This is a genomic window from Sporichthya polymorpha DSM 43042, assembly GCF_000384115.1.
Classification (GTDB): domain Bacteria; phylum Actinomycetota; class Actinomycetes; order Sporichthyales; family Sporichthyaceae; genus Sporichthya; species Sporichthya polymorpha.
In genome coordinates this window covers 5,408,244-5,500,153 of sequence record NZ_KB913029.1, presented here as the reverse complement: position 1 = coordinate 5,500,153, position 91,910 = coordinate 5,408,244, and the positions used below count along the sequence as shown (strand labels likewise).

Annotated in this window: 83 protein-coding genes and 1 other RNA gene (1 of these 84 only partly in view); 50 read left to right on the top strand and 34 right to left on the bottom strand. The window is 72.8% G+C overall.

Annotation, left to right across the window (positions count from 1 at the left end; genetic code table 11):
- Positions 1-94 precede the first annotated feature (94 nt).
- The 4 genes from SPOPO_RS31840 to cofD all read right to left on the bottom strand — a co-directional run bounded on the left by SPOPO_RS31840 (position 95) and on the right by cofD (position 3,531).
- Complete coding sequence (locus tag SPOPO_RS31840; RefSeq protein WP_019878266.1) at positions 95-511, bottom strand: endonuclease domain-containing protein; 417 nt, start codon at positions 509-511, stop codon at positions 95-97.
- Positions 475-1,125, bottom strand: coding sequence for a type IV toxin-antitoxin system AbiEi family antitoxin domain-containing protein (locus tag SPOPO_RS0126510; RefSeq protein ID WP_156870283.1), 651 nt, complete (start codon positions 1,123-1,125; stop codon positions 475-477). The genes SPOPO_RS31840 and SPOPO_RS0126510 overlap by 37 nt, the downstream gene beginning before the upstream one ends.
- Positions 1,126-1,276: 151 nt before the next feature.
- Positions 1,277-2,575, bottom strand: coding sequence for a coenzyme F420-0:L-glutamate ligase (locus SPOPO_RS0126505; protein WP_019878264.1), 1,299 nt, complete (start codon positions 2,573-2,575; stop codon positions 1,277-1,279).
- Positions 2,572-3,531 carry a 2-phospho-L-lactate transferase gene (gene cofD, locus SPOPO_RS0126500; protein WP_019878263.1) on the bottom strand — a complete coding sequence of 320 codons (960 nt, stop codon included), beginning with the start codon at positions 3,529-3,531 and terminating at the stop codon, positions 2,572-2,574. Before cofD ends, SPOPO_RS0126505 begins: the two co-directional genes overlap by 4 nt.
- A gap of 215 nt (positions 3,532-3,746) precedes the next feature.
- Between cofD and SPOPO_RS0126495 the strand changes: the two genes are divergently transcribed.
- From SPOPO_RS0126495 to SPOPO_RS0126485, 3 genes are all read left to right on the top strand, one after another.
- Positions 3,747-4,007, top strand: a complete 261-nt coding sequence (locus tag SPOPO_RS0126495) for a WhiB family transcriptional regulator (RefSeq protein ID WP_019878262.1) — start codon at positions 3,747-3,749, stop codon at positions 4,005-4,007.
- Positions 4,008-4,119: 112 nt separating this feature from the next.
- Positions 4,120-7,296, top strand: a complete 3,177-nt coding sequence (locus SPOPO_RS31835) for a glycosyltransferase family 2 protein (RefSeq protein WP_019878261.1) — start codon at positions 4,120-4,122, stop codon at positions 7,294-7,296.
- Positions 7,293-8,816 (top strand): DUF5719 family protein, encoded by a 1,524-nt coding sequence (locus SPOPO_RS0126485; protein WP_019878260.1) that lies wholly within the window; start codon positions 7,293-7,295, stop codon positions 8,814-8,816. The genes SPOPO_RS31835 and SPOPO_RS0126485 overlap by 4 nt, the downstream gene beginning before the upstream one ends.
- A 69-nt stretch (positions 8,817-8,885) precedes the next feature.
- On the opposite strand, the gene SPOPO_RS0126480 is transcribed toward SPOPO_RS0126485, so the two are convergent.
- Positions 8,886-9,392, bottom strand: a complete 507-nt coding sequence (locus SPOPO_RS0126480) for a metallopeptidase family protein (RefSeq protein WP_019878259.1) — start codon at positions 9,390-9,392, stop codon at positions 8,886-8,888.
- An 87-nt stretch (positions 9,393-9,479) separates the two neighbouring features.
- On the opposite strand from SPOPO_RS0126480, the gene SPOPO_RS0126475 reads away from it, so the two are divergent.
- The 9 genes from SPOPO_RS0126475 (at position 9,480) to SPOPO_RS0126435 (ending at position 18,950) form a co-directional block, all read left to right on the top strand.
- Positions 9,480-9,827, top strand: a complete 348-nt coding sequence (locus SPOPO_RS0126475; protein ID WP_028985145.1) for a DUF3499 domain-containing protein — start codon at positions 9,480-9,482, stop codon at positions 9,825-9,827.
- Positions 9,828-9,868: 41 nt separating this feature from the next.
- Positions 9,869-11,257: a phosphomannomutase/phosphoglucomutase gene (locus SPOPO_RS0126470; protein ID WP_019878256.1), complete on the top strand. Its 1,389-nt coding sequence runs from the start codon at positions 9,869-9,871 to the stop codon at positions 11,255-11,257.
- Positions 11,254-11,442, top strand: a complete 189-nt coding sequence (locus SPOPO_RS0126465) for a Trm112 family protein (protein ID WP_019878255.1) — start codon at positions 11,254-11,256, stop codon at positions 11,440-11,442. The genes SPOPO_RS0126470 and SPOPO_RS0126465 overlap by 4 nt, the downstream gene beginning before the upstream one ends.
- A 1-nt stretch (position 11,443) precedes the next feature.
- Positions 11,444-12,541, top strand: a complete 1,098-nt coding sequence (locus SPOPO_RS0126460; protein ID WP_019878254.1) for an SIS domain-containing protein — start codon at positions 11,444-11,446, stop codon at positions 12,539-12,541.
- A gap of 245 nt (positions 12,542-12,786) precedes the next feature.
- Complete coding sequence (locus tag SPOPO_RS0126455) at positions 12,787-14,229, top strand: ABC transporter substrate-binding protein (RefSeq protein ID WP_019878253.1); 1,443 nt, start codon at positions 12,787-12,789, stop codon at positions 14,227-14,229.
- Between the two features lie 497 nt (positions 14,230-14,726).
- Positions 14,727-15,077: a MerR family transcriptional regulator gene (locus SPOPO_RS0126450; protein ID WP_019878252.1), complete on the top strand. Its 351-nt coding sequence runs from the start codon at positions 14,727-14,729 to the stop codon at positions 15,075-15,077.
- On the top strand, positions 15,074-16,540 hold the full coding sequence (gene ahcY / locus SPOPO_RS0126445) for an adenosylhomocysteinase (protein WP_019878251.1): 1,467 nt from the start codon (positions 15,074-15,076) through the stop codon (positions 16,538-16,540). Before SPOPO_RS0126450 ends, ahcY begins: the two co-directional genes overlap by 4 nt.
- A gap of 34 nt (positions 16,541-16,574) precedes the next feature.
- Positions 16,575-17,837 (top strand): adenosylhomocysteinase, encoded by a 1,263-nt coding sequence (locus SPOPO_RS0126440; protein ID WP_019878250.1) that lies wholly within the window; start codon positions 16,575-16,577, stop codon positions 17,835-17,837.
- 69 nt (positions 17,838-17,906) lie between these two features.
- Complete coding sequence (locus tag SPOPO_RS0126435; protein ID WP_019878249.1) at positions 17,907-18,950, top strand: hypothetical protein; 1,044 nt, start codon at positions 17,907-17,909, stop codon at positions 18,948-18,950.
- Positions 18,951-19,087: 137 nt separating this feature from the next.
- On the opposite strand, the gene SPOPO_RS0126430 is transcribed toward SPOPO_RS0126435, so the two are convergent.
- Positions 19,088-19,369, bottom strand: a complete 282-nt coding sequence (locus SPOPO_RS0126430) for a hypothetical protein (RefSeq protein WP_019878248.1) — start codon at positions 19,367-19,369, stop codon at positions 19,088-19,090.
- A 218-nt stretch (positions 19,370-19,587) separates the two neighbouring features.
- Entirely contained in the window at positions 19,588-20,673 is a 1,086-nt protein-coding gene (locus tag SPOPO_RS31830) for an RDD family protein (protein WP_019878247.1), read from the bottom strand.
- Positions 20,674-20,691: 18 nt separating this feature from the next.
- On the opposite strand from SPOPO_RS31830, the gene SPOPO_RS0126420 reads away from it, so the two are divergent.
- Entirely contained in the window at positions 20,692-21,696 is a 1,005-nt protein-coding gene (locus SPOPO_RS0126420; RefSeq protein ID WP_019878246.1) for a stage II sporulation protein M, read from the top strand.
- A 91-nt stretch (positions 21,697-21,787) separates the two neighbouring features.
- Here SPOPO_RS0126420 and SPOPO_RS0126415 read toward each other — a convergent pair whose 3' ends face one another.
- The 3 genes from SPOPO_RS0126415 to SPOPO_RS35400 form a co-directional block, all read right to left on the bottom strand.
- The gene (locus tag SPOPO_RS0126415) at positions 21,788-22,441 is read right to left on the bottom strand and encodes a hypothetical protein (RefSeq protein WP_019878245.1); all 654 of its coding nucleotides are present in this window, start codon (positions 22,439-22,441) and stop codon (positions 21,788-21,790) included.
- A 3-nt stretch (positions 22,442-22,444) separates the two neighbouring features.
- On the bottom strand, positions 22,445-22,909 hold the full coding sequence (locus tag SPOPO_RS0126410; RefSeq protein ID WP_169577240.1) for a hypothetical protein: 465 nt from the start codon (positions 22,907-22,909) through the stop codon (positions 22,445-22,447).
- 95 nt (positions 22,910-23,004) lie between these two features.
- Positions 23,005-23,511 carry a hypothetical protein gene (locus SPOPO_RS35400; RefSeq protein ID WP_019878243.1) on the bottom strand — a complete coding sequence of 169 codons (507 nt, stop codon included), beginning with the start codon at positions 23,509-23,511 and terminating at the stop codon, positions 23,005-23,007.
- 114 nt (positions 23,512-23,625) lie between these two features.
- Here SPOPO_RS35400 and proS point away from each other — a divergent pair, with 114 nt between their 5' ends.
- A complete protein-coding gene (gene proS, locus SPOPO_RS0126400) occupies positions 23,626-25,083 on the top strand; it encodes a proline--tRNA ligase (protein ID WP_019878241.1) in 1,458 nt (485 codons plus the stop codon).
- 75 nt (positions 25,084-25,158) lie between these two features.
- Here proS and SPOPO_RS31820 read toward each other — a convergent pair whose 3' ends face one another.
- The 7 genes from SPOPO_RS31820 to SPOPO_RS31810 all read right to left on the bottom strand — a co-directional run bounded on the left by SPOPO_RS31820 (position 25,159) and on the right by SPOPO_RS31810 (position 31,391).
- Positions 25,159-25,605, bottom strand: a complete 447-nt coding sequence (locus SPOPO_RS31820; RefSeq protein ID WP_019878239.1) for a cupredoxin domain-containing protein — start codon at positions 25,603-25,605, stop codon at positions 25,159-25,161.
- A 78-nt stretch (positions 25,606-25,683) separates the two neighbouring features.
- A complete protein-coding gene (locus tag SPOPO_RS0126390; RefSeq protein ID WP_156870279.1) occupies positions 25,684-26,049 on the bottom strand; it encodes a hypothetical protein in 366 nt (121 codons plus the stop codon).
- Positions 26,050-26,080: 31 nt separating this feature from the next.
- Complete coding sequence (locus SPOPO_RS0126385; RefSeq protein WP_019878237.1) at positions 26,081-27,373, bottom strand: DUF58 domain-containing protein; 1,293 nt, start codon at positions 27,371-27,373, stop codon at positions 26,081-26,083.
- A 19-nt stretch (positions 27,374-27,392) separates the two neighbouring features.
- Positions 27,393-28,391, bottom strand: a complete 999-nt coding sequence (locus SPOPO_RS0126380; RefSeq protein ID WP_019878235.1) for an AAA family ATPase — start codon at positions 28,389-28,391, stop codon at positions 27,393-27,395.
- Positions 28,388-29,632 carry a DUF4350 domain-containing protein gene (locus tag SPOPO_RS0126375; RefSeq protein ID WP_019878234.1) on the bottom strand — a complete coding sequence of 415 codons (1,245 nt, stop codon included), beginning with the start codon at positions 29,630-29,632 and terminating at the stop codon, positions 28,388-28,390. Before SPOPO_RS0126375 ends, SPOPO_RS0126380 begins: the two co-directional genes overlap by 4 nt.
- Entirely contained in the window at positions 29,629-30,294 is a 666-nt protein-coding gene (locus tag SPOPO_RS31815; RefSeq protein ID WP_051098464.1) for a DUF4129 domain-containing protein, read from the bottom strand. The genes SPOPO_RS0126375 and SPOPO_RS31815 overlap by 4 nt, the downstream gene beginning before the upstream one ends.
- A gap of 14 nt (positions 30,295-30,308) precedes the next feature.
- Positions 30,309-31,391, bottom strand: coding sequence for a DUF7847 domain-containing protein (locus tag SPOPO_RS31810; protein WP_019878232.1), 1,083 nt, complete (start codon positions 31,389-31,391; stop codon positions 30,309-30,311).
- A 57-nt stretch (positions 31,392-31,448) separates the two neighbouring features.
- Between SPOPO_RS31810 and mtnA the strand changes: the two genes are divergently transcribed.
- From mtnA to SPOPO_RS0126325, 7 genes are all read left to right on the top strand, one after another.
- A complete protein-coding gene (mtnA, locus tag SPOPO_RS0126360) occupies positions 31,449-32,456 on the top strand; it encodes an S-methyl-5-thioribose-1-phosphate isomerase (protein ID WP_019878231.1) in 1,008 nt (335 codons plus the stop codon).
- A 59-nt stretch (positions 32,457-32,515) separates the two neighbouring features.
- Positions 32,516-33,193: an MtrAB system response regulator MtrA gene (gene mtrA / locus SPOPO_RS0126355; RefSeq protein ID WP_019878230.1), complete on the top strand. Its 678-nt coding sequence runs from the start codon at positions 32,516-32,518 to the stop codon at positions 33,191-33,193.
- Positions 33,194-33,197: 4 nt separating this feature from the next.
- Positions 33,198-34,919: an MtrAB system histidine kinase MtrB gene (mtrB, locus tag SPOPO_RS35395; protein ID WP_019878229.1), complete on the top strand. Its 1,722-nt coding sequence runs from the start codon at positions 33,198-33,200 to the stop codon at positions 34,917-34,919.
- On the top strand, positions 34,912-36,630 hold the full coding sequence (locus SPOPO_RS0126345) for an LpqB family beta-propeller domain-containing protein (RefSeq protein WP_019878228.1): 1,719 nt from the start codon (positions 34,912-34,914) through the stop codon (positions 36,628-36,630). The genes mtrB and SPOPO_RS0126345 overlap by 8 nt, the downstream gene beginning before the upstream one ends.
- 302 nt (positions 36,631-36,932) lie before the next feature.
- On the top strand, positions 36,933-37,484 hold the full coding sequence (locus tag SPOPO_RS35805; RefSeq protein WP_019878227.1) for a ComF family protein: 552 nt from the start codon (positions 36,933-36,935) through the stop codon (positions 37,482-37,484).
- A 443-nt stretch (positions 37,485-37,927) separates the two neighbouring features.
- Positions 37,928-38,563, top strand: a complete 636-nt coding sequence (hpf, locus tag SPOPO_RS31805) for a ribosome hibernation-promoting factor, HPF/YfiA family (protein WP_051098462.1) — start codon at positions 37,928-37,930, stop codon at positions 38,561-38,563.
- A 162-nt stretch (positions 38,564-38,725) separates the two neighbouring features.
- Positions 38,726-39,430 carry a response regulator gene (locus tag SPOPO_RS0126325; protein ID WP_051098725.1) on the top strand — a complete coding sequence of 235 codons (705 nt, stop codon included), beginning with the start codon at positions 38,726-38,728 and terminating at the stop codon, positions 39,428-39,430.
- A 22-nt stretch (positions 39,431-39,452) separates the two neighbouring features.
- Here the strand turns inward: SPOPO_RS0126325 and SPOPO_RS33365 are convergent, their stop codons facing one another.
- The 5 genes from SPOPO_RS33365 to SPOPO_RS31790 form a co-directional block, all read right to left on the bottom strand.
- A complete protein-coding gene (locus SPOPO_RS33365; protein WP_019878222.1) occupies positions 39,453-39,941 on the bottom strand; it encodes a DUF2505 domain-containing protein in 489 nt (162 codons plus the stop codon).
- A 47-nt stretch (positions 39,942-39,988) separates the two neighbouring features.
- Positions 39,989-40,489, bottom strand: a complete 501-nt coding sequence (locus SPOPO_RS0126315; RefSeq protein ID WP_019878221.1) for a pyridoxamine 5'-phosphate oxidase family protein — start codon at positions 40,487-40,489, stop codon at positions 39,989-39,991.
- A 34-nt stretch (positions 40,490-40,523) separates the two neighbouring features.
- Positions 40,524-41,675 carry a winged helix-turn-helix domain-containing protein gene (locus tag SPOPO_RS0126310; protein ID WP_019878220.1) on the bottom strand — a complete coding sequence of 384 codons (1,152 nt, stop codon included), beginning with the start codon at positions 41,673-41,675 and terminating at the stop codon, positions 40,524-40,526.
- 50 nt (positions 41,676-41,725) lie between these two features.
- Positions 41,726-41,926 carry an HGxxPAAW family protein gene (locus SPOPO_RS31795; protein WP_019878219.1) on the bottom strand — a complete coding sequence of 67 codons (201 nt, stop codon included), beginning with the start codon at positions 41,924-41,926 and terminating at the stop codon, positions 41,726-41,728.
- A gap of 68 nt (positions 41,927-41,994) precedes the next feature.
- On the bottom strand, positions 41,995-42,600 hold the full coding sequence (locus SPOPO_RS31790) for a GNAT family N-acetyltransferase (protein WP_019878218.1): 606 nt from the start codon (positions 42,598-42,600) through the stop codon (positions 41,995-41,997).
- A 237-nt stretch (positions 42,601-42,837) separates the two neighbouring features.
- Here SPOPO_RS31790 and secA point away from each other — a divergent pair, with 237 nt between their 5' ends.
- On the top strand, positions 42,838-45,591 hold the full coding sequence (secA, locus tag SPOPO_RS0126295; protein WP_342672924.1) for a preprotein translocase subunit SecA: 2,754 nt from the start codon (positions 42,838-42,840) through the stop codon (positions 45,589-45,591).
- A gap of 50 nt (positions 45,592-45,641) precedes the next feature.
- Here the strand turns inward: secA and SPOPO_RS33360 are convergent, their stop codons facing one another.
- From SPOPO_RS33360 to SPOPO_RS0126280, 3 genes are all read right to left on the bottom strand, one after another.
- Positions 45,642-47,297: an HNH endonuclease signature motif containing protein gene (locus tag SPOPO_RS33360; protein ID WP_084671854.1), complete on the bottom strand. Its 1,656-nt coding sequence runs from the start codon at positions 47,295-47,297 to the stop codon at positions 45,642-45,644.
- A 312-nt stretch (positions 47,298-47,609) separates the two neighbouring features.
- Positions 47,610-48,284, bottom strand: coding sequence for an HAD family hydrolase (locus SPOPO_RS0126285; protein WP_019878215.1), 675 nt, complete (start codon positions 48,282-48,284; stop codon positions 47,610-47,612).
- A 58-nt stretch (positions 48,285-48,342) separates the two neighbouring features.
- Positions 48,343-48,876 (bottom strand): Rv3235 family protein, encoded by a 534-nt coding sequence (locus SPOPO_RS0126280; protein WP_019878214.1) that lies wholly within the window; start codon positions 48,874-48,876, stop codon positions 48,343-48,345.
- Positions 48,877-49,043: 167 nt separating this feature from the next.
- On the opposite strand from SPOPO_RS0126280, the gene SPOPO_RS0126275 reads away from it, so the two are divergent.
- Positions 49,044-49,544 (top strand): DUF6912 family protein, encoded by a 501-nt coding sequence (locus SPOPO_RS0126275; protein ID WP_019878212.1) that lies wholly within the window; start codon positions 49,044-49,046, stop codon positions 49,542-49,544.
- Positions 49,545-49,754: 210 nt separating this feature from the next.
- Positions 49,755-50,216: a hypothetical protein gene (locus SPOPO_RS0126270; protein ID WP_019878211.1), complete on the top strand. Its 462-nt coding sequence runs from the start codon at positions 49,755-49,757 to the stop codon at positions 50,214-50,216.
- Positions 50,217-50,234: 18 nt separating this feature from the next.
- On the opposite strand, the gene SPOPO_RS0126265 is transcribed toward SPOPO_RS0126270, so the two are convergent.
- On the bottom strand, positions 50,235-51,605 hold the full coding sequence (locus SPOPO_RS0126265; RefSeq protein WP_169577239.1) for an LCP family protein: 1,371 nt from the start codon (positions 51,603-51,605) through the stop codon (positions 50,235-50,237).
- Between the two features lie 177 nt (positions 51,606-51,782).
- Here SPOPO_RS0126265 and pruA point away from each other — a divergent pair, with 177 nt between their 5' ends.
- A complete protein-coding gene (pruA, locus tag SPOPO_RS0126260; RefSeq protein WP_019878208.1) occupies positions 51,783-53,408 on the top strand; it encodes an L-glutamate gamma-semialdehyde dehydrogenase in 1,626 nt (541 codons plus the stop codon).
- A gap of 86 nt (positions 53,409-53,494) precedes the next feature.
- Here the strand turns inward: pruA and SPOPO_RS0126255 are convergent, their stop codons facing one another.
- From SPOPO_RS0126255 to SPOPO_RS0126240, 4 genes are all read right to left on the bottom strand, one after another.
- The gene (locus SPOPO_RS0126255; RefSeq protein WP_019878207.1) at positions 53,495-54,676 is read right to left on the bottom strand and encodes an RtcB family protein; all 1,182 of its coding nucleotides are present in this window, start codon (positions 54,674-54,676) and stop codon (positions 53,495-53,497) included.
- 115 nt (positions 54,677-54,791) lie between these two features.
- Positions 54,792-55,259: an SRPBCC family protein gene (locus SPOPO_RS0126250; protein ID WP_019878206.1), complete on the bottom strand. Its 468-nt coding sequence runs from the start codon at positions 55,257-55,259 to the stop codon at positions 54,792-54,794.
- Positions 55,260-55,327: 68 nt separating this feature from the next.
- A complete protein-coding gene (locus SPOPO_RS0126245; protein WP_019878205.1) occupies positions 55,328-60,199 on the bottom strand; it encodes an NAD-glutamate dehydrogenase in 4,872 nt (1,623 codons plus the stop codon).
- Positions 60,196-61,017, bottom strand: a complete 822-nt coding sequence (locus SPOPO_RS0126240; protein ID WP_019878204.1) for a tryptophan 2,3-dioxygenase — start codon at positions 61,015-61,017, stop codon at positions 60,196-60,198. Before SPOPO_RS0126240 ends, SPOPO_RS0126245 begins: the two co-directional genes overlap by 4 nt.
- 155 nt (positions 61,018-61,172) lie before the next feature.
- Here SPOPO_RS0126240 and SPOPO_RS33355 point away from each other — a divergent pair, with 155 nt between their 5' ends.
- The 9 genes from SPOPO_RS33355 to ssrA all read left to right on the top strand — a co-directional run bounded on the left by SPOPO_RS33355 (position 61,173) and on the right by ssrA (position 69,819).
- Positions 61,173-62,174 carry a calcium-binding protein gene (locus tag SPOPO_RS33355; RefSeq protein ID WP_019878203.1) on the top strand — a complete coding sequence of 334 codons (1,002 nt, stop codon included), beginning with the start codon at positions 61,173-61,175 and terminating at the stop codon, positions 62,172-62,174.
- Positions 62,175-62,273: 99 nt separating this feature from the next.
- On the top strand, positions 62,274-63,230 hold the full coding sequence (locus tag SPOPO_RS33350) for a calcium-binding protein (RefSeq protein WP_019878202.1): 957 nt from the start codon (positions 62,274-62,276) through the stop codon (positions 63,228-63,230).
- Between the two features lie 219 nt (positions 63,231-63,449).
- Complete coding sequence (locus SPOPO_RS35800; protein ID WP_156870275.1) at positions 63,450-64,682, top strand: hypothetical protein; 1,233 nt, start codon at positions 63,450-63,452, stop codon at positions 64,680-64,682.
- Between the two features lie 47 nt (positions 64,683-64,729).
- Positions 64,730-65,839 carry a peptide chain release factor 2 gene (gene prfB / locus SPOPO_RS0126220; RefSeq protein WP_019878199.1) on the top strand — a complete coding sequence of 370 codons (1,110 nt, stop codon included), beginning with the start codon at positions 64,730-64,732 and terminating at the stop codon, positions 65,837-65,839.
- Positions 65,840-65,881: 42 nt separating this feature from the next.
- A complete protein-coding gene (gene ftsE / locus SPOPO_RS0126215; RefSeq protein ID WP_028985134.1) occupies positions 65,882-66,571 on the top strand; it encodes a cell division ATP-binding protein FtsE in 690 nt (229 codons plus the stop codon).
- Positions 66,572-66,581: 10 nt separating this feature from the next.
- Positions 66,582-67,493, top strand: coding sequence for a permease-like cell division protein FtsX (gene ftsX / locus SPOPO_RS0126210; protein ID WP_019878196.1), 912 nt, complete (start codon positions 66,582-66,584; stop codon positions 67,491-67,493).
- A 92-nt stretch (positions 67,494-67,585) separates the two neighbouring features.
- Entirely contained in the window at positions 67,586-68,839 is a 1,254-nt protein-coding gene (locus SPOPO_RS0126205) for a M23 family metallopeptidase (protein WP_019878195.1), read from the top strand.
- A 31-nt stretch (positions 68,840-68,870) separates the two neighbouring features.
- Entirely contained in the window at positions 68,871-69,347 is a 477-nt protein-coding gene (gene smpB, locus SPOPO_RS0126200; protein WP_019878193.1) for an SsrA-binding protein SmpB, read from the top strand.
- Positions 69,348-69,436: 89 nt separating this feature from the next.
- Positions 69,437-69,819: a transfer-messenger RNA gene (gene ssrA, locus SPOPO_RS34035) on the top strand.
- Between the two features lie 141 nt (positions 69,820-69,960).
- Here the strand turns inward: ssrA and SPOPO_RS31765 are convergent.
- Positions 69,961-70,818 carry a coiled-coil domain-containing protein gene (locus SPOPO_RS31765; RefSeq protein WP_169577235.1) on the bottom strand — a complete coding sequence of 286 codons (858 nt, stop codon included), beginning with the start codon at positions 70,816-70,818 and terminating at the stop codon, positions 69,961-69,963.
- 416 nt (positions 70,819-71,234) lie between these two features.
- Between SPOPO_RS31765 and SPOPO_RS0126190 the strand changes: the two genes are divergently transcribed.
- From SPOPO_RS0126190 to SPOPO_RS31760, 11 genes are all read left to right on the top strand, one after another.
- Positions 71,235-71,876: an alpha/beta hydrolase gene (locus SPOPO_RS0126190; RefSeq protein ID WP_019878191.1), complete on the top strand. Its 642-nt coding sequence runs from the start codon at positions 71,235-71,237 to the stop codon at positions 71,874-71,876.
- A 27-nt stretch (positions 71,877-71,903) separates the two neighbouring features.
- Positions 71,904-73,196, top strand: coding sequence for an NAD(P)/FAD-dependent oxidoreductase (locus SPOPO_RS0126185; protein ID WP_019878190.1), 1,293 nt, complete (start codon positions 71,904-71,906; stop codon positions 73,194-73,196).
- The gene (locus SPOPO_RS0126180; protein WP_019878189.1) at positions 73,175-73,918 is read left to right on the top strand and encodes a DUF1365 family protein; all 744 of its coding nucleotides are present in this window, start codon (positions 73,175-73,177) and stop codon (positions 73,916-73,918) included. Before SPOPO_RS0126185 ends, SPOPO_RS0126180 begins: the two co-directional genes overlap by 22 nt.
- The gene (locus SPOPO_RS0126175; protein ID WP_019878188.1) at positions 73,919-75,205 is read left to right on the top strand and encodes an SAM-dependent methyltransferase; all 1,287 of its coding nucleotides are present in this window, start codon (positions 73,919-73,921) and stop codon (positions 75,203-75,205) included. It abuts the gene before it with no gap.
- 2 nt (positions 75,206-75,207) lie between these two features.
- Positions 75,208-76,515, top strand: coding sequence for an SAM-dependent methyltransferase (locus tag SPOPO_RS0126170; protein ID WP_033385203.1), 1,308 nt, complete (start codon positions 75,208-75,210; stop codon positions 76,513-76,515).
- Positions 76,512-77,294, top strand: coding sequence for a DUF1295 domain-containing protein (locus SPOPO_RS0126165; protein WP_019878185.1), 783 nt, complete (start codon positions 76,512-76,514; stop codon positions 77,292-77,294). Before SPOPO_RS0126170 ends, SPOPO_RS0126165 begins: the two co-directional genes overlap by 4 nt.
- A 35-nt stretch (positions 77,295-77,329) precedes the next feature.
- Positions 77,330-78,445: an NAD(P)H-dependent flavin oxidoreductase gene (locus tag SPOPO_RS0126160; protein WP_019878184.1), complete on the top strand. Its 1,116-nt coding sequence runs from the start codon at positions 77,330-77,332 to the stop codon at positions 78,443-78,445.
- Complete coding sequence (locus SPOPO_RS0126155) at positions 78,442-79,341, top strand: SCO6745 family protein (protein ID WP_019878183.1); 900 nt, start codon at positions 78,442-78,444, stop codon at positions 79,339-79,341. Before SPOPO_RS0126160 ends, SPOPO_RS0126155 begins: the two co-directional genes overlap by 4 nt.
- The gene (locus SPOPO_RS0126150; RefSeq protein WP_019878181.1) at positions 79,325-80,341 is read left to right on the top strand and encodes an endonuclease/exonuclease/phosphatase family protein; all 1,017 of its coding nucleotides are present in this window, start codon (positions 79,325-79,327) and stop codon (positions 80,339-80,341) included. The genes SPOPO_RS0126155 and SPOPO_RS0126150 overlap by 17 nt, the downstream gene beginning before the upstream one ends.
- A gap of 24 nt (positions 80,342-80,365) precedes the next feature.
- A complete protein-coding gene (locus SPOPO_RS0126145) occupies positions 80,366-80,953 on the top strand; it encodes an adenylate kinase (protein ID WP_019878180.1) in 588 nt (195 codons plus the stop codon).
- Positions 80,954-81,107: 154 nt separating this feature from the next.
- Positions 81,108-81,986, top strand: coding sequence for a GGDEF domain-containing protein (locus tag SPOPO_RS31760; protein WP_019878179.1), 879 nt, complete (start codon positions 81,108-81,110; stop codon positions 81,984-81,986).
- A gap of 10 nt (positions 81,987-81,996) precedes the next feature.
- On the opposite strand, the gene SPOPO_RS0126135 is transcribed toward SPOPO_RS31760, so the two are convergent.
- Positions 81,997-83,112: a PQQ-dependent sugar dehydrogenase gene (locus tag SPOPO_RS0126135; RefSeq protein WP_019878178.1), complete on the bottom strand. Its 1,116-nt coding sequence runs from the start codon at positions 83,110-83,112 to the stop codon at positions 81,997-81,999.
- 112 nt (positions 83,113-83,224) lie between these two features.
- Here SPOPO_RS0126135 and SPOPO_RS0126130 point away from each other — a divergent pair, with 112 nt between their 5' ends.
- The 4 genes from SPOPO_RS0126130 to SPOPO_RS0126115 all read left to right on the top strand — a co-directional run bounded on the left by SPOPO_RS0126130 (position 83,225) and on the right by SPOPO_RS0126115 (position 88,008).
- The gene (locus SPOPO_RS0126130; protein WP_019878177.1) at positions 83,225-83,797 is read left to right on the top strand and encodes a YqgE/AlgH family protein; all 573 of its coding nucleotides are present in this window, start codon (positions 83,225-83,227) and stop codon (positions 83,795-83,797) included.
- 75 nt (positions 83,798-83,872) lie between these two features.
- Positions 83,873-84,151, top strand: a complete 279-nt coding sequence (locus SPOPO_RS0126125; protein WP_019878176.1) for a DUF3039 domain-containing protein — start codon at positions 83,873-83,875, stop codon at positions 84,149-84,151.
- 33 nt (positions 84,152-84,184) lie between these two features.
- The gene (locus SPOPO_RS0126120; RefSeq protein WP_425424165.1) at positions 84,185-86,236 is read left to right on the top strand and encodes a molybdopterin cofactor-binding domain-containing protein; all 2,052 of its coding nucleotides are present in this window, start codon (positions 84,185-84,187) and stop codon (positions 86,234-86,236) included.
- Positions 86,233-88,008 carry a DEAD/DEAH box helicase gene (locus SPOPO_RS0126115; RefSeq protein ID WP_019878173.1) on the top strand — a complete coding sequence of 592 codons (1,776 nt, stop codon included), beginning with the start codon at positions 86,233-86,235 and terminating at the stop codon, positions 88,006-88,008. The genes SPOPO_RS0126120 and SPOPO_RS0126115 overlap by 4 nt, the downstream gene beginning before the upstream one ends.
- A gap of 3 nt (positions 88,009-88,011) precedes the next feature.
- Here the strand turns inward: SPOPO_RS0126115 and SPOPO_RS0126110 are convergent, their stop codons facing one another.
- Positions 88,012-88,497, bottom strand: a complete 486-nt coding sequence (locus SPOPO_RS0126110; RefSeq protein WP_019878172.1) for an Lrp/AsnC family transcriptional regulator — start codon at positions 88,495-88,497, stop codon at positions 88,012-88,014.
- 135 nt (positions 88,498-88,632) lie between these two features.
- Here SPOPO_RS0126110 and hppD point away from each other — a divergent pair, with 135 nt between their 5' ends.
- Entirely contained in the window at positions 88,633-89,784 is a 1,152-nt protein-coding gene (gene hppD / locus SPOPO_RS0126105; RefSeq protein WP_051098723.1) for a 4-hydroxyphenylpyruvate dioxygenase, read from the top strand.
- 79 nt (positions 89,785-89,863) lie between these two features.
- On the opposite strand, the gene SPOPO_RS0126100 is transcribed toward hppD, so the two are convergent.
- On the bottom strand, positions 89,864-91,910 hold the 3' portion of the coding sequence (locus SPOPO_RS0126100) for an AAA family ATPase (RefSeq protein ID WP_019878170.1). The gene runs 914 nt beyond the window's last position; 2,047 of the gene's 2,961 nt are visible here — the last part of the coding sequence; its start codon lies off the right edge, out of view; its stop codon occupies positions 89,864-89,866.

Sequence of the window (91,910 nt, the reverse complement as noted above, 5' to 3'; positions counted from 1 at the left end):
CCCCCCCCCGCACTGGAGATGACATCTCTTGTGCACGCAGTGGAGATGACTTCTCTTGTGCACCGACTCCCCGCGCGGCGGGAGGGTCGCCCGGTCAGGCCGACTGTGCCCCACGCGCCATGGCGGCACGGAGGCGAGCGAGGAACCCCTCGGGGTCGGTCGTGAGCTCGTGCCACGTCGTGCGGATCACGATGTAACCCGCTTCCCGCAGACGCCGCTCGCGCGCCTTTTGCGCCTTCATCGCCTGCTCCGCGTCGCCGCACCAGGCATCGAGGTACTTGACGAGGCCGTCCACCTCGATGACGACCCGAAACGCGCGGAGCAGCAGATCGACCCGGCCGATGAGACCGTGGGCGTCGTACAGATCGACCTGCGGCTCCGGGTGAATCCCCCCGTCCGCGCACACCACACGGGCGAGTGACTCCGCCGGGGACTCGGCGCGGCCGTCGGCGAAGCTGATCGCGAGTGCGGCGGTCAGCGAGCTCGGCCACTGATGGCAGGAGTCCAGCACCGCTTGAAGTTCTTCGCGCGCCGCACCCTGACGAAGCGCCGCGTCGGCCACGGCGACCGCCTCGGGGCGAGTCTGTCGCGCATCAGGTCCACCGCAGTGCGCGCCAGGTTGCACACCGGGATCACGCCCTGCACGCCCATGTGCTCCGTCGGCAGGGCGGCCGGGCGAATCTCGACGCCGGCGCGAAACGTCCGCCGGTCCCGGTTCGCGCTGACGAGATGCACGTGGTGCGGGCGTCGGTCCCAGGGCTGCAGTTCCTCGGCCTCGGCGAAGACGCGATTGTCGGTCCGGGGATTGCTCGGCAGCGGCAACTGGTGGAGGAAACCCGCGCTGACGCCGCCCGCCGCCAGCGTCACCGAGGTGTCCCCGGGATGCCAACGCCGCGCCACAAGCGCACCGGCGATCTCGATGCGATGCCGCTCCCGTTCGTCGACCTGTGCCCAGTACGAGCCGGGCGTGTAGACCCCGCGGCGCAGTTGGTGCAGCACTCCCGCGAGGACCGCCTGTCGGCGGGTCTCGCGGGTCATCCCGGCTTCGGAGCACTGCTCCGCGGTGATGACGCCACCCTGCGCGAGTGCGATCGGCGCGAGGCAGGACGGGAGGTCGAGATTCATGCCGCGCATCATGGCCTGATTCGTCGACGTCGCCCTGGAGTTATCCACAGGTAGGCCGGGAGGGCCACCACCCCGCGCCGATGTGCACAAGAGATGTCATCTCCAGTGCACGTGCACAAGAGATGTCATCTCCAGTGCAGGGGGGTGGGGGTCAGAGGTCGCGGAGGAACTGGGCCCGGGCAGCGGGGGAGAGGTCGGGGCGGGGGGTCGGGGGAGCGGCGGGGACGCCGACGGCGACGGCGCCGAGGGGGTCCCAGTCGGCGGGGAGGTCGAGGGCGGTGCGGGTGACGTCCGGGCAGAACAGGGTGGACGAGACCCAGCACGAGCCGAGGCCCTCGGCGGCGAGGGCGATCAGCAGGCTCTGGACCGCCGCGCCGCCGGCGACGGTGAACATGTCCCGCTCGGCGGCGGACCGGGCGGCGTCGGGGTAGGAGTGCGCGCCGTCGCGGACGACGCAGGGGACGACGATCAGCGGCGCGCGCCGGAGGACCTCGCCCCGCCGCGTTCGGACCTCGATCTGATGCTCCGTCATGCCGTCGGCGCGCAGGTCCGCGACCCAGGCCTCGTGCATCGCGTCGAGCAGGCGGGTTCGGGACTCCGCCGAGTTCAGCCGCACGAACCGGAACGGGGTCGTGTGGTGCGGGGCGGGGGCCGTGAGGGCGGCGGCGAGGGCACGGTCCACCGCTCCCGGATCCACGGGCTCGTCGGTGAAGTGACGCACCGTTCGCCGGTTGGTGACCGCCGTCCGGCGGGCCTCCGCGGTGCCGAGGGAGAACATGTCGTCCTCGGCCGGGCGGATCAGCGCGCGGGCGCCGGGACCGTCCTCACGCGTCGTCAGGTGCGCGAGGCCCCGGACGACCGCCATCGGGATTCCGCCCAGCTTCGTCTTGACGAGCTCGGCCGCGGCGGCGACCTCGTCGGCGGTCGCGACCACCGTCACCTCGAGGAGGTTGCCGTAGCTGTCCTTGTCGCCACGGAGGTCCTCGGCCGGGGCGAGGCCGGCGACCCCGATCGCGACGTCGACGACGCCCTGCCGCCACGGGCGACCGAGCGAGTCGGTGACCACGACCGCGACGTGGACCCCGCGCTCCCGCAGCCCGGCGCGCAGGGCGCGGGCGGAGGCGTCGGGGTCCTCGGGCAGCAGCAGCACCGTGCCGGGTTCGGTGTTCGAGGCGTCGACCCCGGCCGCGGCGAGCACCAGGCCGTGCCGGGTCTGCACGATGCGCGTCCCGCGCCGGTGGGCGACGACCCGCAGGGCCTCGGCGTCGATGGCCGCCTCGCGGTCGGGCGCATGCCGGATCCGGCCCTCGGCCTTGCTCACGACCTTGCTGGAGACGACGAGGACGTCGCCGTCCTGCAGGTCGGCGTGCGCGGCGGCGAGTGCGGCCAGGTCGTCGCCCGGCCGGACCTCGCCGATCCCGGGGACCGGGAGGATCTGCAGCTGCGTCACTGCACGAGCTCGAGCGCGGCCGCGGCCATGGCGGCGGTGGCGTCGACGTCGGTCATCCTCAGGGGGACGGCGCGGGACCGGATGCCGGCGGCCGTGACGGTCTCGACCGCCGCGGAGTCGGAGGTGTCGACCAGCCACCCGTCGAGCAGATCCGGCCCGTAGTGGAGGGCGACCGCGGCCGCGGACGTCTCGACCCCGATCGCCGCGAGGACCTTGTCGGCCATGCCGCGCACCGGGGCGCCGCCGATGATCGGGGAGACCCCGACGACGGGGGCGTTCGCCGCCGCCACCGCCGACCGGATGCCGGGCACCGCGAGGATCGCCCCGACGCTGACCACCGGGTTCGACGGCGGGAACACGATCACGTCGGCCTCCGCGATCGCGGTCAGGACACCGGGCGCGGGACGCGACTCCTCGGCCCCCTCGAACCGGATCTTCAGCGCGGCCGGCTCGGCGTGGAGCCGGACCCAGTACTCCTGGAAGTGGACGGTGCGCAATGCTCCGTCCGGGTCCTCGATGTCCACTCGCGTCGTGACGGGGTCGTCGGTCATCGGCAGCAGCGTCACGCCGGGCTGCCACCGGGCGCACAGGGCCGCCGTCGCCGCGGACAGCGTCGCGCCCTCGCGGAGCATCCGGGTGCGGACCAGGTGGGTCGCGATGTCCTTGTCGCCGAGCGCGAACCAGTCCGGCGGTTCGCCGTAGGCGCCGAGCTCGTCCTGGACGGCCCGGGTCTCGTCCGCGCGGCCCCAGCCCTGGTCAGGGTGGATGCCGCCGCCGAGCGTGTACATCACGGTGTCGAGGTCGGGGCTGACGTGGAGCCCGAACAGCGTGATGTCGTCCCCGGTGTTGCCGATGACCGTGACCTCGGCGCCGGGCACGGCCGCCTGCAGGTGGGAGAGCAGTCCGCGAAGGAAGCGGGCGGCCCCGATTCCGCCGGCCAGGACGGTGATGCGCATGGGCGCCATCGTCCCAATGGCCACACCCGGATCACCCACCGGGTGAGACATCCCCCACCGAACGGGTCAATATCACCGTCCGGGTTGACGGGAGTGGATTTTCAGGCGTGTAATTTCACTCGTGTCGTTCACCGCGGATAACGGCGGGATCAGCGGGTACGCCAAGCGGAGAACGACCACACACGGGTGGAATTTCCAGGGTCGAGGAGGCAGCGATGGGTGAGGTTTTCCTCCCCTTGCTCGGGGGCGTCGAGCGTGAGATGACATGGCAGGAGCAGGCTCTCTGCGCCCAGACGGATCCGGAGGCCTTCTTTCCGGAGAAGGGCGGATCGACGCGGGAGGCGAAGAAGGTCTGCTTGTCCTGCACGGTCCGCAACGACTGCCTCGAGTACGCCCTGGGGCACGACGAGCGGTTCGGGATCTGGGGCGGCATGTCCGAGCGTGAGCGCCGTCGGCTGAAGAAGCGCGCGGTCTGACGCAACCGGTCTGACGCAACCGGTGTGACGCAACCGGTCTGAGGCAAAAGCGGCGGAACGGGTGAGCGGGCCCGACTTCGGGTCCGCGCTCCCCTAAGGTGGCGGTTCCGCCATGATCAACCCGCCACCGCCGGCCGACGCCCGGCACGACGTGACCGTCGTCCTGGTGACCCACGACGGCGAACGTTGGCTGCCACAGGTCCTGCCGGCACTGCGAAACCAGACCCGGCCCGGCGACCGCCTGATCGTCGCCGACACCGGGAGCACGGACTCGACGTCCGAGCTGCTGGCGCAGCACGTCCCGGCCTCCGCGGTGATCTCCCTGCCGCGGGACACCGGCTACGGCGCCGCGGTGAAGGCGGCGCTGGCTGCCGCCGACTCCCAGGCGGCGGCGGACGGAGCGCCGGACGCCGAGGTCCGGCGCTGGATCTGGCTCCTGCACGACGACTCGGAGCCCGAGCCCGACGCGCTCGAGCACCTGCTCGCGGCCGTCGACGCCGACCCCGGTCTCGGGGTGGCGGGGACGAAGGTCCGTGGCTGGTACCGGCGTCGGATGCTCCTCGAGGTCGGCGTCACGATCGACGGCGGCGGCCGGCGCGAGGAGCACCTCGAGCGCGGCGAGCAGGACCAGGGCCAGCACGACAACCGGCGCGAGACGCTCGCCGTCTCCAGCGCGGGCATGCTCGTCCGCCGGGACGTCTGGGACGACCTCGGCGGCTTCGACGAACACCTGCCGCTGATGCGCGACGACGTCGACTTCTGCTGGCGGACCTGGCTCGCCGGGTACCGGGTGGCGGTCGTCCCCGAGGCGGTCGTCTACCACGCGGAGGCGTCCGCGAAGGCCCGGCGGGAGGTCGACATCGGCTCCGGCCGGGTGCACCTGCTCGACCGCGCCGGCGCGATGCGCGTCCTGCTCGCGAACCTCCCGACGCGGCGGTTCCTGCTCGCGATCCCCCGACTGTTCCTCGGCGGTCTGCTGCGCGCGATCGGGTACCTGGTCGCGAAGATCCCGCAGCAGGCGGCCGACGAGGTGCTCGCGATCGGCAGCGTGCTGCTGCAGCCCCGCGCGATCCTCGAGATGCGCCGCGAGCGCCGGGCCGACCACCGCGTCGCCCCGTCCTCGCTGCGGCGCCTCTTCCCCCGCTTCGGGCATCAGTTCGCGCTCGCCCGGGACGCGCTCACCAGCTTCATCGGGGGCCGCCGCACCGAGGGCGTCGCGATCGGCCGGCACCGGGTCGTCGAGTCCGGCCCGGGTGCCGACGACATGGAGAACCTCGACCTCGGCGCCGGCGGCGTCCTGCTCCGGCGGGTGCTGCGCAGCCCGGGCTGGCTGCTCGTCCTCGGCCTGCTCGCGCTCACCCTGCTCGCCGGGCGCGAGCTCCTCGCCGGCGGCCGGATCTTCGGCGGTGCCCTGCTCCCCGCGCCCGGCGGGGCGTCCGACCTGTGGTCGGCCTACACCGGGTCGTGGCACCCGGACTCGGTCGGCAGCTCCGAGGCGTCCCCGCCGTACCTGGCGGCCGTCGCGTTCGTCGCGACGCTGCTCGGCGGGCACGCCGACCTCGCGGTGACGGTCCTGCTGGTCGGGAGCGTGCCGATGGCCGGCGCCGTCGCCTACCTGACCGCGGGCGCGCTGCCCACCTCCCGCGCCCTGCGGGTGTGGGGCGCGGCCGCCTACGCGACCCTTCCCGTCCTGTCCGGCGCGATCGCGACCGGCCGTCTCGGCACCGCCGTCGCGGTGGTGCTGCTGCCCGCGTTCGCCCTCGCGTTCGTGCGCGCGATCGGGACCCCGGGACGCGCCGGCACCGTCCGGGCGACGTGGGTCGCGGCCCTGACGTTGACGGTGATGACGGCGTTCGTCCCGCTCGCCTGGGTGCTCGCCCTGCTTGCCGCCGGTGCCGTCGCCGGCGCCGCCCGCGGGCTCGCCGCCGACTGGGACCGCGCCCTGCTCACCCGCCTCGCGATCGTGGTCGCGCTCCCGCCGGTCGCGTTGCTGCCCTGGTCGGCTCAGCTGCTGCGTCATCCGTCCCGGTTCCTCGGCGAGCCGGGCGCACCCGGCCCGGACCTCGCCGGCGAGGTCCAGGACACCTGGCGCCTCCTGCTCCTCGACGCCGGCGGTCCCAACCCGCTGCCGGGCTGGGTGGGTCTCGGCGTCCTCGTCGCCGGGCTCGTCGGGCTCGCGGTCTCGACCCGCCGGATCGTCGCGACGGCCGGCGTCGCCGCCGCGTGCCTGGGCTACCTGGTCGCGCTCGTCGTCTCCCGCTTCGAGGTGCGCTCGCCCGCCGGCGGGACGGAGATCTCGGCCTGGCCGGGCCTCGCGCTCGCGCTGGCGGCGCTCGGTCTGCTGATCACCGCCATCGTCGGTGCGCACGGGCTCGCCGAGCGCCTCGCGGCGCGCGAGTTCGGGCTGGCGCAGCCGCTCGCCGGGTTCGTCGCGCTGATCGCCGTCGGCGCCCCGGCGATCGGCGGGCTGGTCTGGATCGCCCGCGGGGCGGACGGTCCGATCGACCGCGGCTCCCCGGTGCTCGTCCCCGCGTTCGTCGCCGCCGAGGCCGAGACCAGCGACCGTCCCCGCACCCTCGCGCTGCGCGTGCACCGCGCGGAGGGCTCCCTCTCCTACGCGATCGTCCGCGACTCCGGCCCGCGCCTCGGCGCCGCCGACGTCTCGCCGCCGTCCGCGGCCGAGCGCCGCGTCGCCCAGCTCGTCGGCGACCTCGTCTCCGGCCGCGGCGACGAGGTCGTCAGCCGGCTCGGGAGCTTCGCGATCCGCTACGTGCTCGTGAAGGCCCCGGTGCCCGCCGACCTCGCGCGCCGGCTCGACGCGATCCCCGGCCTTGAGCAGGTCAGCACCCAGGGCGGCGACGGGCTCTGGCGCGTCCAGGTGCCGGTCGCGCGGCTGATGTTCTACCCGGCCGATGGCGGCGCGGCGGTGCCCGTGCCCTCCACCCGCGTCGGGGCCGACGCCGAGCTGCCGCCGGGCGGCGGCGTGCTCGCGCTCGCCGAGCCCGCGAGCTCGCACTGGAAGGCGAGCGTCGACGGCAGGTCGTTGGAGTCCCAGACCTCGGGCGGGTGGGCCCAGGCCTTCACGGTCCCGGCCGAGGGTGGCCGACTCGTCGTGGAGTGGAACTCGCCGCTGCGCGGGATCTGGCTGTTCTCCCAGGCGACGCTGTTCCTCGTGATGGTCGTCCTCGCGCTCCCGGGCGGCGGCCGCGTGCGGGAGGACGAGGAGGACGTCCCCGTCCCGACCGCCCGCCGCCACGCCGCGGCCGAACGCGTGGGGGATGCGTCGTGAGCGAGACCCGGCGCCGGGCGTCCGCCCGCATCCGTCCCGTCGGCCCGCGCGCACCCCTCGCGGTGGCCGGCGGTCTCGCCGTGCTCGCGCTGGTGGTGCAGGTCGTCGGCGGCAGCGGTGCCGGCTCGATCGCGCCGATCGTCGACGAGGTTCGCAGCGCCGAACTGGCCTGCCCCGCGCCGGTCGTGACCGGGTCCTCGGCCCGCAGCGCGGTGACGCTCTACGCCCCGGAGTCCGCCGCGGACATCGCGGCCGCGCAGGCGGCCGACGCCGCCTCCCCGTCCCCGGCGCCCCGGTCCGGGGCCGCGACGCTCTCCGACCTGGGCCGCACCGGCTCCCCGCGGGCGCGGATCTCCTCGCCCGGCCGCACCTCGGTGGACGTCAGCAAACTGAGCACCCCGCTGCTCGCCCGGGGCACCGGCGTGCTCGCCCCCGGCCTGGCCGCCGAGCTCGTCACGACCGGCCGCTCCGGCGCCGCCCGGGGGCTCGAGGCCGTCGCGTGCACCACGGCGCAGCCGACGTCGTGGTTCGTCGGCGCCGCCACCGCCGCCGGCCGGCGCGACCGGCTCGTCCTGACCAATCCCGAGGCCGTGCCGGCCGTCGTCGACCTCCGGTTCTGGAACGAGGGCGGCCCGGTCGAGGCGCCGCCGAACTCGACGGGCATCGACGTCCCGGCCCTCGGCGCCGTCTCGATCCCGCTCGAGGGCATGACCGCCGGCCACGCCCGGCTCGGCATCGAGGTGCGCGCGAGCAGCGGCCGGATCTCCGCCGTCGTCCACGACTCCGACGAGCGCGGCGTGCAGCCGCGGGGCGTCGACTGGATCGCGCCCGCGCCGAGCCCGTCCCGCAGCGTCGTCATCCCGGGCCTGCCCGACGGCAAGCTCGGCCGCAGCCTGCACCTGCTCGTGCCGGGGGAGAACGACGCGATCGTCACCGTGCGCGCGCTGACCCCGGACAACTCCTTCGTCCCCGCCGGGCTCGACAACGTCGAGGTCAAGGCCGGCCGGGTGGCCGAGTTCAACCTCGCGCAGGTCGGCGAGACCGCCGCGTCGGCGCTGGTCGTCACCTCCGACCGCCCGGTGGTCGCCGTGGTCCGGCAGACCCGGTCGGCCAAGGGCGGCGCCGCCGACATCGCATTCGGCACCGCCGCGCCCGCGCTGACCTCACCGGCCGCCGTCCCGGCCGGGTCCGGTCCGTCCGGGACGAGCACGCGCCTGATCCTGGCCGCCCCCCGCGGGGACGCCGAGGTGGTCCTGACCGTCCGGCCCGCGAGCGGCGACGCGACGACCAGGACGATCCGCATCCCCGCCGGGCGCACCGTGCTCGTCGACCCGACGCCCAAGGGCAAGGCCGGTGGCTACTCGATCCTGCTCGCCCCCGCCGCGGGCTCGGGCCCGGTCCACGCGGCCCGCGTCCTGCGCGGCAGCGGCGCCGACGTCACCGTCACCGCCGTCCACCCGGGCCGGTACACCGTCTCGATCCCGGGCATCGAGCCCGACCTGACGGCCCTCCTGCCGTGAAAAAAGGGTGACACCCCTTACTCCGCAGTAAGGGGTGTCACCCTTTTTTGACGAGACGGACGGACGGGGTCAGTCGAGGCCGTAGTCCGGGTCGACCTGCTCCGGGGTGAGGCCGAGGAGGTCGGCGACCTGCTCGGTGACGAGGTCCTGGACGAGGATCGCGAGGTCGGCGCGGCCCTTGGCGCGGGCCTCGATCGGCCGCCGGTAGAGGACGATGTGGGGGCGGCGGCCCGCGCCCCCGGGGTAGAGCCGGGAGAGCGGGACGCCGCCGGGGGAGACCCCGACGCCGCTGATCGCCTCCGGCCCCGGGACCGGGGCGACGGCGAAGTCGACGCCCGCGAGTTCCTTGCGCCACCGAACCTCGAGGCGGTCGACGGCGTCCTCGACCAGGATGTTGAACGCCTCCGCCCGCGTGATCGACAACGGGCTGTCCGGCGGGGCGAGCGGTCCGCGCAGGCCGCGGCCGCGCCGGTCCCGGCGGGTGCGGCGGACGGGGGGCGCCGCGCCGGCGTCCGGCCCGGGAGAGTCGGCGGCCGGGCGGGACTCGCCCGAGCGGCGGAGCAGGCGCTTGCGCATGCTCGAAGCGTAGGCCGGGAGAGCGACACAAGGGTGCGTGACGGGGCAATGCCGGGCGCGTGGAACCGCGCGCGCTACCGTCGCCTCGTGAAAGGTCGTCGCTGCTCCCGCAACGCGTGCACCCGGCCTGCGACGGCGACGCTGACCTACGTGTACGCCGACTCGACGGCGGTCCTCGGCCCGTTGGCCACGTACGCCGAACCCCACTGCTACGACCTGTGCGCCGAGCACGCGGAACGCCTCACCGCGCCGCGCGGCTGGGAGGTCGTCCGGCTCGCTCCGGACCAGGTCGACACCGGTCCCAGCTCGGACGACCTCGAGGCGCTCGCGAACCTGGTCCGTGAGGCCGGCCGCCCCACCCCGGCCGCCGAGGACTCGATGATCGAGGTCAACCGCCGCGGCCACCTGCGCGTGCTGCGCTCGGTCGAGGACTGAGCCGCCGCAACTCCGCCCCGGGACGTCGGTAAGGTCGGCCCGTGCCGGTCCGCGATCTCTCCGCCATCGTCAAGGCTTACGACATCCGGGGCCTGGTCCCGGAACAGTGGGACGCGGACGTCGCGACCGCCCTCGGGGCCGCGTTCGCCGAGGTCACCGCCGCCGACGGGGGGCCGATCGTCGTCGGGCGGGACATGCGCGAGACCTCGCCGGAGCTGTCCGCCGCGTTCGCCGCCGGGGTCGCCTCCCGCGGCCGGGACGTGATCGACATCGGGCTCGCGTGCACCGACGCCGTCTACTACGCCAGCGGCCGCTTCTCCTGCCCGGGCGCGATGTTCACCGCCTCGCACAACCCGGTCGGGTACAACGGCATCAAGCTCTGCCGCAGCGGGGCGCGGCCGGTCGGCCGGGACACCGGCCTCGCCGACGTCCGCCGCTTCGCCGAGGAGGGCCTGCCCGCCGCGACCGTCGCGCCGGGCACGGTCGAGAGCCGGGACGTGCTGCCGGACTACGCCGCGCACCTGCGGACCCTCGTCGACCTCTCCGGCGCCCGGCCCCTGCGCGTCGTCGTCGACGCCGGCAACGGGATGGCCGGGCACGTCGTGCCGACGGTCTTCGCGGGGCTGCCGATCGCGATCGTCCCGCTGTACTTCGAGCTCGACGGGACGTTCCCCAACCACGAGCCGAACCCGATCGAGCCGGCGAACCTGCGCGACCTGTCCGCGGCCGTCGTCTCGCACGGCGCCGACCTCGGGCTCGCCTTCGACGGCGACGCCGACCGCTGCTTCCTGGTCGACGAGCGCGGCGAGCCGGTCTCGCCGTCGACGATCTGCGCGCTGATCGCCGACCGCGAGCTCTCCCGCGAGCCGGGCGCGACGATCGTGCACAACCTGATCACCTCGAAGGCGCTGCCCGAGCTCGTCGCCGAGCGGGGCGGGACGACGGTCCGCACCCAGGTCGGGCACTCGTTCATCAAGGCGGTGATGGCCTCCCGCGGCGCGATCTTCGGCGGGGAGCACTCGGGGCACTACTACTTCCGCGAGTTCTGGTTCGCCGACTCGGGGATGCTCGCCGCCCTGCACGTCCTCGCCGCGCTGGCCGCGGCCCCGGCCGGCACGACGCTGTCGACGCTGGTCGAGTCGTACGCGCGGTACGCCGCCTCGGGCGAGCTGAACACCCGGGTCACCGACACGGCGCACGCCCTCGCGACGATCCGCAAGGAGTGGGCGGACCGGGACGGCGTCACGCTCGACGAACTCGACGGCCTGACCGTCGACCTCGGTGACGGCGCGTGGTTCAACGTGCGCCCGTCGAACACCGAGCCGCTGCTGCGTCTGAACGTCGAGGCCGCCGATCCCGCCCGGATGGCCCGGGTCCGGGACGAGGTTCTGGCCGTGATCGCGCCCTCGCGCGCGGAGGAGACCCCATGACGAACACCCTGGACCCGGCCCTGCTCGAGCTGCTGGCCTGCCCGGCGAGCCGGCACCCGCTGCGCCTCGACGAGGCCGCGGCCGAGCTCGTCTGCACCGACCCGGGCTGCGGGCTCGCGTACCCGGTCCGGGACGGCATCCCCGTGCTGCTCGTCGACGAGGCGCGCCGCCCCGGTAAGTCCTGACGTGGCCTCAGATTCGTCGTCGGCGCTGACGCCGGACCCCGCTCTCCTCGACGACGTCGCCCGGCTGCGGGCCGGCGACCCGGCGGACATGCTCGGCGCCGTCGCCTCGGCGGGCGCCCAGATTCGCGACGGCCTCGCCATGGTCGGAAACCTCGACCTCGGCCCCCGCCCGCGCGCGCTCGTGGTCGCCGGCATGGGCGGCTCCGCGGCCTCCGGTGACGTGCTCGTCGCGGTCGCCGGTCCGGCGTGCCCGATCCCGCTCGTCGTGCACCGCGGCCCCGGCCTGCCGGCCTGGGTCGGGCCGGAGGACCTCGTCGTCGGGCTGTCGTGCTCGGGCCGTACCGAGGAGACGCTCGCCGCCGTCGCCGCGGCTGTCGAGCGCAAGACGCGGCTGGTGACGATCGGCGCGCCCGGGTCGCCCCTGGAGACCGCGGGCGCCGGCGCCCCGCACCTCGCCGTGGACGCCGGTGGCCGCCAGCCGCGGGCCTCGCTGTGGTCGCTCGCGACTCCGCTGCTGCTCGTCGGCGAGGCGGTCGGCGTCACCCCCGACGCCCGGAGCCGGCTCACCGCCGCCGCGACCGTCCTCGACGCCGTCGCCGCCGTCAGCGGCCCGGGGGTCGAGACCAGCTCCAACCGGGCCAAGGAGCTCGCCCTGCACCTTGCGGGCGGGCTGCCGGTCCTGTGGGGACCGCCCGGCGTCGGCGCCACGGTGGCGAACCGGTTCGCCTGTCAGATCGCCGAGAACGCGAAGCAGCCCTCGATGCCGGGCGTGCTCTCCGAGGCCCACCACAACCAGATCGTGTCGTTCGACGGTCCGACCGCCGGCGCCGACGGTCTGCGCCTGGTCGTGCTCGCCGACGACGAGGAGCCGCCGGCGTCGGCGGCGCGCGTCGAGCAGTCCCAGATCGCGGCCGGCGAGGCGGGGGTCCCCGCGGTCCTGCTCCGCGGCAGCGGCCCGGACCTGGTGTCGCGGCTGGCCGGGCTGATCGCGCTGGTGGACTTCGCGTCGGTGTACCTGGCGCTGCTGGGTGGCGTCGACCCGACGCCGGTCGCCGCGATCGAGTCGTTGAAGGCCCGGCTGGCGCAGACGGATTCGTGAGTGCGGGCGGCGGCACCACGTCGCCCGCGCGATCGATTCGGCCGAACGGCGGATCCGGACGGCGGAGCCCCATGGCCCGGTGATCCCCGCGAACCGGGCATTTACTCCGCGTTCCGCCCCGGGCGGTGCATCACGGACTGGTCGCAGTCGCCGCGTTCACTCGGCGACGGAGGCCGAAGGGGATCACAATGAGGTCCGAGTCGCGACTGTCCGCGCTCGCCGACTTGCGCTGGGGGAGCTCCACCATGACCGTCCGTCCCGCCACCCGCCGTGCCACTGCGGCGCTGTTCACGGCGGCCGCCGTGCTGGCGACCGCCGCCTGCGGCGGTTCCGACGACGACTCCGCGAGCCCGGGGCCGACCGCCGCGCCGACGGTGACGGCCGTCCCGGTCTCCACCGAGGGCCTGCCGCCGGTCGAGCGGGGTGCCTTCCCGGTCCGGATCAAGCACACCTGGAACCAGGCCGGCACGGTCATCGAGACCGAGCCGAAGCGCGTCGTCGTCCTCGGCATGCGCGAGCAGGACTCGATGATCAGCCTCGGCCTCAAGCCGCTGACGCTGCGGAACTACTTCGGTGCCGCGCACCCGTGGCTGAACTTCCCGTGGGTGCCCGAGAGCGCCAAGCAGGGCGACTACACCGTGCTGTACCCGCCGACCCGGGACTCCAAGACCGGCAAGCTCTCCACGGTCGACGACGGGCCGGTGCTCGCCAACGGCTTCGCGCAGGCGTCGAACACCCCGGTGCGCAAGGAGGTCTTCGACTACGAGCGCATCAAGTCGATGAACCCCGACCTGATCGTCGCGATGTTCGCCGGCATCGTCCTCGAGGACTACCGCGCGCTGTCGGAGATCGCCCCGACGATCACGATGGTCTCCTCGGACAGCAAGGACTACTTCTCCTCGTGGCAGGAGGAGGTCCTCGTGCTCGGCAAGATCGTCGGTCGGCCGACCTACGCCCAGCAGCAGGTGGCCACGATGCGCCAGTTGTTCGTCGACACCGAGACCAAGCACCCCGAGCTGCGGAACGCGAGCGTCGCCGTCGCCGCTCCCGGCCCGGACGGGCAGATCCGGATCATGAACCCGTACGCGCCGATGTCGCGGTTCTTCACCTCGCTCGGCATGGAGTTCCCGGGCCGCATCGAGGCCGCGACCCGCTACACCGGCGTCTCGCGGAAGATGTACGGCATCGAGAGCACCGTCGGGAACCTGTCGTTCCTCGACAACGTGGACGTGCTCGTCTGGATCGTCGGCCACGACGGCGGCGAGGCCATGGACAAGATCAAGCGGACCTCGGCGTACCAGAACATGAAGGTCGTCCGGAACAAGAAGGTGCTCGAGCTCGGGCCGGACGAGGCCGAGGCGCTGTACTACAGCAGCCTGACCTCGCTGCCGTGGGCGATCGACCGGCTCGTGCCCCGCATCGTCGGCATCCTCGGGGACAAGGCCGCCCGCGACCGGGTCGCCGAGGAGCAGGCCGAGCGCGCCGCCGACGCCGCGGGCGACCTGAACATCAACTACGACCCGACCGCGAGCCCGACCTCGAACCCGTACCAGGACATGCTCAACGGGACCGACGCCACACCCGGCGCCGACCCGGGGGCGGACCCGGGCACGGAGGGCACCGAGGGCACGGAAGGGCCCGACGGGACCGAGGAGCAGCCCGAGACCCTGGAGACGCCGGCGCCGTAGTCGGCAGAACCGCAGGTCAGCGGCCTGCGGAGCGACTTCGTCCCAGCCGCCAAAAAAGAGGCGGCCCGGGACTTGCGGAGCGAACTTAGGTTAGGCTAACCTCGTTCTTGCAAGGCCGCCCCGGTGTCCGCAGCCACCGAGGCGCTTGCGCCAGAACCCCTCGGGGGGACGGCAGTCCGCCAGGCCGACGGTCGCGGCGGTGAGGGAATTGGACCTGTGACGATGCCGGGTCCTCGGGCGGCCCTCACCTCCTGACCGGCACGGCGGAACGTTGCAGGGCGGTTCGTTCGACACGGTGATCCCACGGGGGCATCGACGAGCGAACCGCCCTGCGCCATTCCGGACCTTGGCACAGGGCGGCATCGACGAAGGGGTGACACCCCTTGTGCAACGGGTGGGATGTAACCGGACACGGCTGTGTGAGATTAGCGGCGCGAAGCGCCCGGTCGGGTGATTGGGCGCGCGGAACCTGACACGATCCTGCTAGTCTCGCGGCGATGGACGGGCTGCCGATCGCGGAGGCTGCGAAGACCACGGGGTGGTCGGCGCGGATGCTGCGGTACGTCGAACAGCTGGGCCTGGTCGAGCCCGACCGGAGCCCGGGTGGACACCGGGTCTACGGTCCCGAGCAGCTGCAACGGCTGCGGACCCTGCGGCAGCTCCTCGCCGAGCACGACCTGGACCTGGGGGACGTGGGGCTCGCGCTGCGGCTGCGGCGCGAACCCGAGGTTCGGGCCGCGGTCGAGGGCTGGCTGGAGGAGGTCCCCACCCGTCCCGAGCACGTGCCGGCGCCGGACTGGTTGCGCTGGGAGCAGGAGAAACACCAATCCCTGATGGAGAGCAGATGAGCACCCGACCCGTCCTGAGCGCCGACGACTACAAGGTCGCGGACCTGGGCCTGGCCGAATTCGGCCGCAAGGAGATCCGCCTCGCCGAGCACGAGATGCCCGGCCTGATGGCGGTCCGCAAGGAGTTCGCCGCGGCGCAGCCGCTGGCGGGTGCCCGCATCATGGGCTCGCTGCACATGACGATCCAGACCGCGGTCCTCATCGAGACCCTGGTCGCGCTCGGCGCCGACGTGCGCTGGGTGTCCTGCAACATCTTCTCCACGCAGGACCACGCGGCCGCGGCCGTCGTCGTCGGCCCCGACGGCACGGTCGACGAGCCCCGGGGCGTCCCGGTGTTCGCCTGGAAGGGCGAGACGCTGGAGGAGTACTGGTGGTGCACCGAGACCGCGCTGCGCTGGCCGGCCGCCTCCGGCTTCGCCGGGCCGAACATGATCCTCGACGACGGTGGCGACGCCACGATGCTCGTCCACAAGGGCACCGAGTACGAGAAGACCGGCGCCGTGCCGTCGGTCGACTCGACCGACAACGAGGAGCTGAAGGTCGTCCTCGCGCTGCTGCAGCGCTCGCTGCAGGAGGACGCCACTCGCTGGACGAACATCGGCAGCGAGATCAAGGGCGTCACCGAGGAGACCACGACCGGCGTCCACCGCCTGTACGAGATGTTCCGGAACGGCTCGCTGCTGTTCCCGGCGATCAACGTCAACGACTCGGTCACCAAGAGCAAGTTCGACAACAAGTACGGCTGCCGCCACTCGGTCATCGACGGTCTGAACCGCGCGACCGACGTCCTGATCGGCGGCAAGGTCGCGGTGGTCTGCGGCTACGGCGACGTCGGCAAGGGCTGCGCGGACGCGCTGCGTGGCCAGGGGGCCCGCGTCATCGTCACCGAGATCGACCCGATCTGCGCGCTGCAGGCGGCGATGGACGGCTTCCAGGTCGCCACGCTCGAGGACGTCGTCGGCATCGCCGACATCTTCGTCACGACCACCGGCAACTTCATGATCATCACCGCCGAGCACATGGCGGCCATGAAGCACCAGGCGATCGTGTCCAACATCGGCCACTTCGACAACGAGATCGACATGGCCGGGCTGCAGCGGACTCCGGGCATTCAGCGGATCAACATCAAGCCGCAGGTCGACGAGTGGGTCTTCCCTGACGGGCACTCGATCATCGTGCTCGCCGAGGGTCGCCTGATGAACCTCGGCTGCGCCACCGGCCACCCGAGCTTCGTCATGTCGAACTCGTTCACCAACCAGGTGATCGCCCAGATCGAGCTGTTCACCAAGACCGCGGAGTACCCGCTGGGCGTCTACACCCTGCCGAAGCACCTCGACGAGAAGGTCGCCCGGCTCCACCTCGACGCCCTCGGCGTCAAGCTCACCAAGCTCACCAAGGAGCAGGCGGAGTACATCGGCGTCGACGTCGAGGGCCCGTACAAGTCGGACCACTACCGCTACTGATTCACCGTCAGTTTTGCGGTCGGTTCTGCATCAGATGTACGACGTTGCGGACCCCGAGCTCGCGGGCTCGGGGTCCGAACGCATCGACTGGGCGGCGCGGGCGATGTCCGTGCTCGCCCAGGTCGGGGAGCGGTTCGCGGCGACGCGGCCGCTGGACGGACTCGCGGTCGCGGCGTGCATGCACGTGACGGCCGAGACGGCGAACCTGGTGCGGGTGCTGTGCGCCGGGGGAGCGTCGGTCTCGCTCGCGGCGTCGAACCCGCTCTCGACGCAGGACGACACCGCGGCGGCGCTCGTCGCCGAGGGGGTCGCGGTCTTCGCGCGTCGCGGCGTCGACCGTGACGGCTACTACGCACACATCGCGGCGGCGCTCGACGCGGGCTCGGCCGCGGGCGGCCCGCACCTCGTCCTCGACGACGGCTGCGACCTCGTGACGACGCTGCACACCGCCCGCACCGACCTGATCCCCGCCGTCCGCGGCGGGACCGAGGGGACGACGACCGGCGTCATCCGGCTGCGGCAGATGGCCCGCGACAGCCGGTTGCGCGTGCCGATGGTGGCCGTCAACGACACCGGCACCCGGCGGATGTTCGACAACCGGTACGGCACCGGGCAGTCGACGCTCGACGCGATCATGCGCGTCACCAATCTGCTGCTCGCCGGCCGGACGCTCGTCGTCGCCGGGTTCGGGCCGTGTGGGCAGGGTGTCGCCGAGCGGGCGCGGGGGATGGGCGCGCACGTGCTGGTCACCGAGATCGACGCGAACGCCGCTCTGCAGGCGACGATGGAGGGCTTCACCGTCGTCCCCATGGCCGAGGCTGCGGCCCGGGGCGACGTCTTCGTCACCGCGACCGGCAACCGGGACGTCCTGCGCGCCGAGCACTTCGCGGTCATGCGCGACGGCGTCGTCCTCGCCAACGCCGGCCACTTCGACGTCGAGATCGACGTCCGCGCCCTCGCCGCCGGGGCTTCCGCCCGCCGCTCGGTCCGCGAGCAGGTCGAGGAATTCGCCCAGCCCGACGGTCGCCGCCTGCTCCTGCTGGCCTCGGGCCGGGTCGTCAACCTCGCCGCCGCCGAGGGTCACCCCGCCGCCGTCATGGACATGTCCTTCGCCGGCCAGGCCCTCACCCTCGCCTGGCTCGCCGGTGGCGCCGGCCTCGAGCCCGGCGTCCACGTCGTCCCCACCGACATCGACTCCGAGGTCGCCGCCCTCAAACTCGCCTCCCTCGGGGTGCGGCTCGACGAACCGTCACCGGAACAGGTCGCGTACCGCTCCTCCTGGGAGCAGGGCTCCTGACCCTGGACCCGGCAGGCCCCACGGCCTAGCATTACTGGGATACAGCGTCTCAAAAATTGGAGCCCGGACATGGGTGGATGGCCCGCGAGCATCCCGGCGGAGTGGGCACCGCGGCCGGAGGACGAGCTGCTGCACGAGCCGGTCGGTGATCCGGCGCTGCCGTGGAAGGAGACGTTCTTCTTCACGTTGCGCGACCCGAAGCTGAACGCAAACCTCGCGATGCACATGACGGTGAGCGCGAACCGGTCGCCGAGCACCCGGGTGAACATCGCCGCGGTACAGGGCCACCACTCCACGATGCAGGTCTGCCACGAGGACGGGATCGCGAACGCCAAGCAGATCGGGAACTCGATGTCCCGGCTCGAGATCGGTCACCTGTCCTGGGACTCCGACCACGAGCTGCGCTGGGTCGCGGACCTCGACGAGGTCTCGATCGATCTGACGATCCGGGGGAAGCACTACGCGCCGCTCTGGGACACGATGTTCGAGGGCTACTACGCCAAGGGCACCGCGGAGGACGGCCAGTTCTACGCGCACACCGAGCAGATCGTCGTAGCCGAGGGCACGCTGACCTGGAAGGCCGACGGCGTCGAGCACCCCTTCTCCGGGTTCGGCTGGCGTGACCGCGGCTGGGGTCGGCGCAAGACACAGCTGATGTGGAACACCGGCTGGGACCTGGTCGGGGGAGTGCTGCCGGACGACAGCGTCTTCTCGTTCATCGCGTTGCGCAGCCACGAACTGCCCGAGCCCGCGCCGATGCCGGTGGCCGGCTGGTGGTCCGACGCGACGACGCTGACGCCGCTGGTCGGCGGCTACTACCACAAGGAGGCCACCATGGCCCCGCGCGAGTACCGGCTCGAGTTCGACAACGGTGTGGTGCTCGAGGCCGGCGTCGTGCGACCGACCGGACGGCTCGTCACCTCACTTCACGAGCCGGACTACAACCCGCAGCTGCCGAACATCTCGCCGAGCATGATGGATTGGTACGCGCTGATGCGCGACGGCTCCGGCGCGGAGTTCGAGATCTTCACCCAGTGCGGGGTCGTGCACAAGCTCGACGTCTTCCGCGGCGCCCAGTTCATCCGCGCCGGCCACCCGCCGGTCCGCGAGTAGGGGTTAAACGACCGGACCGCCGGGGGCGGTCTCCCGGCGGTCCAGGTCGGCGCTGGCGGGCGCGCCGTGTGGCCGTGGTGGTGCTGGTGCCGTGCCGCCGGGGGGCCACACCCCGGCGGCACGGAGTCTGTTCGGGACTAGCTGGCCACGCGCGCGGTCGGGAACGTCCGCGCGACGACGGTGCGCGCCCAGCGCATCCGCAGGCAGGTGATCTCGGGGTCCTTGCCGTAGCTGGCGGCCAGCTCCTCGGCGCACTCCCGGATCTGCCCGTGGTGGCTGCGCAGGCTCTGCGAGATCGCGGCCGCGACCTTCTCGGCGTCCAGCTCGTCGGACGGCTGAAGGCTGCTGCAGAACAACACCTCGGCCAGGTCGCCCACCGTCATGTCGGACGTCACCTGCACCGTCACCTGCTCGCTCATCGTTGAGCTCCCCCGCGTCGTTCCGCGCCCTCTGGCGTGGAGTCGTGAGCGCTCAGACGCCGGGGGACGCAGATCCGATTCACCCCGCAGGCAAATTCCGGTGCGTGTCGCGGGAAATCAACCGATCGGCTGAGGGTGCATCACCCGGTCGGCGGACAATTCGGAAACTCGGGGCTGACCTGCGGATTTACGCCGTTCGGGTGACCGGCCGAGTCGGCTCAGCCCGGGGCCGCGAACGGCCCCGGCGGCGGCTCGGGGGCCGGGGGCTGGGGGGTCGGGGGCTGGGGCGGTCTCGGTGCGGCCGGCGCGGGTGCGGCCGGCGGGGGTCCGGACGGCGGGGGTCCGGCCGGGGGTGCGGCCGGCGCCGGGGGTTGCGCTCCCCAGCCCGCTTGCGGTGCGCCCCAGGTCGGCTGAGCGCCCCAGGTCGGTTGCGGGGCGCCCCAGGCGGGCGGGCCCCACGCGGGCGCGCCGGGCGCGGCCGGGCCGGGGGCGATCCCGGCGCGGGCGAGCTCGCGGTTGCGGCGCTCGGCGAGGACGGCGGACAGGACCGACACCGGGTCGGACCCGCCGGGGGCGGTGGTGCCGAGGGCGGCGAGGACCTCGTCGGCGAGCTGGCGGCTCAGGGAGACGGCGAACTCGGGGTCGAGCTCGGTCTGGCGGCTGACGACCTGACGCGCCTCGAGGGCCAGCGGGTCCGGGAGCCGCGAGACCGGCAGCGAGGCCGCCCACTGCGCCAGATGCGGCGGCATCTCGGCGGGCGGGGCCGTCGAGGAGGGCACACGCTCGCGGATCACGACCGTCCCGGCGAGCATGTCGCCGACCCGCTTGCCCTTCGCCGAGCCGAGCGAGACCAGCACTCCCACCGCGCCGACGAGGATCGGGTTGAAGTCGACGAGCACGCCGACCAGCGCCCGCGTCAGGGCGTGGCGGAAGCGGACGGGGCCGCCGTCGTCGCGCACCACCCGCAGGCCGAGGACGGCCTTGCCGGGGCTGCGGCCGCGGGAGAGCGTCTCGAACAGGACCGGGTAGCCGATCACGACGCCGACGATGCTGACCAGGACGATCGCGGCGCCGAGCGCCTCGTCGGTGTTGCCGGCCGCGACGGTGGCGAGGACGCCGATGCTGAACAGCGGGAGCGCCATCAGCACGATGTCGATAACCAGGGCCAGCGCGCGGCTGGGCACCTTCGCGAGGCGGAGTTCGAGGGCGACGGCCTCGCCGGTGACGACGTCCCGGGCGCCCGGCGGGGGAGCGGACGGAGTCGGTCCCCATCCCGGAGCGGGCCCCGGCCCCCACGCGCTCATGGTCCTAGTCTCTAGGACGTGGACATCGACGCGTTCGTCGCCGTGCATTCGCGCGACTGGGCGCGTCTCGAATCGCTGCTCACGCGCTCGTCCCGGCTGACCGGGGACGAGGCCGAGGAGGTCGTCGCGCTCTACCAGCGCACCGCGACCCACCTGTCGATCCTGCAGTCGGCGGCGCCGGACCCGGCGCTGGTCGGCCGCCTGTCCAGCCTGGTCGCGCGGGCGCGTTCGACGGTCGCCGGCGCGTCGACCCCGGCGCGGCGCGACGTCGCCGACTTCGTCCTGCGCGGCTTCCCGGCCGCGGTCTACCGCGCCACCCCGTGGTGGGCGGCCGTGTCGGCCGCGTTCCTCGTCGTCGCGGGTGTGATGGCCGCCTGGGTCGCCCGCACCCCCGAGGTGCAGGCCTCGATCGGCGCGCCCGACGAGATCGCGACGCTCACCCGTCCGGGTGGCGAGTTCGAGTCGTACTACTCGACCCACGCCGCGAGCTCGTTCGCGGCGCAGGTGTGGACGAACAACGCCTGGGTCGCCGCGATGTCCCTCGCGTTGGGGATCACGATCGTCCCCGTCCTTTTCGTGCTCTGGACGAACGCCGCGAACGTCGGCGTCGCCCTGGGGCTGATGGCCGATGCCGGGCGCCTCGACATCTTCCTCGGCCTGCTGATCCCGCACGGGCTGCTCGAGCTCACCGCGGTCTTCGTCGCCGCCGGCGCCGGCCTGCGCGTCGGGTGGACCCTGATCGACCCCGGCCCCGACCCCCGCTCCGTCGCCCTCGCCCGCGAGGGCCGCGCCGCGATGGGCATCGCGATCGGGCTCGTCGTCGTCCTGCTGATCTCGGGGATCATCGAGGCCTTCGTGACCCCGTCCGGGCTCCCGACCTGGGCCCGCATCGGCATCGGCGTCCTCGCCGAGGTGCTGTTCCTCGCCTACGTCGTCATCCTCGGGGGCCGCGCCGCCCGCGCCGGCCACACCGGCGACATCGACCCCACCGCCGCCGGCGACCTCCGCCCCGTCGCAGCCTGACGCCCGTAGTTCGCGCTTCACTCGCTGGGAACAGCCCTCACTCGCCCGACCGAGCGAGTGAGGCCTGGCTGTGGCGAGTGAAGCGCGGGGTTCAGCGGCGGCCGCGGGTCCGCAGGACGATGCCCCCGGCGATCAGGGCCACCGCAGCGATCCCGAGGGCGACGGCGGTGCTGGTCCCGGGGCCGTCGTCCTCCTCGGCGTCCGAGCTCGGGCCGAGGATCGACGGGGTGTCGGTGCTCGCCAGGCTCGGGCTCGCGGGGGCCGGGGACGCCGCGGCCGGCGCGCGGCCTCGGCCGAAGGGGAGGGTCTCGTTCGCAGCGAGGGCCCGGCTACCGCCGCAGAGGGACGCCCTCGGGAGGTCGGCGTAGGCGGAGAGGGACTCCGGCGCGTCACCGCCACGGCCGGCGAAGACGACGAACGGGCCCGGGCCGCGCAACTCCAGACCGCAGGAGGCGCCCCCGGAGTAGCTGACGACCCGTTGGGGGTCGGTGATCGAGCCCTTGTAGACGCGATCGACGGCGAAAGTGTGGATCGCCGGGTCGATGGAGGACTGCATCCGGTTGCCCGCGTTCGGCAGGTCGCGGCTGACGAGCGTGCCGGTGAAGACGGCCTCCGCGTCACGGAACGACTCGGCCTCGGTCCGCATCGCACAGCTGCAGGCGTGCGCGGTCCCCGCCCCGAGGGTGGGGACCGCGGCGCCGACGAACAGCAGGACGAGCCCGAGCCGGGCGAGGGTGCGTCGCACGGGCTACGTGATCTTGTGCGTGCCGCCGCACAGACCGATCTGCAGCGGCTTGCGGTCGGCCGCGCGGCGGGCGGCCTTCGACTTGTTCTCGGGCTCGGCGCGGGTCGCGTAGACCATGTACGTCGAGCCGACCTTGAGCCGGACGCCGCACGTCGCGCTGGAGTTCGCCGTCTCGACCAGCTGCGGGACGCGGACCTTGCCCTTGTAGGTGCGGCTGACGGAGAAGGCGTACGTCACGGTCCCGGCGCCGGTGTTGCCCGGCCCGTCCACGGTGCCGGACTTCGACTTCACCTTGCCCTTGAACACGACCTGGGCCTGCTTCTTCAACTGCTCGTCGCTGACGGGTCCGATGCACGAGCAGGCGTAGGCCGGGTTCGCGCCGAGCACCGGGGTGAGGCCGACGACCAGGCCGGTCGCGAGCACGGCCTTGCCCACGAGACGGGTCGCGTTGCGCGCGGTGGGGTTCACGGGGTCCTCCTGGGTCGGGGTGCACTCATCCTGGAGGACGCGAGCCCCGGGCAGAACGTTCATTGCTCCGGGGCTCGCTGCGAGTCGTGCGGCGTCTACTCGACGTCGCCCCCCGTCGGCGGCTGCGTGCTCTCCCCCGCGACCTGGACCAGCGTCGCGGCGTGGTCGACCACGGTCGACGTCAGCCCCTTCTGCTGGTCGGCCGGGGCCTCCTCCTCGGCCGGCGCCGCGGGCGCGGGCGGGGCCGGAGCCTCCTGGCTCGGAGCCGCGGGCGCGGGCTGGGCCGGAGCTTCCTGGGCGGGAGCCTCCTGCGCGGGAGCTTCTTGCGCGGGAGCCTCCTGCGCGGGAGCCTCGGCCGCCGGTGCTTCCTGAGCCGGAGCCTCCTCGGCGGGGGCTTCCTGCGCCGGGGCCTCCTCGGCCGGAGCGGCGTCGGCCGGCGGGGTGGCGGGCTGGGCGGGCTCGACCTCGGCGGCGGCGGGCCCGGGCTCGTCGGCGGGGGAGACGACGTGCGTCGCCGTCGCCGGGTTCACCCCCAGCGCCGGCAGCGTGCAGAACGCCAACCCGGTCGCGAGCAGTACGCGCGTGTAAGTCCCACGAGTCACAACAGCCTCCCCTGTAACAGCTAGATCGGCCCACCGTTCCCCGGAATCCGCCCGAAGTCCAGCAAATCGGGCCGGAGCGGGAACGTGTCGCCGCGGCCAGTAGCCTCAGGCCCCATGGCCAAGGGATCCGCGAAGGACGAACGGGCGGTCACGCCCCAGAGCGAGAACTTCTCCGACTGGTACAACGACGTCGTGCTGCGCGCGCAGCTCGTCGACCGCGGCCCGGCCAAGGGCACGATGGTGATCCGCCCGTACGGCTACCGGCTCTGGGAGCTGCTCCAGTCGGCCCTCGACGGCCGTATCAAGGACACCGGCCACGAGAACGCGTACTTCCCGCTGTTCATCCCCGAGAGCTACCTCAAGCGCGAGGCCGAGCACGTCGAGGGCTTCTCGCCCGAGCTCGCCGTCGTCACCCACGCCGGGGGCAAGGAGCTCGAGGAGCCCCTGGTCGTCCGGCCGACGTCCGAGACGATCATCGGCGAGATGATGGCGAAGTGGGTCTCGTCGCACCGGGATCTGCCGCTGCTGCTCAACCAGTGGGCCAACGTCGTCCGCTGGGAGTTGCGCCCCCGCATGTTCCTGCGCACGACCGAGTTCCTCTGGCAGGAGGGCCACACCGCGCACGTCGACGAGGACGACGCGATGCGCGAGACGCTACAGATGCTCGACGTCTACGTCGAGATCGCGCGCGACTGGGCCGCGATCCCGGTCGTGCCGGGGGAGAAGACCGCGGGCGAGCGCTTCGCCGGCGCCCTGCGGACCTTCACCATCGAGGGCATGATGCGCGACGGCAAGGCCCTGCAGTCGGGGACGTCGCACTACATGGGCACGAACTTCGCCAAGGCGTTCGACATCAAATATGCTGACGCTTCGTCAGGTGGCCAGCAGTACTGCCACACCACGTCCTGGGGAATGTCGACGCGCATGATCGGCGCGATCATCATGGCTCATGGCGACGACAAGGGCTTGATGCTCCCGCCGAAGCTGGCGCCCCATCAGGTCGTCATCGTCCCGATGGGCAAGGGTGATGCGGCCGGTCCGGTGCTGGAGGCCGTCGATGCCCTCGTCGCGGAGCTGAAGGCGCTGAAGGTCCGCGTCCACGTCGACGACCGGCCGCAGGTCTCGATGGGCTTCAAGTTCAACGACCACGAGATGCGGGGCGTCCCACTGCGCATCGCGATCGGTCCGCGCGACCTGGAGAACGGCGTCGCCGAGGTCGCCCGCCGCATCACCGGTGAGAAGGAGTCGCTTCCGCTCGCCGGCCTCGGCGCCGCGATCCCCGGCATCCTCGACGAGATCCAGGCGGCGATGCTCGCCCGCGCGACCGAGTTCCGCGACGCGAACATCCACTCCGTCGACACGTGGGACGCCTTCCTGGAGGCGACGAACACCGGCTGGGCCCGCGTCCTGCACTGCGGTCAGCCGTCCTGCGAGGACGACATCAAGGCCGCCAGCGCCGCCGCGACCCCGCGCTGCATCCCCAACGACGGCGAGCCGGAGGACGGCACCTGCATCCGCTGCAACGCGCCCTCCGCCTACGGCAAGCGAGTCCTCTTCGGTCGCTCCTACTGAGAGCTGCCGGAAAAGGGTGACACCCCGTACTGCGCAGTAAGGGGTGTCACCCTTTCTTGACGCCGGATCCGGCGCTCACTCGACGGTGAGCGTGCCGGTCATGCCGAAGTGATAGGTGCAGTAGTAGGGGTACTCGCCGGCCTTGTCGGGAGCGGTGATCTCGCCCTGCTCACCGGCCGTGAGGTCCCCGCTGTCGAACTCCTTGCCCTTGGTCTTCTCGTCCTTGAGGTCGTGGGTCGCCTGACCGGCGTTCCCGACCATGACCACGGCGCCCGGCTCGACGGTGAGGTTCGCCGGCGAGAACTTGTTGTCGGTCATCGTGATCATCGCGTGGTCCGAGTGGTCGCTGCTCGGGGACGCGGAGGCGTCGCTCGCACTGCCACTGGAGCTGCCGCCGACCGGCTGGTTGACCGTGTCGGGGGTGGTCGGTGACGCGGTCTCGTTGTCGTCGTCCCCGCAGGCGGCGAGCCCGACGAGCAGCACCACCGAGGCGGCGGCGGCGAGCTGGGTGCGGAAGTTCATGCTGGGCGTCCTCTCGAAGGCAGGCGCGACCCGCGGGGGCGGGTGCTCACGCCGTGTCGGCACGCATTCGCAGCGAACCTACCGCGCGGGTTGGTCCGTTCCGGTGGCCTCGGCGGCGGGGCCACCGCGGCGCCAGAGCATGCCCACGCCCGGGATACCCAGGACGGCCCGTCGAACCTCGTCGGTGACGCGTAACAGTTCGGCCACGTCCGGGCCGAGGCGGTCGACCTGCTGGAGGACCGGCATCAGACCCTCGGTGTGCTCGAGGGAGCGCTCGGCCTGGACCATCAGCGAGTCCGCGCGGTCGAGCAGCGCGTCGGCCTTCTCGACCATCGTCAGGACCTTGCGGGGGAGCCGGACGAACCCGGCCACCACCGACGCGACCTCGGCCGAGGCGGCGACGGTCGCGGAGACCACGCGGTCGGGATCCAGCGGGGGAGCCATGGCATCGAGCATTACATGCGCAGCGCCCCGGTCAGAGCTTTCCGGCCGCCTTGAGTTCCAGGTAACGGTCCGCGAGGGCGGGCGGGAGCACCTCGGGCGGGGCGTCGAGGACCTCCACGCCGCGCCGCCCGAGCAGGGCCGCGGTCCGGGCCCGCTGGCCGCGCATCCGCTCGGCGGCGGCCGCCGCGTAGACGGCGTCGACGTCGCCGCGGCCGGTGGCGAGCTCGGCGATCCGGGTGTCCGCGACGGACGCGAGCAGCACCCGGTGGCGGGCCGTCAGCGACGGCAGGACCGGCAGCAGCCCGGCCGTCACCGGCTCCGGGTCCAGCGCCGTGAGGAGGACGACGAGGGACCCGCGGCCACCCCGGCGCAGGACCTCGGACGCGAGGCCGCGCATGTCGGTCTCGACCAGCGCCGGCTCCACCGGCGCCATCGCCGAGACCAGCGCGGGCAGCAGCGCCGACCCGCTGACCCCGGCCACACTGGCCCGGACCTGCCGGTCGTAGGCGAACAGGTCGATGCGGTCCCCGGCGTGCGAGGCGAGCGCGGCCAGCAGCAGCGCGGCGTCCATCGCCGCGTCCAGCCGCGGCGCGTCGCCCACGCGGCCGGCCGACAGGCGCCCGGTGTCGAGCACGAGCAGCAGCTGCCGGTCGCGCTCGGGCCGCCAGGTCCGCACGGTGACGTCGGACGTCCGCGCCGTGGCCCGCCAGTCGATCGAGCGCACGTCGTCGCCGACGACGTACTCCCGCAGCGAGTCGAACTCCGTGCCCTGGCCGCGGACCATCACCGCGGTGCGGCCGTCCAGCGCGCGCAGCCGGTCCAGCCGCGAGGGCAGGTGGCGCCGGCTGGCGAACGGCGGCAGGACGCGGACGACGAACGGCGCGAAGTGCGCGCCCTGACGGGCCGCCAGACCGAGCGGGCCGACCGAACGCACCGTCACCCGATCGGCGGGACGATCACCCCGGCGGGTGGGGTGCAGGCGGGTCACCACGCGCCGGATCTCCCCGGGCGGGATCGAGATCTGATGCCGCGTCACCGCCGCCCCGGCGCTCGGGGGCCACGCGTCGCGCAGCACGCCGCGCACCGTCCGCGAGCCGCGGTTGGCCACGGTCAGCGTCACGTCGGTCGGTTCACCGAGCCGGACCGTGCCGGTGCCCGACCGCGTCGTCGCGAGGTCCTTCACCCGGCCCGCGAGAGCGAGGTCGAGCCCGATCGCCGCCAGCAGCGCGAGGTCCACGACGAGCACCGCGAGCGGCGTCGCGGCCGCGTACGCGACCACGGTCGCCAGGACCGCGATCAGCGCGGCGCGCCCCGTCACCGCCATCGAGCGGCTCCCGGGAGCCTCACCGCGGCACCGGCACGTTGGCCAGCACCTGGTCGAGGACGCCCTCGGTCGTCGCGCCCTCGAGCTCGGCCTCGGCGCGCAGGCCGAGGCGGTGCCGCAGCGCGGGCCGCGCGAGCGCCTTGACGTCGTCGGGGAGCACGTAGTCCCGGCCCGACAGCCAGGCCCAGGCGCGGCTGGCCGCGAGCAGCGCGGTTGCGCCACGGGGAGAGACGCCGAGCCGCACCGCGGGCGACTCCCGCGTCGCGCGGCACAGGTCGACGACGTAGGCCACGATCTCGTCCCGCACCGTCACCGACCGGGCCGCGGCCTGGGCGACGGCGATGTCGGCCGGCCCGGCGACGGGGGTCACGCCGGCCGCCTCGAGGTTGCGCGGGTCGAAGCCCGAGACGTGCCGCTGCAGCACCGAGATCTCGTCGTCGCGGCCCGGCAACGGCATGACGAGCTTGAGCAGGAACCGGTCCAGCTGGGCCTCCGGCAGGGGGTAGGTGCCCTCGTACTCGACCGGGTTCTGGGTCGCCGCGACGAGGAACGGCTCGGGCAGCGGCCGCGGGGTGCCGTCGACGGAGACCTGCCGCTCCTCCATCGCCTCCAGCAGCGAGGCCTGGGTCTTCGGCGGGGTCCGGTTGATCTCGTCGGCGAGCAGCAGGTTGGTGAACACCGGCCCGGGACGGAACGAGAACTCCGCGGTGCGCGCGTCGTAGATCAGCGACCCGGTGACGTCGCCCGGCATCAGGTCGGGGGTGAACTGCACGCGCGTCGTGCGCAGGTTCAGCGCGCGACAGAACGAGCGCACCAGCAGCGTCTTGGCGACACCCGGCACACCTTCGAGCAGCACGTGCCCGCGGCAGATCAGGGCGATCACCAGCCCGGTCACCGCGGCGTCCTGCCCGACGACGGCCTTGCCGACCTCGGCGCGCAGCGCCACCAGGGCGGCGTGCGCGCGGGCCACCTCCTCCGCGGACGGGGAGGTGGCGGCTCCGGTGAGGTTCTCAGTCACGGTGTTCCTTTCGGGGGGTGACCTTCCCGCGGTTTCCCGTCCCGCAGTTGCGCGGCCAGGGTGTCCAGGGAGTCGGCGAGGTCGACGAGAGCGGCGTCGTCGTCGGGGGCCTCGCCGTAGAGCAGTTCGCCGATCTCGGGCGAGGGGCGGCCGGTGTGCCGGGCGACGGCTTCGGTCACCGTGCGCGGGTCGGCGCCGACCGGCGGCAGGCCGAACCGCGGCGCGATCGACCGGACGGCGGCGTCGCGCAACGACGTCGCGGCCCGGTGCCGCGCCTCGGCGCGTCGGTAGAGGCGTGCCAGACCTTCGGTGGCCTCCGCGGCGCGCACGACGACCGGCAGCGGCTCCGCGACCACCGGTCCGAGCCGCCGCGCGCGCCAGGCGGCGACGACCAACGCGGCGATCGCGAGCTGCAGCAGCGCGACCTTCACCGAGTCCGGCAGCAGGACGTGCAGCGGCTTCGACCCGCCTTCGAGCGCCGGGTCGTCCAGCGACGGGCGGAACCACACGAGATCGGCGCGCTCGCCGAGCAGGCCCAGGGCCAGGGCGGCGTTGCCGTCGGAGTCCAGACGGTCGTTGGTGAGGAAGTTCCCGGCGCCGAGCGCGGTGACCCGGCCCTCCCGGGCCAGGGGAGCGGACGGGATGCGCTCCTGCTCGGCGCGCGGGTAGCAGAGCACCGCGGGTGGGGCGTCCGGGCGGGGTGCGAAGCGGCCGTACTCGACGCCGCCGACCTCGGCCCGCCCGGCCCGCTGCGCGGGCGGGAGTGTGCACCCGGGGTCGCGGTCCTCGACGTCGTCCTTGACCAGCGGCACCAGGTCCGAGCCGACCGCCTCCAGCGCGGCGCTCGTCGGCTGCACGAGCACGACCCCGGCCGCGTCGGTGGTCACGGCGGTCAGCCGGTCGGGCGGCAGCAGCGCCGGGTGGGTGACGAGGACGGTCGCGCCCTCGGCGGCGGCGCGGGCTTCCGCGACGGTCCGCGCGACGTGGACCGTCACGCCCTCGTCGCGCAGCAGCGCCACGATCGCCCGGCTGCCCGCCGGCTCGTAGGACTCCGCGTCGAGTTCGCCCGTCGCCCCGCGGCCGGCGAGCACCGCCAGCCCGACGCTGACCAGCAGCAGGACGGTGACCGCGAGAACCGGAACCCGCACCGACTGCCAGACCGTCCGCGCGCCCGGGGCGGCGGACGTGGTCTCCGGGGTACTCGCCGGCGCGGCGGTCTCGACGGTCGCGGTGTCGCTCATGACCCGCTCCCCGGCGCGACCCAGGTGTCCGGGGCGGTGGCGGCCGTCGCCGTCGGCCGGGCGGCCCGGGCGGCGCGGTCGGCGTCGGCGACGGTGTCGTGGCCGGGCACGGTCGCGGTCCGGCCGCCGTAGCGGACCTCGTCGAAGACCCGGGCCGCGGCGCGCAGCGGCGCGGCGCAGCCGGGCAGCAGGCGCCCGCCCTCCTCGGCGGCCTCGTTGGCGGTCCGGCCCGGTCGCGGGTCGAGCAGACCGCGTTCCTCCAGGCCACGGACCAGGGCGCGGAACCGCTCGGTCACCGCACCCGTGAGGTCGCCGGCCGCGAGGGCGCGGTCGGCCTCGACGTGGTGCTCGGCCGCGGTGAGCACCGTCGTCCCGAAGACCTCGGCGGTGCGCCGGCCCGGCGTCGTGAGCTTGCCGAGGCGGCTCCGCAGGCCCCACAGCGCGAGCAGGATCAGCGCGGAGAGGAGCACCAGCGACCAGCGGCCACCGGGGGCGTTCTCCGCAGTGCGGTCGAACAGGTCGCCGAGCCGGTCGAGGATCTCGTCGGTGATCCGTTCGAACAGCGTGGGCTGCTGGCTGCGGTAGGTCGGGTCGGAGAGCTCCCGCTCGGCGGCCTCCCGGGCCGTGGCGGGGTCGGGCACCACCGGGACCGCGGCAGCCACACCGGCGATCCCGCTCACGCGCGCGGCCCGGCGGCGGCCCGGGTCGACCGGACCAGCGTGATGTCGAGTGCCTCCCGGCGCATCCGCAGGTCGATGTAGAGCAGCGCCGCGACCCCCGCGGTGAACGGGTAGGTGATGGTCCCGGCGATCGAGGTCCCGATCGTCGTCAGGACGTAGAACCACACGCCCGGCGCCTCGTTGCCGTCGAGGTCGAAGCCGGTGAGGACGGCACCGAAGGTGAACGGCGTCTGGATGATGCCGCCGAGGATCGTCGACACGACCGTCGAGAGCAGCAGCACACCGAACACGCGCCACCAGCTGCGCCGCACCAGGCCGGCCGAGCGGCGCATCGCGCCCGCGATCCCGGTGCGCTCCAGCACGAGCGCAGGGGCCGCGACCCCGAGCCGCACCCACAGCCAGACGGCGGTCGGGACCGCGATCAACTCCCCGACCAGGGCGGTGGCGATGATCGCGGGCGTCGGCGCGTCCGCCACGGCGACCGCGATCGTGATCAGGAGCGGGATGCCGATCACCACGCCCATCAGCAGCATGATCAGCACCGACAGCCAGATCAGCTTCCAGAGGTGGGGGCGCACCGCCGCCCACGCCTGAGCGGGCGTCACATCCTGGCCGAGGACGGCGCGGCTGACGATGAACACCAGGATCCCGAGCAGCACCATCTGTGCGAGCTGCCCGATGACGACCGTGACGACCTGCGCGACGTTCGCCGCCGCGCTCGGCTCACTCTCCGGCCCGGTGATCTCGCCGCCCGAGATGCCGGAGGTGTTCCGGTACAGCAGGAACAGCGCGCCGGCCTGCAGCAGCGAGACGACGGTGACGACCGCCGCCGACAGCCCGAGCTGAAGCTTCCAGTGCCGGCGCATCGTCGAGATCGCGCCGTCGATGATCTCCCCGACCCCGAGCGGCCGCAGCGGCACGACACCGGGGCGAACCTCGGGGGGTCGCGTCCCGTAGCCCGGGCCGTAGCCCGGGCCGGGGTAGGTCGCGGTGGGGGCCGGGGCGGACCAGCCTCCCGCGGCGGGCGCCGGTCCACCCCCGGGCGCGGGCGAGGACCAGCCCGGCGGATCGCTGGTCATCGTCCTCCTCCCGGGCCCGTCGGTCTGGCAGTGATCATCGTGTCAGGATCGGGGCCCATGAGCGCCCCCGCCCCGCTCCGCTTCGACGCCGCCGCCCCCGCGGTCGTGCTGCTCGACCAGACCCGCCTGCCGACCGCCGAGGTCGAGCGGGTCTGCGCCGACGTGCCCGCGCTGGTCACCGCGATCCAGGAGCTCGCCGTCCGCGGCGCGCCGCTGCTCGGGATCGCCGGCGGCTACGGCGTCGCGCTGGCCGCCGCCCGCGGCGAGGACGTCCCCGCCGCCGCCGAGGCGCTCGCCACCGCCCGGCCCACGGCGGTGAACCTGGCGACCGGCGTCGCCCGCGTCCTCGCGGCCTGGGACGCCGGGGGCCGGACCCCGGCGGCCGCGCTGGCCGCGGCCGAGGCCCTCGACGCCGAGGAGGCGGACGCGAGCGCCGGAATGGCCGAGCACGGACTGACGCTCGTCCCGGACCAGGCGCGCATCCTGACCCACTGCAACACGGGCGCCCTCGCGGTCGGGGGGTCCGGCAGCGCGTTCGCGGTCGCCCTCGCCGCCCACCGCGCCGGCCGGCTCGCGCACCTGTGGGTCGACGAGACCCGCCCGCTGCTCCAGGGCTCCCGCCTGACCGCCTACGAGGCGCGGCGGCACGGCCTCCCGCACAGCGTCCTGCCCGATTCCGCGGCGGCGGCGCTGATGGCGTCCGGCCGGGTCGACCTGGTGATCACCGGCGCGGACCGGGTCGCCGCCGACGGGTCGGTCGCGAACAAGGTCGGCACGTACTCGCTGGCCGTCCTCGCGGCCCACCACGGCGTCCCCTTCGTCGTGGTCGCCCCGCGGACCACCGTCGACCTGGCCACCGCGGACGGCGCCGGCATCCCCGTCGAGCAGCGCGCGGCCGAGGAGGTCACCCACCACGCGGGGACGGCCGTGGCCCCGCCGGGGACCGCCGCGTTCAACCCGGCCTTCGACGTCACGCCCCCGGACCTGGTCACCGCGCTGGTCACCGAGGTCGGCGTGGTGAGCCCGGTCAACCGGGACGGCCTGGCGCGCGTCATGGAGACATGAGGACGCAGGCGCGCGCGCTGACCAGCGCAAAACCCAGGCTCGGGTGCAACGATGGGCGCATGAAAGGTCGCGTACTGGTCGTGGACGACGACACGGCCCTGGCGGAGATGCTCACGATCGTCCTGCGCAGCGAGGGCTTCGAGCCCCACGTGTGCGGCGACGGGGACCAGGCGCTCGCCGCATTCCGCGAGTTCAAGCCGGACCTGGTCCTGCTCGACCTCATGCTGCCGGGGCGCGACGGGATCGACGTCTGCCGCGCCCTGCGCGCGGAGTCGGGCGTCCCGATCGTGATGCTGACGGCGAAGACCGACACCGTGGACGTGGTGCTCGGGCTGGAGTCCGGGGCCGACGACTACGTCGTCAAGCCGTTCAAACCCAAGGAGCTGGTCGCCCGCGTGCGGGCGCGCCTGCGCCGCCAGGAGGACCCGACGCCGGCCTCGCTGACGATCGCCGACCTCGAGATCGACGTCGCCGGGCACTCGGTCAAGCGCAACGGCCAGCCGATCGCGCTGACCCCCCTCGAGTTCGACCTCCTCGTCGCCCTGGCCCGCAAGCCGTGGCAGGTCTTCACCCGCGAGGTGCTCCTGGAGCAGGTGTGGGGCTACCGCCACGCCGCCGACACCCGCCTGGTGAACGTGCACGTGCAGCGCCTCCGCTCGAAGATCGAGCACGACCCGGAGCACCCGGAGATCGTCGTCACCGTCCGTGGCGTGGGGTACAAGGCCGGGCCTGCGTAGCGACATGTACGGGACGGCCGCGGCGGCCGGAGCTCTGCGACGGATCTGGGCCGGCGTCCGCCTGGGGATCCGCCGGGTGCTGCGCGCCTGGCGCCGCTCCCTGCTGTTCCGGGTCGTGGCGGGGACGCTCGTCCTCTCGGTGCTGGTGCTCGTCCTCGTCGGGCAGCTGGTCCTCACCGGCGTCCGCGACGGTCTCGTCGACGCGAAGGTCGCGACCTCGCTCGCCCGCGCCGAGGTCGGCTTCGAGAGCGCCCGCACACAGCTGACCAGCGAGCAGGCGAGCTCGGCCGACGTCGGGCAGCTGCTCACCCAGGTCGTCACCGACCTGCGCAACCAGGCGGGGCGCACCGACCTCTACGAGATCGTCCTGATGCCCCCGCCCGCGACCGACACCTCGACCCCGGCCGGGCGTGGCCTGCGGACTACGAACATCAACGTGAACACGATCCCCGACGAGCTGGTCCAGGCGCTGTCCGAGCGCCCGGAGCAGACGATCTCCCGCTTCGTCGCGCTCTGCTACGGCGAGCCGGGGGAGCCGTGCCCGGAGCCCGGCCGCGACGCCGGGCCGGGTCTCGCGGTCGGCAAGCAGCTGCGCCTGGGCACCGGGTCGTACCAGCTGTACTTCGTCTTCCCGCTCACCGAGGAGGCCGAGACGATCAGCCTCGTCCGCGGCCGCCTCATCCTCGGCGGCGCGGCGATGACGCTGCTGCTGGCCGCGATCGCCTACCTCGTCGCGCGGAGCGTCGTGCGGCCGGTGCAGTCGGCCGCGAAGGTCGCCGAGCGCCTGGCGGCCGGTCGTCTGGCCGAGCGGATGACCGAGAAGGGCGAGGACGAGCTCGCCCGCCTCGCGTCCTCGTTCAACGAGATGGCCTCCGCGCTCGCCCGGCAGATCCGTCAGCTCGAGGACCTCTCCCGCCTCCAGCGCCGCTTCGTCTCCGACGTCTCGCACGAGCTGCGGACGCCGCTGACGACGATCCGCATGGCCGCGGACGTCCTGCACTCCGCGCGGGAGGACTTCGCGCCGCCCGTCGCCCGGTCGGCGGAACTGATGCACACTCAGGTCGAGCGGTTCGAGGCGATGCTCACGGAGCTGCTGGAGATCAGCCGCTTCGACGCCGGGGCCGCGGTGCTCGAACCCGACCCGGTCGACCTGCGCGACGTGGTGCGCCGTGTCGTCGAGGCCGTCGAGCCGATCGCCACCGAGCAGTACTCGACGCGTTTCCGCCTCGACCTGCCCGACACCGAGTGCATCGCCGAGGTCGACACCCGCCGGATCGAGCGCATCGTCCGCAACCTGCTCTTCAACGCGCTCGAGCACGGGGAGGGGCGCGACGTCCTCGTCCGGGTCGCGGCCGACGAGACCGCCGTCGCGCTCGCGGTGCGCGACTACGGCGTCGGGCTGCGGCCGGGGGAGGCGTCGCTCGCGTTCAACCGCTTCTGGCGGGCCGACCCGTCACGGGCGCGGCGCAGCGGCGGCACCGGGCTCGGACTGTCGATCTCCCGCGAGGACGCGCGGCTGCACGGCGGCTGGCTGCAGGCGTGGGGCGAGCCGCGCGCCGGCGCGCAGTTCCGGCTGACCGTCCCGCGTATCGCCGGGACCGTGCTCACCACCTCGCCACTGCCCCTCGAACCGCCGGACCGGCACGTCGTCCCGCCGCTGTCCCCGGCCCCCGGGGCCGAGACCGGCGAGGACCTCCAGCGCGCGGGGAGGGGGCCGGATGTCTGAGTTCCGCCGCCGCTTCGCGCTGCCGGCATTCGTTGCCGCGAGCGCCCTCGCGGTCGTCGCCGGGTGTGCGTCGATCCCGACGTCCGGCGACCCGCAGATCGTCAAGGCCGAGGGCGCGCCCGCGCAGTCCGACGCCGAGGTGCGCGTGATCGCGCAGGGCCCGCGGTCGGGGGACAGCCCGATCTCGATCGTGTCGGGCTTCCTCGAGGCGTCCGGCACGACCGAGGAGGGTTTCGCCACCGCACGCAAGTTCCTCACCCCGGCCAGTTCGACGCGGTGGGACGCGCGCGGCATCACCGTCTACGACCAGGCCCGGTTCTCCCTCGGCGAGCGCAGCGGGGACCGCGTCGTGCTGAGCACCGTCGCCGTCGGACGCGTCGACGACCAGGGCGTGTACACCCCGGAGCCGGGGGAGCGCAGCGTCTCGATCACGTTCCAGCTCGTCCGCTCGGGCGGCGACTGGCGCATCGACGAACCGCCGAGCGGGCTGCTGGTGTCGCGACAGGACTTCGAGCGCGAGTACCTCAAGGTCGACAACTACTTCGTCGCGCGCCCGCCGCGCACGTCGGTCCTCGTGCCCGACCCGATCTACCTCCCGCGCGCCTCCACCTCGCCCACCGCGCGGCTGGAGGCGTTGCTGCGCGGCCCGTCCCGGTGGCTGGACACGGTCGCCATGACCGCGCTGCCGACCGATGCCGCGCTCGCCGAACCGATCAACGTCCTCTCCGGCGTCGCGCTCGTGCGCCTGACGCCGGAGTCGGTGCCGATCGAAGGTGTCCAGCGAGATCTGATGCTGGCTCAGATCGTGCAGACACTGATGCAGGACCCCGAGGTCTCGCAGGTCGAGGTGCGCGCCCTGGAACAGCCGCCGCTCTCGTTCGGTGGGGCCGGCAACCCGGTGCTGCGGCGCGCGGACGTCGTCCCGTACCTGCCCGCCGATCAGCGCCCGCCGCCCGCGCCGGCGTACTTCGTCCGGGACGGCGCGGCCTACCTCTCCGGCGAGCAGATGGTGCAGGGTCCGATTGCCGCCGAGACCGAGCTCGCGGAGATCGCCGTCTCGCCCGGCGGTGGCCTCATCGCGGGCGTCTCGACCGACCGCACGACGCTCGTGACCGGCCGCGCCGACGACCCCAAGCGCCTGGTCTCGCGCGCGAAGGGGACGAACCTGCGCTCGCTCTCCTTCGACGGCGACGGCAACCTCTGGGTGGTCTCCGGCGAGGGCAGCGGCACCGCGGTGCTCCGCTACCCGCCGAGCGGCCCGCCGCAGCGCGTCCGCGTCGACGGCTTCGAACCGCGGCAGATCCTGCGTCTGCGCGTGGCCGCCGACGGCGTCCGGCTCGCGCTGGTCCTGGACACCGTGCGCGGGACGCAGGTGTACGTCGCCCAGTCCACCGAGGACACCGACGGGCTCGAGATCGCCGGTCCCCGACGGATGGCGGGCCAACTGACCGGCCTGCGCTCGGTGGACTGGATGGACTCCGGCCGCCTCGTCGTCCTCGGCTCCCTCCCCGACGGGCAGCTCCAGCCGTTCGAGGTCCAGCTCGGCGGCCCCGTCCGCGCCCTCGCCGGCACCCTGCCCGGCGTCACCGAGATCTCCGCCGCCTACGGCCAGCCGCTGATGGCCGCGACGAAGAAGCAGATCTACCGCCTCCGCGAGGACGGCGCCTGGCTCCCTGAGGGCCTCGGCACCGCCGTCACCTACCCCGGCTGAGCCCCCGCCCCCGAACAAGGGGTGTCACCCCTTGTTCAAAAGGGGTGACACCCCTTACTGCGAAGTAAGGGGTGTCACCCTTTGTTTTCCACAGGGCGCGGCGTCCACAGGGCGGGGCGTTCGGGCGTCCTGGGGAGGCGGGCAGGGGCACGCTCGGGGCCGTGGGGCGGTGGACGAGCCTGACGAGCCTGCGGAGCACGCTGGCGGACCTCGTGCTCCCGACGCCGTGCGCGGGGTGCGGGGCGGACAGCGTGGTTCCGGTATGTCCGGATTGTCTGGCCGGGTTGGGATGTCCGCGCCTCGTGCCGCCGCAGCCGGTGCACCCGCCGGGCCTGCCGCCGGTGCGCTGTCTCGCGGACTGGGACGGCGCCGCGCGGAACCTCGTCCTCGCGCACAAGGAGCGCGGGCGAACCGAGCTCGCGACCGTCCTCGGGCGGGTGCTGGCGCCCGCGGTCGCGGCAGCGGGGCCCGGGCCGCTCCTGCTCGTCCCGATCCCGAGCCGGCCCGGCGTGCGCCGGTCCCGCGGGCACGACCCGGTCGCCCGCACGGCCATCGCCGCGGCGGCGGCGCTGCGCGCCCAGGACCGCACGGCGCAGGCGCTGCCGTTGCTGCGGCACGCCCGGGCGGTGCGCGACCAGGCCGGGCTGGGCTCGGCGCAACGGGCCCGAAACCTGGCCGGCGCGCTGGTCGCGCGGCGGGGCGCGGGCGTCGCGATGCCGGGCGCGTCGGTCGTGCTGATCGACGACGTCCTCACCACCGGCGCGACGTTGAGCGAGGCCGCGCGAGCCTTGCGCGAGGCCGGAATTCCCGTTCTGGCCGGGGCTGTCGTGGCCGCAGTCCTTAAGCGAGCCTGAGCAAATCGTGTGGGGAAGGATTCACCCTGTGCACCGGAGCGGACACGGGTTACCGTCGTCTGCATGGCACCTGCCCGGGTCCGTGGTTGCGCCGGTGCAAGCCGGCTAGCCGAGGCCAGCCGCAGGCGAAGCGGCCCACGTAAGGCGACTCTTCGTCGTCCGATCACGGTGCGGTTTAGAAGTAAGTCCTGCCCCGCCGAGAGTCCAGATGGCTTTCGTCCCGGGAGAAGGGGAGTAGTGGCTCTGGCTGCGAGACCCTCAGCAGGCGAATGTGGGGTAGAAGACCAGGTCGGCCGGGCAGGTGTCACAGTCGGGGGCTCCGCCCCCGACGACCCCCGGGAACTCGAGGGGGTCCGCCCCTGTGGAACCCCGAGAGAAGGGGTAGTACTTCGCATCCCCGAACACAACGGCCTCCGGTCGTTGCCTGTAGCAAGGGAGTAGGCGTGGAAATTGTGGTCAAGGGTCGCCGCACCGATGTCTCGGAGCGGTTCCGCCGGCACGTCCAGGACAAGCTCGCCAAGCTCGAGCGCTGGGACGGCAAGATCATCAGTGTCGACGTGGAGGTGTCGAGAGAACGCAACCCCCGACTCACCGACGTGTGTGAGCGGGTCGAGATCACCGTTCTGACCCGCGGCGCGACGGTTCGCGCCGAGGCTGCAGCCGCGGACCCCTACGCCGCGCTGGATCTGGCTTACGGGAAGTTGGAGGTGCGCATGCGTAAGGCCGCAGACCGTCGCCGCGTCCACCACGGATCCCGCACACCGGTCTCGGTCGCCATGGCGACCGCTCCGCTCGCCTCCGCCAACGGCTCCTCCGCGAAGTCCGCGGCCGCCGTTCTCGAGGTCGACGAGGACATGATGAGTTGGGGCGACGGCGGCCTCGACGTCGAGGGCGACTGCCCCATGGTGGTCCGCGAGAAGACCCACCACGCCGCACCCATGACCCTGGACCAGGCGCTCTACCAGATGGAGCTCGTGGGTCATGACTTCTTCCTGTTCGTGGACGCCGACTCCGGCCTCCCGAGCGTCGTCTACCGCCGGCACGGCTACGACTACGGCGTCATCCGCCTGCAGACCTGACGGGCGTCCAACCCGCAACAACTGACGACCCGGCACTTTTCGGTACACAACGGGTCAAGCCGAACGGGACCACCCCGTGTGGCTACTCCGAAGATTTCCATTCGGGCCACACGGGGGGCCCGTCCGGGTTAGGTTGCGGGCATGAGCGACCCCGGCAGCGAGATGGGCGGCGCCGAGATCCCGCGTCAGTCCGGGCCCCCGAACGAACCGATCCGCGTCCTCATCGCGGACGACCACGTGCTGTTCCGCCGTGGCCTCGAGATGGTCCTCTCGCAGGAATCCGACTTCGCCCTCGTGGGCGAGGCGGCCGACGGCGAGGAGGCGGTCCGCAAGGCCGCCGACCTGCTCCCCGACGTCGTCCTGCTCGACGTGCGCATGCCGAAGCTCTCGGGCATCGAGGCGGCCGCGGCGATCAAGGAGGTCGCTCCCGTCGCCAAGATCATCATGCTGACGATCAGCGACGAGGAGAGCGACCTCTACGAGGCGGTCAAAGCCGGCGCGACGGGGTACCTGCTCAAGGAGATCTCCATCGAGGAGGTCGCCACCGGCATCCGCGCGGTCCACGAGGGCCAGTCGCTGATCAGCCCGGCCATGGCGTCCAAGCTCCTCAACGAGTTCGCCTCGCTGATCAAGAAGGACCCCCGCAGCAGCAACCGCGTCCCGGCCCCGCGCCTGACCGAGCGTGAGCTCGACGTCCTGCGTCTGGTCGCCCGCGGTCGCAACAACCGCGAGATCGCGCGCGAGCTGTTCATCAGCGAGAACACGGTCAAGAACCACGTCCGCAACATCCTGGAGAAGCTGCAGCTGCACTCCCGGATGGAGGCGGTCTTCTACGCGGTCCGCGAGAAGTTGCTCGACATCAACTGACACTCCGTCAGGGTGGCGAGAGTCAGCGGCCCCCGCCGGCGAGCCAGGTCTTGCCGAGTTCCTCGTCCTTGGCGAGGAGACGATCGACGATGCTCGCGACGTAACTCTCGACCTTGCCCCCGACGAGCGGGACCTTCACCGCGATCGACGCTTCGACGGTGACGACCGTCGACGCCCCCGACTCGGCCAGGCGGATCGTCCCACGGACGTCACCGGGCTGCTTGAGGATCTCGACGAGCAGGGTCGCCTCGGTCGGGCTGGTCCAGGTCTGGGTCTCCTGGATGCCGATCTTGTCGCCGACGAAGTTCTTGAGGAACCCCGGCGGGTCGATGGCCATCAGCCGGTAGACCGAGATCGTCGTGCCGTCCGCGCCGCCCGTGACCGAGGCCTCGGCGCTGATCGGGTTCCCGGCCTGCGCGCGCTGCTCCTGGTACGCCGGGTCGGTCACCATCGCGTGAACGGCGGCGGGCGGCGCGTCCCAGGTGAAGGTGTGCGTGTAGCGAGTGGCCATGGGGGGATTCTGCCGTTCGCCGCCCCGGGACTCGGCAAGCGGTCGGCTCAGGGCTCCGGATCCATGTGGAAGACGAACATCTTCGCCGCCTCGATCCGCCAGTACGGAGCGCCCTGCTCGCCGAAATTGTCGGCGCCGTACTTGTCCCGCAGCGCATCGAGCAGCGGGGCGGCGTACGGATCCTCGGTACCCCAGCCGATGAGGTGCGCCTGCCCGTGGACGGTGACCGACAGGTGTTCGCCAGGCAGGTGCACCGCGCTGACCTGAGGCCGGGCGGCGATGTGCCGGGCCCGCACCGACGTGGGGGAGCTGCCGAAGCAGAACGACCCGCGGATGAAGAACGCGTCCACGGCCCCGACCAGCGGCCGGTTGTCCGCGGTCACGGTCGCGAGGGAGAGCAGGCACATGCTCTGCAGCCGTTCGGTCAGGGCCTTCGCGTCGAGCCAGCGGTCCGCGGTGAAGATGTCGGCGAGGTGCCCGCCGGCGCCGGCCCGGCTCCGGTCGAGCAGTTCCTGCAGGGCGGCCAGGTCCTCGGGGGTCTCGTACACGGTCTGCTCCTCGGTGTCGTGACGCCGGCCGGCGTCAGGCGGTGTCGGTCAGGGCGGCGTGCAGCCGGTCGGCGAGGCCGACCGGTTCGACGCGGTCGATCGAGACGGAGTCGCAGCCCACCCAGGCCGCCGCCTCCCAGAGCGCGGCGGCCATGGGGGCGACGGCCGCCGGGGTGTCGAGGAAGACCGCCTGCGCCGCGAGCGTGGTGCCGATGCGCTTCGGGTCCACGCGGCCCAGGAGCCGGCCGCCGGCCAGCAGCGGCATCGTGAAGTAGCCGTAGTCCCGCTTCGCGGCCGGCTTGTAGGCCTCGAGGGCGTGGCTGAAGCCGAAGAGGCGCAGGGTGCGTTTGCGGTCCCAGATCAGGGAGTCGAACGGCGAGAGCAGCGTCGTCCGGTGGCGGCCGCGGGCGTCGACCTGCGCCAGCGCCGCCGCGTCCGCCCACGCGGGGGCCGACCAGCCCTCCACCGCGACCGGGATCAGCCCGGTGTCCGGCAGGACGGCCTCGACGTCCGCCCGCGAGATCCGCGGGTAGTCCGCGAGGTCGGCGGCGGTCGCGACCCCCATCGCCGCGCCGGCCGCGGCGACGAGACGGCGGTGGCACTCGGTGTCGTCGAGAGTGTCGGCGGCGAGAACCTCGGCGGGCAGCGCCCGCTCGGCCAGGTCGTAGACGCGGCGCCACTCGACCCGGCGGGTGCAGACCACTTCACCGGTGTCGAGCAGGAACTCGATGGCGATCTTCTGGCCCGACCAGTCCCACCACGGACCGCCCTTCTTGGCGCCGCCGATGTCGCCCGTCGTCACCGGCCCGCCGTCGGCGAGGCGGGCCCGGACCTCCGCGAACACCGACTCGGGCGGCCGCTCGTGCCAGCGGATCCCGCGCTCGCGAAAGTGCCGCCGCCGGAAGGAGTACAGCGGCCAGGTCTCGACGGGGAGGATGCACGCCGCGTGCGACCAGTACTCCACGCACGCGCCGCTCCAGAACGCCCGCTCGACGGCGGGACGCCCCACCGGCCCGAGCCGGGCGTAGGGGACCAGCTCGTGGGACCGGGCCAGGACCGAGATCGTGTCGAGCTGGACCGCCCCGAGCAGCCGCAGCACCGCGGCGGGATTCCGGGGTCGTGCCCCGAGCAGGCCCTGGGTCCGCAGCGCGAGACGGCGCGCGTCAGCGGCGGAGAGGGAGTCCACCCCTCAGATACTGCCGAAGGGGTCCGACAGTTTCCGGGCCAGTGACGGGGTCAGTGACCCTCGGTGGAGTAGTCCTCCATGATCCCCACCGCGAGGGCGAAGATCCCGCCGGCGGCAGTGATGCCCGTGCCGGTCCAGAAGAGCCACCAGGTCGGGTCCATGCACAGCGCGACCCCGGCCACGGTGAATCCCACGCAGATGACGAGGACCGCGATCCACGAGATCGGGCGTCCCTGACCGCCGTGCGCCACCGGTGCCCTCCTCGAGCCGTACGTCGAATGTGCGGCGCTCACTCTACGCAGGGGCTTTACCGAGGGAGCTAAGGGGTCGGGGCGGCGGGGCGCGGGGCCGGATCCCCGGCGAGGCGGGCGTGCATCTCCATGTCGAACCAGCCCCCGTCGGCGCGGGGCAGCGCCCCGCGGGCGACGCCTTCCGGCAGGTAGCCCGCCGCGGCGGCGACCTGGCACGCCGCGGTGTTCTGCACTGCGTGGTAGAGCGACAGGCGGTTGAGCTCCAGTGACGTGAACGCCCAGCGGGTGACCACGTTGACGGCGGCGACCGCCACGCCACGCTGGCGGGCGGCCGGGGCGGTCCAGAACCCGATGTCCGCCGCGCGGGGCCAGATCCCGAACGAACGGAGCGTGACCGAGCCGAGCAGTTCGGCGGTGGTGGCGTCCTGGACGGCGAAGGAGAGCACCCGGCCCTCGCGCCACGCCCGGAGGCGGGCGTCGATCCAGGCTCCGGCGGCCTCCTCGGTCGCCGGGACCTTGGCCACGGCCCACTCCCGCCAGACCGGGTCCCGCATCGCGGCGAGCAGCTCCGGGATCAGCCGGTGTTCCCACGGACGCAACTGGAGCGTGCCGGCCGCGATCTCGATCGGCTCCGGCGGCAGCTCTGGAGGTGCGTGTGGGTCGGGAGTGATCACAGAGACTATTCAAACTCAGTCCGCGCCCTGTCCGGGTGCTAATGCGCCGACTGGGTCATTACGTCCCCCACCTGCGCACCCCCGTCGGCGGCGCACCCCTGGCCGACCTGCGGCGCCCCGGCCACGCGGCGGACGTGCGGAGATCGCCGGACGCCTACGATGGGCTCCACGTTTGACCGCACGATTTGGCAGCACGACCAGGCAGGAGCTCCGCGGGTGCCCAATCTCCTCGACAAGATGCTGCGTACCGGCGAGGGCAAGACCTTGCGCAAGCTGGCCGGCATCGCCGAACAGGTGAACATCCTCGAGCCCGACTTCGAGAAGATGTCCGACGGCGAGCTGCGGGCCATGACGGACGAGTTCCGCAAGCGGCTCGAGGACGGCGAGACCCTCGACGACATCCTCGCCGAGGCCTTCGCGACCGTGCGCGAGGCGGCCAAGCGCACCCTGGGCCAGCGGCACTACGACGTCCAGATCATGGGCGGCGCGGCGCTGCACATGGGCAACATCGCCGAGATGAAGACCGGTGAGGGCAAGACCCTCGTCGCGACGTGTCCGACGTACCTGAACGCCCTCGAGGGCAAGGGCGTCCACGTCATCACCGTCAACGACTTCCTCGCGAGCTACCAGGCCGACCTCATGGGCCGCGTGCACCGCTTCCTCGGCCTGAGCGTCGGGACAATCCTGGCGCAGCAGACGCCGGCCGTCCGCCGTGAGCAGTACGCCTGCGACGTCACCTACGGCACCAACAACGAGTTCGGGTTCGACTACCTGCGCGACAACATGGCGTGGACCGCCGACGAGCTCGTCCAGCGCGGGCACAACTTCGCGATCGTGGACGAGGTCGACTCCATCCTCATCGACGAGGCCCGGACGCCGCTGATCATCTCCGGCCCCGCCGACCAGGCCACGAAGTGGTACTCGGAGTTCGCGCGGCTCGTGCAGATGCTGCGCAAGGGTGAGGCCGCGAAGGACTCGATCCGCGAGGGCAAGGTCCCCGAGACCGGCGACTACTCGGTCGACGAGAAGAAGCGCACCGTCGCTGTCCACGAGGCCGGCATCGCCAAGGTCGAGGACTGGCTCGGCATCGACAACCTCTACGAGTCGGTGCACACGCCGCTGATCGGCTACCTGAACAACGCCATCCGCGCCAAGGAGCTCTTCCGCAACGACAAGGACTACATCGTCGTCGACGGCGAGGTGCTGATCGTCGACGAGCACACCGGCCGTGTGCTCGCGGGCCGTCGCTACAACGAGGGCATGCACCAAGCGATCGAGGCCAAGGAAGGCGTCCCGATCAAGGACGAGAACCAGACCCTCGCCACGATCACCCTGCAGAACTTCTTCCGCCTCTACACCAAGCTCTCCGGCATGACCGGTACGGCCATGACTGAGGCGTCCGAGTTCGACAAGATCTACAAGCTCGGCGTCGTCCAGATCCCGACGAACAAGCCGATGGTCCGCATGGACCAGCCCGACCTCGTCTACAAGACCGAGGACGCGAAGTGGAACGCGGTCGTCAAGGACATCGCGGAGCGCTTCGAGAAGGGCCAGCCGGTCCTCGTCGGTACGACGTCGGTCGAGAAGTCCGAGCACCTGTCCGGGCTGCTGAAGCGGCAGGGCATTCCGCACGAGGTCCTCAACGCGAAGCAGCACGCGCGTGAGGCGGCTGTCGTCGCGCAGGCCGGCCGCAAGAGTGCGGTCACCGTCGCCACCAACATGGCCGGTCGCGGTACCGACATCATGCTCGGCGGCAACGTCGAGTTCCTCGCGCACGAGGAGCTCGAGCGGCGCGGCCTGAACGCGCAGGAGGACCCCGAGGGCTACGAGGCCGCCTGGGCCGCGGCACTCGACGCCGCGAGCAAGGCCGCGCAGGCCGAGCACGACGAGGTCGCCGACCTCGGCGGGCTCTACGTCCTCGGCACCGAGCGCCACGAGTCGCGGCGCATCGACAACCAGCTCCGTGGTCGTTCCGGCCGTCAGGGCGACCCGGGCGAGTCGCGGTTCTACCTGTCGCTGGGCGACGACCTGATGCGGCTGTTCAAGGCCGGCGTCGTCGAGCAGGTGCTGACGCGGCTGAACGTCCCCGAGGACGTGCCGATCGAGTCGAAGATGGTCAGCCGCGCGATCCAGTCCGCGCAGTCGCAGGTCGAGCAGCAGAACTTCGAGATCCGCAAGAACGTCCTCAAGTACGACGAGGTGCTGAACAAGCAGCGCATGGTGGTCTACGAGGAGCGGCGTCGCGTCCTCCACGGCGAGGACCTGCGCGACCAGGTGCTGGAGTTCATCGACTACACGATCGATGCCTACGTCGACGCGGAGACCAAGGACACCTTCGCCGAGGACTGGGACCTCGAGAAGCTCTGGAACGCCCTGCGTCAGCTGTACCCCGTCGGGATCACCCCGGAAGAGATCTGGGACGACTTCGACAACGTCGACGCGCGCGACGTCGAGACGCTCAAGGAGAAGCTCAAGGACGACGCCTTCGACCGCTACGACGAGCGCGAGGCCGCGGTCGGCGAAGAGGTCATGCGCGAGATCGAGCGCCGGGTCGTCCTCTCCGTCCTCGACCGCAAGTGGCGTGAGCACCTCTACGAGATGGACTACCTTCGCGAGGGCATCGGCCTGCGCGCGATGGCCCAGCGCGACCCGCTCGTCGAGTACCAGCGCGAGGGCTACGACCTGTTCCGGGCGATGATGGAAGCCATCCGCGAGGAGTCGGTCGGTTACATCTTCAACGTCGAGGTCGAGGTCGACGAGAGCGGCGCCGGCGAGGACGACGAGTCGATGAACGGCGAGTCCCCCCTCCTGGCCAAGGGCCTCGAGGCGCCCGAGCGTCCGCGCGAGCTGACCTTCACCGCCCCTGGCGCCGACGGCGAGGAGGAGATTCACACCGAGCGCGCGGACTCCGACGGCTCCGACGCCGACTCCAACGGCGCCGGCCGCGGCAACCGCGCCGAGCGCCGGGCCCGCAAGAAGGGCCGCCGCTGAGCCAAGGACCGCTGAGCGCTCCCGGGGCGGCCTGGTTCGCCCCGGGAGCCTCAGGCGGCTGGCTCGTCGGGTGCGGGGCGGGGTGGTGGTCGTTCCCCGGGGTCGATCAGGGGTGGGATTTCGACGTCGTAGCTGACGCCGAGGCGGGTGATCCAGCGGACCTTCTGGTCGGACAGGCGGATTAGTTGCCACCCGCCCTTGGTCTTGAGGTCGTGGTCGTGCTCGCAGAGCGGGCCGAGGTTCCCGGCCAGGGTCAGACCCCCGCGGGCGTGGTCGATCGTGTGGTCGATCTCCGACCGCGCGGCGGGCAGCCGGCAGCCGGGGGCCTGGCAGGTGGTCATCCGCAGCTGGGTGTCCCGGCGTAACCCTTGGCGGGGGAACCGACGCCGGGCGTCGTCGGGGTCCTCCGGGGTGGGCGGGCCGGCCGGGTTGTCCGTGTCGGCGCCGGCGGTCGCCAGGAGGTGGTGGCGGCCGATCTCGACCAGGACGGGGTGCCAGAGCGCGACCTCGGGGCTGGTGACGGTCTGGTCGAGCAGGGCCTGCAGCAGCGTGGCGGGGATGAGCAGGTCGACGATGCCGTGGTCATCCGCGCGGCGCTTGGGCCAGTCGATCGGCCGTGCGCTGATGAGCCCGGAGCTGATCGCGTACCCGGCGGGGTCGGTGACCGCGAACCGCCACTGCCCCGCCGCCAGTCGGTGGGCGAGGTCGCGGGCGTACTCGGCGTGCACCGGTCCCTGCCCGGCGAGCTCGGCGGGGTCGCGGTCCATCCCGAGCAGGGTGGAGACCTTCGCGGTGAGCTGCACCCCGTGGTGCGGCGACCGCGCCACCGGCGCCCGCTCGGGCTCGGGCTCCGGCTCGGTCTCGCGCTCCGGCTCGGTCTCGCGCTCGGGCGCGGGCTCCGCCTCGGGCTCGGGCTCCGTCTCGAACGCGTCGCCCTCGTCGGTCTCGGCCGTCTCGACCGTCTCGTCGTGGGTGGGGCGGGTGGTGGCGAGGTGGGCGAGGATCTGGTCGTCGGTGAAGTCGGCGTAGGTGCCGTCCAGCAGGTTGAGCGCGATCTCCGAGCGCAGGTGATCCAGCGGCCGCGGGTCCCCCGCGCGTTTGGCGTCATCGGCCAGCTTCCGCACCCGGGCGATGGCGGCGGCGACCCGGGCGGGGTCCTGGTTCTGCGCGGCCAGGGTGGCGGTGCCGTCCTCGTTGCGCCAGGAGATCACCCGCCGGTCCCGGTGGGCCTCGGCGAAGCGCCGTTGGGCCCAGTCCGGATCGAGCTGGATCCCGAGCTTGCGGCACCGCGTGCCGATCTGCTCACTGGTCCAGGGGCGGTCGGCGTCGATCGAGCAGTGCCCGAGGACCTCATCGATCACGGTGTTGGCGTGCTCGTCGCTCATGTCCCGGACCCAGAAGTGGATGACGCGGGCCCGTTCGATGCTCAACCCGCCGGCGGCCATCGCGGCATGGAGCTTGGGGAAGCGGCGCACCACGGCCCAGGCGAAGTCGAGCAGCTCGTTCGCGGTGTAGGCCGAGATCCGCAACGCGGTGCGGACCTCATCGGCGCCCCAGCGGTCCGGGGCCGCCAGGCGCACGATCTCGTCCTGGGAGTCCAGGCCGCGGGATCCGACCTCGGCCACCATTGCCAGCCAGGCCGCGTGGGCGGCGTTGAGCTGTCGTTGGCCGGCCCGCAGGACGGCGACCGACTCGGCCCCGGTCATCGACGCGCACTCGCCCTCGCTGGGCGCGATGCCCAACGAGACCTGCCACGCACTCGGCGTGGAATGGGTGGCTGTCGATGTCCCCGTCATCACGAATCAACCTAGCGGCCACCACCGACAGTCCATTTTCGCCGAGATCGAGAGCGAGGAGAGGCTGAACCTTCGGTGCCACAACACCTCTGACGCAGCATCAACACCACGCGACCCCGTTGGAGATGTCATCTCCAACGGGTTGTGGATAACCCCGACGAAAGGGTGACACCCCATGACTCGGGAGTAAGGGGTGTCACCCTTTTAAATTCTGGTCGACCGCTATCGGCCGGGAGTCGGCGGAGGGAGAAGAGTCGCGAGGCGTTCGGGGGTCCAGCCTTCGAGAGTGTCGACGACGGTCAGGCCGTGGCCGGGGGAGAGCGGGACGAAGTTCTGGACCGCGAGGGTCGGGACGCCGGCGGCGACGGCGGAGGCCACGCCCTTCGGGCTGTCCTCGATCGCGAGGCAGCGCGCGGGGTCCTGGCCGAGCATCCGGGCCGCGACGAGGTACGGGTCGGGGTAGGGCTTCGGGCGGTCGACCTCGTCGCCGGTCACCAACGCCGCGAAGCGGTCGGGCACCGAGTCGACGACCGCTTCGGCGAAGCGGCGCCAGGACATCGTCACCAGCGCGCACGGAACGCGGCGGGCGTGCAGCTCCTCCAGCAGCTCGCGGGCCCCCGGGCGCCACGGCAGGCGGGCGCGGACGCGCTCGACGACCCCGTCCAGCAGCCGCTCGACGATCTCGATCGGCTCCAACGGGACGCCCCCGTGCTCCGCGATCGCTCGGCCGGTGTCGATCAGGTCGTTCCCGACCTGCGCGTGTGCGAGCTCGTCCGACCACGTCCCGCCGTACGACTCGACAAGCGCGTACTCGCACTCGATCCAGTACGGCTCGGTGTCGACGAGCGTGCCGTCCATGTCCCACAGGACGGCCGCGGGGAGGCGAGCGATGGTCACGGGACGCCGAGCGTAACTGCCGTCCCGGGACCGCTGCCGCGGCAGGACACCGAGTCCGTCAGCCGACCTCCAGCGCGGTGCACAGCCAGCGGGACCGGCGGGACTCGAGCCGGAACGCGAGTGCCTTCGGGCGGGTGAGGCCGTGGACCACTGTCGTCACCTCGGCGACTCCGGCGGCGGGGGAGCAGATGCGCACCGCGCGCAGGGCCGCCCGGCGGCGCGGGCGCGCGGCCGCGAGCGCGGCGTGGCGGGCGAGGACGTCGAACACCTCGGGCAGCGTCCACTGCCGGAACTGCCCCGGGGTGCGCTCGCCGGTGAGGATCTGGGCGATCGCCATCGCGAGCGTGTCCGCCCAGCACCGCAGCGGGGGCAGGGTCTCGTCGGCCGGGTCTTCGACCGGCGGCTCCGCGACCACGCGCAGCACCGGCGTCGGAGCGGCCGGCACCCCGGAGGGGAGCGTGAAGGTGAGGGCGAGCGTGCCCTGGACGGCGTTGACCGGGGCGACCGGGAGCACCGGGAACTCGTCGTAGGGCGGCTCGGTGGCGGGCGCGGGCAGGCGGCGCAGGCGGTACGCGGCGGCGGCCACGGACATACGAACTCCCCCGGACGGCGCGGCCGGCTCCCATGGCGGTGGGGACCGAGCGGCGTCCTGTTCGTGATCATGTGGGTGCGGGTGGGCAAGTTCTACGCGCTAAGTTACTCGCGAGTCAAGGTTCGTCCCGAGCCTTGTGGACAACCGATCGCAGGAGGTCAGGGCCGGTGCGGGTGTATCTGCCGACCACCTTCCCGGCGCTGGCGGCCGCCGCGGCGGCCGGCGGCTTCGGCCCGCCGCCGCTGCTCGCGTTCGCCGTCACCCCGGCCCTGCGGGAGTGGTACGCCTCGGGCGACGCCGAGGAGCTGGAGTACGCCGCGACCGTCGACGCTGCGCGTGAGTGCCTGCGTCGGCTCGCCGCCGACCCCGCCGCGCCGCCGCGCCGGGTCGTCGTCGCGGCCGACGTCCCGGACGAGTCCGTTCAGTTGGCGTCCGACGTCCACCCGGCGGCCGTGCGCCTGACCGTCGAGGTGTCGATGGGCAAGGTCGCGTCGGTCCACGTCGACGAGCCGGAGGCCGAGAACGACGTCCGCGCGGCCGTCGCCGCCGTCCCGGCCGCCGACGCGGGCGACGCGGATGCGGCTTTTGTCGTGGACGGTGCCGAAGACCACGACTTGCACTGGTACGCCACGCAAGAGATCCCGACGTTGATCGACGCCGTGTCCTGACCCGGTGGGACTTGCCGGACAGGTCTCGACGGATATGACCTGACTGATAGTCAGAGTCGTTGTGAATCGGGCACATCGGGCGATCCGACCGGGGTTACAGCCGCACGGGCAAGGCTTCGTCAAGCGATGGTTTGATCGGGATCGGCGACGGGCATTCGGCGGTCCAAGGCACCAGTACTGCGGGGGGCAGGAACTAACTCAGGGGGAACCATGCCGAAGATGACCCGTGCCGCGGTGCTGCTCGCCACGGCCACCGCCATCGCCCTTCCGAGCGCCGCGCACGCCGGCGAGATCGGGGCGGCGGTCTCGACCAGCGAGCAGGCCTACGGGACGCTGGCCATCTGCGCGGGCCGGGCCGACGGTCCGAGCTCGAAGATTCAGCTGGTCCGCAAGGGCAAGGTCGTCAAGACCTTCCGCATCGCGGGCTGCAAGGTGCTCACCAAGGGCAAGGGCCTGCCGAACGGCAAGTACCAGGTCCGCCACACCGCGCCCAAGGGCTACGTGACCACCGGCTGGATGGCCGGCGGGATCTCGGGCAAGGGCGACCAGAGCATGAGCAGCGTCAGCCGCTCCAGCTTCTCGGTGAAGCCGCGCAAGACCATGTCGACGGCCGGTTTCGTGCACAAGGGCAGCGCGAACTGGGTGACCTTCACCCGCACCGCCGCCCGCTGAGCCGGACTGCCGGTTCAGCTACAGGTTCGGACAGATCGGACGCAGCACGCCGTAGTCGCTGGTGGCCTCGGGGGTGAGGCTGCCGGCGACTGCGGCCGCCGCGCGCGCACGGATCGCCTCGACGTCCGGGTTCACGCTGGACGAGACGACGTCGAGGATCGTGACCCGGTCGATCTGCGCGGTCCGCCGGTACTGGCGGGCCAGTTCCGCGAAGTCCGGCAGCACCTCGGCCGGGATGTTCGTGAGCAGGATCTGCTTCGCTGCGCTGGTGAACTCGCGGATCGAGGTCAGGAGTGAGCCCGGGTCCGCCTGTCGCGCGATCGCGGTGAGCAGGCACCGCTGCCGGGCCTGGCGCTCCTCGTCGCCGCTGGCGAACCGGGAGCGGGCGTACCAGAGCGCGGAGTACCCGTCGAGTTTTTGCGGGCCGAGGGCGATCTCCCCGTGCGGGCGCGCCGTCACCGTTCCGTCGCCGGCGTGCGAGCCGCCGATCGGGATCGGAAGACCGTCCCCGGAGCGGACGTTCATCGTCACGCCGCCGAGTGAGTTCACGATCTTCCGGAAGCCGGCCATGTCGGTGAGCGCGTAGTAGTCGATGTCGATGCCGGTCAGGTACGCGGCGGCGTCGGTGATCGCGGCGGCGCCGGCGTTCTCCGGGCGCACGTGCGGCATCAGCGCCGGGTTGTCCGCGGCGACCGTGTAGAGGCTGAACCAGAATTCCGGGAACCCGTTCGGGTAGGCGTTCGCCAGCGGGGTGCCGGGCCGCAGCGGGATGTTCTGCAGGTTGCGCGGCAGGCTGATCAGCGACGTCCGGCCCGTGCGGGTGTCGACGGTCGCGAGGATCAGCGCGTCGGTGCGGACGCCCCGGCGGTCGTCCTCCCCGTCGCCGCCGAGCAGGAGCACCGAGACCCGGTCGCGGTCGGCGAAGGGCACCGGCGTGGGCGTCGGGGTCGGAGTGCTCAGGTCGACGCCCGCCACGGCAGGGTCGCCCGCGGCCTGGAGCAGGTCCGAGCGAAACTTCTCGGACAGGACGTCGCGGGCCGCGTAGACCGTCGACGCGCCGTAGGTCAGCGGCGTCATCACCGCGAGGCAGGTCAGGCCGACGAGCCCGCGAGTGACGGCCGCCTGGGAGCCGGACATCCGCGGCGGGCGCGCGGCCCGGTAGGCGGAGAGGATCGCGGCGCACCAGAGCACGCCGGCGAGGACCAGGCCGGCGGCGATCGCGAGCAGGACGTCGGTCCTCACCGCGAGGCGCTCGGTGGCGGACGCGTCCAGCGTCAGCAGGGTCGCGCCCAGGCCGACGACCAGGGCGATCGTCGCCAGCAGCAGTGTCATCCCGGCGCGGCGGCGGCCGACGATCAGGTGCCCGACGCCCGGGAGCAGTGAGGCCACGGCCGCGGTCCGGGCCCGTCGCACCGCGCGCGCCTGCCGAACCCGATCGCGTCGCGCCGCCTGCATGAACCCCACCCCCGGACGAACCTCACCCTTTCGGGCGGCCGCTCGGAATTCTTGCTCCCCGGGGCGGACGATGCAGGGTGTTCGGCATATGTGGCGTGTCACGATGATCAGGTGGACGCCGTCACCGCCGTACCGCAGCCGCGCAACGAGCCGGTCCTCACCTACGCGCCCGGGTCGCCCGAGCGCGCCCGGGTGGAGGAGGCGCTCAAGGCCGTTGCGGCCGAGACCGCCGACATCACGCTGACCGTCGCCGGTGAGCAACGCGGCGGCTCCGGCGAGGAGCTCGTGGTCCGGGCCCCGCACCGGCACGACCTCGTGCTGGCCCGGGGCCGCGCCGCGTCGACCGAGCAGACGTCGGCCGCGATCGACGCCGCGCTCGCCGCGGCGCCGGCGTGGCGCGAGCTGTCCTTCGACGCCCGCGCGGCCGTGTTCCTGCGCGCCGCCGACCTGCTCGCCGGTCCGCAGCGCGACTACAGCAACGCCGTCACGATGCTCGGGCAGTCGAAGACCGTCCACCAGTCCGAGATCGACGCGGTCTGCGAGCTCGTCGACTTCTGGCGCTGGAACGTGCACTTCGCGCGCGAGATCCTCGCGACCCAGCCGATCTCGGTGCCGGGCCAGTGGAACCGCACCGACCACCGGCCGCTCGAGGGGTTCGTCTACGCGGTCACGCCGTTCAACTTCACCTCGATCGCCGCGAACCTCCCGACCGCCCCGGCGCTGATGGGCAACACTGTCGTCTGGAAGCCGTCGACGACGCAGCTGCTCTCGGCCCAGGCCTCGATGCGCCTGCTCGAGGCGGCCGGGCTCCCGCCCGGCGTCATCAACCTGGTGCCGGGCGCGGGGCCGGAGGCCTCGGCTGCGGTCCTGCCGCACCCCGCGCTGGCCGGCATCCACTTCACGGGGTCGACGGCGACCTTCTCCGCGCTGTGGCGCGGGGTGGCCGACAACCTGTCGTCGTACCGGACCTACCCGCGGCTGGTGGGGGAGACCGGTGGCAAGGACTTCGTCCTCGCCCACCCCTCCGCCGACCCGGCCGCGCTGCGCACCGCCCTGATCCGCGGGGCGTTCGAGTACCAGGGCCAGAAGTGCTCTGCCGCGTCGCGGGCGTTCGTCCCGCGGTCCGTGTGGGAGCGGATGGGCGAGGACCTGCTCGCCGAGACCGCGTCCCTGCCGATGGGCGACGTCGCGGACTTCTCGAACTTCCTCGGCGCTGTCATCGACGAGCGGGCGTTCATCAAGCTCCGCAACGCGATCGGCCGCGCTCGCGACGGGTCGTCGACGCGCATCCTCGTCGGCGGTGAGTGCGACGACTCCGAGGGCTGGTTCGTCCGGCCGACGATCGTCGCGACCGACGACCCGACCAACGAGGTCCTCTGCACCGAGTACTTCGGCCCGCTGCTCGGCGTCTTCGTCTACGAGGACCGCGAGTGGACCGACGTCCTCCGCCTCGTCGACACCGGCACACCGTACGGCCTCACCGGCGCGGTGTTCGCGAACGACCGTGCCGCCGTCGAGCAGGCCTCCGCCGCCCTCCGCTTCACGGCCGGGAACTTCTACGTCAACGACAAGCCCACCGGCGCCGTCGTCGGCCAGCAGCCCTTCGGTGGCTCTCGCGCCTCCGGCACCAACGACAAGGCCGGCTCCCCCCTGAACCTCCTGCGGTGGCTCAGCCCCCGGTCGATCAAGGAGACCCTCGTCCCCCCGACCGAGTGGCGCTACCCCCACCTGGGCTGACGCGCCCAACTTCTCCTGCCTGGCGCGCCTATCCGGCCGGGTGAATAGGCGCGCCACGCCGAAGAAGATGGCCCGAGCGCAGGGGTTCAGCCCTTGACGCAGACCAGCGGGGTCAGTTTCGCGACGACCTCGACGAGGTCGGTCTGGCGGGACATGACGTCGTCGAGGTCCTTGTAGGCGCCGGGGATCTCGTCGACGACCCCGGCGTCCTTGCGGCACTCGATGCCCGCGGTCTGGGCGGCGAGGTCGGCGGCGGTGAAGGTCTTCCGCGCCTTGGTCCGCGACATCCTCCGGCCCGCCCCGTGGGAGGCGGAGTGAAAGGCGTCGGGGTTGCCGAGGCCGCGGACGACGTACGAGCCGACGCCCATCGAGCCGGGGATCAGGCCGAGGTCGCCGGCCCCCGCACGGATCGCGCCCTTGCGCGTGACGAGGACGTCGACGCCGTCGTAGGTCTCCTCGGCCACGTAGTTGTGGTGGCACGAGATGGCGTCGTCGAACGTCACCTTCGGCACGGCCTCACGGACCACGCCCTGCAGCAGGGCGAGCATCGTCGCGCGGTTGCGCCTCGCGTACTCCTGCGCCCAGAACAGGTCCCGGCGGTACGCGTCCATCTCGGGGGTGCCCGCGAGGAACACCGCGAGGTCCCGGTCCGGAAGGTCGGCGTTGTGCGGCATGCGGCGCGCCTTCTCGATGTGGCGCTCCGCCAGCTCCTTGCCGATGTTCCGCGACCCCGAGTGCAGCATCAGCCAGACCCGATCCTCGCCGTCGGTGCACACCTCGATGAAGTGGTTGCCGCCGCCGAGCGATCCCATCTGGTGCAGGGCCCGCTCGCGCAGCTGCTGCACGGAGCCGATCAGGTCCCCGAACCCGGACCAGAACGCGTCCCAGCCCCCGATGCCGTGGACGCGCGCGGCCGGGACCGGAGACTTGTGGGCGTGAAAACCGACCGGAACTGCGTCCTCGATCCGGCGCCGCAGCCGGGCGAGGTCGTCGGGCAGGTCGGAGGCGGTCAAGGACGTCCGCACCGCGGTCATCCCGCAGCCGATGTCGACGCCGACGGCCGCGGGGGACACCGCGTCCCGCATCGCGATGACCGACCCGACCGTCGCGCCCTTGCCGTAGTGGACGTCGGGCATCACCGCGACCCCGTGGATCCACGGCAGGTTCGCGACGTTCCGCAGCTGCGCCATCGCCGAGTCCTCGACGGACGTCGGGTCGGCCCACATGCGGATCGGGACGCGGTTGCCCGGGATCACGGTGCTGGTCATGCCGAGAGTGTGCCCGTGGGCTTTCGGTTCACGACACCGGATTTCGAGCACTACTGCGGCGCGCCGCGCCCATCCCGCGGGGTGGATGGGCGCGGCGCGCAGGAGAAGTTGGGAGTCAGCCCTGCTCGGCGGCGGCCTTCACCTTGGCGAGGGTCTCCTCCATCGCGATCTTGTTCGTCACCGAGCGGTCCTTGACGCCGCTGACGACGCGACCCACGGTGCCCATGCCGGGCATGCGGCGGTCGACCCAGGTCTCGGTGACCTTGCAGCCGGTCGGGGTGGGCTCGAAGTCGTAGATCCAGTCGCAGAGGACGATCGGACCGGCGCTGACGCGGAAGGAGAAGACCTTCGGCGAGGTGGCCTCGAGGACGGTGACGTCGGTCGACCACTTGCGCCACCCGACGGCGTTCTTGCCCTTGAACTTCACGCCGGGCGCGGCCTCGGTGGCGCCGCCCTTCCACTTGCCGCCGCGGTTCTCGGTCGACCACTCACCCATGCGGGGGAGGTCGGAGACCATCGCGTAGACCTTCTCGGCCGGGGCGTGAATCTCGGTGGACACGGACACGCGGTTCTTCTCGGCCACGGCGGGCTCCTCGCAAGCATCGGGACGAATCGCCCGAATCCTCGCATCCCGGAGTTACCGAGCGGTAGTCAGCCGCGCGGGGAGGCGAGCAGGCTCCGGAACGAGCGCATGGCCACCGAGGCCATCGCGAGGTCCAGGGTCTCCGCCGCGGTGATCTCGGAGAAGACCTTCATCGCCCGGTCGACGACCTCCCCGGCCTCGGTCCGCCAGGCCCCGTAGCGCTGGCGCGGGGTCGCGGTGACGCCGCCGGTCGAGAGGACGTCCGCGGTCAATGCCGCGTGTGCGGCGAACAGGTCCTCGCGGACGCTCGCCCGGGCCGTCGCCTTCCACCGGTCGTCGCGGGGGAGTGCGTTGATCGCGGCGAGCAGCTTCGAGATCGCGAGCTCGTCGGCGAGCAGGAAGTAGACCTCGGCGACGTCGGTGCGGGAGAACCCGCTCGTCCGCGAGACCTCGACGATGTCGAGCGCCGCGAACGCGAGGTCCATCGCGGCCGAGCGCTCGGCGAGGTCGTGCGGCACCCCGGCGGCGACCAGGGAGTCCCGCTCCGCGGCGAGGGCATCGGCGTCGGTGCCGCGGACCACCTTCGGCACCATCGCGAGGACCTCGGTGACGCCCGCGGAGAAGAACTCCACCTCGGCGTCGATGTCGAGCGGCGAACGGCGCTTGGCCAGCAACCAGCGCGTCGCGCGCTCGGCCAGGCGACGGGCCTGCAGCCGCATCCGGGTCTGGACGTCGGCGGAGATCAGACAGTCGAGCGCGGCGACGTCCTCGCGGAACGGCTCGAGGTCGAACGCGTCGCGCGCGACCAGGTAGGCCCGCGCGATGTCCACGGCCGGCGCCGCCGTTTCCTCGCTGAGCCGCTGGAGGAACGTGATGCCGGCGTCGTTGACGAGGTCGTTCACGACGGCGGTCGTCAGGATCTCGCGGCGCAGCGGGTGGGCCGCGATCTCGGTGGCGAAGCGCTGCCGCAGCGGGACCGGGAAGTAGTTGACCGCGACGGGCGCGAGGGCCGCCGACTCCGGCAGGTCGGAGCCCAGCAGCGCCGAGTTCAGCACGATCTTCGTGTAGGCGAGCAGGACGGCGAGCTCGGGCGCGGTGAGGCCGCGCCCCTCGGCCTCGCGGGCCGCGATCTCCTTCTCCGTCGGGAGAAACTCCAGCGCGCGGTCGAGCAGGCCGGCGCCCTCCATCGTGCGAATCAGCCGAGCGTGGGCGTGCAGCAGTTGCGGGGCCTGGGCGAGCGCGTTGGCCAGCGCGATGTTCTGCGCATAGTTGTCCTGGAGGACCAGCGCGGCGACCTCGTCGGTCATCGACGCCATCAGTGAGTTCCGCTCGTCGCGGGGGAGGCTCCCGCCCGCGACGAGGCTGTCGAGCAGGATCTTGATGTTCACCTCGTGGTCGGAGGTGTCCACCCCCGCGGAGTTGTCGATCGCGTCCGTGTTGATCCGGCCGCCGACCCCGCCGACGCCGTGCAGGGCGTACTCGATGCGTCCGCGCTGGGTGAAGCCGAGGTTGCCGCCCTCGCCGACGGCGCGGGCGCGCAGGTCGGCGCCGTCGACGCGGATCGCGTCGTTCGCCTTGTCGCCGACCTCGGCGTGCGTCTCGGTCGACGACTTGACGTAGGTGCCGATGCCGCCGTTCCAGAGCAGGTCGACCTCGGCGAGCAGGATCGCGCGCAGCAGGTCGTTCGGCGCCAGCGCCGGGACCTCGTCGCCGAGCCCGAGCAGTGCGCGCACCTGCGGGGTGAGCGGGATCGACTTCGCCGTCCGCGGGTGGACGCCGCCGCCCTCGGAGATCAGCGACGCGTCGTAGTCCGCCCACGAGGAGCGGGGGAGCGCGAAGAGCCGCTCCCGCTCCGCGTAGGAGGTCGCGGCGTCGGGGTTCGGGTCGAGAAAGATGTGCCGGTGGTCGAACGCGGCCACGAGCCGGATGTGCCGCGAGAGCAGCATCCCGTTGCCGAAGACGTCGCCGGACATGTCACCGATGCCGACGCAGGTGAAGTCCTCGTTCTGGCAGTCGATCCCGCGCTCGCGGAAGTGCCGCTTGACCGACTCCCACGCTCCGCGGGCGGTGATGCCCATCGCCTTGTGGTCGTAGCCGACCGACCCGCCCGAGGCGAACGCGTCGCCGAGCCAGAACCCCCGCGCGACGCTGATCTCGTTGGCGATGTCGGAGAACTTCGCGGTGCCCTTGTCCGCGGCCACGACGAGGTACGCGTCGTCGGCGTCGTGCCGGACGACCCCGGCGGCGGGGACGATCTGACCACCCACCAGGTTGTCGGTGACATCGAGCATCCCGCCGATGAAGGCGCGGTAGCAGGCGACGCCCTCGGCGGCGAACGCGTCGCGATCCGTGTCCGGCGAACCGGACGGCGCGGGCGGCCGCTTGACGACGAACCCGCCCTTCGCGCCGACGGGGACGATGACGGTGTTCTTCACCATCTGCGCCTTGACCAGGCCGAGGATCTCGGTGCGGAAGTCCTCGCGCCGGTCGGACCAGCGCAGGCCGCCGCGCGCGACCGGGCCGAACCGCAGGTGGACCCCCTCGACGAACGGGGCGTAAACCCAGATCTCGAACATCGGCAACGGCGCCGGCAGGTCCGGGCAGCGGTGCGGGTCGAGCTTGAACGCAAGGGCCTGGCGGGCCTCGTCGGCGCGCGGGGGGACCCAGTAGTTGGTGCGCAGGGTCGCCTGGATCATCGCCAGGAACGCGCGCAGGATGCGGTCGGCGTCGAGGCTCGCGACGTGGTCGAGCGCGTCGGTGACGTCGGTGGTCAGGGCGCCGCAGAGCTCCATCCGCTCGGGGGCGTCGGCCGCCCCGAGCTTCGGGTCGAAGCGGGCCTCGAAGAGCAGGGCGAGCGTGCGCGCGATCGCGCAGTTCGCGGTGACGACCTGCTCGAGGTACTCGTAGCCGAAGGTGCTGTTGGTCTGCCGCAGGTACTTCGCATACGCGCGCAGCACGGCAACCTGACGCCAAGTCAGGCCTGCGGTGAGCACCAGCTGCTGCAAGTTGTCCGACTCGGCCCGACCGTCGCGGGCGGCGAGGAAGGCGTCCTCGAACAGTTCCCGGACGCCCGCGGTCGGCTTCGCGAGGGCGTTGGTCCGCAGCCCGAAGTCGTAGATCCACGCCTCTCCGTCGGGCAGCTCGATGCGGTACGGCTGCTCGTCGACCACCTCGACGCCGAGGTGCTGCAGCAGCGGCAGCATGTCCGACAGCGAGAGGGCCGAGCCCCGCCGGTAGACCGAGAACCGGCGGTGCCCCTCCGGCAGCCCGCGGGGCTCGTACATCCGCACGCTGAGGCCGTCGTCGGGGGTGAGGGCCTCGATGCGGATCAGGTCGTCGACCGCGGCCATGGGGGAGTTCGACTCGCGGTAACCGGCGGGGAACGCGTCGCCGTAACGGGCCGTCAGCAGTCCGGCCTTGGTCTCGTCGTAGCGCTCCTCGAGCGCGAGGTGCAGCGCCTCGCGCCAGGTGCGCGTCGCGTCGACGAGCAGGGCCTCGACGCGCGCCGCGTCGATCGGCTTGCGCTCGTCCTTGGGCAGCGTCGGATCGACGCGGACGACGAAGTGCAGCCGCGCGAGGACCGATTCCGTCACGCGCGAGGTGTACTCCAAACTCACGCCGTCGAGCTCGCGGAGCAGGATCTCCTGGATCTTCAGGCGGTTCTCGGTGTTGTAGCGGTCGCGCGGCAGGTAGACCAACGCGGAGATGAACCGGCCGAACTCGTCGGAGCGCAGGAACAGCCGCAGCTGCTTGCGTTCCTTGAGGTGCAGCACCGCCAGCAGCACCTTGTACAGCTGTGGCGTCGGGGTCTGGAACAGCTCGTCGCGGGGGTAGGTCTCGATCGCCTCGAGCAGGTCGCGGCCGGAGTAGCTGTTGGGGAGAAAGCCGGTCAGCTCGTAGAGCTCGTCGACCTTGCGGCGCAGCACCGGGATGCGCGCGACGTTCTCGGTGTACGCGGCGCGGCTGAACAGCCCGAGGAAGCGGCGCTCGCCGACGACCTCGCCGTCGACGATCTTCTTCACACCGATGTAGTCGAGGTAGCCGGGTCGGTGCACGGACGAGCGGGTCGTCGACTTGGTGATGATCAGCGGCCGCGAGTCACGCGCGCGGGCACGGGTCTCGGGCGGCAGGGCGTCGAAGGAGCTCGAGCGCAGGACGTCCGAGCGCAGGATCCCGAGACCGGTGCCGGGCACGCCGCGCAGCACGTCCTCGGGGCCGTCCGACCCGTCCTCGGTGACGAGCTCGTACTCGCGGTAGCCGAGGAAGGTGAAGTGGTTGTCGGCGAGCCAGCGCATCAGCTCCCAGGCCTCGGCGACCTCCGGGTCGGTGTCGCGGCCCGGCATGCCCTCCTCGCCGACGAGGTCGTCGGCGGCGCGCAGGGCGGCCTCGCCCATCTTCTGCCAGTCCTCGACGGCGTCGCGGACGTCGCGCAGCACGCGGCGCAGCTCCGCCTCGATGCGGGCCATCTCCGCGGGCGGCACCTGGTCGATCTCCAGGTGCATCCACGACTCGGGGCAGCCGTCCTCGGGGAGTGGCGCGGTCGAGTCGTGGCCCGGGGAGTCCTCGATGCCGCGCAGCGCGCCGGCGACGTCGCGGCGGACGACGACCTGGGGGTGAACGACGAGGTCGATGTCGCGGTCGGCCTGGGTGAGGGCGGCGGTCACCGAGTCGACGAGAAACGGCATGTCGTCGGTGACGATCTCGACGACCGTGCGCCCGGCCGCGGACCAGCCGTCGGTCTGGGGCGTCGGGGTGTAGACGCGCACCTTGACCGTGCCCTGGGGCCGGTTCGCCGCGAGGGTGAGGTGGGCGCGGACGGCACCGTCGAGGTCGGCCTGTGACCGCTCGCTGATCTCGGACGCCATCACGTGGCGGTAGTAGGTCCGCGTCAGGCGGGTGAAGTCCTCGGCCGGCAGGGCCGGCATCGTCGGCGCACTCATAGATGATTCCGCAGCTCCCACAAGAGGGGGTAGTACCGCAACGGCAGGCGGCCCCGCAGGTAGGGACCGCCGGACGAGCCGCCGGTCCCGGACTTCGTGCCGATCTGACGTTCGACCATGACGACGTGGCGCGAGCGCCACAGCCACGCGTTGGCGTCGTGCTCGACGAGGGCCTCGGCCAGGTCCCAGGCGTCGCCGTGGGTGTCCCGGTCCCGGGCGACGGTGAGCAGGCTCGCGGTGATCGCCTGGTCGGAGTCGGTCGCGAGGCCCCGGCCACGGAGCAGGTGCAGGAACGCGTCCCACAGGGTGGGCTCGGTGAGCCGACGCTCGAGACGCGCCCGCTCGGCGTCGGTGAGCGCGGTGAAGCGCGCGAGGAAGTCGCGGTCCTTCGCGCCGGAGAGGAACTCGACCTCCCGGAACTGGACCGACTGGAACCCGCTCGCCGGCGCGAGCCGTGACCGGAAGGCGAGGAAGTCCTGCGGGGTCATCGTCTCGAGGACCTCGACCTGCCCCACCAGCACCCGCTCGATCGAGTGCACGCGGCTGAGCAGGGCCCGGGCCTGCCAGGCCCGCCCGTCGAACATCGCGGCCCGGACCGCCTCCAGCTCGTGGAGCAGTTGCTGGAACCACAGCTCGTAGACCTGGTGGATTGTGATGAACAACAGCTCGTCGTGCGCCGGCGGATCCGACGCCGGGCGCTGCTGGTCCAGGAGCTCGGGCAGCCGCAGGTACGACCCGTAGGTGAGCCGGGCCCCCTCCTCGCCGAAGGACCGACCCTCCGACGCGCGCGACGCTGCGCTGGTCACGAGGCCGACCATAGCGTCGCCACCCGCCCCCGGGTCGAAAGCGCGGCCAGACGGCCGAACGGGTGAGAACGACTCGGACATTCGGGCTGATCTCGTCCTTCGCACTCCCACTGAGCCGGATTCAGCTCACGATCAGTGCAACCCATTCGCCGGTCCCGGGATTTGCCATGACGAAGCTCCGTCGCCAGCTCGGCGCCACCTGCGCCCTCGCCCTGATCACGACCGCGGCCGGATTCGCCGTGACGCACGCGGCCGGCGCGGCCCAGGTCGTCGACCAGGAGCAGGACCAGGCGAATTTCTCCGCCACTGTGCACGGCTCGTACAGCTTGGCCCAGATCTTCACTGCGGGTCAGACGGGGCCGCTGAGTCGAATCGACCTGAAGGTGGGGCGCACTGCAGAGCTGCCCGGCGCGCTCCGGATCGAGATCCGGAACGCCTCCGCCGGCGACGTGGGTGCTGACGTCCTGGCCAGTGGGGAGGTGCCGGCTGCCGCGGCGCCGATCGCCGACGGCGGGGTGCCTTCAGCGTTCGTTCCCGTGACCTTCTCGGCTCCCTACGCGATCTCGGCGGGCACGCAGTACGCCATCGTCCTGCGCACCTCCCCGGCTGACGGCCAGTACGCCGCGGCGGTACGGATCTCGGGCGACCCGTACGGAGGCGGCACGTTCTTCCAAGCCGCGGGCTATCAGTCGGAGTCCTGGGCCGAGGACGCGGACTGGGACCTTGCTTTCCGCACCTTCGTCGGCACGCCGGACCCGACCCCGACCCCCAAGCCGACCCCGAAGCCGACGCCCAAGCCGAAGCTCGAGGCGAAGTGCGACTTCGCGCTGTCGTCGAAGGCGGCCAAGAAGTACAACGTTCTCAAGGGGACCAACGGGAACGACGTGCTGATCGGGACCAAGGGTCCGGACCTGATCTACGGCTACGGCGGGAACGACAAGATCCGCGGCCGGGGTGGGAACGACATCCTCTGCGGTGGGGCCGGGAACGACGACCTCGCCGGTGGTGGGGGCAACGACAAGCTCTCCGGCGGCCCGGGCCAGGACAAGCTCGCCGGCAACAAGGGCAACGACGTCCTGCGCGGCAACGGTGGTCGCGACCACCTCCGTGGCGGTCCGGGCCGCGACACCGTCAACGGCGGGCCCGGTAAGGACGACGAGCGGTCCTGACCCCCACTGAGCGACCGGGTTGAAACTCATGAGGCATCCCCGCACCGCGGGGACGCCTCAGCTCTTTCAACTCTGTCGCTCACTGGGCAGCATGTGCGGATGCAGCGGAGCGCACGGATCCTGGCCCTGCCGGTCGCGGTCGCCGCGGCGGTCGCCCTGACCGTCACGGGCACCACCGCGACCGCTGCGGGGGAGCTCGACCAGCAGCAGACCGACACCAGCGGGAGCGCGACGTCCGTCGGGAACAGCGGCGGCCTCCAGTTCACCGCCGCGCAGACGTTCACCGCGGGTCGGTCGGGTCGCCTGGACCGGGTGGAGGTGTTCCTCCGCCGCGGCGCGATGGCGCCGTTGCCCGTCACGGTGGAGGTGCGCTCGACGCTGAGCAACGGCTGGCCCGGGCCGGACCTGATCGCCTCCGCCGAGATCGACGGCGGCGCGGTACCGGCCGAACCGGGCGGCGCCTTCATGACCGCCGACTTCAGTTCGCCGCCGTCCGTCGTCGCCGGCACCAGGTACGCGCTGGTCCTCCGGACGCAGGAGGCAGCGCAGTACCGCGCTCCCCAGTCGGCCGGCGACGCGTACGGCGGGGGCGCCGCCTGGAACGCCTCGTCCACCGCGCCGGCGATGTGGACCCAGCAACCGGGCGGGGACCTCGGCTTCCGAACCTACGTCGAGGGTGCGGCACCGACCCCGAAGCCGACGCCCAAGCCCACCCCGAAGCCGAAGCTCGAGGCGAAATGTGACTTCACGGGGTCGTCGAAGAAGGTCACGGTTCTGCGGGGGACGAACGGCAACGACGTCCTGACCGGGACCACAGGGCCGGACCTGATCTACGGCTACGGCGGCAACGACAGGATTCGCGGCGGGGGAGGAAACGACATCCTCTGCGGCGGAGCCGGGAACGACGACCTCGCCGGCGGGGGCGGGAACGACAAGATCTCCGGCGGCCCGGGCCAGGACAAGCTCGCCGGCGGCCAGGGCAACGACGTCCTCCGCGGCGGGCCGGGCAGCGACACCCTCCGCGGCGGGCCGGGGAAGGACGACGAGCGGTCCTGACCCCGCCCCGCCCCACTGAGCGACCGGGTTGAAACTCATGAGGCGTCCCCGCACCGCGGAGACGCCTCAACTCTTTCAACTCTGTCGCTCACTGGGGCAATGAGGGCCCAACGACCTCTGTCGCCGACCCCGGGAGTTGCATCACACTCAGGATCCACCAAGCTTTCGTCCCGGTTCGTCCGAATAGGGATGGATTGGTCCGGATCCGAGAGGGTGTCGATGCAGAACAACTCCGTGCGCGGGCGTCACCGCAAGCCCAGCGCCTCCCGCGTGGCCGCCGGCCGAGCGGCTGTGACCGCGGGCACCGCCGTCGCGGCCGTGGTCGCCGCCGGCACGGCCGCGAGCGCGGTCCCCGCCGCCGAGAACGCCGGGGACAACCGCGCGAGCGCGGCCTCGGGCAACGCCACCTCCTGCGGCAGCGGCAAGTTCGGTGTCGGCCTCGGCGGCCAGCGCTACGGCATCGACGGCAAGGAGTACGCCGACCCCAACACCGTCCTGTCGTACGAGGACGGCCGGCTCGGCGAGACCTACCTGACGATCACCGCAATCAAGGCCGGCTACGAGATCCTCGGCGTCGTGGTCAAGGGCGGCAACGGCTACAACCTCTACCGCCCCGGCACCGCGAACAACCCGCCCACGGGCCTCGGCCAGCTCCCGTGGGAGGACCTCCACTCCCCGCTGAACAAGAACGGCAAGCCCGCCGGCATCAGCCACTGGTTCGTCTGCGCCAAGTCGGTCCCGGTCGAGCAGTCGAACCCTCAGGAGCCGAGCACGCCGGAGGAGCCGAGCACGCCGGAGGAGCCGACGACGCCGGAGGAGCCGACGACGCCGGACGAGCCGACGACGCCGGACGAGCCGACGGCGCCGGACGAGCCGACGACGCCGGAGGAGCCGGTCACGCCGGACGAGCCGGTCGAGCCCGCCGACACCACGGGCCCCGACGACACGACGGAGCCGGAGGACACGACCGAGCCGGAGGACACGACCGAGCCGGAGGACACGACCGGGCCGGAGGACACGACCGGGCCGGAGGACACGACCGGGCCGGAGGACACGACCGAGCCGGAGGACACGACCGACACCTCGGGCCAGGACGACACGACCGAGCCGGAGGACACGACCGAGCCGGTGGAGACGGACGACACGTCCGGGCCGTCGGACAGCACGGACCCCGACGACACCACGAGCCCGACCGACCCGGTGGACACGGACGACGCGTCGGGGCCGTCGGACCCGTCGGACCCGGCCGACCCGAACGACACCGCCGAGCCGACCGAGGCGGCGGGGCCGGAGGCGCAGAGCGGGGCGGCGCCGCAGGTCCGGCCGCTCCCGCAGAGCGGGGCGGACGGGAGCCTGCTCGCGGTCGGTGGACTGCTGGTCGCGGCGGGGAGCGCGCTCACCGCGGCGGGTGGCCGGGCCGGGCGGCCCCGGGGACGCCACCGCAAGGTCTGATCGACCGGGGCGAACGTCGGCGGTCCGGCCACGTAGGCTGAACCCTCGTGGCCGGACCCGAATTCGCCGAAGCGCTCAAGGCGCTCGATGCGACGCTGACCTCGGTCGAGGCAGTCGTCGACCTCGACGCGCTGCGTTCCGAGTACGCCGACCTGGAGCAGCAGGCCGCCGCCCCGGACCTCTGGGACGACCAGGAGCGCGCTCAGAAGGTCACGAGCCGGATGTCGGTCGTGCAGTCCGAGATCAAGCGCATGGAGCAGGTCCGGCGCCGCGTCGACGACCTGGGCGTCCTGTGGGAGATGGCCGAGGAGGCGGACGACGCCGACACGCGCGCCGAGGCCGAGACCGAGCTCGCGAACCTGCAGCGGGAGATCGGCGAGCTGGAGGTCCGCACCCTCCTCAACGGCGAGTACGACGCCCGGGACGCCCTCGTCACGATCCGGTCCGAGGCCGGCGGCGTCGACGCCGCGGACTTCGCCGAGATGCTCTTCCGCATGTACCTGCGCTGGGCCGAGCGCCACGGGTACTCCACCGAGGTCTACGACACGTCCTACGCCGAGGAGGCGGGCATCAAGTCCGCCACGTTCGTCGTCCACGCCCCGTACGCCTACGGCACGCTCAGCGTCGAGCAGGGCACGCACCGCCTGGTCCGGATCTCGCCGTTCGACAACCAGGGCCGCCGGCAGACCTCCTTCGCCGGGGTCGAGGTGGTCCCGGTGACGGACACCACCGACCACGTCGAGATCCCCGAGGACCAGATCCGGGTCGACGTCTTCCGCGCCTCCGGCCCCGGTGGTCAGGGGGTCAACACGACCGACTCGGCCGTCCGGCTGACGCACATCCCGACCGGGATCGTCGTCTCCTGTCAGAACGAGCGCTCGCAGCTGCAGAACAAGGCGCGGGCGATGGAGGTCCTCCAGGCCAAGCTGCTGGAGGTCCGCCGCCGCGAGGAGCAGGCGAAGATCAACGCACTGAAGGACGATTCGTCCGGTTCGTGGGGCAATCAGATGCGTTCGTACGTCGTGCACCCGTACCAGATGGTGAAGGACCTCCGCACCGAGCACGAGGTCGGCAACCCGCAGGCCGTTTTCAACGGTGAGATCGACGATTTCATCGAGGCCGGCATCCGGTGGCGGCGCTCCGGCGCCACCTCCTAATCCGCCATTCGGGGCCGTGCCCCGCCTACCATCGGTCTCACCATGATCCGTTTGGACAACGTCACCAAGACGTACCCGAGCCAGGACCGGCCGGCGCTGCGCGACATCTCGCTCGAGATCAACAAGGGCGAGTTCGTCTTCCTCGTCGGAACCTCCGGCTCGGGGAAGTCGACGTTCCTGCGACTCGTCCTCAAGGAGGAGAAGCCGACGACGGGAACAGTCCACGTGCTCGGCAAGGACCTCTCCCGCCTCTCGAACTGGAAGGTGCCGCAGCTGCGCCGCCAGATCGGGACGGTCTTCCAGGACTTCCGCCTCCTGCCGAACAAGACCGTCTTCGAGAACGTCGCGTTCGCGCTCGAGGTGATCGGCAAGTCCCGCGGTGTCACCCGCCGGGTCGTGCCCGAGGTGCTCGAGCTGGTCGGTCTCTCCGGCAAGGAGGACCGCATGCCGGACGAGCTCTCCGGTGGTGAGCAGCAGCGGGTCGCGATCGCCCGCGCGTTCGTCAACCGGCCGCTCATCCTCATCGCCGACGAGCCCACCGGAAACCTCGACCCGAACACCTCGGTCGGGATCATGAAGCTGCTGGACCGCATCAACCGGACCGGCACCACGGTTCTGATGGCCACTCACGACCAGGCGATCGTCGACCAGATGCGCAAGCGCGTCATCGAGCTGGAGACCGGTCGGATGGTGCGCGACCAGCACCGCGGCGTGTACGGCTACAGCGCATGAGGGGCGCCGCGTGAGAGTTTCGTTCGTCACGCAGGAGATCACCACCGGTCTCAAGCGGAACCTCACCATGACCATCGCGGTGGTCATCACCACCGCCGTGTCCCTCGCCCTGTTCGGCCTCGCGATGCTGACGGGCAAGCAGGTCGACACGATGAAGGACTACTGGTACGACAAGGTCGAGGTCACCCTCTTCCTCTGCCTGCCGACCGACACCAACGCCGCGAGCTGCAAGTCCGGCGCCGCGACGGAGGAGCAGAAGTCGGCCATCTCCGCCGACCTGAACAAGCTCAAGCCACTCGTCGAGGACGTCTACTTCGAGACCAAGCCCGAGGCCTACGAGCGATTCAAGGAGCGGTTCTCCGGCTCTGCGATCGCCGAGAACATCACCCCGGACGCGCTGCCGGAGTCCTACCGCGTGAAGCTCTCGGACCCGACGAAGTACGACATCATCTTCAGTGCCTTCAACGGCCGGCCCGGGGTGTATCAGGTCCAGGACCAGCGAACCGTCCTCGAACCGTTCTTCCGCGTCCTGCGCGCCGTCTCGATCGGTGCGCTCCTGCTCGCGGGGATCATCCTCGGCGCCGCCCTGCTGCTGATCATCAACACGATCCGGCTCTCGGCCTACAGCCGACGGCGGGAGACCGGGATCATGCGCCTGGTCGGCGCGTCGAACTTCTACATCCGACTGCCGTTCATCCTCGAGGGCGCCATCGCCGGCGCGGTCGGGGCGGTGCTTGCGACGATCCTCGTCGTCGCCGCCAAGTGGGCCGGCGTCGACCACTACCTCGAACCGAACTTCCAGTTCACCTCGTTCATCGGCTGGGACGCCGTCTTCACGACCATCCCGTGGCTGTTCCTCTTCGGCGTCGGCGGCTCCGCCCTCGTCTCCGCCGTCACGCTGCGCCGCTACCTCCGCGTCTGACCTGACCCCGCCCCGGCGCGCCCTGCGGACCGCGCCCGCTCCGGCGTGATACTCATGGGACGGATGTGATTGTTGGGGTTTGGGGGAGAGGTATGTCCGTCTGGGTCCGCCGCAAGCGGCTCGCGGTCGTCGTCGCCGTGACGGTGGGGGCGCTGTTGGTGCCGTCGGCCGCCGCGGACACCGACCCCAAGGCGAAGAAGCGGGCGGTGGACCAGCAGGTCCAGCAGCTCGACGAGCACCTCCACGAGCAGGAGGAGGAGGTCGCCGAGGCGACGTCCGCGCTCGAGGCCGCCGAGGCCAAGCTGCCGCCGGCGCAGGCGGCGCTCGCCGCTGCCCGGACGGCCGTCGCCGAGGCCGAGCTGGCCGAGCACGACGCCGCGATCGACCTCGCCGCGACCGAGTCCCACGCCGAGCAGGCGCTGATCGAGTATCTCGGCGCCCAGGGCCGGATGCGGGCGCACCGCGAGGCCCTGGCCGCGCTGGCCCGCGCCGCGTACATGGGCGGGGACTTCCAGCGGCTCTCGGTCGTCATGAACGCGCAGAGCCCGGAGGAACTCACCTCGTCACTGGCCTACTACGAGACGGTCAACCGCTCCGAGAAGCAGGTGCTGGCCGACCTCGACGCCCTCCAGCAGGAGTTGGAGGCCAAGCAGCAGTTCCTCGACGAGTCCCGCGAGCGCATCGTCGCTCAGAAGCAGGCCGCCGAGGTCGCGGTCACCCGGACGACCCAGGCGCGGAACGCCGCCGCTGCCGCCCAGGCCGAGGTGCAGGTGCTGATCGCGGCCCGCGAGTCGGCGCTGGAGAAGGCCGAGGAGCTCCGCGATCAGATCGAGACGCGCCTCGCGGCGATGAAGGCCGAGTCCGACCGACTCGCCGAGATCATCCGCAAGCGCGCCGAGGCCGCCCGCAAGGCCGCCGAGAAGACCGGCCGCAAGGTCGTCTCGGGCACCGGATGGCTCAGCCGGCCCGTCAGTGGCCCGATCACCTCGTCGTACGGGATGCGCTACCACCCGATCCTGCGCCGGTACAAGCTGCACACCGGCACGGACTTCGGTGTCCCGAGCGGCACCGCCGTCCGCGCCGCCCGCGACGGCCGGGTCATCGAGGCGTACTACAACAGCGCCTACGGCTACCGGGTCGTCGTCGACCACGGCTACGTCAACGGGGTCTACCTCGTGACGACCTACAACCACCTCTCGCGCTTCGCCGCCAGCCGCGGGGAGAAGCTCTCCCGCGGCGAGGTGCTCGCGTACTCCGGCAGCACCGGCTACTCGACCGGCCCGCACCTGCACTTCGAGGTGATGGAGGACGGCCACTTCGTCGACCCGATGAAATGGTTGAACTGACCCGACCGGTCGCTGGGTACTCTTCGTCCTCATGTCGCGGGAGAAGGGGCGAAAGATCATCGCCCAGAACAAGAAGGCGCGGCACGACTACCACATCGAGGACGTCTACGAGGCCGGGCTCGTCCTGACCGGCACCGAGGTCAAGTCGCTGCGGGCCGGTCGTGCCTCGCTGGTCGACGGCTTCGTCACGTTCCGGGACGGCGAGGCCTACCTGCACGCCGTCCACATCCCCGAGTACACCGCGGGCACCTGGACCAACCACGAGCCGCGGCGGGTCCGCAAGCTCCTGCTGAACCGCGCCGAGATCGACCGGTGGATGCTCAAGACCAAGGAGTCGGGGCTGACGATCGTCCCGCTCTCGCTGTACTTCCTCGACGGCCGGGCGAAGGTCGAGATCGCCCTCGCCCGCGGCAAGAAGCTCCACGACAAGCGTCAGGCCCTCGCCGAGAAGCAGGCGACGCGGGAGATGGCCCGCGAGCTCAGCCGGCGCAACCGCGGCGAGCGCTGACGCGGACGCCCGGCCCACCGCCGCCGCCCGCGCGACATCGGGAATGCCGCGGGAGGTGCCCGACGCTATCCTGGGAGCACAACTGCACAGGGGGTGATCGGTTTCGACTGCGGATGTCGTTGCAGGAGAAGCGGGCCGAGGATGCGGGGACGATCTCGTTAACCATGCCTCGCAAAAAAATAAGCGCCAAGGTTAACAACCAGCGCGACCTCGCTCTCGCTGCCTAGTCAGCAGAGCACTTAAGAGGTCTGTCAGCCCGGGGATTGTCATCGACCCGGTGTCTGGCATCAGCTAGATGACTCACTCGCCGCCCGGGCCACGGGGGCGTCGAGGACACCAAACAGTGGCTGGGCCTGTCGGGTTGCTTGTCTGCGTGACAACCCGGGGCCGAGAAAATCAGCAGCAGACTGCGCCCGGAGAAGACCTGGATCGGTGCCGTAGGACGCGGGTTCAATTCCCGCCACCTCCACCCCTGAGCACTCAGCGCTTCACTCGCTGGGGCAAGCCCTTACTCGCCCGACCGGGCGAGTGAAGGCTGTTCCCGGCGAGTGAAGCGCGTTAAGGCGCGAAGCGCCGGCCCGCTAGGAGTCGGGCCGGCGCTTCGGTTTCGTGCTTACTTGGCGAGCGCGCCACCCGAGAGGGAGGAGAGCGTCTCGCGGACGGTGGACAGCTGCGCGTTGATGCTGTCGCGGCGGTGCGTCAGGGCGGCGAGCTCACGCTCGGCGTCCTGCTGAAGGCGCTCGGCGCGCGAGGTGGTCTCGGCGATGAGCTCCGACGCGGCGGTGCGGGCGGCCTCGATGAGGGCCTTGGCCGCACGCTGCGAGTCCTCGGTCATCCGAGCCGCTTCGGCCTTCATCTGCTCGGCCATCTGGGCGGTCTCGGCGAGACGACGCTCCGCGGTCTCCTGACGGGAGACCGTGTCGCGCTCGAACTGCTCGCGCTGGGCGGTCAGCTTGGTCTCGACCTCGGTCGCGATCTGGGCGCCCTTGATGCGCGCCTTCTCGACGACGTCGCTCGTGCTCGCGACCAGCTGCGCGGCCTTGTCGGTCGCCTCCTGACGGACGCGCTCGGCCTCGGACCGGGCGGCGTTGATCATGCCCTCGATCTGGGCGCGGGTCTCGGCCTCGCGGCGGTCGCTCTCGTCCTTGGTGCGGCCCATGAGCTCCTCGGCCACGGACATGGCGCGCTCGCGCTCACGCTGGCCGGCCAGCTCGGCGTCGGCCTTGGTGCGGTCGGCGTCCTCGTGAGCCTCGCGGAGGATGCCCTCCATCTTGCGGGAGAGCGTGATGTAGTACGGCGCGCTCTCGCCGTTCTCGAGGGACTGGCGCATGCGCACCATCTCCCGCTCGAGCTCAGCCGCGCGGCGCTCGAACGCAATGCGCTCGTCGGTCAGCTGGGCCACCTTGGCGTCCACAGCCGCCCGGTCGTAACCGCGCATGGCGGTGTCAAAGTTCGAGGTGCTCTGGTTCATGGTCATCGCGGGTCACTGATCCCCTGTCAGTACGGGCCTTGGACGGTGGCTTGCCGTTACCACGATGATCGCAGTGCGAATGCCCGGCGCGCGACGGACTGCAGTTTTTGCCCCTGCTGTTATGGCAAATTCTTCCAGCGGATTGCGGTCCTTCGGCAGGCATTGGACCGCACTGCGCTAATGCGTGCGTTGGGTAACCGCTTGTCCGAATTCACCCACTTTGGGGCCACCCGAACGGGCTAACTGAGCACTTGCTGACAAGAAAGGTTTGGGTTGCCGGGCCCGTTGGGTAAGCCAACCCGCTTGGGCGTGGGTGGTACCCGAAAGGGCGAACCGTTCGGCCGCCGGTTCCGAATACCGGACGGAGCACCGGACATGACAGGCTTTCGCATACATCCCACCCAGGAGTCGACGACGTGACTGCCGAACCGACCGTGCGCGTGATGCGTGCGCGCGGCGAGACCATCGGGGTGGTGCTCCTGCTCCACGGCGGCAAGGCCGAGAGCCGGGAGCCGTCGTCGCCCTGGCACACCTCCGTGCTCCGACTGCGCCCGTTCGCCCGCGCGATCGCGCGCCGGATCCGCCGGGACGGGGTCGCCGTCTGGTCGCTCCGCTACCGGGTCCGGGGCTGGAACGGGGCCGAGGCCAGCCCGGTCGCGGACGCCCGCTGGGCGCTGGACCGGGTCCGGGAGCAGCACGGCGACGTCCCGGTCATCCTCGTCGGGCACTCGATGGGCGGCCGGACCGCGCTGCAGGTCGCCGACGACCCGGCCGTGGTCGGGATCGTCGCCCTCGCGCCCTGGCTCCCCGCCGGCGAACGGCGTCCCGCGCTCGGGTCCACCCGGCTGCTCGTGGTCCACGGGACCGCGGACTCCTGGACGGACCCGCGCGCGTCGGAGGCCTACGTCGAGGCCGCCCGGGCCGACGGGGTCCCGGCCACCTTCGTCCCGATGACGGGCCACGGGCACTTCATGCTCCGCCGGGCGGGGGAGTGGAAGCGCCTGACCAGCGAGTTCGTCTGCCTCTGCTTCAACGAACGGGTCACACCAAACCGGTAGGAGGCGCGGCTCCGAAGTTCCGGCACCATGCCGAACACGTCGCGCCGCCACATCGCCGTCATCGGGGGCGGGGTCTCCGGGCTCACCGCCGCCTGGGTGCTCTCCCGCACGGCCGACGTCACCCTCTACGAGTCCGACGACCGTCTCGGGGGGCACGCCCACACCCACGACGTCGTCCGGGACTCCGGCGGGACCGCCGCGCTCGACACGGGCTTCCTGGTCCACAACGAGCGGACGTACCCGACGCTGCTGCGCCTGTTCGCCGAGCTCGGCGTCACGACGCAGCCGTCGGACATGTCGATGTCGGTCCGCTGCGACGGCTGCGGGCTCGAGTACGCCGGCGCCCGGGGACTACGCGGACTGTTCCCGGGCGCCGGTAACGCCCGCCCCGCGTACCTGCGGATGCTGACCGAGGTCCCGCGCTTCCACCGGGCCGCCCGCGCCGTGCTCGCGGCGCCGGAGTTCGTGGACACCGCGGGCGCAGCGGCCCGCGAGGAGACCCTCGGCGAGTTCGTCGCCCGCGGCCGGTACTCGGACTACTTCGTGCAGCACTTCCTCACGCCGGTGGTGGCGTGCGTGTGGTCGTGCTCGCCGGCGACGGCGCTGCAGTACCCGGCGCGGTACCTGTTCGCGTTCCTCGCCAACCACGGGATGCTCAGCGTCACCGGGTCGCCGCAGTGGCGGACCGTGACGGGCGGGTCGCGCACCTACGTCGAGCGCGTCGCGAAGACGCTGCACGCGGTGCGCACCGCGACCCCGGTGCGCGGGCTGCGCCGCACCGCGGACGGCGTCGAGATCCGCGACGACGGCGACGACGTCGCGACCTTCGACGCCGCGGTCGTCGCCACGCACCCGCACCAGGCGCTCTCGCTGCTCGCGGAGCCGACCGACGCCGAGCGCGAGGTCCTCGGCGCGATCCCGTACTCGGTCAACGAGACCGTCCTGCACACCGACCCCACCCCGCTGCCGCGGCGGTCGGGCGCGCAGGCGTCGTGGAACTACCGGCTCGCCTCCTGCGCGGCGTCGGCGGAGTCGGTGGTCGTCTCCTACGACCTGAACCGGCTGATGGCGCTGCCCGGTCCCGAACGGTACGTGGTCAGCCTGAACTCGCCGGCGTTGGTCGACCCGGCCACCGTGCTCGCGCGCATGGTCTACGAGCACCCGGTCTACACGCCGGCCTCGGTGGCCGCGCAGCGGCGACTGCCCGAGCTGGGCGACGACCGAATCGCGTTCGCCGGCGCGTACCACGGGTGGGGCTTCCACGAGGACGGCGCGGCCTCCGGCGTCGCGGCCGCCGAATGTCTCGGGGCCACCTGGTGAGCGCACCCGCGCTGTACGACACGACGATCGCGCACGTCCGGTACACGCCGGTGCGCAACGCGTTCCGGTACCGCAGCTACTCCTGGTTGGTCGACGTCGACGACCTGCCGCGGCCGGTCTGGCCGCTCCGGCCGCTCGCCGAGTTCCGGGCCCAGGACCACCTGGGCGAGCCGAATTCGACGCTCCGTCAGAATGTGGACGCCTTCCTCGCGTTGCACGACATCGATCTGCGGGGTGGGCGCGTCCTCATGCTCGCCAACGCCCGGGTGCTCGGGTACGTGTTCAACCCGCTGTCGGTGTTCTGGTGCCACGACCCCGCGGGCCACCTCGTCGCCGTGGTCGCGGAGGTCCACAACACCTACGGCGAGCGTCATGCGTACCTGCTGCGCCCCGGGCCCGACGGCCGGGCGGAGTTCGCCAAGGAGTTCTACGTCTCGCCGTTCCACCCCGTCGACGGCCGCTACCTGATGTCGTTGCCCACGCCGGACGAGCGCGTCGCGATCACCGTCGAGTTGCATCGCGGCGAGGCGCGGCCGTTCGTCGCGACCGTCCGCGGGGTCCGCCGCGGTGCGGGCACCGCCGCCCTGCTGCGGGCCGCGGCGCGGGTCCCCTGGGTCACCCTCACCGTCGCGGCGCAGATCCGGTACCAGGGCATCCGCCTCTGGCTCCGCCGCGTCCCCGTCGTCCCCCGTCCGCCCCACCCTCGTCAGCCAGGAGTCTGAGTGAGCCTCACCCTGCCCCGCCGGAGCAGCTACGACCCCGGCGTCGACCCCGTCCGGTGGCCGGACGTCGCGTCCCTGCCCCCGGGCGGTTACCGCGCCAAGGCCGCCCGGGTGCTCTTCGAGCGCGTCGCCCGGCGGATGGAGCTGCAGATCCTGCTGCCCGACGGGACGAACATCGGCGCCGGCGGCGCCGGCACGCCGATGATGCGGCTGGTGCGTCCCCCGGCCCTGTACCGGCGGCTGGGCAACGGCGGCCTGATCGGCTTCGGCGAGGCCTACCTCGCGGGGGACTGGACCGCCGACGACCTGACCGCCGTCCTCACGGTCTTCTGCCGGCGCATGGCGACGCTCGTGCCGCCGGCACTGCAGCGGCTGCGTGACGTCGCCGTGCACCGCCACCCGCACACCGAGCGCGGGACCGCAGAGAACGCGCGGCGCAACATCTCCCGGCACTACGACCTGTCCAACGACCTGTTCGCGCTGTTCCTCGACGAGACCCTGACCTACTCGGCGGCCCTGTTCGGTCCGGGGGACGGGTCGGACGCGGCCGCGGCCACCGCCACGTGGGACGACCTCGCCGACGCCCAGCGCCGCAAGGTCGACCGGTTGCTCGACGCGGCCGGGGTGCGCGCCGGGTCGCGCGTGCTGGAGATCGGGACCGGGTGGGGCGAGCTCGCCCTGCGGGCGGCCGCGCGCGGTGCGACGATCCGCTCGATCACGTTGTCGGAGGAGCAGCGGAGCCTTGCGCTGCAGCGGGTCGCGGCCGCCGGACTGAGCGATCGCGTGTCCATCGAGCTGTGCGACTACCGCGCGGCGCAGGGACAGTACGACGCCGCCGTCTCCGTCGAGATGATCGAGGCCGTCGGGTACGACTTCTGGCCGGACTACTTCGCGACGCTGCACCGCCTGGTGACCCCGGGCGGCCGGATCGGCCTGCAGGCGATCACCATGCCGCACGACCGGATGCTCGCCTCCCGCGACACCTACACCTGGATCCACAAGTACGTCTTCCCCGGCGGGCTGATCCCGTCGGTGGAGTCGGTCGAGTTCTCGGCCGAGCAGGCGGGCCTGACCGTCACCGACCGGCACGGGTTCGGCCGGCACTACGCCGAGACCCTGCGGCTGTGGCGGGAGCGGTTCGCCGCCCGCGCGACGGAGGTCGAGGCGCTCGGGTTCGACGCGACGTTCCGCCGGATGTGGGAGTTCTACCTCGGTTACTCCGAGGCCGGCTTCCGGGCGGAGTACCTGGACGTTCATCAGTTCGTGCTGACCCGGGGGGAGGGGTGACGATGTCCGCACGGATGCGACGTGGAGCGGCGCACCGACTCGTCGCGCTGCTCGAGCCGCTCTTCGGCGGGGACCTGCCGATCCGTGTCCGGGCCTGGGACGGCAGCGAGGTGGGCCCCCCGGACGCCCCGGCGGTCGTGGTGCGTTCGCGGCGAGCGCTGCGGCGGCTGCTCTGGCAGCCGGGCGAGCTCGGGCTCGCGCAGGCCTACGTCACCGGCGAGATCGACGTCGAGGGTGACCTGACCGAAGGCTTCCGGCTGATCTGGTCGACGATCCGCGAGCGCGACCTCGTCGCGCCGAGGATGACACCCCGTCAGATCATCGGGGCGGCCGGGACCGCCGCGCGTCTCGGCGCGATTGGCCCGCGGCCGGCCGCGCCGGCGTCACAGGCGAAGCTGACCGGGGCGCTGCACAGTCGGCGGCGCGACCGGGCGGCGATCAGCCACCACTACGACCTCTCCAACGAGTTCTACGCCCTGCTCCTCGACGACGAGCACCTCGCGTACTCCTGCGCGTACTTCACCTCGGACGCGCCGGACTACACGCTCGTCGACGCCCAGCGCGACAAGCTCGACCTGGTCTGCCGCAAGCTCGGGCTCGGTCCCGGGTCCCGGCTGCTCGACATCGGCTGCGGCTGGGGCTCACTCTCCCTGCACGCCGCGGAGCACTACGGCGCGCACGTCCTCGGCGTCACGCTGTCGGGCGAGCAGCGGAACTTCGTCCGGGCCCGGGTCGCCGAACGCGGCCTCGGCGACCGCGTCGAGATCCGGCTGCAGGACTACCGCGACGTGCTCGCCGATCCGGCTGCCCGCGGGAGCTTCGACGCGGTGTCCTCGATCGAGATGGGCGAGCACGTCGGGGCGGAGAACTACCCGACGTTCGTCGGCGTGGTCGCCGACGCCCTGCGCGACGGCGGCCGCGCACTGATCCAGCAGATGTCCCGCCGCGACCGGCCCGGCGGTGGCGACTTCATCGAGTGCTACATCGCCCCGGACATGCACATGCGGCCGGTCGGCGAGACCGTCGCGCTGATCGAGGACGGCGGCCTCGAGATCCGCGACGTCCACGCGCTGCGCGAGCACTACGTCTGGACGGTCCGGGCCTGGCTCGAGACGCTCGAGAAGAACTGGGAGGCCGTCGTCGCCCTCGTCGGCGAGGAGGTGGCCCGCGTCTGGCGGCTGTACCTCGTCGGCGGCGCCCTCGTCTTCGAGGAGGGCCGGATGGGCGTCGACCAGATCCTCGCCGTCCGCCGCTCACCCGCCGGCGTCGCCGGCCTGCCCCGGACCCGCCGATCCTTCGAGGCGCCGTGACGGGCTTCGGGATCGGGCTCGCGGTGTCCGCGGCCGCGGTGGTCCTGCTGATGGCGGGGACGTTCGCGGTTGCCCGGAAGGCCGGGAAGCACAGCGTCGTCGACGTGTCCTGGGGGCTCGGGTTCGCGGCGGTGGCTCTGAGCAGCCTCGCGGTCGCGACCGGGAACGGGACGCGGTCGGTACTGCTCGCCGGAATGGTGGTGCTGTGGGGCGGCCGGCTCGCCTGGCACATCGGACGCCGGAACGCCGGGCACGGGGAGGACCCGCGCTACTCCGAGCTGCTGTCCAAAGCGCCGCCGGAGCGCCGCACCGCCTACGCGCTGCGGATGATCTACGGCCTGCAGGGCGTGCTGATCCTGGTCATCTCGCTGCCGGTCCAGGTCGGCATGCACGCCGACGCCGAGCTCGGCCCGCTCGCCGTCCTCGGCGTCGCGGTCTGGGGGCTCGGCCTGTTCTTCGAGGCGGTCGGCGACCACCAGCTCCAGGCGTTCAAGTCGGATCCGGCCAACCGCGGGAAGGTGCTGGACCGCGGCCTGTGGCGCTGGACCCGGCACCCGAACTACTTCGGTGACGCGTGCGTGTGGTGGGGCATCTGGCTGGTCGCGGCCGAGACCGGCGTCGGGGCCCTCACCGTGCTCTCGCCCATCGTGATGACCTTCTTCCTCACCAAGGGCACCGGCGCCGCGCTGACCGAGAAGCGCATGGCCGGCCGGCCCGGGTTCGCGGAGTACGCCCGGCGCACCTCGGGCTTCGTGCCCCTGCCGCCGAAGCAGCGGTGATCGCTGCGGACCGCGTATGCCTTAGGTTGCTGCCGATGTGGCAGAACACCCGGCTGACGCGGCTGCTCGGTATCGAGCTGCCGATTGTCAGCTCGCCGATGGCCGGCGGTCCCAGCACTTCCGCGCTGGCCGCCGCGGTCAGTGACGCCGGTGGACTGGGCTCGCTCGGGCTCGGCTACTCGACGCCCGACGACATCCGGGCCGCGATCCGCGCGACGCGCGCACTGACCGACGCCGCGTTCCAGATCAACCTCTTCGTCCCCCCGCCGGAGCCGCCGCTCCTCGATGCGGCCGCGGTCGGGCAGGTCGAGGAGATGGTCGCCGAGCTGCGCTCCGACCTCGGCCTGCCGGTGCGCCTGCCGGTGCCGGAGCGGCTCTCGGTCCCGTTCGCCGACCAGACCGCCGTGCTGATCGAGGAGCGCGTCCCGGTCGCCGGGTTCGCCTTCGGCGTCCCGCCCGCCGACACCGTGGCCGCTCTGCGCGAGAACGGCACCGTCGTCTTCGCGACCGCCACCTCGGTCGCCGAGGCCCGCGCACTCGTGGCCGCCGGCGTGCAGGTCGTGACCGCCCAGGGCGCGGAGGCCGGTGGCCACCGCGGCCAGTTCGTCGGCGGCGACGGCTCCGGGCCCCGCGAGGAGGGCACCCCGGTCGGCGACCCGATCGGGACGATGGCGCTCGTGCCCGCCGTCGTCGACGCGCTCGGCGCCGACGTCCCGGTGGTCGCCGCGGGGGGTCTGCGCGACGGCCGTTCGGTGCTCGCCGTCCTCGCCCTCGGGGCGGACGCCGCGCAACTCGGCACCGCGTTCCTCCGCACGCCCGAGGCCGGGACCAACGAGCCGTACCGCGCCGCCCTCGCCGCCGCCGACGGCAGCGAGACCGTCCTGACCACCGCGTTCTCCGGCAAGCCCGCGCGCGGTCTGCGCAACGCCTACGTCGACGCCGTGGGCGTCCGCCCGGACGTGCCGCCCTACCCGGTCACCCATGTCCTGACGACGGAACTGCGGGCCGCCGCCCGGGCGGCCGGCCGCTCGGACCTCCAGTCGCTGTGGGCCGGGCAGGGCGTCGCCGGCGCCCGTGACCTCCCGGCCGGGCGGCTGCTCGGCCTGTGGGTCGACGAGATCGAAGCGATCCTGGAGGACTGGCGTTCGTGACCGCCGCGCTGCAGCAGCCCGCCTCGCAGAACGTTGCCCGCCGGATGTGGCAGCTGTTCGAGACCTTCCACGCCGTCACCTACTTCGACCCCGAGGCCCGCAGCGCCGCCGAGTCGCTCGGCGTCGAGGGCTTCTGGGGGAACTACGTCGCGATGCGTTCCGCCCCGCTCGGCGCGGTCGGGCCGGACCTCGTCACCGCGGTCTTCTACGGCTTCCACCCCGACCGCATCGCCGCGACCCTGCCGGCGGTCTGGGAGTCCACCACCCCCGACGCCGTCCTCGCCGCGCGCCTCGCCGGTGTGGACCGCGCGCTGCGCCGGGTCTGGGGCGAGAGCGCGGCCGAGGACCCCGACGTCCGCGCCGCCGCGGATCTCGCCTGGGACGCCGCGCAGGCGGCCGACTGCGCGGGCCGTCCGCTGGGCGCCGCCAACCGGGCACTGCCGCGCCCGGACGAGGCGCATCTCGCCCTCTGGCAGGCCGCCACCACCCTGCGCGAGCACCGCGGTGACGGCCACATCGCGGCTCTGACGGTCCGTCGGATCCACCCGGTCACGGCGATGCTGCTCAAGGTCGGGGCCGGGGAGTCCGAGGCCGAGCCGCTGCGCCTCGGTCGCAAGTGGGCGACGTTCGAGTGGCAGGCCGCCGAGCTGCACGCCCGCGAGCAGGGATTGATCGACGACGCCGGGCGGCTCACCGGCACCGGGGCTGCCCTCCACGAGGCGGTCGAGGCCGACACGGACAGCGCGGCCGCGGGCCCGTGGGCCCAGCTCGGGCCGGACGCGACGGCGAAGCTCGAGCGGCTCCTGATGCCGCTGGCCGGTCGCGTCGTGGCCGCGGGGCTGCTCCCCGAGCCCAACCCGATCGGCCTCCCGCTGCCCGGTGCCGCCACGTCCTGACGGCGCCGACGCGGCCCGGGACCGGCTCCGCCGCCTGTCCCGCCGCGTCCTGCGCCGCCGCTCGATCCTGCCCGCCCTCGTGGCGGTCGCCGCCGGTCCGTCGGCCGTCCGCATCACCGGCGACGGCGACCACGCCTGGCCGATCATGGTCGTCACGTTCGTGCCGGTGGCGGTGCTCGCGCTCGTCCCGCTGACGGTGCTCGCCTGCCTGCTCCGGCGGTGGCGCACCGGGGCGGTCGGCGCCGCGCTCGTCGCTCTCAACGGGCTCTGGCTCGCCCCGCTCTACGTCGCCGACGACCCGCCCCCGGGCACCGACCTGGTCGCGATGACGATCAACCTGCAGTACGGCCTGGCCGACGCGACCGAGGTCGTGACGGCCGTTCGCGAGCACCGCGTCGACGTCCTCGGCGTCACCGAGCTCACCCCGGAGGCCGTGACCGCCCTCGGGGCCGCGGGCCTGGACGACCTGCTCCCGCACCGCGTGCTCAACCCGGACGTCCTGGCCCACGGCAGCGGTCTGTGGGCACGGTGGCCGGTCACCCCGGCCGAGGAGTGGCGCGGAATCCACCGGATGCCCGGCGGCACCGTCGCGGTGCCGACGGCGGCCGGGCCGCGGGACGTCGCCGTCCGCGTCGCGCACCCGTTCCGGACCTCGCGCTACCACGCGCGCTCCTACGAGCGGGACCACCGGCTGCTCCGGGAGCGCCTGGCCGGGCAGCCGGGCGACCTTCCCGCGATCGTCCTCGGGGACTTCAACGCCTCCCGCGACCACACCGCGTTCCGCCGGCTGCTCTCCGACGGCTGGCGCGACGCCCCCGAGTACGCCGGGTCGGGGTTCGTCGGCACGTGGTCCCCGCGCTACTGGATCCCGCACTTCGTGCAGTTGGACCACATCCTGTTCAACCACCGGCTCGGGGCGCGTTCGACCGCAAACTTCGAGGTCAGCGGCACCGACCACGGGGCGCTGGTGGCCCGGCTGGTGTTGGCTGAAGGTCGCTGACCGCGCCGGTATAGCTTTTGCCGAATGCGACTGCTGATGATCGGGCCGCCCGGAGCCGGGAAGGGAACCCAGGCTGTCCGGATCGCCAAGAAGTTCAACCTGGTCCACATCTCGTCCGGCGACCTCCTGCGGGCGCACGTGAAGAACGAGACGGCGATCGGCCGCCAGGTCCAGTCGTACCTCGCGAGCGGTGACCTGGTCCCCGACGGCATCGTCATGGACATCCTCCGCAAGCCCGTGGTCGAGGCCAGCAAGCAGGGCGGCTACGTCCTCGACGGCTTCCCCCGGACCGTCGAGCAGGCCGAGATCGCCTACTCCGTCGCGCAGACGCTCGGGGTCGAGGTCCAGATCGTCGTGCACCTGGAGGTCCCGCGCGACGAGCTCATCCGCCGGCTGCTCGAGCGCGGGGAGGCCAGCGGCCGGGCCGACGACAACCTCGACGTCATCAACCACCGGCTCGACGTCTACGACGAGAAGACGCTGCCGATGCTCGCGTACTACGCAGAGCGGGAGAAGCTGGTCAACGTCAACGGGGCCCGGCCGGTCGACGAGGTGACCTGGTCGATCACCGTTCAGCTGCAACAGCTGGCGAAGCAGCTCGCCGAGGGCTGAGAGTTCCTCCTGGCAGGTCCACGCTGACAAATTGTGTTCGCACGAGCACAATGAGGGGGACAAAACACACCACACTCCGCGCGAGGGACTGCGCGGACAAGTGGTACGTCGGGGCCCGTCCGCCGGGCGGTTCCGTCGGGGGAGGGAGGCGAGCATGGGCGCGCACACACCGGACCCGCTGGTCGCCGCCGCCTTCGACCAGGCGCCCGTCGGGCTCGCGCTGCTCGACCTGACCGGCCGCTGGTTCCGGATCAACCCCGCGCTGTGCCGGATGCTCGGCTGGGACGCGGAGGAACTGCTCGCCCAGGATCCGCCGCAGATCGTCCACGACGACGACCGGCCCATCGAGGAGCAGGCGGCCGCACGCCTCGCCGCCGGCGAACCGGCCGTCACCGTCGAGCAGCGCTACCGCCACCGGGAGGGCCACGTCCTCTGGGTCCGGCGGACGGCGACGCTGGTCCGCGACGACGCCGGGATTCCCGAGTACGTCGTCGCGGTCTACGAGGACATCGACCACCGGCGTTCCCAGGACGCCCGGCTCGCCTACCTCGCCCTCCACGACGCCCTCACCGGTCTCGCCAACCGCGCCCTGCTCGACGACCGGCTCAGCCAGGCGGTCGCGGCCTGCGAGCGCGAGGGCGGGGTCGTCGCGGTTCTGTTCTGCGACGTCGACGGGCTCAAGGCGGTCAACGACCGCCACGGGCACCCGTTCGGCGACGAACTGCTCGTCACCGTCGCCCGCCGGCTCGGCGACCAGGTCCGTGGCGGCGACACCCTCGCCCGCTTCGGCGGCGACGAGTTCGTCGTCGTCTGCAACCTGCGCTCCCCGGACGACGCGGACTCCATGTGCCGCCGGCTCTCGGCCGCCGTCGAGGCCGCGCCGGGGCTGCTCGCACCGGACGGCACGGAGGTCCCGGTCCGCGTGAGCATCGGGTACGCGGTCTCCCACGACTCCCGGACCGACCCGCGCAGCCTGCTCGTCCGCGCCGACGAGTCCATGTACGCCGCCAAGCGGCGGCGCGGCGCCTCCTGACGGCGGGGCCTCAGCTCAGCCGCAGCCGGAACACGCGGTCGTCGCGGGACGCGGGGTTGCCGCGGCCGTCGGTGTTCGACGTGCTCAGCCACAGGGAGCCGTCGGGGGCGGCGGTCACCGTGCGCAGCCGGCCCCACGTGCCGACGAAGAAGTCCTCGGTGCGCGAGCGGGGGACGCCGTCGGACTTGAGGTCCCCGATCTGGATCCGCCAGAGCCGCTTGCCGCGCAGGCCGGCCATGAAGACCGTTCCCTGAACGATCGCGATGCCCGACGGGGACGCCTTGTCCGTGCGCCACTGCGCGACCGGGTTCACGTACCGCGAGTCGTTCGAGCGGCCCTCGACCTTCGGCCAGCCGTAGTTGCGGCCGGGCTTGATCAGGTTCAGCTCGTCCCAGGTGTTCTGCCCGAACTCGGCGGCGAAGAGCCGGCCGGCGCCGTCGAACGCGAGGCCCTGCACGTTGCGGTGGCCCTTGCTGTAGACGTACGACCCCTTCGTCGGGTTGCTGCTCGGCACCTTCCCGGTCGGCGTCATCCGCAGGATCTTGCCGCCGAGCGAGCGCGAGTTCTGCGACAGCGGCCGGTTCCCGGCCTCGCCGGTGCCGGCGTAGAGCATGCCGTCGGGGCCGAACACGATTCGGCCGCCGTTGTGGATGAAGCCCTTGGGGATGCCCTTGAGGACCACACGCGAGCGGCCGAGCTTGCCCTTGGTGAACTTCATCCGGACGATCCGGTTGTCGGTCGCCGAGGTGTAGTACGCGTAGACCCAGCGCGAGGTCCGAAAGTCCTTCGGCACCGCGAGCCCGAGCAGGCCGCCCTCGCCGGCGGCGACGACGCCCGGCACCCGGCCGACCGTTTGGGCGCGGCCCTTGCCGTCGAGGCGCTTGATCCGGCCCGAGTCGCGCTCGGCGACCAGCGCCCGGGCCTTGGAGATGAACGCCATCCCCCAGGGCGCGTTCAGGTTCTTGGCGACCACCTTGTGGACCTTCGGCGTCAGCGCCGGGCTGTAGGCCGCGGTCCGCGCAGGGGCCGCCGGCGCGGCCGCGGCCTCCGGCAGCGCCGTCAGCGTGAGCGCGACGGCGAGCGGGGCGGCCAGGGCGACGGACGTGGTGCGCCGGTGCAGGGGCATGCGGTCTCCAGCTGGTCAGGGTGCGAACACCGTAGTTCCCCCGCCCCCAACTTTCCGGCAGGTTCGTGCGCGGCATCTTTCCCGCGGTGCTCGGCTCTGACACGCTTTTCCCATGGTCCCGAGCGTGTGTGCAGGTCAGCTGCTCATCGCGGCACCGGATCTGGGTGATCCGAACTTCGAGCGCAGCGTGATCTTCCTGCTCGATCACGACGGCTCGGGCTCGCTCGGCGTCGTGGTCAACCGTCCCACCGAGCTGCCCGTGGCCGAGGTCCTCGTGCCCTGGTCGGGCTTCTCCTCGTCCCCGGACGTGGTGTTCTCCGGCGGCCCGGTCGGCGTCGACGGCGCCCTCGCGCTGGCGGCGTTCGACAGCGTCCCCGCGGCCCTGGGGTCCCGGCCCCGCGGCTGGCGTCCGGTGATCGGCGGGATCGGCCTGATCGACCTGGACTCCGACCCCGAGGCCGTCCGCCAGGACCTGCGCGCCCTGCGGATCTTCGCCGGCTACGCCGGGTGGGGCGCGGGCCAGCTCGACTCCGAGCTCTCGCAGGGCGCCTGGGTCGTCGCCGACTCGCTGCCCGGCGACGCGTTCAGCCCCCGGCCCGACCGCCTCTGGGGCGACGTCCTGCGCCGGCAGCCCGGTGACCTGCGACTTCTCGCCACCTGCCCGGCCGATCCGTCGCTGAACTGATCCACTTCGCGGTCGTCCCCGCAGGCCCGGCCGCGACGTCTGGGGAACCGCGGATCCGGGTTCTAGACTTCGGGGATGAGCTACCCCGATCAGCCGGAGCCCGCCGGCGCCCTGAGCACGATCACCGACGAGCGCGTCGAGACCTCGACCGGCGACGGCGATCACGACCGCTTCTCCCACTACGTGGTCCGTAACAAGCTCACCGAGGCGATGGTCGAGGGCACTCCGCTGCAGGCGCTGTGCGGCAAGGTGTGGGTCCCCAGTCGCGACCCCAAGAAGTACCCGGTCTGCCCGGAGTGCAAGGAGATCTACGACGGCATCCCGCCCGGCGAGGGTGACGACCCGGACGCGTAGCACTGCTGCTCGCAGGGCAGGGATCGCGCACGGATCGGCACGGGGGGAACGGAACTGGACGGACGTCTGCACGCTGCGCTGACCCGCAGCCCGCACGCGCATGCCGCCGTGCTGGCCGTCGACACCGCAGCCGCGCTGCGCTCGACCGGCGTCGTCGACGTGCTCACCGCCGCGGACCTGCCCGGGCAGTTCTGGACCGGGCCGGTCCGGGCCGACCGTCCGGTGCTCGCCGCCGGGGTGGTCCGGCACGTCGGTGAACCGGTCGCGGCGGTGCTCGCGACCGACCCCGCGAGCGCGACGCGGGCCGCGTACGCCGTCGCGGTCGAGTACCGCGCGCTGCCGGAGGTCTGCTGGTTCCGCGGCGACGCCGCCGACCCGCTGCACCCGGACGGCAACGTCGTCCGGGCGGTGCACGTCCGCCGTGGGGAGTGGCCGACGGTGGCGGGGACCGTCGTCGAGGGCAGCTACAACACCCACGGCTGGATCCCGCGCCAGGAACGCTTCGGTACCGACGGCGCCCCGGCCGTGCCCGCGCTGATCGAGGCCGAGCCGACCGACACCGGCGTCCGCATCGCGGCGCCCCGGCGCTGGCACCCCGAGGACCGTGACCAGATCGCCCAGTGCCTGAACCTGATTCCGCGTCAGGTCGAGCTGCGGTCGACCGGGACCCGGGACCACTCCACCGACCTCGGGTCGCCGGTGCTGGCGGCGCTCTTCGCCCGCCGGCACCACCGGTCGGTGTCGCTCGTCGTCGGTCCGTCGACCCACGGCCAGGGCGGCGGCCCGGCGGTCCTCGCGCGGTACCGCCACCACGTCCGGCCGGACGGGACGCTCGCCGCGGTGTCCGGCGAGATCGAGGTCGAGGTCGGGCCGTACGCCGGGATCGCGGAGTCCCTGGTCGCCGAGCTCTGCGCCGTCGGGGTCGGGCCCTACCGGGTGCCGGCCGTCGACCTCCGCGTCCGCGCGCTGCGGAGCACCACCCCGCCGCCACTGATCGAGCCCGGCGCCGCGGCCGCGGCGGTGGCGTTCGCGGTCGAGGCGCAGCTGGATCGGCTCTCCGACCTGCTCTCCTACCCGGAGGGCCGCGAGGCGTCGCGGTTCCTCGCCGACCGGCGGGCCATCCGCGAACGCAACCTGCTCGGGCTCGACGACCCGCTCCCGACCGGCCAGCTGCCGCTCGAGGCCTCCCCGGTCCCGGCGTTGCTCGCGCTCCTCGACGCCGCCCCGCTGCCGCCGATGCCGGACGGTGGACGCGACCACGCCTGGGGCGTCGGCGCCGGGCTCGGCCTCGTGCCGTTCGGGGTGGCCGAGGGATTTCCGGTGCCGGTGACCGCGACGGTCGACCTCCGCGCCGGGACGGTGTCGTGCCCCGCGGCCGAGGGCGACGAGTCCCGGGAGGCCGCGGCCGTCGCCGTCGCTGGCCGGGCCTTCGACGTTCCGATGCGATTCGCGGCGACGGGGGAACCGGCGCCCGGTGGGTCCGCGGCCTCGGTCGGGGGCGCCGTCGCGGCGGTGGTGGAGGCTCTGACCGCTCCGGCGCGGGAGCGCCTCGGGGCGAAGGTCGGGCTGTCGCCGGCGCTGCTGCGCGCCGGCGCGGGCCGGCTGCGGTCGTTCGACGGCGTCGTCGACGTCCCGCTGGCCGACGCCCTCGCGGGTGACCCGGGCGCGGCCGAGGCCACGTACGTCCCGCCGGACACCGAGGTGCTCGACGGCGACGGCCAGGGCGACGCGTTCGCCGGGTTCTCCTACGCCGCCGCGCGGGCGGTGCTGAGCCTGTCGGCGCGTGGGAAGGTCGAGGTCGTCCAGCTCGACGTCGCCGCCGACTGCGGGCAGGTCCTCGACGCCGCCCGCGCGCGGGCCGCGGTCGAGGCGTCGGTGTCGACCGGCGTCCGCCTCGCGCTGCCGGAGGCGACGGTGCGGCCGGACGCCGTTCGCGTCCACCTGCACGACGGGTCGGCGCCCAAGGGCGCCGCCGGAGTCGCGGCCGGGGCGGTGGCCGCCGCCTTGCGCGCCGCCCACGACGCGGGCGCGGGCGGGGACGCCGAGGTGCTGCCGATCCCGGGCGTCGCCTGGAGCAGTTCATGAGCCGCGCCGAACACCTGCCCCCCGCGTTCCCCGACCGGGCGCCGTGGGGCACCGCCGGGAAGCTGCGTGCGTGGCAGGAGGCCGCGCTCGAGTCCTACCACTCGCACCCGCACAAGGACTTCCTCACGGTCGCGACCCCGGGCGCCGGCAAGACGACCTTCGCGCTCCGGGTCGCCGCCGACCTGCTCGAGCGCAAGATCGTCCGCGCCGTCACGGTCGTCGCGCCGACCGAGCACCTGAAGACCCAGTGGGCCGAGGCGGCGCAACGGGCGGGCATCCGCATCGACGCCGGGTGGCGCAACGCCGACGGCAAGACGGCGCGCGGGTTCTCCGGCGTCGCCGTCACCTACGCCGGCGTCGCCGCGCACCCGATCCTGCACCGCAACCGCACCGAGGCCCGGTCGACGCTCGTGATCCTCGACGAGGTGCACCACGCGGGTGACGCGAAGAGCTGGGGCGAGGCGATCCTGGAGGCCTTCGAACCGGCGACGCGCCGTCTCGCGCTCACCGGAACCCCCTTTCGGTCCGACACCAACCCGATCCCGTTCGTCACGTACGCCCCGGGGGCGGACGGCGTCGACCGCAGCGTCCCCGACTTCGTCTACGGCTACGGCGAGGCTCTCGCCGACGCGGTCGTCCGGCCGGTCGTGTTCCTCGCCTACGCCGGACAGATGCGGTGGCGGACGCGGGCCGGCGACGAGCTCGCCGCGACGCTCGGCGAACCGCTCACGAACGACCTGACCAACCAGGCCTGGCGGACCGCCCTCGACCCCGGCGGCCAGTGGATGCCCGCCGTCCTGCGGGCCGCGGACCAGCGGTTGAACGAGGTGCGCCGCCACGTCCCCGACGCCGGTGCGATGGTCATCGCGACCGACCAGAACAACGCCCGCGCCTACGCGCGGCTGATCCGCGAGATGACCGGGACCGCGCCCACCGTGGTCCTGTCGGACGACAAAGGCGCGAGCAAGCGGATCGCCGAGTTCTCCGAGAGCGAGGACCGGTGGCTGGTCGCGGTCCGCATGGTGTCCGAGGGCGTCGACATCCCACGGCTCGCCGTCGGCGTCTACGCGACGAACGCCTCGACCCCGCTGTTCTTCGCCCAGGCGGTCGGGCGCTTCGTGCGGGCCCGGCGTCGCGGTGAGATCGCGTCGGTGTTCCTCCCGACCGTCGCACCGCTGCTCAAGCACGCCGCCGAACTGGAACTGACGCGGGATCACGTTCTCGGCAAGCCGGCGCCGGCGGGCGAGGACCTGTTCGCCCCTGAGGAAGCGCTGCTCGAGGCCGCCCAGCGGGAGCAGGGCAACGGCGACCTGCTCGGCGAGTGGCAGGCGCTGGAGTCCGAGGCCAACTTCGACCGCGTCATGTTCGGGGGAGCGGAGTTCGGTCTCCCGGCGACGCCCGGCAGCGTCGAGGAGCAGGAGTACCTCGGCCTGCCCGGCCTCCTCGACGCCGACCAGGTCGCAACAGTTCTGAAGAAGCGTCAGGCCGACCAGCTCAAGGCGGCGCAGCGGCGCGCCCGCCGGGAGGGCGACACGATCGCGCCCCCGGCCGCCGCCCGCCCCGTCGTCACCTCCGCGGAGCGCAGCGCCCTGCGCCGCGAGCTGCACGCCCTCGTCGGCGCCTGGCACCACCGCAGCGGCTCCCCGCACGGCGCGATCCACGCCGAGCTCCGCCGGGTCTGCGGCGGCCCCGCCACCGCCCAGGCCAGCGTCGACGACCTCCGCCGCCGCATCGACACCCTCCGGAAGTGGCAGACCCAGGGCAAACCCTGAGCCTCAGTGCGCCGCCGCGCCGCGGCCGGTCTGGCGGAGCAGGGGGAGGGTCCGGAACGGGATCTGGGTCGCGAGGGCGATCGTGGTCGAGCTGCGGCGAATCGAGCGGTCGGCGACGACGAGGTCGAGGACGCGCTGCAGGTCCGCGTTGGACCGGGCGACGACGCGACACATGAGGTCGCCGGCGCCGGAGATCGTGTGGGCCTCCAGCACCTCGGGGATCGTCGCGAGGTGCGCCGCGACGGCCTCGTGCCCGTGGCCCTGGACGATCTCCAGCGTCACGAACGCGGTGACGGGGTAGCCGAGCGCGCCTGGTTCGAGGTCGGGCCCGAAGCCGGTGACGACGCCGTCGCGCTGCAGGCGTTCGAGGCGGGCCTGGACGGTGCCGCGGGCGACGCCGAGCCGGCGGGACGCCTCCAGGACGCCGAGGCGGGGCTCGGCGGCGAACAGGTCGATCAGCCGGACGTCGAGATCGTCGACCCTCATCATGGCTCGCAATCTGTGCAGCGTACGCGGCCGGTTCTGACGATTACTGTACAGATTGACCATTGATTCGCCGATCGGTTGCACAACCTGGCAGGTGCGCGCATCCTGCGGGGACGGCTGAACGAGGAGGTCCCCGCCATGACCGAGACCGTCGCGATCCCCACGCAGCAGCAGGCGCGCACGCCCGAGGGCCAGTTCCCGCTCCTCGGCCTGGACCACATCCGGTTCGAGGTCGGCAACGCGCGGCAGGCGGCGCACTACTACTCGACGGCCTTCGGCATGACATGCGTGGCCTACCGCGGGCCCGAGCAGGGCTACCGCGAGACCGCCGAGTACGTGCTGGTCGCCGGGGACGCGCGATTCGTGCTCGCGGGCTCGGTGCGCCCCGGGACCTCCGTCGCGACCCACGTCGCCCGGCACGGGGACGGCGTCCGCGACGTCGCGCTCGAGGTCGCTGACGTCCCCGCGGCCTACGCGGCGGCCTGCGCCCGGGGCGCGCAGGGCCTGACCCCGCCCACCACGACGAGCGACGAGCACGGCTCGGTCACCTACGCCGAAATCGCCGCCTACGGCGACACCCGGCACACCCTGATCGACCGCTCCGACTACCGCGGCCCGTTCCTGCCCGGCTTCGTCCCGCGCGACCCGATCGTCGCGCCGGCGCACTCCGCGGCCGCCGGCATCGCGGGCGTCGACCACGTCGTCGGCAACGTCGAACTCGGGCGCATGGACTCCTGGGTCGGGTTCTACCACCGCGTCATGGGCTTCACGAACATGGCGGAGTTCGTCGGCGAGGACATCGCGACCGAGTACTCGGCGCTGATGAGCAAGGTCGTCGCCGACGGCACCCGCAAGGTCAAGTTCCCGCTGAACGAGCCGGCCGCCGGCAAGAAGCGGTCACAGATCGACGAGTACCTGGAGTTCTACGGCGGCCCGGGCGTCCAGCACATCGCGCTGACCGTCGACGACATCCTCGTCGCCGTCGACGCCATGCGCGCCGCCGGCGTCGAGTTCCTCGCGACCCCCGCGAGCTACTACGACGACCCCGAGCTCCGCGCCCGCATCGGCGAGGTCCGCGTCGACGTCGAGGAGCTGAAGACCCGCGGCATCCTCGTCGACCGCGACGAGGACGGCTATCTGCTGCAGATCTTCACCCGCCCCGTCCAGGACCGCCCGACGGTCTTCTTCGAGCTCATCGAGCGCCACGGCGCCACCGGCTTCGGCAAGGGCAACTTCAAGGCCCTCTTCGAAGCCATCGAGCGGGAGCAGGACCTCCGCGGCAATCTGTGACGCGTTGCTGTCAAGAAAGGGTGACACCCCTTACTGCGCAGTAAGGGGTGTCACCCTTTCTTGACAAGGGTTTCGGCGGTCAGGCGACGACGGCGACGACGTCGGAGCCGGTCTCCCGCTTGCGGACGTGGAGCTGGGCGGGGATGCGCTGCTTCAGCTCGGCAACGTGGCTGACGACGCCGACGATGCGGCCGCCCTCGCGGAGGCCGTCGAGGACGTCCATGACCTCGTCGAGGGTCTCGGAGTCGAGGCTGCCGAAGCCCTCGTCGACGAACAGCGACTCGAGGCGGGCCCCACCGGCCTCGGCGCAGACGACGTCGGCGAGGCCGAGGGCGAGGGCGAGGCTCGCGAGGAACGTCTCGCCGCCGGACAGGGTCGCGGTGTCGCGGTCGACGCCGGTCCAGTTGTCGCGGGCGAGCAGGCCGAGGCCGGCGCGGCGGCGGCCGTCGCGGCCGGTGTCGGTGTGCACGAGCGAATACCGCCCCTGCGTCATGCGCAGCAGCCGCTCGCTCGCGACCGTGGCGACCTCCTCCAGCCGTGCCGCGAGGACGAACGCCGACAGCGTCATGCGCCGGGTGTTCGCGCCCTGGCCGGCGACGAGCTCGGCGAGGGACTTGATCCGCTCCGCCTCGGTCGCGATGCCGGGCAGTGCCGCGAGGTCGTCGACCAGGGCGGGGACCAGCGTGCCCAACTGGCTGACGCGGCCGCGGGCGTCGGCGAGGGCGATCACCGCGTTCTGATGGTCCGTCGTGGCGCGCGCGACGGCAGCCGCGGCGGCCTCCAGGTCGGCCGGGGGCATCGTGGGCACGTCGAGGTCCGGGTCGGCGAGGACGGCGGCGACGCCGTCGACCGCGGCCCGGTGGGCGCGGACCCGCTCGGCGGCCTGGGCCCGCCACGACGCGTCGCGCACCGCACCGGCGGCGGCGTCCAGGTCGGGGAAGCCGGCGTCGTCGGCGGCGGTGACCGCCGCGGTTCGGGCCTCGGTCCGGGCGGTCTCGGCCCGATCGAGCGCCTCCCGCGCGTCGGCGGCGGCGGTGCGCGCGGCGGCACCCTCGGCCGCCGCGGCGATCGCGGTGGCCAGATCCGGGGCGCCGTCGAGCCGCTCGGCCAGCGTCGCGCGCAACCGGGCCGCGCGGGTGTCCGCGGCCGCGGCGTCGCGCTCGGCGCCGGCGCGGGCCTCCTCGGCCTTGGTGGTCACCTGGGCGAGCTCGGCGATCGAGCCGTCGACGTCCGCGAGCGCGGCGTCGACGGTGGTGGCGGTCGCGGCGACCGTGGCGAGCTCGTCCCGCTTGGCGGCCGCCTGTTTCGCGCGGGCGGCGAGCTCGTCGGCCGGCGTTCCGGCCATCGCACCGAGCCGTCCGCGGGCCGACTCGACCTTCGCGACCGCGGCGGCGTGGGCCGCGCCCACGGTCTCGGCCGCGGCCCGAGCCTGCTCGGCGGCGGCGCCGGCCGCCTCCTCCTGCCCGCGCGTGACGCGGCCGGGGGAGAGCACCGGTTTGTCCGGGTGGTCGAGCGAGCCGCACACGGGGCACGGCGTGCCCTCCTCGAGGCGCGCGGCCAGCTCGGCGGCCATGGCGTCGATCCGGTCGCGCCGGAGCCGCAGGTGCTCCTCGGCGAGCGTCTGCGCGTGCTCACGCGCTTCGAGGTGACGCTGCCTCAGTTCCTCGGCGGAAGTGGACTCCTGAGCCAGTTCGGCGGCGGTTCGGGCGGCGTCGGCCAGGGCGTCCGCCGTCCGCTGGGCGGCGGGCAGCTGCACCGCCGCATCACGCGCGCCCTCGCGCCGGGCGAGCAGCGCGGTGCGCCGCTCCGCGAGCGCCGGACCCGCCTTCGCCGCGGCGGCCAGCTGCGTCGCCAGCTCGGCGGCACTCGCGCGGGCGGCGGCGGCCGCGCGCTCCTCCGCGGCCACGTCGGCCGCCACCGCGTGCAGGTCGGCGAGGCTGCCCGAGCGCCGTTCGCACTCCCGGGCGGCCGCGCGCAGCGCGGCGGGACCGTCGGCCGGGCCCGCCCCGGCGGCCACCGCGCGCTCCCGCGCCGCGCGGTCGAGTTCGCGCGCCTGCGCCCGCGACCGGTCGGCGGACTGCAGGGCCGTCAGGAGCGGCAGCACCCCGGCGGCCGCGGTCGCGGCC

What these genes read in the sequence shown, in the direction of transcription:
- SPOPO_RS0126450 (WP_019878252.1), top strand. Translation starts at nt 14,727, where the DNA reads ATGGACGGGCTGCCGATCGCGGAGGCTGCGAAGACCACGGGGTGGTCG.
- SPOPO_RS35800 (WP_156870275.1), top strand. Translation starts at nt 63,450, where the DNA reads ATGCAGAACAACTCCGTGCGCGGGCGTCACCGCAAGCCCAGCGCCTCC.
- SPOPO_RS0126130 (WP_019878177.1), top strand. Translation starts at nt 83,225, where the DNA reads ATGGTCCCGAGCGTGTGTGCAGGTCAGCTGCTCATCGCGGCACCGGAT.
- SPOPO_RS0126345 (WP_019878228.1), top strand. Translation starts at nt 34,912, where the DNA reads ATGTCTGAGTTCCGCCGCCGCTTCGCGCTGCCGGCATTCGTTGCCGCG.
- SPOPO_RS33355 (WP_019878203.1), top strand. Translation starts at nt 61,173, where the DNA reads ATGACGAAGCTCCGTCGCCAGCTCGGCGCCACCTGCGCCCTCGCCCTG.
- SPOPO_RS0126240 (WP_019878204.1), bottom strand. Translation starts at nt 61,017, where the DNA reads ATGGTCGGCCTCGTGACCAGCGCAGCGTCGCGCGCGTCGGAGGGTCGG.
- secA (WP_342672924.1), top strand. Translation starts at nt 42,838, where the DNA reads ATGCTGCGTACCGGCGAGGGCAAGACCTTGCGCAAGCTGGCCGGCATC.
- mtrA (WP_019878230.1), top strand. Translation starts at nt 32,516, where the DNA reads ATGAAAGGTCGCGTACTGGTCGTGGACGACGACACGGCCCTGGCGGAG.
- SPOPO_RS31820 (WP_019878239.1), bottom strand. Translation starts at nt 25,605, where the DNA reads ATGAACTTCCGCACCCAGCTCGCCGCCGCCGCCTCGGTGGTGCTGCTC.
- SPOPO_RS0126465 (WP_019878255.1), top strand. Translation starts at nt 11,254, where the DNA reads ATGACGAACACCCTGGACCCGGCCCTGCTCGAGCTGCTGGCCTGCCCG.
- SPOPO_RS0126280 (WP_019878214.1), bottom strand. Translation starts at nt 48,876, where the DNA reads ATGTCCGTGGCCGCCGCCGCGTACCGCCTGCGCCGCCTGCCCGCGCCC.
- SPOPO_RS0126495 (WP_019878262.1), top strand. Translation starts at nt 3,747, where the DNA reads ATGGGTGAGGTTTTCCTCCCCTTGCTCGGGGGCGTCGAGCGTGAGATG.
- SPOPO_RS0126455 (WP_019878253.1), top strand. Translation starts at nt 12,787, where the DNA reads ATGACCGTCCGTCCCGCCACCCGCCGTGCCACTGCGGCGCTGTTCACG.
- SPOPO_RS0126385 (WP_019878237.1), bottom strand. Translation starts at nt 27,373, where the DNA reads ATGGCGGTGACGGGGCGCGCCGCGCTGATCGCGGTCCTGGCGACCGTG.
- hppD (WP_051098723.1), top strand. Translation starts at nt 88,633, where the DNA reads ATGACCGAGACCGTCGCGATCCCCACGCAGCAGCAGGCGCGCACGCCC.
- SPOPO_RS0126255 (WP_019878207.1), bottom strand. Translation starts at nt 54,676, where the DNA reads ATGACCAGCACCGTGATCCCGGGCAACCGCGTCCCGATCCGCATGTGG.
- SPOPO_RS0126110 (WP_019878172.1), bottom strand. Translation starts at nt 88,497, where the DNA reads ATGATGAGGGTCGACGATCTCGACGTCCGGCTGATCGACCTGTTCGCC.
- SPOPO_RS0126435 (WP_019878249.1), top strand. Translation starts at nt 17,907, where the DNA reads ATGGGTGGATGGCCCGCGAGCATCCCGGCGGAGTGGGCACCGCGGCCG.
- ahcY (WP_019878251.1), top strand. Translation starts at nt 15,074, where the DNA reads ATGAGCACCCGACCCGTCCTGAGCGCCGACGACTACAAGGTCGCGGAC.
- SPOPO_RS0126135 (WP_019878178.1), bottom strand. Translation starts at nt 83,112, where the DNA reads ATGCCCCTGCACCGGCGCACCACGTCCGTCGCCCTGGCCGCCCCGCTC.
- SPOPO_RS0126375 (WP_019878234.1), bottom strand. Translation starts at nt 29,632, where the DNA reads ATGAGCGACACCGCGACCGTCGAGACCGCCGCGCCGGCGAGTACCCCG.
- SPOPO_RS0126180 (WP_019878189.1), top strand. Translation starts at nt 73,175, where the DNA reads ATGTCTCGGGGCCACCTGGTGAGCGCACCCGCGCTGTACGACACGACG.
- SPOPO_RS31810 (WP_019878232.1), bottom strand. Translation starts at nt 31,391, where the DNA reads ATGACCAGCGATCCGCCGGGCTGGTCCTCGCCCGCGCCCGGGGGTGGA.
- SPOPO_RS0126390 (WP_156870279.1), bottom strand. Translation starts at nt 26,049, where the DNA reads ATGGCTCCCCCGCTGGATCCCGACCGCGTGGTCTCCGCGACCGTCGCC.
- SPOPO_RS0126160 (WP_019878184.1), top strand. Translation starts at nt 77,330, where the DNA reads ATGTGGCAGAACACCCGGCTGACGCGGCTGCTCGGTATCGAGCTGCCG.
- SPOPO_RS0126325 (WP_051098725.1), top strand. Translation starts at nt 38,726, where the DNA reads ATGGGCGGCGCCGAGATCCCGCGTCAGTCCGGGCCCCCGAACGAACCG.
- mtnA (WP_019878231.1), top strand. Translation starts at nt 31,449, where the DNA reads ATGAGCGCCCCCGCCCCGCTCCGCTTCGACGCCGCCGCCCCCGCGGTC.
- cofD (WP_019878263.1), bottom strand. Translation starts at nt 3,531, where the DNA reads ATGCGCATCACCGTCCTGGCCGGCGGAATCGGGGCCGCCCGCTTCCTT.
- SPOPO_RS0126270 (WP_019878211.1), top strand. Translation starts at nt 49,755, where the DNA reads ATGCCGAAGATGACCCGTGCCGCGGTGCTGCTCGCCACGGCCACCGCC.
- proS (WP_019878241.1), top strand. Translation starts at nt 23,626, where the DNA reads ATGGCCAAGGGATCCGCGAAGGACGAACGGGCGGTCACGCCCCAGAGC.
- SPOPO_RS33350 (WP_019878202.1), top strand. Translation starts at nt 62,274, where the DNA reads ATGCAGCGGAGCGCACGGATCCTGGCCCTGCCGGTCGCGGTCGCCGCG.
- SPOPO_RS0126440 (WP_019878250.1), top strand. Translation starts at nt 16,575, where the DNA reads ATGTACGACGTTGCGGACCCCGAGCTCGCGGGCTCGGGGTCCGAACGC.
- SPOPO_RS0126430 (WP_019878248.1), bottom strand. Translation starts at nt 19,369, where the DNA reads ATGAGCGAGCAGGTGACGGTGCAGGTGACGTCCGACATGACGGTGGGC.
- SPOPO_RS0126510 (WP_156870283.1), bottom strand. Translation starts at nt 1,125, where the DNA reads ATGAATCTCGACCTCCCGTCCTGCCTCGCGCCGATCGCACTCGCGCAG.
- SPOPO_RS31760 (WP_019878179.1), top strand. Translation starts at nt 81,108, where the DNA reads ATGGGCGCGCACACACCGGACCCGCTGGTCGCCGCCGCCTTCGACCAG.
- SPOPO_RS31765 (WP_169577235.1), bottom strand. Translation starts at nt 70,818, where the DNA reads ATGAACCAGAGCACCTCGAACTTTGACACCGCCATGCGCGGTTACGAC.
- SPOPO_RS0126205 (WP_019878195.1), top strand. Translation starts at nt 67,586, where the DNA reads ATGTCCGTCTGGGTCCGCCGCAAGCGGCTCGCGGTCGTCGTCGCCGTG.
- ftsE (WP_028985134.1), top strand. Translation starts at nt 65,882, where the DNA reads ATGATCCGTTTGGACAACGTCACCAAGACGTACCCGAGCCAGGACCGG.
- smpB (WP_019878193.1), top strand. Translation starts at nt 68,871, where the DNA reads ATGTCGCGGGAGAAGGGGCGAAAGATCATCGCCCAGAACAAGAAGGCG.
- mtrB (WP_019878229.1), top strand. Translation starts at nt 33,198, where the DNA reads ATGTACGGGACGGCCGCGGCGGCCGGAGCTCTGCGACGGATCTGGGCC.
- SPOPO_RS0126125 (WP_019878176.1), top strand. Translation starts at nt 83,873, where the DNA reads ATGAGCTACCCCGATCAGCCGGAGCCCGCCGGCGCCCTGAGCACGATC.
- SPOPO_RS0126115 (WP_019878173.1), top strand. Translation starts at nt 86,233, where the DNA reads ATGAGCCGCGCCGAACACCTGCCCCCCGCGTTCCCCGACCGGGCGCCG.
- SPOPO_RS0126145 (WP_019878180.1), top strand. Translation starts at nt 80,366, where the DNA reads ATGCGACTGCTGATGATCGGGCCGCCCGGAGCCGGGAAGGGAACCCAG.
- SPOPO_RS0126480 (WP_019878259.1), bottom strand. Translation starts at nt 9,392, where the DNA reads ATGCGCAAGCGCCTGCTCCGCCGCTCGGGCGAGTCCCGCCCGGCCGCC.
- SPOPO_RS33365 (WP_019878222.1), bottom strand. Translation starts at nt 39,941, where the DNA reads ATGGCCACTCGCTACACGCACACCTTCACCTGGGACGCGCCGCCCGCC.
- SPOPO_RS33360 (WP_084671854.1), bottom strand. Translation starts at nt 47,297, where the DNA reads ATGACCGGGGCCGAGTCGGTCGCCGTCCTGCGGGCCGGCCAACGACAG.
- SPOPO_RS0126170 (WP_033385203.1), top strand. Translation starts at nt 75,208, where the DNA reads ATGTCCGCACGGATGCGACGTGGAGCGGCGCACCGACTCGTCGCGCTG.
- SPOPO_RS0126185 (WP_019878190.1), top strand. Translation starts at nt 71,904, where the DNA reads ATGCCGAACACGTCGCGCCGCCACATCGCCGTCATCGGGGGCGGGGTC.
- SPOPO_RS0126245 (WP_019878205.1), bottom strand. Translation starts at nt 60,199, where the DNA reads ATGAGTGCGCCGACGATGCCGGCCCTGCCGGCCGAGGACTTCACCCGC.
- SPOPO_RS31830 (WP_019878247.1), bottom strand. Translation starts at nt 20,673, where the DNA reads ATGAGCGCGTGGGGGCCGGGGCCCGCTCCGGGATGGGGACCGACTCCG.
- SPOPO_RS31835 (WP_019878261.1), top strand. Translation starts at nt 4,120, where the DNA reads ATGATCAACCCGCCACCGCCGGCCGACGCCCGGCACGACGTGACCGTC.